Source organism: Yeosuana marina (assembly GCF_011762485.1).
Taxonomy (GTDB): domain Bacteria; phylum Bacteroidota; class Bacteroidia; order Flavobacteriales; family Flavobacteriaceae; genus Yeosuana; species Yeosuana marina.
In genome coordinates this window covers 288,358-403,700 of the sequence record NZ_JAAKGI010000003.1, presented here as the reverse complement: position 1 = coordinate 403,700, position 115,343 = coordinate 288,358, and the positions used below count along the sequence as shown (strand labels likewise).

93 protein-coding genes, 2 tRNA genes and 1 pseudogene (2 of these 96 only partly in view) are annotated in these 115,343 nt (G+C 32.4%); 34 read left to right on the top strand and 62 right to left on the bottom strand.

The features are described from left to right. From G5V56_RS06340 to lspA, 9 genes are all read left to right on the top strand, one after another. A protein-coding gene (locus tag G5V56_RS06340; protein WP_166962983.1) for an SDR family oxidoreductase crosses the window boundary here: on the top strand, positions 1-380 show its 3' end. 382 nt of this gene lie to the left of the window's left edge; the window shows 380 of its 762 coding nt (coding positions 383-762); its start codon lies beyond the left edge, outside the window; its stop codon occupies positions 378-380. A gap of 122 nt (positions 381-502) precedes the next feature. Beyond that, a complete protein-coding gene (locus tag G5V56_RS06335; protein ID WP_166962981.1) occupies positions 503-1,096 on the top strand; it encodes a Crp/Fnr family transcriptional regulator in 594 nt (197 codons plus the stop codon). Positions 1,097-1,121: 25 nt separating this feature from the next. Beyond that, complete coding sequence (locus G5V56_RS06330) at positions 1,122-1,526, top strand: cupin domain-containing protein (RefSeq protein WP_206285876.1); 405 nt, start codon at positions 1,122-1,124, stop codon at positions 1,524-1,526. Positions 1,527-1,552: 26 nt separating this feature from the next. Beyond that, positions 1,553-2,590, top strand: a complete 1,038-nt coding sequence (locus G5V56_RS06325) for a zinc-dependent alcohol dehydrogenase family protein (RefSeq protein ID WP_166962979.1) — start codon at positions 1,553-1,555, stop codon at positions 2,588-2,590. 77 nt (positions 2,591-2,667) lie between these two features. Beyond that, on the top strand, positions 2,668-2,955 hold the full coding sequence (locus G5V56_RS06320; RefSeq protein ID WP_166962977.1) for a YciI family protein: 288 nt from the start codon (positions 2,668-2,670) through the stop codon (positions 2,953-2,955). A gap of 13 nt (positions 2,956-2,968) precedes the next feature. Beyond that, positions 2,969-3,406 carry an SRPBCC family protein gene (locus G5V56_RS06315; protein WP_166962975.1) on the top strand — a complete coding sequence of 146 codons (438 nt, stop codon included), beginning with the start codon at positions 2,969-2,971 and terminating at the stop codon, positions 3,404-3,406. A 189-nt stretch (positions 3,407-3,595) separates the two neighbouring features. Beyond that, on the top strand, positions 3,596-5,152 hold the full coding sequence (locus G5V56_RS06310; RefSeq protein ID WP_166962973.1) for an NAD(P)/FAD-dependent oxidoreductase: 1,557 nt from the start codon (positions 3,596-3,598) through the stop codon (positions 5,150-5,152). Between the two features lie 106 nt (positions 5,153-5,258). Then, positions 5,259-6,146: an ACP S-malonyltransferase gene (fabD, locus tag G5V56_RS06305; protein ID WP_166962971.1), complete on the top strand. Its 888-nt coding sequence runs from the start codon at positions 5,259-5,261 to the stop codon at positions 6,144-6,146. A gap of 3 nt (positions 6,147-6,149) precedes the next feature. Next, positions 6,150-6,644, top strand: a complete 495-nt coding sequence (lspA, locus tag G5V56_RS06300; RefSeq protein ID WP_166962969.1) for a signal peptidase II — start codon at positions 6,150-6,152, stop codon at positions 6,642-6,644. An 88-nt stretch (positions 6,645-6,732) separates the two neighbouring features. Here the strand turns inward: lspA and G5V56_RS06295 are convergent, their stop codons facing one another. From G5V56_RS06295 to G5V56_RS06265, 7 genes are all read right to left on the bottom strand, one after another. Continuing rightward, on the bottom strand, positions 6,733-7,242 hold the full coding sequence (locus tag G5V56_RS06295; protein WP_166962967.1) for a lipid-binding protein: 510 nt from the start codon (positions 7,240-7,242) through the stop codon (positions 6,733-6,735). Between the two features lie 24 nt (positions 7,243-7,266). Further along, complete coding sequence (locus tag G5V56_RS06290; RefSeq protein WP_166962965.1) at positions 7,267-7,902, bottom strand: immunoglobulin-like domain-containing protein; 636 nt, start codon at positions 7,900-7,902, stop codon at positions 7,267-7,269. An 18-nt stretch (positions 7,903-7,920) separates the two neighbouring features. Further along, entirely contained in the window at positions 7,921-9,366 is a 1,446-nt protein-coding gene (locus tag G5V56_RS06285; RefSeq protein ID WP_166962963.1) for a SusD/RagB family nutrient-binding outer membrane lipoprotein, read from the bottom strand. 18 nt (positions 9,367-9,384) lie between these two features. Continuing rightward, on the bottom strand, positions 9,385-12,591 hold the full coding sequence (locus tag G5V56_RS06280) for a SusC/RagA family TonB-linked outer membrane protein (protein WP_166962961.1): 3,207 nt from the start codon (positions 12,589-12,591) through the stop codon (positions 9,385-9,387). A gap of 254 nt (positions 12,592-12,845) precedes the next feature. Next, a complete protein-coding gene (locus tag G5V56_RS06275; protein WP_166962959.1) occupies positions 12,846-14,354 on the bottom strand; it encodes a helix-turn-helix domain-containing protein in 1,509 nt (502 codons plus the stop codon). A gap of 224 nt (positions 14,355-14,578) precedes the next feature. After that, a complete protein-coding gene (galE, locus tag G5V56_RS06270) occupies positions 14,579-15,601 on the bottom strand; it encodes a UDP-glucose 4-epimerase GalE (RefSeq protein WP_166962957.1) in 1,023 nt (340 codons plus the stop codon). Beyond that, on the bottom strand, positions 15,594-16,748 hold the full coding sequence (locus tag G5V56_RS06265; protein ID WP_166962955.1) for a DegT/DnrJ/EryC1/StrS family aminotransferase: 1,155 nt from the start codon (positions 16,746-16,748) through the stop codon (positions 15,594-15,596). Before G5V56_RS06265 ends, galE begins: the two co-directional genes overlap by 8 nt. A 188-nt stretch (positions 16,749-16,936) precedes the next feature. Between G5V56_RS06265 and G5V56_RS06260 the strand changes: the two genes are divergently transcribed. Next, complete coding sequence (locus tag G5V56_RS06260) at positions 16,937-18,139, top strand: 3-deoxy-D-manno-octulosonic acid transferase (protein WP_240911234.1); 1,203 nt, start codon at positions 16,937-16,939, stop codon at positions 18,137-18,139. A 95-nt stretch (positions 18,140-18,234) separates the two neighbouring features. After that, positions 18,235-18,498 (top strand): hypothetical protein, encoded by a 264-nt coding sequence (locus G5V56_RS06255; protein WP_166962951.1) that lies wholly within the window; start codon positions 18,235-18,237, stop codon positions 18,496-18,498. A gap of 641 nt (positions 18,499-19,139) precedes the next feature. Here G5V56_RS06255 and G5V56_RS06250 read toward each other — a convergent pair. From G5V56_RS06250 to mutS, 3 genes are all read right to left on the bottom strand, one after another. Further along, positions 19,140-19,224: transfer RNA gene (locus tag G5V56_RS06250), tRNA-Leu, on the bottom strand. Positions 19,225-19,251: 27 nt separating this feature from the next. After that, a tRNA-Gly gene (locus G5V56_RS06245) sits at positions 19,252-19,323 on the bottom strand. A 99-nt stretch (positions 19,324-19,422) separates the two neighbouring features. Then, entirely contained in the window at positions 19,423-22,002 is a 2,580-nt protein-coding gene (gene mutS, locus G5V56_RS06240) for a DNA mismatch repair protein MutS (protein ID WP_166963321.1), read from the bottom strand. 143 nt (positions 22,003-22,145) lie between these two features. On the opposite strand from mutS, the gene G5V56_RS06235 reads away from it, so the two are divergent. Further along, the gene (locus G5V56_RS06235; protein ID WP_166962949.1) at positions 22,146-22,685 is read left to right on the top strand and encodes an RNA methyltransferase; all 540 of its coding nucleotides are present in this window, start codon (positions 22,146-22,148) and stop codon (positions 22,683-22,685) included. Beyond that, complete coding sequence (locus G5V56_RS06230) at positions 22,686-23,345, top strand: class I SAM-dependent methyltransferase (RefSeq protein WP_240911233.1); 660 nt, start codon at positions 22,686-22,688, stop codon at positions 23,343-23,345. It begins immediately after the preceding gene. A 48-nt stretch (positions 23,346-23,393) separates the two neighbouring features. On the opposite strand, the gene folK is transcribed toward G5V56_RS06230, so the two are convergent. Then, positions 23,394-24,524, bottom strand: a complete 1,131-nt coding sequence (gene folK / locus G5V56_RS06225) for a 2-amino-4-hydroxy-6-hydroxymethyldihydropteridine diphosphokinase (protein WP_166962947.1) — start codon at positions 24,522-24,524, stop codon at positions 23,394-23,396. Positions 24,525-24,593: 69 nt separating this feature from the next. Here folK and G5V56_RS06220 point away from each other — a divergent pair, with 69 nt between their 5' ends. The 4 genes from G5V56_RS06220 to rpsU all read left to right on the top strand — a co-directional run bounded on the left by G5V56_RS06220 (position 24,594) and on the right by rpsU (position 29,261). Beyond that, positions 24,594-25,298: a queuosine precursor transporter gene (locus G5V56_RS06220; protein ID WP_166962945.1), complete on the top strand. Its 705-nt coding sequence runs from the start codon at positions 24,594-24,596 to the stop codon at positions 25,296-25,298. A 119-nt stretch (positions 25,299-25,417) separates the two neighbouring features. Beyond that, positions 25,418-28,054 carry an AsmA family protein gene (locus G5V56_RS06215; protein WP_166962944.1) on the top strand — a complete coding sequence of 879 codons (2,637 nt, stop codon included), beginning with the start codon at positions 25,418-25,420 and terminating at the stop codon, positions 28,052-28,054. A 111-nt stretch (positions 28,055-28,165) separates the two neighbouring features. After that, positions 28,166-29,029 carry a sigma-70 family RNA polymerase sigma factor gene (locus G5V56_RS06210; protein ID WP_166962942.1) on the top strand — a complete coding sequence of 288 codons (864 nt, stop codon included), beginning with the start codon at positions 28,166-28,168 and terminating at the stop codon, positions 29,027-29,029. 37 nt (positions 29,030-29,066) lie between these two features. Then, positions 29,067-29,261, top strand: a complete 195-nt coding sequence (gene rpsU, locus G5V56_RS06205) for a 30S ribosomal protein S21 (protein WP_166962940.1) — start codon at positions 29,067-29,069, stop codon at positions 29,259-29,261. 34 nt (positions 29,262-29,295) lie between these two features. Here rpsU and G5V56_RS06200 read toward each other — a convergent pair whose 3' ends face one another. Together G5V56_RS06200 and G5V56_RS06195 are read right to left on the bottom strand one after the other, a co-directional pair. Beyond that, entirely contained in the window at positions 29,296-29,532 is a 237-nt protein-coding gene (locus tag G5V56_RS06200) for a hypothetical protein (protein ID WP_166962938.1), read from the bottom strand. A gap of 78 nt (positions 29,533-29,610) precedes the next feature. After that, on the bottom strand, positions 29,611-30,405 hold the full coding sequence (locus tag G5V56_RS06195; protein ID WP_166962936.1) for a DUF2797 domain-containing protein: 795 nt from the start codon (positions 30,403-30,405) through the stop codon (positions 29,611-29,613). A gap of 42 nt (positions 30,406-30,447) precedes the next feature. Here G5V56_RS06195 and G5V56_RS06190 point away from each other — a divergent pair, with 42 nt between their 5' ends. Continuing rightward, positions 30,448-31,962: a GH3 auxin-responsive promoter family protein gene (locus G5V56_RS06190; RefSeq protein ID WP_166962934.1), complete on the top strand. Its 1,515-nt coding sequence runs from the start codon at positions 30,448-30,450 to the stop codon at positions 31,960-31,962. Positions 31,963-32,198: 236 nt separating this feature from the next. On the opposite strand, the gene clpX is transcribed toward G5V56_RS06190, so the two are convergent. From clpX to G5V56_RS06160, 6 genes are all read right to left on the bottom strand, one after another. Then, positions 32,199-33,431, bottom strand: coding sequence for an ATP-dependent Clp protease ATP-binding subunit ClpX (clpX, locus tag G5V56_RS06185; RefSeq protein ID WP_166962932.1), 1,233 nt, complete (start codon positions 33,429-33,431; stop codon positions 32,199-32,201). Positions 33,432-33,502: 71 nt separating this feature from the next. Next, positions 33,503-34,177: an ATP-dependent Clp endopeptidase proteolytic subunit ClpP gene (clpP, locus tag G5V56_RS06180; protein ID WP_166962930.1), complete on the bottom strand. Its 675-nt coding sequence runs from the start codon at positions 34,175-34,177 to the stop codon at positions 33,503-33,505. A 178-nt stretch (positions 34,178-34,355) separates the two neighbouring features. Next, on the bottom strand, positions 34,356-35,684 hold the full coding sequence (gene tig, locus G5V56_RS06175; RefSeq protein WP_166962928.1) for a trigger factor: 1,329 nt from the start codon (positions 35,682-35,684) through the stop codon (positions 34,356-34,358). 138 nt (positions 35,685-35,822) lie between these two features. Further along, a complete protein-coding gene (locus G5V56_RS06170) occupies positions 35,823-36,170 on the bottom strand; it encodes a phage holin family protein (protein WP_166962926.1) in 348 nt (115 codons plus the stop codon). Positions 36,171-36,210: 40 nt separating this feature from the next. Further along, positions 36,211-36,981, bottom strand: a complete 771-nt coding sequence (locus G5V56_RS06165) for an alpha/beta fold hydrolase (protein ID WP_166962924.1) — start codon at positions 36,979-36,981, stop codon at positions 36,211-36,213. After that, entirely contained in the window at positions 36,981-37,694 is a 714-nt protein-coding gene (locus G5V56_RS06160) for a pyridoxine 5'-phosphate synthase (protein WP_166962922.1), read from the bottom strand. The genes G5V56_RS06165 and G5V56_RS06160 overlap by 1 nt, the downstream gene beginning before the upstream one ends. Before the next feature lie 89 nt (positions 37,695-37,783). Here G5V56_RS06160 and G5V56_RS06155 point away from each other — a divergent pair, with 89 nt between their 5' ends. The 8 genes from G5V56_RS06155 to murI all read left to right on the top strand — a co-directional run bounded on the left by G5V56_RS06155 (position 37,784) and on the right by murI (position 46,097). After that, on the top strand, positions 37,784-38,443 hold the full coding sequence (locus G5V56_RS06155) for a CBS domain-containing protein (RefSeq protein ID WP_166962920.1): 660 nt from the start codon (positions 37,784-37,786) through the stop codon (positions 38,441-38,443). A gap of 3 nt (positions 38,444-38,446) precedes the next feature. Next, positions 38,447-39,331, top strand: coding sequence for an NAD kinase (locus G5V56_RS06150; RefSeq protein ID WP_166962918.1), 885 nt, complete (start codon positions 38,447-38,449; stop codon positions 39,329-39,331). A 100-nt stretch (positions 39,332-39,431) separates the two neighbouring features. Next, positions 39,432-40,121 carry a type IX secretion system protein PorG gene (gene porG, locus G5V56_RS06145; RefSeq protein WP_166962916.1) on the top strand — a complete coding sequence of 230 codons (690 nt, stop codon included), beginning with the start codon at positions 39,432-39,434 and terminating at the stop codon, positions 40,119-40,121. Further along, positions 40,118-40,858 (top strand): isoprenyl transferase, encoded by a 741-nt coding sequence (locus tag G5V56_RS06140; protein ID WP_166962914.1) that lies wholly within the window; start codon positions 40,118-40,120, stop codon positions 40,856-40,858. Before porG ends, G5V56_RS06140 begins: the two co-directional genes overlap by 4 nt. Beyond that, a complete protein-coding gene (locus tag G5V56_RS06135) occupies positions 40,830-43,442 on the top strand; it encodes a BamA/OMP85 family outer membrane protein (RefSeq protein WP_166963317.1) in 2,613 nt (870 codons plus the stop codon). Before G5V56_RS06140 ends, G5V56_RS06135 begins: the two co-directional genes overlap by 29 nt. Positions 43,443-43,613: 171 nt before the next feature. Next, complete coding sequence (locus G5V56_RS06130) at positions 43,614-44,717, top strand: OmpH family outer membrane protein (RefSeq protein WP_240911232.1); 1,104 nt, start codon at positions 43,614-43,616, stop codon at positions 44,715-44,717. A gap of 24 nt (positions 44,718-44,741) precedes the next feature. Continuing rightward, complete coding sequence (locus G5V56_RS06125; protein WP_166962911.1) at positions 44,742-45,248, top strand: OmpH family outer membrane protein; 507 nt, start codon at positions 44,742-44,744, stop codon at positions 45,246-45,248. Between the two features lie 69 nt (positions 45,249-45,317). Continuing rightward, positions 45,318-46,097, top strand: a complete 780-nt coding sequence (gene murI, locus G5V56_RS06120) for a glutamate racemase (RefSeq protein ID WP_166962909.1) — start codon at positions 45,318-45,320, stop codon at positions 46,095-46,097. Positions 46,098-46,111: 14 nt separating this feature from the next. On the opposite strand, the gene G5V56_RS06115 is transcribed toward murI, so the two are convergent. Genes G5V56_RS06115 through G5V56_RS06100 form a run of 4 tightly spaced genes read right to left on the bottom strand, consistent with a single transcriptional unit; the run spans position 46,112 to position 50,633 of the window. Further along, positions 46,112-47,203, bottom strand: coding sequence for an esterase-like activity of phytase family protein (locus tag G5V56_RS06115; protein WP_166962907.1), 1,092 nt, complete (start codon positions 47,201-47,203; stop codon positions 46,112-46,114). Next, positions 47,196-47,708, bottom strand: a complete 513-nt coding sequence (locus G5V56_RS06110; RefSeq protein WP_166962905.1) for a gamma carbonic anhydrase family protein — start codon at positions 47,706-47,708, stop codon at positions 47,196-47,198. Before G5V56_RS06110 ends, G5V56_RS06115 begins: the two co-directional genes overlap by 8 nt. A gap of 18 nt (positions 47,709-47,726) precedes the next feature. After that, complete coding sequence (locus tag G5V56_RS06105; protein WP_166962903.1) at positions 47,727-48,461, bottom strand: LytR/AlgR family response regulator transcription factor; 735 nt, start codon at positions 48,459-48,461, stop codon at positions 47,727-47,729. Beyond that, positions 48,462-50,633 carry a histidine kinase gene (locus tag G5V56_RS06100; protein WP_166962901.1) on the bottom strand — a complete coding sequence of 724 codons (2,172 nt, stop codon included), beginning with the start codon at positions 50,631-50,633 and terminating at the stop codon, positions 48,462-48,464. A 209-nt stretch (positions 50,634-50,842) separates the two neighbouring features. On the opposite strand from G5V56_RS06100, the gene G5V56_RS06095 reads away from it, so the two are divergent. After that, a complete protein-coding gene (locus G5V56_RS06095) occupies positions 50,843-51,997 on the top strand; it encodes a vWA domain-containing protein (protein ID WP_166962899.1) in 1,155 nt (384 codons plus the stop codon). 32 nt (positions 51,998-52,029) lie between these two features. On the opposite strand, the gene G5V56_RS06090 is transcribed toward G5V56_RS06095, so the two are convergent. Then, positions 52,030-53,031 carry a PorP/SprF family type IX secretion system membrane protein gene (locus G5V56_RS06090; RefSeq protein ID WP_166962897.1) on the bottom strand — a complete coding sequence of 334 codons (1,002 nt, stop codon included), beginning with the start codon at positions 53,029-53,031 and terminating at the stop codon, positions 52,030-52,032. Positions 53,032-53,199: 168 nt separating this feature from the next. Between G5V56_RS06090 and G5V56_RS06085 the strand changes: the two genes are divergently transcribed. From G5V56_RS06085 to G5V56_RS06065, 5 genes are all read left to right on the top strand, one after another. Beyond that, positions 53,200-54,102 (top strand): NifU family protein, encoded by a 903-nt coding sequence (locus G5V56_RS06085; protein ID WP_166962895.1) that lies wholly within the window; start codon positions 53,200-53,202, stop codon positions 54,100-54,102. Positions 54,103-54,179: 77 nt separating this feature from the next. Continuing rightward, entirely contained in the window at positions 54,180-54,380 is a 201-nt protein-coding gene (locus tag G5V56_RS06080) for a dodecin family protein (protein WP_166962893.1), read from the top strand. A 146-nt stretch (positions 54,381-54,526) separates the two neighbouring features. Continuing rightward, positions 54,527-56,563 (top strand): thioredoxin domain-containing protein, encoded by a 2,037-nt coding sequence (locus tag G5V56_RS06075; protein WP_166962891.1) that lies wholly within the window; start codon positions 54,527-54,529, stop codon positions 56,561-56,563. Then, the gene (locus G5V56_RS06070; RefSeq protein ID WP_166962889.1) at positions 56,560-56,925 is read left to right on the top strand and encodes a DUF1304 domain-containing protein; all 366 of its coding nucleotides are present in this window, start codon (positions 56,560-56,562) and stop codon (positions 56,923-56,925) included. Before G5V56_RS06075 ends, G5V56_RS06070 begins: the two co-directional genes overlap by 4 nt. A gap of 82 nt (positions 56,926-57,007) precedes the next feature. Continuing rightward, the gene (locus tag G5V56_RS06065) at positions 57,008-57,820 is read left to right on the top strand and encodes a mechanosensitive ion channel family protein (protein WP_166962887.1); all 813 of its coding nucleotides are present in this window, start codon (positions 57,008-57,010) and stop codon (positions 57,818-57,820) included. Here G5V56_RS06065 and tsaB read toward each other — a convergent pair. From tsaB to cyoE, 15 genes are all read right to left on the bottom strand, one after another. After that, a complete protein-coding gene (tsaB, locus tag G5V56_RS06060; RefSeq protein ID WP_166962885.1) occupies positions 57,817-58,488 on the bottom strand; it encodes a tRNA (adenosine(37)-N6)-threonylcarbamoyltransferase complex dimerization subunit type 1 TsaB in 672 nt (223 codons plus the stop codon). The genes G5V56_RS06065 and tsaB overlap by 4 nt on opposite strands. An 11-nt stretch (positions 58,489-58,499) precedes the next feature. After that, positions 58,500-59,783: an efflux RND transporter periplasmic adaptor subunit gene (locus G5V56_RS06055; protein WP_166962883.1), complete on the bottom strand. Its 1,284-nt coding sequence runs from the start codon at positions 59,781-59,783 to the stop codon at positions 58,500-58,502. 5 nt (positions 59,784-59,788) lie between these two features. Next, positions 59,789-61,117 (bottom strand): TolC family protein, encoded by a 1,329-nt coding sequence (locus tag G5V56_RS06050; protein WP_166962881.1) that lies wholly within the window; start codon positions 61,115-61,117, stop codon positions 59,789-59,791. Between the two features lie 113 nt (positions 61,118-61,230). Continuing rightward, complete coding sequence (locus G5V56_RS06045; protein ID WP_166962879.1) at positions 61,231-62,391, bottom strand: efflux RND transporter periplasmic adaptor subunit; 1,161 nt, start codon at positions 62,389-62,391, stop codon at positions 61,231-61,233. A gap of 21 nt (positions 62,392-62,412) precedes the next feature. Continuing rightward, a complete protein-coding gene (locus G5V56_RS06040) occupies positions 62,413-63,672 on the bottom strand; it encodes an ABC transporter permease (RefSeq protein WP_166962877.1) in 1,260 nt (419 codons plus the stop codon). Position 63,673: 1 nt separating this feature from the next. Beyond that, on the bottom strand, positions 63,674-64,918 hold the full coding sequence (locus tag G5V56_RS06035; RefSeq protein ID WP_166962875.1) for an ABC transporter permease: 1,245 nt from the start codon (positions 64,916-64,918) through the stop codon (positions 63,674-63,676). Then, positions 64,911-65,612: an ABC transporter ATP-binding protein gene (locus G5V56_RS06030; RefSeq protein ID WP_166962873.1), complete on the bottom strand. Its 702-nt coding sequence runs from the start codon at positions 65,610-65,612 to the stop codon at positions 64,911-64,913. The genes G5V56_RS06035 and G5V56_RS06030 overlap by 8 nt, the downstream gene beginning before the upstream one ends. A 134-nt stretch (positions 65,613-65,746) precedes the next feature. After that, entirely contained in the window at positions 65,747-65,974 is a 228-nt protein-coding gene (locus G5V56_RS06025) for a hypothetical protein (RefSeq protein WP_166962871.1), read from the bottom strand. Then, positions 65,967-66,512, bottom strand: coding sequence for a DUF420 domain-containing protein (locus G5V56_RS06020; protein WP_166962869.1), 546 nt, complete (start codon positions 66,510-66,512; stop codon positions 65,967-65,969). The genes G5V56_RS06025 and G5V56_RS06020 overlap by 8 nt, the downstream gene beginning before the upstream one ends. After that, positions 66,512-67,252 carry an SCO family protein gene (locus tag G5V56_RS06015; RefSeq protein WP_166962867.1) on the bottom strand — a complete coding sequence of 247 codons (741 nt, stop codon included), beginning with the start codon at positions 67,250-67,252 and terminating at the stop codon, positions 66,512-66,514. Before G5V56_RS06015 ends, G5V56_RS06020 begins: the two co-directional genes overlap by 1 nt. Position 67,253: 1 nt before the next feature. Then, entirely contained in the window at positions 67,254-67,961 is a 708-nt protein-coding gene (locus tag G5V56_RS06010; RefSeq protein WP_166962865.1) for a hypothetical protein, read from the bottom strand. A 113-nt stretch (positions 67,962-68,074) separates the two neighbouring features. Beyond that, on the bottom strand, positions 68,075-68,455 hold the full coding sequence (locus G5V56_RS06005; RefSeq protein ID WP_166962863.1) for a cytochrome C oxidase subunit IV family protein: 381 nt from the start codon (positions 68,453-68,455) through the stop codon (positions 68,075-68,077). Positions 68,456-68,473: 18 nt separating this feature from the next. Further along, positions 68,474-69,454 (bottom strand): cytochrome c oxidase subunit 3, encoded by a 981-nt coding sequence (locus tag G5V56_RS06000; RefSeq protein WP_166962861.1) that lies wholly within the window; start codon positions 69,452-69,454, stop codon positions 68,474-68,476. A 135-nt stretch (positions 69,455-69,589) separates the two neighbouring features. Then, the gene (locus tag G5V56_RS05995) at positions 69,590-70,171 is read right to left on the bottom strand and encodes a cytochrome c oxidase subunit 3 (protein ID WP_166962859.1); all 582 of its coding nucleotides are present in this window, start codon (positions 70,169-70,171) and stop codon (positions 69,590-69,592) included. 7 nt (positions 70,172-70,178) lie between these two features. Then, on the bottom strand, positions 70,179-71,069 hold the full coding sequence (cyoE, locus tag G5V56_RS05990; protein WP_166962857.1) for a heme o synthase: 891 nt from the start codon (positions 71,067-71,069) through the stop codon (positions 70,179-70,181). A gap of 143 nt (positions 71,070-71,212) precedes the next feature. On the opposite strand from cyoE, the gene G5V56_RS05985 reads away from it, so the two are divergent. Beyond that, complete coding sequence (locus G5V56_RS05985) at positions 71,213-72,079, top strand: MBL fold metallo-hydrolase (protein ID WP_166962855.1); 867 nt, start codon at positions 71,213-71,215, stop codon at positions 72,077-72,079. Between the two features lie 5 nt (positions 72,080-72,084). Here G5V56_RS05985 and G5V56_RS05980 read toward each other — a convergent pair whose 3' ends face one another. The 23 genes and pseudogenes from G5V56_RS05980 to G5V56_RS05870 all read right to left on the bottom strand — a co-directional run bounded on the left by G5V56_RS05980 (position 72,085) and on the right by G5V56_RS05870 (position 114,599). Then, positions 72,085-74,184, bottom strand: a complete 2,100-nt coding sequence (locus tag G5V56_RS05980) for a gliding motility protein RemB (RefSeq protein WP_166962853.1) — start codon at positions 74,182-74,184, stop codon at positions 72,085-72,087. 118 nt (positions 74,185-74,302) lie between these two features. Continuing rightward, on the bottom strand, positions 74,303-75,079 hold the full coding sequence (locus G5V56_RS05975; protein WP_166962851.1) for an energy transducer TonB: 777 nt from the start codon (positions 75,077-75,079) through the stop codon (positions 74,303-74,305). Positions 75,080-75,206: 127 nt separating this feature from the next. Continuing rightward, on the bottom strand, positions 75,207-75,926 hold the full coding sequence (locus tag G5V56_RS05970) for an energy transducer TonB (protein WP_166962848.1): 720 nt from the start codon (positions 75,924-75,926) through the stop codon (positions 75,207-75,209). Positions 75,927-75,986: 60 nt separating this feature from the next. Next, positions 75,987-76,388 (bottom strand): VanZ family protein, encoded by a 402-nt coding sequence (locus tag G5V56_RS05965; RefSeq protein WP_166962847.1) that lies wholly within the window; start codon positions 76,386-76,388, stop codon positions 75,987-75,989. Next, a complete protein-coding gene (gene gcvH / locus G5V56_RS05960; RefSeq protein ID WP_166962846.1) occupies positions 76,360-76,740 on the bottom strand; it encodes a glycine cleavage system protein GcvH in 381 nt (126 codons plus the stop codon). Before gcvH ends, G5V56_RS05965 begins: the two co-directional genes overlap by 29 nt. A gap of 64 nt (positions 76,741-76,804) precedes the next feature. Further along, entirely contained in the window at positions 76,805-84,025 is a 7,221-nt protein-coding gene (sov, locus tag G5V56_RS05955; protein ID WP_240911231.1) for a T9SS outer membrane translocon Sov/SprA, read from the bottom strand. Positions 84,026-84,031: 6 nt separating this feature from the next. Then, positions 84,032-84,613 carry a Holliday junction branch migration protein RuvA gene (ruvA, locus tag G5V56_RS05950; protein WP_166962844.1) on the bottom strand — a complete coding sequence of 194 codons (582 nt, stop codon included), beginning with the start codon at positions 84,611-84,613 and terminating at the stop codon, positions 84,032-84,034. 51 nt (positions 84,614-84,664) lie between these two features. After that, on the bottom strand, positions 84,665-86,965 hold the full coding sequence (locus G5V56_RS05945) for an NADP-dependent malic enzyme (RefSeq protein ID WP_166962840.1): 2,301 nt from the start codon (positions 86,963-86,965) through the stop codon (positions 84,665-84,667). Between the two features lie 149 nt (positions 86,966-87,114). Continuing rightward, positions 87,115-88,848, bottom strand: a complete 1,734-nt coding sequence (locus tag G5V56_RS05940) for an alpha-amylase family glycosyl hydrolase (protein WP_166962837.1) — start codon at positions 88,846-88,848, stop codon at positions 87,115-87,117. Positions 88,849-88,928: 80 nt separating this feature from the next. After that, on the bottom strand, positions 88,929-90,098 hold the full coding sequence (locus G5V56_RS05935; RefSeq protein ID WP_166962834.1) for an MFS transporter: 1,170 nt from the start codon (positions 90,096-90,098) through the stop codon (positions 88,929-88,931). An 8-nt stretch (positions 90,099-90,106) separates the two neighbouring features. Then, on the bottom strand, positions 90,107-91,960 hold the full coding sequence (locus tag G5V56_RS05930) for an alpha,alpha-trehalase (protein ID WP_166963311.1): 1,854 nt from the start codon (positions 91,958-91,960) through the stop codon (positions 90,107-90,109). A 4-nt stretch (positions 91,961-91,964) separates the two neighbouring features. Then, entirely contained in the window at positions 91,965-93,191 is a 1,227-nt protein-coding gene (locus G5V56_RS05925; protein ID WP_166962831.1) for an MFS transporter, read from the bottom strand. 15 nt (positions 93,192-93,206) lie between these two features. Beyond that, positions 93,207-94,553, bottom strand: a pseudogene (locus tag G5V56_RS05920) (MFS transporter). Between the two features lie 13 nt (positions 94,554-94,566). After that, positions 94,567-95,205, bottom strand: coding sequence for a hypothetical protein (locus G5V56_RS05915; protein ID WP_166962827.1), 639 nt, complete (start codon positions 95,203-95,205; stop codon positions 94,567-94,569). A 12-nt stretch (positions 95,206-95,217) separates the two neighbouring features. Beyond that, a complete protein-coding gene (locus G5V56_RS05910) occupies positions 95,218-97,344 on the bottom strand; it encodes a glycoside hydrolase family 97 protein (RefSeq protein ID WP_166962825.1) in 2,127 nt (708 codons plus the stop codon). 20 nt (positions 97,345-97,364) lie between these two features. Further along, entirely contained in the window at positions 97,365-99,140 is a 1,776-nt protein-coding gene (locus G5V56_RS05905) for a glycoside hydrolase family 13 protein (RefSeq protein WP_317166403.1), read from the bottom strand. A 43-nt stretch (positions 99,141-99,183) separates the two neighbouring features. Next, complete coding sequence (locus G5V56_RS05900; protein ID WP_394366200.1) at positions 99,184-100,932, bottom strand: glycoside hydrolase family 13 protein; 1,749 nt, start codon at positions 100,930-100,932, stop codon at positions 99,184-99,186. A gap of 2 nt (positions 100,933-100,934) precedes the next feature. Further along, positions 100,935-101,846, bottom strand: coding sequence for an AraC family transcriptional regulator (locus tag G5V56_RS05895; protein ID WP_240911230.1), 912 nt, complete (start codon positions 101,844-101,846; stop codon positions 100,935-100,937). Then, positions 101,839-103,161 carry a vanadium-dependent haloperoxidase gene (locus G5V56_RS05890; protein ID WP_166962823.1) on the bottom strand — a complete coding sequence of 441 codons (1,323 nt, stop codon included), beginning with the start codon at positions 103,159-103,161 and terminating at the stop codon, positions 101,839-101,841. The genes G5V56_RS05895 and G5V56_RS05890 overlap by 8 nt, the downstream gene beginning before the upstream one ends. A gap of 96 nt (positions 103,162-103,257) precedes the next feature. Continuing rightward, complete coding sequence (locus G5V56_RS05885; protein WP_166963303.1) at positions 103,258-106,524, bottom strand: VCBS repeat-containing protein; 3,267 nt, start codon at positions 106,522-106,524, stop codon at positions 103,258-103,260. Beyond that, positions 106,493-109,849: a VCBS repeat-containing protein gene (locus tag G5V56_RS05880; protein ID WP_166962821.1), complete on the bottom strand. Its 3,357-nt coding sequence runs from the start codon at positions 109,847-109,849 to the stop codon at positions 106,493-106,495. Before G5V56_RS05880 ends, G5V56_RS05885 begins: the two co-directional genes overlap by 32 nt. A gap of 130 nt (positions 109,850-109,979) precedes the next feature. Continuing rightward, complete coding sequence (locus tag G5V56_RS05875) at positions 109,980-111,503, bottom strand: RagB/SusD family nutrient uptake outer membrane protein (protein WP_166962819.1); 1,524 nt, start codon at positions 111,501-111,503, stop codon at positions 109,980-109,982. A 12-nt stretch (positions 111,504-111,515) separates the two neighbouring features. Further along, positions 111,516-114,599, bottom strand: coding sequence for a SusC/RagA family TonB-linked outer membrane protein (locus G5V56_RS05870; protein ID WP_166962817.1), 3,084 nt, complete (start codon positions 114,597-114,599; stop codon positions 111,516-111,518). Between the two features lie 445 nt (positions 114,600-115,044). Between G5V56_RS05870 and G5V56_RS05865 the strand changes: the two genes are divergently transcribed. Continuing rightward, positions 115,045-115,343, top strand: the 5' portion of a protein-coding gene (locus tag G5V56_RS05865) for a glycoside hydrolase family 65 protein (protein ID WP_166962815.1). Its footprint extends 1,741 nt past the window's final position; the window shows 299 of its 2,040 coding nt (coding positions 1-299); the start codon lies at positions 115,045-115,047; its stop codon lies off the right edge, out of view.

Genomic DNA, 115,343 nt, shown 5'->3' with positions numbered 1-115,343 from the left:
AAAAAGCACTAGCGTATCTTAATGATGGTAGTAGAATTATTAATATTTCATCTGGTTTGGCGCGGTTTACCTTCCCAAATTCTTCAGCCTATGCGTCTGCTAAAGGCGCTATAGATGTTTTTACAAGATATTTAGCAAAGGAATTGGCACACAGAAAAATTACTGCTAATGTTGTGGCTCCAGGTGCCGTTGCTACAGATTTTGGTGGTGGCGAAAACAAAACAAACGAACAAAAAAGAAAAGTAGTTACCAGCGTTACTGCATTAGGCCGCGTTGGTGAACCTGAAGACATTGGTGGTGTTGTTGCCTTTTTATGTACCGAAGATGCACGATGGATTAATGGACAACGTATTGAAACTTCAGGAGGTATTATGTTGTAAGGATTGTTTGTTCGCACACCCTAAAGAATATAAATTTCATCAGAATTTTTATTAATTTCGTTTGAGGTCTGAAATAAATTATTAAACTGATTCGTATCAAAATCATTTTGCTCAATATGACAATGAAATCATTTAAAAATATATTGACAAAGCAAATTGGACTTGAAGAAGAACTTTATGTTTCCCTAGAAAAAGTATTAAAACGATTAAAACTCAAGAAGAAAGAATTTTTGATTAAAGAGGGGGAAACCTGTTCATTCATAGGCTTTCAAGAAACAGGGGTACTCCGTTCCTATATTTTAAAGGATGGTAATGAATTTAATATTGATTTCTATTTACCAGATTGTATTGTAAGCTCTTATACTAGTTTCCTAACTCAAACTCCATCGGTTGGATATATTCAAGCATTATCTGAATCAGAAATTTATATCATAAATCTTTCAGACTACACTAGATTGCTTAAAGAAAACTCAGAATACTATAAGTTAGGCAACTACATTTCAGATACTCTTTTTATTAGAAAATGTAAAAGAGAGGCTTCTTTATTAATGGATTCAGCTAACGATAGGTACACGTTTCTTTTAACACTTTTTCCTCAAATTGAACAATTAGTACCCCAGTACCATATTGCATCTTATTTGGGAATAAAGCCCGAATCATTGAGTAGGATAAAACACTTAACATACATCAATGAAAAAGTACACATAAAAAAATAATTTTGCTTCCATAAAAACGATAGTTATGAAAACAAAAATTGTATTAGCTATATTGTTAATCATCTCAATTATGGAAATAAATGCACAAACCTTAGTTAAAAGAAATGAATTGTCAAATCTGAATGTTGGAAAAAGAGAGATTTCCTCAGTTAAAATTGTAGAAATTGAATTTCAGGCAGGACAAAAGGCTCCCCTTCATAAACATCCATGCCCGATTGTTGGACAAATAGTTTCCGGAACGTGCTTAGTTCAGATTGAAGGAGAGAAACCGCAAGTTTTAAAATCAGGCGATACATTCTATGAGCCTGCTGAAACGCCAGTTATTCATTTTGATAACCATTCAGAAACAGCACCTATGAAATTTGTTGCCTATTATCTGACAAATGGAGAAAAGGATTTGATTGAAATGTTAGAAACAAAAGAAGAATAAAACTATCGCAAAAGTTGTGTGCAATTTTGAAAATAACAGAAATTTTCCAAATAATTAAACATTATAATATTAATAGATTAAAAAAATACACTTTGAGAGCATTGTATTTTAGGGAAAAAGGTGCCGCTGCAAAAGTTTTGGAGTTAGGAGAAAAAAACATCCAAGATTTGTCTGATAATGAAGTTAGAATAAAAGTGCTTGCAAGCTCAATTAACCCCGCAGATTTTATGTTTATTGAAAAACAATATCGAGTGAAACCTGAATTTCCTCAAATTGCTGGCTTTGAGGGAGCCGGAACTATAATAGATAATGGTGGTGATGAAAATTTTCCACTTAACTCAATTGTTGCATTTAGACATAAAAATATTTGGGCTGAATTTGCCAATATCCCCAAGGATAAAATCATTCTTTTGCCGAAAAATTTTCCTATTGAAAAAGCTGCTCAATTATCCTTAAATCCATTGACAGCCTGGGCTCTTTTAGAGGAGTCAAACGCTCATACAAATGAATGGATTGTACTTTCGGCAGCTAGTTCAACTGTAAGCAAACTAATCATTCAATTTGCCAAAAATAAAGGCATAAATACCATTGCAATTGTTCGAGATTTTGAACAAAAGGAAGAGTTATTAAGTCTCGGAGCAAACATGGTTCTAATTTCTGATAACGAAATAATAGAAAAACAAATTCGAGAACTTGGAAAAACAGAAAGAATTGTTAGTTTTCTGGATGCTGTAGGAGGAGATTTAGCTTCAACAATTATTAAAACGATTTCTCCCGGTAGTAAAATAATACACTATGGTTTATACAGCGACCAAAATGTAACATACCACAATGCTGATATAATCTTTAAAAACTTAACTATTCAAGGATTTGGAATTGATGGATGGCAGAATAACAAATCAAAAACAGAACTAAAAAAAATCTGGACCAATATCATCCACGAAATCATGAATCAAGATTTTAAAATGGAAGTTTCAGGGAAATATTCACTAAAAGCCTTTAAACAAGCCATAATTGAAAGTAGAAATAACAAAAGTGGAAAAATCCTTTTTTGGATGAATTAAAACACTTTTTAGCATGATAAAAGAAAAGCAATTGTAACCAATAATTTTAAAATATTAATTTAAAAAACAGTATAGGAATGTTTATAATTAGTCTAACATACAAGACACAACTAGAAAAAATTGACCAATATTTAAACGAACATATTGATTTCTTGAATGAGCAATATGAATTAGGAAATTTTCTAGTTTCAGGAAGAAAAATCCCGAGAACGGGTGGCATAATTTTGTCTAAGGCTAGCAGTAAATCGGAATTGGAAAAGATAATTGAAAAAGACCCCTTCAAGATAAATGAATTGGCTGATTATGAAATTACTGAATTCATACCAAGTAAGACCAATGAAAAATTGAGTTTTTTACTAGAATAAAATAATAACCAACATGAATATTTCCGTCAACGAAAATGCTCCTGTTAAATCTACGGGAAAAATTGAAATAAATGCACCAATAGATAAAGTTTGGCAAATATTGACATCCATTAACGACTGGCCTTCGTGGCAATCAGAAGTTACTCAATCAAATTTGAAAGAGAATCTTAAGGAAGGAGCAATTTTTAAATGGAAAGCAGGTGGACTATCTTTTACATCCCAAATTCACACGGTTGAACCAAAAACAAAATTTGGCTGGACTGGAAAAACCTTTGGTGCTAGTGCAATACATAATTGGTCCTTTTCCTTTGAAAACGGAAATACCGTTATCAAGGTTGAAGAAAGTTTACAAGGTGTTTTTCCTAAACTATTTAAAAACTATTTCCAAAAAAATTTAGACAAGGGGATTCAATTGAATTTGGAAGATTTAAAGTGTGCTTCGGAAAAATAAATAACAGCAATTCTTATAAATCCCAAATCAGCATTAAAATCAACTTGCACTTGTTAGACTAATGGAAGACTGGTTTGTATGTCTTTAGTCCTTATATGACAATCATACTGAGACGTTAAAATTAACACCTTAAGCATAAATCCTTTAAAATATATAATTCCATTCTTCCTATTTGTTTAATTTCGCATTATGGTAAAAGAAATCCAACTTCGCGTCACACTTAAAGAAGAAGAACGTAACGATATATTGGTCATTAAGTCGGCTCATGCTTTAGATATAAATAAAGAAGATATTACAGGTGTTAAAGTCCTTAGAAAGTCTATTGACGCCAGAAAACCAAAAATAATCTTCAATTATAAAGTTGCTGTATATATTAGAGAAGTTTTACCAAAAACATCAGACTATCAGTTTGATTATAAAGATGTTTCTAAAGCAAAACCCGTTCATATTATTGGCTTTGGTCCAGCAGGCATGTATGCCGCGTTGCGCTGTATAGAATTAGGTTTTAAACCTGTTGTTTTAGAGCGTGGTAAAAATGTACAAGATAGACGACGAGATTTGCGAGCTATCAATCAACACCATACTGTTAATGAAGATTCTAATTATTGTTTTGGCGAAGGTGGAGCAGGAACCTATAGCGATGGTAAATTATATACTCGAAGTTTAAAACGTGGTGATGTGCGACGAATTTTTGAAAACTTGGTGTATCATGGAGCCACCGATCAAATTTTGGTCGATGCTCATCCTCACATTGGTACCAATAAATTACCCAAAGTCGTTCAAAATATTAGAGAAACCATTTTAAAACATGGTGGAGAAATTCATTTTGAAACTCGTGTTGTCGATTTTACGGTAAAGAACCGAAAAATACAATCTATACAATTACAGAATGGTGAAGAACTAACAGTTAACAGAGTTATTTTGGCCACAGGACATTCGGCACGAGATATATTCTATTTACTATATAAAAAGAAGATAGCTTTAGAAGCAAAATCATTCGCTATGGGTGTTCGTGTAGAGCATCCGCAACATATTATTGATTCCATTCAATACCATTGTACTGGTGATCGCCATGAATTATTGCCAGCGGCTTCGTATGCTTTGGTGCAACAAGTTAATGATCGTGGTGTCTATTCCTTTTGTATGTGCCCGGGCGGTTTTATTGTACCTGCTGCAACGGCTGAAGGTGAGGTGGTTGTGAATGGTATGTCGCCTTCAAAACGAAATAATTTATACGCTAATTCTGGGATTGTGGTTGAAATAAATGCCGACAAAGACTTGTTTAAATACGAGAAGTTTGGTCCATTAAAAGGTTTGGAATATCAAAAAAACTTAGAAAGAATTGCATTTACTGCTGGTGGAAGAACACAAACAGCCCCAGCACAACGTTTGACAGATTTTGTCGAAGGAAAGTTATCGAATGACTTAAATTCGTGTTCGTACCAACCTGGATTAAAATCGGCTCCCCTACACTCCCTTTTACCCAAATTAATTGGCAGCAGATTGCGTAAAGGTTTTGAAGCATTCGGACAAAAAATGAAAGGCTATTATACATCGGAAGCTAATGTAGTTGGTGTAGAATCGAGAACCTCATCACCTGTTTGTATTCCAAGAACTGAACATTTAGAGCATCCTGAAGTTTCTGGTTTATTCCCTTGTGGCGAAGGTGGTGGCTATGCAGGCGGTATTGTTTCTGCTGCTATGGATGGCGAACGTTGTGCTGAAGCAGCAGTAAAAGGTTTATAAAATATATCTAGGTTTCATCTATACTCTTTTGATTATCTATTATATAAAAGTAAAGTCATCTAACTTCTAAAATATTCCTATTTTTGCAGCATTAAAATTACATAATATGAACGCATATATTTTTCCAGGTCAAGGAGCTCAATTTTCAGGAATGGGTTTAAACCTATATGAAACCTCACCTTTAGCACAAGAATTATTTGAACAAGCCAATGATATTTTAGGTTTTCAAATTACAGACATTATGTTTGAAGGTACGCCTGAAGCTTTAAAAGAAACCAAAGTAACACAACCAGCAATTTTTTTACATTCTGTAATTCTTGCTAAAACTTTAGGTGATAGTTTTAAACCAGATATGGTTGCCGGACATTCTTTAGGTGAATTTTCAGCTTTAGTGGCCAATGGTTCTTTAACTTTTGAAGATGGTTTGAAATTAGTTTCACAACGTGCTTTAGCTATGCAAAAAGCCTGTGAGATACAACCGAGTACAATGGCTGCCGTATTAGGTTTAGAAGATGCTATTGTTGAAAAAATATGTTCAGAAACTGAAGGTATTGTGGTTGCTGCCAACTATAATTGCCCTGGACAATTAGTGATTTCTGGAGACGTTGATGCTATTAATAGAGCTTGCGAAAGCCTGAAAGAAGCTGGTGCGCGTCGTGCTTTAGTATTACCAGTTGGAGGTGCTTTTCATTCACCTCTTATGGAACCTGCTCGTGAAGAATTGGCTGCAGCTATTGAAAATACAAAATTCAGTAAACCCATTTGTCCCATCTATCAAAATGTAACGGCAAGTGCTGTTCATGATGAAGCCGCTATCAAATCCAATTTAATATCTCAATTAACGGCTCCTGTACGTTGGACACAATCTGTACAACAAATGATTGCTGATGGTGCTACTTTATTTACCGAAGTTGGACCAGGAAACGTATTGCAAGGTCTTGTTAAAAAGATAAACAGAGATGCCCAAACGGCTTCTGCTACATTAGAAAACTAAAACATGAAGCTATCTAAACGTGCGGTTACCATTATTGCAATTATTGTTGGAACCATTGCTATTGATCAGATATCAAAAGTGTTAGTTAGAGCTTATGTGGAACCTGGAACTCAATCAAAGATTATAGGCAATTATTTTACACTTCACAATGTAGAAAATGTTGGTGCTTTTTTAGGTATGGGGAGCGATTTAAATCCTACACTGAAACTTATTTTACTGCTCATTTTACCCATAGTTGTCTTAGGATACGTCCTTATTCATGTTTTAAGAAACAAGGATTTAGACAAATTATCACTTATTGCATTTTCGATTATTATTGGTGGTGGAATAGCTAATGTTTACGATCGCATAGCTTACGGATCTGTAACCGATTTTTTCTATATGAAATTAAACGATACTCTACATACAGGTGTTTTTAATATGGCCGATCTTTTTGTGACAACTGGTATGATTATCTTATTAATTGTTAGTTTTAGGAAGAAAAAAGAACAATCATAAAAGAAATAAAATCTCAATCTTTTTTAAATAAAACATAAAAACCACCTCATCAATAGAGGTGGTTTTTAGTTTGGTTGTTAGGCTTTAATTAATAGTTAGGGTTCTCATCTTCTAAAAATCCTGTTCGTTTGTGACCTACAAATTTATAGACTGTTCCGGGATCCCAGCTAAATTCAGCTTCAAATGAAATTTCATCTACGGTTGTGTTACTCGTTGTAGTATAAGAATTTTTTGTAATCATTCCATTAGTTACTGTTACCGTTTCATCTGTATATAATTCAAGGGTATTAGGTTCACTTGAAAACGTCATGCCATCTGCATTTAGTGATGCTTTAGCTTTTATTTCCATCCAATTATCATTGTCATCAAGCCAAAAACCATTATCATTAGCAGCCGTATTATAGGTGCTGAATTGCACATAATCTCCACCATATGCTGGGGTAACACCATCTGGTTCTAAAGCAATTACCCACCAATCACCTGCAATAGCTTCTACATTTGTTCCTCCTGGATCTGGGTCTCCACCTTCATCACAAGAAACAAACAAACTAACTGTACATAACAGTATAAAGACTTTAATTATGTTTATATTTTTCATATTTCTTTTAATTTAATTTTTTAATTATTGTCTTGAAAAAGTTCTTTCAAAAGTTCCATAATATGCACTAGCTTGCAATTGCCATCTGAAATTATCATTGTCATCTATATGACCAGGTAAAAAACTTTTTATTGATATTCCACTTGGAGACGTGTTCTCTTGAAATGGAATATAAATTTCATCATCATTAACGTTAATAAATGTTACTGTAGCCTGATTAGCTCCTGTTACACCACCAGCATTATCATAGGTATAATATCTGTCGGATATCTGAGTACATGTTCCAGGGCTGCCATTTGATCTTGCCCAACTACCCTCTAAGTTATAGATACTTGGTGCGGTAGAAATAACAACGACTGTTCTTGTTGCAGATGCCGCAAAGCCCAAATCATTTACGGCTTCATAGGTGATATAGTATACTCCTGGCACATTAGTATCTACGACCGTACTAGTCGTAAAAGGATACGATTCTCCTGATAAAGTAACGTTAACACTTGGATCTGTCCAAGTATCTCCTTGATTTATAATTACCTCGTCACTCCCATTTAGTTCGATAACTGCATAATTAGTAACTTTACTTACATCTGCTGTTGATTCCGTATCGCATGAACTTAACACTAGTAATGCCATACAAATCATTATTTTAAATATGTTTTTCATCTTCTTTCTTTTTTAAAATTATTGATTCCACCAAATTGGAGTAGTAATTGGCACTACAGCAGGTGCATTTAAATTTCTAGATGTTTCGTTTGTTGGATATAACAATCTCTGTGGAAAGCCAGTTCCTAAAACTCCATTAAGTGATACCGCAAACTCTCCTGCAACATAAGCTGGATCTGTTTGAGGTACTGAAGATACTGCTGGAATACCTGTACGCTGCCATTCAAAGAACGATTCGGCACCATTTCCAGGGTAACTTGCAATCCATTTTTGTGTAATAATGGCATTCAACTTATCATCAAAAGTTCCTGAACTAGGATATTCATAAGCTGCAGAAGGAGCTACATAAGAGGTACCATCTAAGGACCATTTATTAAAGTTTTCTAACACTGCTGCATCATATAATGCTTTAGCACCAGAAGCCCCAATATTATAACGCTCTCTTACCTCTGCTTGCATAAATAAGCTTTCTTCGTGACTAATAAAGTACACAGGAGTCTCTGGGTGCAATATAGAAACGGCAAACGTATTAGGTCCTGCTGGATTGTTATAATCACCTTGATCAACTGGATTTCCGGTTGTATAAAATAATGCTAATCGTGAATCAAGATTATCTGTTAAATACGAATGCATGGTCGTGCTAGCTCTTAAATTTAAAGAGGTATTTAATTGACGTTTATCAGATTCATACAATGGATTACTAATATTAGGAGCATCAGTAAAGCCAGTTAAAGCAGCATCAACATCAAGAAAAGAAACACCCGAATTTAGCATAGCCGTAATACCTGCCTCTGCAATAGATGGTCTTGCTTCTGTTTGACGTAAAAAGATTTTTAACTTTAAGGTATTTGCAAACTTAACCCAGTTATCCATATTTCCGCCAAATATCAAATCATCTGTTCCCGGTTCTCTTCCTTGCGAAGCACTCAAGTTTCTACCTAAGGCATCGTCTAAATCAGCAATTAATGCATCATAAACATCCTGTCCAGAATCAAAATGAGGACTAAAAATTAAAGGATTATTTGCTTCGGAATAAGGAATATCTCCATACCAATCCGTTAACATATGGAATGTGTAAGCTTCTAAAACTGTCGCTATTAAATAATAGTTCCAATTTTCGGCTTCTAAAGCCTTTCTTTTTATGTTTCTAACATCTAAAAGGGCATCATAAGCATTTCTCCAACCCGTCGTTGAAATACCATCTGTTGTACCAAGGGTGTAATTATCAACTACACGGTACTGGCTTGAACCAGGGCTTTGAGACCACATTTGTGACCAAATTCCACCAATAATTGCCCAACTTGCCCCTTGAACACCAGCTATTCCAGTAATACTTCCAGGAAGTTCTACTTCAAACGCCAAATCATCTGGTGTTAAATCGTCTGGATCTCGGTTAATATCTAATTGCGAATCGCAAGACAATAACATTCCAAATCCAATTAATATTAATATTATTTTTTTCATTGTTATATTTTTTATTTATTAAAATGACATTTTTAGAGAAACCCCATAAGTTCTTTGTGCTGGATTAGCACCAAACTCTCCAAACTCAGTAACTAAATCATTTCCTCCAAAAGATGTAACTTCTGGATCTACGTAAGGATTCTCAGCAGGCGTCCATAACATTAAATTTTTGCCATAAACACTCAACGACATACTATTTAATCCTGTTTTTCCAATAATGCTTTGAGGGAAGTTATAGGATAAAGACAAATCTCTTAACCTTACAAATGTTTTATCAATTACATGATCTGTAGCCTCAACAGTTGGATTATTACTTGAACTGTAAAACCCTGATACATTACCATAAGATATTGGTGTTGTGTTTTCTGAATAGGTTCCGTCTCCATTATCATTGACCGAATTTGGTATAATAAAAGGATTTCTGTCATTATAGGTTGTCGCTATTGAATTTCCAGTAAAGCCAAGTAGTCGTGCTGTATAAGAATACATTAAACCACCTTGCTTCCAATCAAAATTAAAGGCCAACCTGAAATTTTTATATTTAAATGTATTTTGAAGTCCCATAACAAAATCTCTTTGCGAATTACCAAGCGGTTCTTCTTCAAGTGTCTGTAATGGAATTCCTGTATTTGGATCAACAACCGTTTGACCAGCATCATTAACTAAAGGTTTACGGCCATAAAAAACGCCTAATGGCTGTCCTTCAATAGCATAAAAATTAATATTGTAAGAGTTATTAATTAAAAGTTTATCTAAACCTTCTGGTAACGATGTTACTTTGTTTTTGTTTTTAGTAAATGTCCAATCAACATTCCAGCTGAAATCTTCCGTTCTAACTGGCACCAATCCAAGTGCTATTTCAACCCCCTTATTTTCAAGATCTAAATAGTTTCCAACAATTGATCCATAACCTGTTGATTCTGGTAATAAAAGTGAAATAATGGAACCATTCGTTTTTTTACTGTAATATGCAACATCTGCAGTAATTCTATTATTAAAAAAACGTCCTTCTGCACCTACTTCATACTCATCTGTAAATTCTGGTTCAATATTTATATTACCCAATGCTCTGGCAATCTCAAACGAATTTAATCCGTTAAAAGGAAATGTTATTTGTCCAAAATAAGCAGTTGCTACAGCTTGTAGAGCCGAACTTTCTGTGTTATACAACCCGGCATCATTTGCAAGAGAAGCATAACCTCCTCTAATTTTTAGAAAATGTTCACCATTATCAATAGCAATGGCACTTAAATTAACCGACGGATAGAAAAATGAATTTTTACCAATAGCTAAGGTAGAAGTCCACTCGTTTCTACCTGTTAAGTTTAAATAAACCCTTTCTTTATATGATAATGTTGCAGACCCAAAAGCAGAATACCCTTTTCTTTGGCTATCTTGCTGTGCCGTAATTGGTAGTACTGCTGAGTTTGAAATTTCATAAAAATAAGGAATATCCAAGTTTGTTACATTAACACTTAAACTACTTGTAATACTATTGTTGATAGATCCTCCTAAAGAAGCCTGTAAACTAAAATTATCATTTAAAACAGTATCATAGTCAAATGTTAAAAATGATTCATATCGCTTTGCTTGATTGGTAGCCTCAGTAACACCACCCACATTGTTAGTAGCCCCTAGCAATGCATTTGGCGAACCTGGTGTGTAATTAATAACGGCTCCATGACTGTGTCGTTTTCCATTAAGAATATCTGCCCCAACTTGAATAGTTCCTACTAATTCTGGAGTTATATCGTAAGAAAAGTTTACATTTCCATAAAAACGTTCTCTACTTATATTTGTAGCATTCTCATTAATAACCCAATATGGGTTTCTTGAATAAGATGTATAAAAATTATCATTATTATTAAACGGGTTGTTTTTATAATCAGCCAAATCTAAAACACTAATATCTCTTGGTATTTGCAATATTTCTTGCATAAAGGTTTCACCTTCTCCAGCGTTGTCTCCCTGACCTGTATTTACAGCGTTTTGTCTAGTTTGTGCATAATTACCATTGACACGTAATCTGAATTTTTTACCTGAGATACCAGAATTTAAACTTATTGTATTTCTATTTAAAGCATCCGCATTAGTTGGGATAACTCCATCTGTATCTATTTTAGTAAAGATTAATGAAAAATCTGAATTATCACCACCACCACTTAAGCGTAGTGAATTAGTATAGGTTGCACCTATATCATAAAAATCCTTGATATTATCTTTTAAATTTGAATAAGGTTTTATTTGTTGAGAATTATCAACAATCTGTCCCCAAACACGAAGCTGATCGTTAAACTTAGGGCCCCAAGAACCATTTTCATTACTTGCTCCTGTTCCTCCTGCTGGAAGACCAGAATAACCAACACCATTCCAGCCTTGACCAAAATTTTGTTGTAAATGAGGAATTCTTGATACTTCCGAAAAGTCTAACGAACTATTTAATTCAACTTTTACTGCCCCAGACTTACCTCTTTTAGTAGTAATAATGATAGCTCCACTTGATGCTCTTGAACCATAGAGTGCTGTCGCAGCACCACCTTTAAGTATATTAATACTTGCTATGGCATTAGCATCTAAATCATTAATATTGGTTCCTCCGTCAAACGATCTGTTAACATCGGTTGTAAGTCCAGTTCCTGTGTTTCCACTATTAGAAGCCGAAGAAATGGGTGTTCCATCAATGACATATAAAGGACCATTGACCGCTCTAACAGAACTAAACCCTCTTAAAATAATTTTTGTAGAGGCACCTGGCTGACTTGGTGAGGTAATATCTAAACCCGCCACTTTACCTGATAAACTTTCAAATGGATTTAATGTTGCTACCTCTGTTAACTTTTCCCCAGAAACGGCTGTAGCGGCATATCCTAGAGATCTTTTTTGTTTTGTTTTACCAAAAGCTGTCACTACAACTTCCTGAAGTGCCGTAGCATCTTCTTGTAATGTTACATCAATTGTATTGGACTGTCCAACAACAATCTCCTTGTTAGCATATCCTACAAAACTAAAAACAAGGGTTTGACCTTGATTCGCTTTAATAGCATATTTACCATCAAAATCTGTTGAAGCACCAATAGTGGTGCCTTTAACTAAAACAGTTGCTCCGGGCAATGGTAACCCTCTATTATCTGCAACAGTCCCAGATATTGATTTTTCTTGTGCAAAAGCCATGGTTGAACCAAATAGCAAAAGCACTAGCATAAAATAGTAGTTCTTTACTTTCATGAATAAAAATTTTTATGAGTTAGTCTATGCAGATTGTTATAAGGAAGGTGACAAAGACATTTTTTTAAAGGACTAATTCAAAAAATTACTTCACGAAATAAACTAAAGTTTAGTGGAACTTAAAGCAGTAAGTAAAGCTCTTTAGCCACCTAACCTTACACAATTGCAAGGCAAAACAACTAAGAATAGAGATGAGTAAGGTTAAAACCTATCATAGTTTACCTATTCCGACAAAAGTTTACTATTAATTTACTCTAGGATTTGTTTTTTATGTTTTCAAGAAATTGAGAAGGAGTCAAATGCATCTCTTTTTTGAAGGCCTTATTAAAAGTTACTTTATTATTATAACCTACTTCATAAGCTACATCAATAATATTTAAACTTCCATAAGTGTCATTTTTAAGAATATCTACAACCTCTTTAACCCTGAACATATTAACTAATTCAAAAAAATTCATTTTAAAATGCTCGTTTATAATTTGTGATGTATTGTGTCTAGTAGTATTTAATCTATTTGCTAATATTTCTAAACTTAAATTATTCTCTCGATAAATTTTTTCATCTTCAAATAAGCTCAAAAGATTACTCTTTAACTCTTCTGTCAGTCCTATGGTCAGGCTAGATTTTTGGTATTTAGAAAATAATTTTTCTTTTAAGGAAACCGTATGAATATTATTAAAAATATCCTGTTGCAGATATGCCATATAGGCTACATAAATAACCATTATGGACATTATACCAACCATTAAGTAACTAACATACAAGGAAACTAATCCCAGTTTGCCTATACTACAAATTCCATATATAGTGTATGAAACAAGATAAGCTATCTGAATTCTAAAGACCGTTTTCTTCCAATTAATTATTTCTTTATTTTCATCTTCTCCTCTGTCAATTTTAAGTAATTCACCGATAAAAAAAGTATAAATAATTAACGAGGTTATTTTTGAAAAAAATATAAAATAAGTATATCCCTCACTTAAAGTATTTTGTCCTAAAATTATTCTAATCTTCTCATCTGAGGATAATGTATAGACAGGTAAAAACATAATGAACATTACTAATGCAGGCAAAAAATGCAGTAGATCAATCTTCTTGAAAGAAGTTCTCTTTATTACAGTTTTGAAATAAAAATATAATAATGGACCATACAACAAGGCACCTATCGAAGACATTTTGTAAGTATGTGGAAATTTAAATTGCAAATTAGAATGTAAAAAAACAAACTCTAAAATAAATAGACAATAAAGCAGAACAAATCCGCTAATAAATATTGATGCATTTTTATTACGTCTCTTTGAAAAATTAAGAATTATAACAAAATAAATACCTATTAATGCTATATAAAAAAAGAGTCCTGTTAGTATGTTTATTTTTGGTAAATATTTACTTTCTAATTTTTTAAACTCTGAAGAATCTCTTATATCTTCATAGGAGTCATCATTTAAAATTGAAAAATTTAAAGAATTATTAATATACTTCTCAGTGTAAGTATAAGCATCATCTAATTGCTCCAAATGAGCATTAATTTTTGCTAAATTTTTAAAAACATTAATTGAATCGGAGGTCTGCTCTTTAAGTGCATTTTCATACAGTATTAATAAATCTAATTGTGTTAATTCATTATCAATAGTTTTTTTTTGTATCAAACTATCAATTTGAATTTGAAAAACACTTAAGGTTGTTTTTGGTTTAGCAATTAATTTAGTTGAAAAAACTAAAATAATAAAAAGAACATAAATTGATTTTGATTGATGAAACATTGATTGATGATTTTTTGATTGATTGATGATACATTTTAGATTGATTGAGTTTTCTAAATGAAGTTGAATTTAATAGAATATTTACGCTTTTTTCTTAAAATTTTCTTAAATAAAGGGCGTTTGGCAATAATAAAAAATCCATACAACATATTGGATATTAAATTATTAAGCATAGAAACTCGCTCTATGTCATAAAAATATATGAATTAGCACTGAACTGAAATTTAACGACCTTTAGCAATCTGCTCCCATTTCCATGCAGATCTCATAGCGTCATCTAGAGTTAATTGCGCTTTCCAACCTAATTCATTGTTTGCTTTGGTTGTATCTGCATACGCAGAAATAACGTCACCTTCTCTTCTGCCAACAATTTTATAATTCAGTTTTTTACCGGAAACTTTTTCAAAAGAATTTATAACTTCTAAAACAGAACTTCCTGTTCCCGTTCCTAAGTTAAACGTTTCATAATTAGATTTATGCTTATTCTTAAGCAAACGTCCTAAAGCTATAACATGGGCTTTTGCTAAATCAACCACATGAATATAGTCGCGAATACAAGTGCCGTCTGGCGTTGGATAATCATCTCCAAAAACAGATAATTGTTCTCTTAACCCTATAGCTGTCTGCGTAATAAACGGAACTAAATTTTGAGGAACACCAATAGGTAATTCACCAATTTTAGCTGATTCGTGAGACCCTACAGGATTAAAATAACGTAATGCAATAGCTTTTAAAGATGGTGTTACTTTGCACGTGTCGCTTATAATTTCTTCACCTATTTGCTTTGTATTCCCATAAGGCGATTCTGCCTGTTTAACAGGTGCATTTTCGGTAATTGGTAATTCATCTGCTTGACCATAAACGGTACAAGACGAACTAAAAATAAAACTTGCTTCGGGTAACTTTTTTAATTCTTTAAGAATATAAACCAATGTACTAATATTGTTTTCATAATACAATAATGGCTCATTTACACTTTCACCTACTGCTTTACTTGCAGCAAAATGGATAACTCCTTTTACATCATTATGACGTTGGAAAAAATTTTCTACTTCTAACTTGTCTTTTAAATCAATTTTTTCAAAAGTGGGCATTTTTCCTGTTATGGCAGTGATACCATCTAAAACTTCTATTGAAGAATTAGATAAATTATCGATGATAACTACTTCATAACCCTCATTTTGTAATTCAACAACCGTGTGAGATCCTATGAATCCTAATCCGCCAGTAACTAAAATTTTATCCATTTATAAATGTTTTAACTTTTGATGTAATAAACTCTATTTGTTCGTCATCCAATTCAGTATGCATTGGTAATGAAATAACATCTTTTACTAATTGATTCGTTATTTTAAAATCAGCTTCATTATATCTATCATCTACATAGGCCTTTTGATTATGCAGTGGAATTGGATAATAAACACCACAAGGTATTCCATTATCATTTAAAAATTTAACCAATGCATTTCTGTCAACATTTTTTACTCGTAAGGTATATTGATGAAACACATGACAATCACACGTATCACATATTCCTTGACAAGATGTTTTCCCCGAAGGCATTATAATATTTGGTTCATCTTTAAATGCTTCATTATATTTTCTAGCAGCATTTTGTCTAGCTTTATTATAACTATCTAGATGTGGTAATTTAGTATCTAAAATCCCTGCTTGAATACTATCTAACCTAGAATTTACACCAACAACATCATGATGATAACGTTCGTACATACCATGGTTAACAATACCTCTAATGGTATGGGCTAACTCATCATTATTCGTAAAGATAGCTCCTCCATCTCCATAACATCCTAAGTTTTTTGAAGGAAAAAAAGATGTTGAAGCAACATCTCCAATAGTTCCGGCTTTTGCTTTTCTACCATCACTAAATGTGTAGGTCGCACCAATAGCTTGCGCATTATCTTCTATAACATATAAATTGTGCTCTTTAGCAATTTCTAAAATAGCTTCCATATTCGCACACATTCCGAATAAATGTACAGGAACAATCGCTTTCGTTTTTGGCGTTATGGCTTTTTTTATGGCCTCAATGTTAATATTAAAATCGTCACTATTAACATCTACTAAAACGGGAGTTAAATTTAGAAGCGCAATAACCTCAACAGTTGCAGCGAATGTAAAATCGGCAGTTATAACTTCATCACCAGGTTTTAAACCCAGGCCCATCATGGCTATTTGTAACGCATCTGTTCCGTTAGCACATGGGATAACATGCTTAACTCCCAAATAATTTTCTAAATTTTTCTGAAATTGATGAACCTTTGGTCCGTTTATAAATGCAGTAGTTTCTAAAACTTCTTGAATGGATGTATTAACTTCATCCTTAATTTTATCAAGTTGACCTTTAAGGTCAACCATTTGAATTTTATTCATCTAAAAAAAATTACAATTCACTAATAGTCATTAAAATATGATTGCTATTTTAATCTAGCTATGAAGTGAATTAATTGATTACGAAATTACAAAATTCATAGATGTTAACCACGTTTTTCTAGCAAAGAAATGTATTTTTGTTACAAATAAACGCTTTGAATTTTATTTATAATATAGGCATAAACCTAATGCAATTTCTTTTAAAAGGCATTGCTCTTTTTAACTCAAAAATAAATAAAGGTGTTAAAGGAAGAGTAGAGTCCTTCAAGTTATTAAACGCTAACCTAAAACCACAAGACAAAACACTTTGGTTTCACTGTGCTTCATTAGGTGAATACGAACAGGGGCTTCCTGTGTTTAAAGCCTTAAGAGATCAATATTCAAATCATAAAATTGTATTGACTTTTTTCTCTCCATCAGGATATGAAATAAGAAAAGAATCACCTATTGCCGATGTTGTTATCTATCTACCAATCGATACTAAAAAAAATGCAAAAGAATTTTTAAACACTGTCAATCCAGAACTTACTGTATTTGTAAAATATGACATCTGGCCTAATTATTTAAACGAATTAAAAGCAAGACAATTAAAGGCAATTTTAATTTCAGCTGCTTTTAGAAAAAACCAAAGCTACTTTAAGTTTTATGGCTCGCAATTAAGAAATGCTTTGTTTGCTTTTGACCACATTTTTACTCAAAACGAAGCATCAAAAGCATTACTAGAATCTATTGACTATTCTTATGTTACGGTTTCTGGAGACACAAGGTTTGACAGGGTTTCCGACCAATTATCACAAAACAATACGCTAGATTTTATAGAAACATTCAAACAAGATAAATTATGTGTTGTGGCTGGTAGTACCTGGCCTGAGGACGATGCGCTTTTTATTAATTTTATAAATTCTGAAGTATCAAAAGACGTCAAGTTTATAATTGCCCCTCATAATATAAAAGACAATCAAATTAAAAATTTTAAAGGGAACATAAATTCTGAAACTATTTTATTTTCTGAAAAAGATACTCGTGATTGCTCTAAAGCTCAAGTATTTATTATTGATACTATTGGGCTTCTCTCAAAAATTTATAACTATGCCGATGTAGCTTATGTTGGTGGTGCAATGGGACATACGGGCTTGCATAATACATTAGAACCTGCCGTTTTTGGAGTCCCTATAATTATTGGGAATAATCATTCTAAATTTCCTGAAGCCAAGGCTATGATTGATAATTATGGCATGTTCTCTATTAAAAACCAAGTTGAATTTAATAGTATTTTAAAAGAATTAATTACCAATAAATACAAACGCATTACTTACGGAAAACATAATTTAGACTATATCAAAAAAAATAAAGGAGCAGTAAATCATATTCTTGATTACCTGCAATTATAAGTTCAGTTTTAATAACCAAATACGCCCATATAGTCCAAAGCAATAAACGTTTGCGTATATTAATTTATATGATATTAATTAAATCAAACTAAATCATGAAAAAATTATTTTTAAGTACTATTCTGTTATTAGCAATAACTATATCTTTTACATCATGTAGAGATACAAAAAAATCTGATTCTATAGAAGAGTCTGTTGAAAAAGCAACTGACGCAACTAAAGATGCTGTCGACAATGCAGCTGATGCAACTGAAGGTGCTCTTGAAGAAACAGGTAAAGCTATAGATAAAGCAGTAGAAAAAACAAAAGAAGCAGGAGAAGCTACGAAAGAAGCTGTTAAAAAAATTGGAGACAACTAAACTCTATTTAGAATTTTAAAGAATAAAAAAGCCTTTGTCTAATAACAAAGGCTTTTTTTTTTGATTGATGATTTGTTTACTGCATATAAATATGATTATTTATATCGTCTTTCGTTATTCCAATTGTAACTTTTTGATTTATCGAATGTTCTTGGAAAATGGTTATTGTTTAAAGTTCTCATTAGTTCTATTTTTTATGGTTAATATATTTTATTTAATTACTTATTAGTATCTATTCGCTAGAGGCCTATTGATAAATATGGGTATTTGTATATTGCTATAGGTATAGATGTATTGCTTCTTTATGTTCCTATCACAACCTCTTATTTTAGCACTTTTTCTCATAATTTATAGTTTTTAAACTTGCTTTATACTTCATAGACGATGCTATTTTAAAATTGTTACAGTACTATGCATAACATGGTAATAATTTAACAATATTTAACACTTAGTTTAAATAACAATAATTAGAGTAATAGTTTACGCCTTGAACAGACTGTTTAGAGATTGACTCCCTCTTAAAAAATAAAGGTTCAAAGGAACCCTTTAAAAATACCTTTGATAAGAAACTTAAAGTAATGTATAAATAACTACAAACTGAAATCAAAAAAGCCTTTACAAGGAATCTTGTAAAGGCTTTGTACTGAAGACGGGACTTGAACCCGTACGTCCTTAATGGACATTGGATTTTAAGTCCAACGTGTCTACCAATTCCACCACTTCAGCAACTTGGTATATTTTAGAAAGTTTCAGAGCGAAAGACGGGATTTGAACCCGCGACCCTCACCTTGGCAAGGTGATGCTCTACCCCTGAGCTACTTTCGCAGTTTTTTTAATGAACTAGCAATATTGCTATTGCGGATGCAAATTTAAAATATTTCTTATAAAACCAAAGGCTTTTTTACAAAATAATATTTTTTATTTCTAAGCTCGCTTTTCTTTAATCAACATTCGCTTTATTTCATTTAGTTTCATAAGCGCTTCAACTGGTGTAAGTGTATCAATATCAATATGTAATATCTCGTCTTTTATGTTTTCTAGTAAGGGATCGTCCAGATTAAAAAAGCTCAATTGCATATCATCTTTTAATGATTTTACCTTATCGGTAAGCTCTTCACTTGAGTGAGACTTCTCTAATTTCTGTAAAATCTTATTGGCCTTATGCAGTACTTGTTGTGGCATACCCGCCATTTTTGCCACATGAATACCAAAACTATGGGCACTTCCACCCTCAACCAACTTCCTTAAAAAAAGCACATTGTCTTTTAATTCTTTTACTGATACATTAAAATTCTTAATCCGTTCAAACGTTTCGGTCATTTCATTCAACTCATGATAATGGGTTGCAAATAAGGTTTTAGGTTTTGCGGGATGCTCATGCAAATACTCGCTGATTGCCCATGCTATGGAAATACCGTCATAAGTACTTGTACCACGACCAATTTCATCAAGCAACACCAAACTGCGTTCAGAAATATTATTCAAAATAGAAGCGGTTTCATTCATTTCAACCATAAACGTCGATTCGCCCATAGAAATATTATCGCTTGCTCCTACTCTAGTAAATATTTTATCGACTAACCCAATTCGAGCTTCTTTTGCAGGTACAAAACTTCCTATTTGAGCCAGCAAAACAATTAATGCCGTTTGACGAAGAATAGCTGATTTTCCAGACATATTAGGCCCGGTAATCATGATGATTTGCTGCGCGCTTCTGTCTAAAAAAACATTATTAGCAATGTAGTTTTCACCAATAGGTAACTGTTTTTCTATTACGGGATGTCTTCCGTCTATAATATCTAAATCGAACGAATCATCAATCGTTGGATACACATAATGGTTGTCTTTTGCCAACTGAGCAAACCCACATAAACAATCGAGTTGACCAATTAAAAAAGCATTTTGTTGTACCGCTTTTATGTACTGATTGAGCCAACTAACCAACTCAGAAAACAACTGCTGTTCAATCGCTAAAATTCTGTCTTCAGCACCTAAAATTTTCGCTTCGTATTCTTTAAGTTCTTCGGTAATATAGCGCTCTGCACTTACGAGTGTTTGTTTTCTAATCCATTCTGCTGGAACTTTATCTTTATGGGTGTTCCTAACTTCTATATAATAACCAAACACATTGTTTGACGCGATTTTTAAAGAAGTAATTCCTGTGCGTTCACTCTCGCGTTCAAGCATCTTGTCTAAATAATCTTTACCCGATTTTGATAAACCCCTTAAATCATCTAATTCCGAGGAAAATCCAGCAGCAATGGTATGTCCTTTTAAAACATTAACAGGCGCCTCTTCATTGAGTGTTTCTTTTATTTTTTCACGAAGCACCTCGCAACTTTGAAGCGTCTCTCCAATAATTTTTAAAGATTGATTTTTACAATTAGAGGCAATAGATTTTATAGGAACAATAGCTTCTAAAGAGTTTTTTAGCTGAATAACCTCTCTAGGATTCACTTTGCCTGTTGCTACTTTAGAAATTAATCTTTCTAAATCGCCAATATGCTTTATGTGATTCTGAATTTTTTGAAGCGTTGTGTTTTCTTTGGTTAAATAGTCAACCACTTCATGTCGTTGCTTTATTTTCTCAACACTTTTTAATGGCAGTGCCAACCAGCGCTTTAGTAAACGCCCGCCCATTGGCGAAATAGTTTTATCTATAACATATAAGAGCGTTACAGCATTGTGATTGGTAGAATTATAAAGTTCTAAATTACGAATAGTAAATTTATCCATCCACACATAGGCATCTTCGGCAATTCTTGAAATAGCACTGATATGCTGAATTTTGTTATGCTGCGTTTCAGATAAATAATGCAAAATGGAACCTGATGCGATAATGCCTTCATACAATTCTTCAATACCAAAACCTTTAAGCGATTTCGTATTAAAATGCTTGGTTAAAGTTTCATAGGCGTAATCGGCTTGATAAATCCAATCTTCCATATAAAACGTATAAAAGTCGTTACCAAACGTTTCTGCAAATGTGGTTCTTTTTCTTTTTGACACCAGAACTTCACTTGGATTGAAATTCTGTAAGAGCTTATCGATATACTCAGTGTTACCTTGCGAGGTTAAAAATTCTCCTGTCGAAATATCTAAAAACGCAATACCAATATGAGTTTTATCAAAATAAACCGAGCATAAAAAGTTATTCGATTTGGATACCAACACCTCATCATTAAAGGCAACACCAGGCGTTACCAATTCTGTTACACCCCGTTTTACAATATTCTTGGTAAGTTTAGGATCTTCTAACTGGTCGCAAATCGCCACGCGCTCACCGGCTTTTACCAATTTGGGTAAATAGGTGTTTATAGAATGATGCGGAAATCCGGCAAGCTCAATTTCACTTTCACTTCCTGCACCCCGTTTGGTTAAGATAATCCCAAGAATATTAGCTGTTTTTATAGCATCTTCTCCAAAGGTTTCATAAAAATCGCCCACACGAAACAACAACAAAGCATCAGGATACTTTCTTTTAATCGTATTGTACTGCTTCATTAAAGGGGTTTCTTTTTTTGCCAATGGAATGTGATTTATATCTTATTTTTGTATTTCAAATAGGATTGCTAATGTAATTATTATTTCATGCTTTTTGAAACTGAAATTTAATTACTTATTGATAATTATTCACAAATTTACAGATGCGAAAATTAAAAAATAACGAATTAGATAGATTAAGTGTAGAGGATTTTAAATCTGTAAAAAAAACACCGCTTATTATTGTGTTGGACAACATAAGAAGCCTTAATAATATTGGCTCTGTGTTTAGAACCAGTGATGCCTTTTTAGTTGAAAAAATTTATCTCTGCGGAATTACAGCAACGCCTCCACACAAAGATATCCATAAAACTGCTTTGGGAAGTACTGAAACTGTAGATTGGGAGTATGTTGAAAACACTTTAGAATTAGTTGAAAAACTAAAAGCCGAAAACGTAAAAATTTGTTCTATTGAACAAGCCGAAAACGCAACTAGGTTAAATGCTTTTATACCCGAAGAAAACACCAATTATGCTTTGGTTTTTGGCAATGAGGTTAAAGGTGTGTCTCAAAAAGTTGTTTCTGCTAGCGATGTAGTCATTGAAATTCCACAGTTTGGCACCAAGCATTCGTTAAATATTTCGGTAAGCGCTGGTGTAGTAATTTGGGATGTTTTCAGCAAACTATCAGAAAATTTAAAATAGGTGACAAAAATCCAAAAGAAACCTTGGCCTACCAAAGATGCCATGACCCAGATTTATGAAATGAATCTCTGGGGAGGCAAGGAGTTCGATTTTTATTCTGGCATTGGTTCACACTATCCAAAAATTATAAACCCTTATTTAGATGCTGTAATCACTTTTTTAAACTCTCACAACAAGTCTTTAGTAGTTTGCGATTTAGGTTGTGGCGATTTTAATATTGGAAAACACCTGACCGCATACTCAAAAAAATATATTGCTGTAGATATTGTTGAAAATCTAATTAATAGAAACAAAACATTATACAAAGAAGATAACTTAGCGTTTTATTGTTTAGATATTGCAAACGACGACTTACCATCTGCAGACTGCGTTATATTACGGCAGGTTTTACAACATTTATCCAACAAAGAGATTGAAAACGTAATCAAAAAGATAGCCGTTTACAAATACGTCATATTAACAGAGCATGTGCCTTTGGGTAGGTTTATTTCAAATAAAGACGTTATTTCTGGTCAAGGAATTAGAATAAAACAAAACAGCGGTGTTAATTTATTGCATCCTCCTTTTAATTTAAAGATTAAAGCGGAACAAAACCTTGGCGAGTATATTCTAGAACATAACAAAGGACGAATTGTAACGACATTATATCAACTTTTTTAAGTTAAATATTATTACTAAACAAAATATTTAGCTTATGATACAAACTTATCACTCCCCACAAATAGCATCTAAAACATGTAGATAATCTTCCCGATTTGCTACAAAATCCTTATCGGAGATATCAATAATTTTAACATTAAAATCTGGTTGGCTTTTTAAAAAATCTAAATAACCTGTATTAATTTTTTCTAAATAATCGTTAGCAATATTTTGCTCGTAATCGCGTCCGCGCTTTTTAATGTTTTCCTGAAGACGCTCTGTATTTTGGTACAAATAAATATATAAATCTGGTTTTCTTAAATCTTTATACATCAAATAAAATAGTTTTCTGTATAGTTTAAATTCATCTTCGTGTAAGGTTATTTTTGAGAAAATAAGTGATTTAAAGACATCGTAATCACTCACAATAAAATCCTTAAACAAATCCAATTGTGATAAATCATCAGAAATTTGCTGGTAACGATCTGCTAAAAAAGACATTTCTAGGGTAAATGCATAGCGTTGGGCATCTTCATAGAATTTAGGTAAAAACGGATTGTCTGCAAAGCGTTCTAGAATGAGTTTTGCATTAAAATCTTGTGCTATTTTATTGGCCAAACTTGTTTTGCCCGCTCCTATATTGCCTTCAATGGCTATATAGCTATACTTTGAAAAGTCATATTTTCTACTCGGGTTTTTTAACCAAATATTAATCGGTTCTAACTGGCTAGTATCGTTGCAATTTTCTAACAAAGCAGTAATATCTTTATTCATTTTTGGGTGAATCACTTTTGGAGCTATATCGTGCAATGGTTGTAACACAAACTTGCGTTTATACATTTCTGGATGGGGAACGTTAAGTGTTTTTGTTTCGATAATCTCATCATTAAAAAAGATAATATCTAAATCGATTATTCGTGCTTCATATCCTGAATTTTTAGTCCTAACTCGTCCTAAACGCTTTTCTATAGCAAGTAGTTTTTTTAAAACTTCTTTTGCCTTAAACTGAGTTTCTATTCGAACACAGGTGTTTAAAAAATCGGCACTTTCAAAACCAAAGGCTGGACTATTATAAACTTTTGAAATAATATCTATCTTACCAATTTTAACATATATGAGATTAATTGCGTCTTGAAGATTTTTCAATCTGTCGCCTTTATTACTCCCCAATGATATATATACAACGTGTGAATCAACCATAATAATTAACAAAATAACTAAAAGAAAATCACTTTATCCTATATTTGTGAAAACTGTTAATAAGTTTCTATGACATTAAAAGACAAGCTTGCCGCGCAGCGTATTTACATGCTATTAGGCTCCCTTTTCATAACATCACTAGTCGTTTCAAATTTAATTTTTCAGAAATTCTTTTATTGGTATCCATTTCAGGTTGAAATTTTTGGTACCAAACTTTTTGAAATTTCAGTAGGTATTTTACCATATCCCATTACTTTTTTAATCACAGATTTAATTAGCGAAATCTATGGCAAAAAGCGAGCTAATGACATTGTTGTTACAGGTATTTTTGCGTCTTTATTTTCTTTGTTAATTGTATTTGTTTCCAATGCTGTCCCTGCAACTAATTGGTCTCCTGTTGGTAATACTATGTTCTCAACTGTCTTTGGCAATACCGCTGTAGCTGTTTTTGCAAGTATGCTCGCCTATTTGTTTGCCCAATTTATTGATATTCAAATTTATCATTTTTGGAAACGTGTTACCAAAGGGAAACACTTATGGATACGCAATAACTTTTCAACCTTTTCTTCTCAATTTATAGACACCACAACTATTTTAATTTTACTGTGTTCTTTTGAAATTATAGACTGGAGCAATTTTAAAGGCTTATTAGTTTCAGGGTTTTTATTTAAAGCGCTTATTGCTGCTTTAGATACTCCGTTCATGTATTTGGGTGTATATTTGTTTAGAAAACGTTTTAAACTAAAAGTGAATGAAGAAATTGACTTACGGTAATGTTTTTAATCGATTTTTAACATAAAAATAGCATTCATTCCATCTTTTAATACCAATTTTACGTATATATTAGGTTGTTGAGACACTTAAAATTTCTTAGAATAAAAATTATTCATCACATGAAAAAAGCTTTAAAAATTACTGGCATCACATTACTGACTATTCTTATCTTATTAATAGGCATTCCTTTTGTTTTTCAATCTCAAATTAAAGATGCCGTTAAAAGTTTTATTAATGATAACCTTAATGCCAAAGTTGAGTTTAGTGATGTTAGTTTAAGTTTTTTAAGAAGTTTTCCAAAAGCTCATGTATCTGTAAGCAATTTAAACATTACTAATTTTGAACCTTTTAAAGACGAAACTTTTGTAACAGCAAAAAATATTTCGTTTACCATGTCTATAAAAGAGCTGTTTAAAAATACTGATGAAGACCCTATTGTAATTAATTCTATTTCAGTTGACGAAGCCTTGCTTACTTTAAAGACAGACAGCTTTGGCAATACTAATTATGACATTGCTAAAAAAGACAATACTACACCAGCAACCGAAACAAAAAGTGGTGGTTTTTCATTTGATATTAAAGATTATAGTATAAACAACAGCGCTTTAACTTACCTAGATGAACAATCTAAAATGGCTGTTTATATAACAGAATTAAACCATAAAGGCAATGGTATATTCTCTGCAGAAAAATCTGAATTAGACACCAAAAGTGAAGCTAATGTGAGTTTTACCATGGACAGCACCAACTATTTAAATAACAATCACATCAAATTAGATGCGTTAATTGGTCTTGATTTAGATAATAGCACCTATACGTTTAAAGAGAATACGGGGTATATCAATCAACTGCCGTTGGAGTTTCATGGTTATGTGAAATTGTTAGAGGACGGACAAGATGTTGATATTTCATTTGAAAATCCAGGATCATCCTTCAAAGACTTTTTTGCAGTCATTCCTGAAACTTATTCAAAAAATATTGAAACTGTTGAAACCACAGGTAATTTTAAAATTAAAGGTGTAATAAAAGGTCTTGTTTCAGAAAAAACCATTCCAACCTTAGATATTAATATTGCCTCTAATAACGCTTCTTTTAAGTATCCTGATTTACCTAAACGTGTTGCAAACATTACCATAAACACATCAATAAAAAACACCACAGGAAACGCTGACGACACCTATGTTGATATTAATACGCTCGATTTTAAAATTGACCAAGATGTTTTTAAATCGTCTGCAACTATTAAAAATCTCACAGGAAATATGTTGGTTAATGCTAACATTGACGGCGTATTAAACCTTGCCAACATTTCTAAAGTATATCCTATTGAACTAAACAATAATTTAAGCGGTATTTTAAAAGCTAACGTCAATACTGCTTTTGATATGGATGCTATTGAAACCAACGCATACAGTCGCATAAAAAACAAGGGCGTTATTGATTTAAGCAATTTTAATTTTGCTTCGGAAGACTTTGCTAATCCTATTCAAATTTCAAATGCTAAAATAACGTTCAATCCTGAAAATATAACCTTAAATCAGTTTAATGCTAAAACTGGCAAAAGCGACTTAAATGCTACAGGAACTATTAAAGGTTTGTTAGGGTTTTTATTAAGCGATAAACCACTTCAAGGTAATTTTAACTTGAATTCCAATGTATTTGCAGTCAACGATTTTATGACTAACGAACCATCAGACACCGAAGAAAATAAAAATTCTAGTAAGGCATCTCTTAAAATTCCAGCATTTTTAGATTGCACAATCAATGCACAAGCAAACACGGTTGAATATGATAATTTAAAACTAAAAAATGTAAAAGGCACTTTAATTATTAAAGATGAACAAGCCATTTTACAAAATTTAACTTCCAATCTTTTTGATGGAGACTTAACAGTTACAGGTTTGGTGTCTACCAAAGCAGAAACACCAACATTTAACATGGATTTAGGCATGACTAGTTTTGATATAGCTCAATCATTTCAAGGTCTTGAATTACTTCAAAATATAGCGCCTATTGCCAAAGCCATTCAAGGAAAATTTAACACTACATTAAATTTAAAAGGAGCTTTAAGTAGTGATTTTACACCAAACCTAAACTCACTTTCGGGTGGTGCTTTTGCAGAAGTGCTATCATCGACTATTAACCCATTAAATGCTGAAGTTTTAAATAAATTAGGGTCGTCTTTAAACTTTATAGACTTTAAAAAAATTAATCTTAACGACTTAAAAACACAATTTGAATTTAGCGATGGCAAAGTCAATGTAAAACCTTTTAAATTTAAATATCAAGATATTGATATAAACGTTTCAGGAAGTCATAATTTTGACAAAACAATGTCGTACAATGCCGTATTTAATGTACCTGCTAAATATCTAGGAAGTGAAGTTAATCGCTTAATTGGCAAAATTGATGATGCGTCAACAAATAATATTTCTATTCCAATAACTGCTAATATCACTGGAAGTTACATCAACCCTTCCGTAAAAACCGACTTATCAAGTAGTGTCTCCAATTTAACAACACGGTTGGTAGAAATTGAAAAACAAAAACTACTTAACAAAGGAAAAGGTAAAGTATCAGACTTACTTGGCGGACTATTAACTGGCGACAAAAAAACAACTGAAACAGATTCTACAAAGACTAAAACAACTCAAGTTGATTCAACAAAAACAACTACTGGTAGCACCGTACAAAAAGAAATTAAAAATGTACTTGGTGGTTTACTAACTAAAAAGAAAAAAGATACTGTAAATTAGATCTTTTTTTAACTAATTAGGTTTTATTAGAATAAAGCCCTGTATTAATTAGGTTTTGTCAATAAAAAAGTTATATTCTAGACTAGACAAGTTTAAACCTAAAAATAATATATGAGGCAATTAAAAATTACGAAACAAGTTACCAACAGAGAGTCAAAATCCCTTGACAAATATCTTCAAGACATTAGTAAAATTCAATTAATAACAGCGGAAGAGGAGGTAGAATTAGCACAAAAAATACGAGAGGGAGACCAAAAGGCTTTAGATAAACTTACAACAGCTAACTTACGTTTTGTAGTTTCAGTATCTAAACAATATCAAAATCAAGGTTTAACTTTACCCGATTTAATAAATGAAGGAAATGCAGGTTTAGTAAAAGCCGCAAAACGCTTTGATGAAACAAGAGGTTTCAAATTTATTTCTTATGCTGTTTGGTGGATACGACAAGCCATTCTTCAAGCTTTAGCTGAACAATCCAGAATTGTAAGGTTACCTTTAAATAAAATTGGATCTATAAATAAAATAAACAAAGCGTATTCTTTTCTAGAGCAAACTCATGAAAGAGCGCCGAGTGCTCAGGAAATAGCAACTAATTTAGATTTCACTTTAAGTAATGTAAAGCAATCTATGAAAATTTCTGGCAGACATGTTTCCATGGATGCGCCATTGAAAGAAGGAGAAACATCAAACCTTTACGATGTTGTAAATTTTAATGAGTCACCTCAGCCAGACAATAATTTAATGAACGATTCATTAAACATTGAAGTAAATCGCGCTTTAAATATGTTGTCAGAAAAAGAAGCAGAAGTTATACGTCATTATTATGGCATTAATAATGAAAACCCTATGAGCCTTCAAGAGATAGGAGACTCTTTTGGATTAACAAGAGAACGTGTTAGACAAATTAAAGAAAAAGGGATTCGTAGGTTACGTCATACCTCTAAAAGCAAAGTTTTAAAAACGTATTTAGGATAGTCCTAAAACTAAATATTTAAAATAAAAATAACTATACATGTTAAAAATTATTATAAAAGAAGGTGAAAATATAGAGCGTGCCTTAAAACGCTATAAACGTAAACATAGAAATATTAAAGTGATGCAAAACTTAAGAGAAGGACAGTTTTTTACAAAACCTTCTGTTAAAAGACGTCGTGAAATTCAGAAGGCAGAATACATACAAAATATTAGAGATCAAGAAGATATTTAACCTTCTTAAACTCATCAACTAAAAAATCACGTTATTATAATAACGTGATTTTTTTATTTCCAATAGGATAATCTTCATAAAAATCATCAAACGTTTTGGAAGTTGTATACGTATCACGAAGTAACTTGTACACCATTACTATTAAAAGTGTCTGTCCTAAAAACATAATAAGAAACAGCCAAATAAAAGATAAACCCATAGCCACCATAACAGTTAAAGCAACGAGCAGAAATGTGGTGATTGCAACATAAAACATAACTGGAATTTTCATAATTTTTTTTATCTTAATTTACGAAAAAATAAAAATTTGAAAAAATCTAAAGTTCCAAAATATTGTTAAATGTGAACTTTAAGGCATTGAGATATTAACGACCAAACCTTCGTTAGATCGAACATTAAAAACAGTCTCATCTTCAAAAATAAGGTACTGCCCTTTTATTCCAACTAATTTACCTGTGTATTGTTGATCCTTCAACAAGTTTAAACTCTTTGGTTTTTCAGGATATTTAAGTACCGGAAAATCTATATTAGTTTCTGTATTATTTTCAATAAAATAGTCTTTAGCTTCTTCTGGAATATACGCCTTTAGACGCTCACGCCATTCTACTAAATCCTCATCTTGAATGTCGTTTTTTAACATGGTACGCCAATTAGTCTTATCAGCTACATGATCCTTTAAAGCGACTTCAGTAATACCAGCTAGATACCGGTTTGGGACCTCAACTATTTCAATAGCTTCATGAGCACCTTGGTCAATCCAACGAGTTGGCACTTGGCTTTTTCTGGTTACACCAACTTTTACATTACTTGAGTTTGCCAAATACACAATATGCGGTTGTAATTGTACCTTTTTTTCATAGGCCAAATCTCGATCTTCTTTTCCCAAATGAGCCGTACTTAATTCGGGTCTTATAATCCAATCGGCTGCCTGAGGTATTTCAAAAAAACAACTTTTGCAAAAACCTTGTCGATAAATAGGTTTATCTAGTCCGCAATTTAAACACTGATATTTAACAAACTGAATACTAATGGTTTTATCTATCAACTGATTCATATTTATAAAATCATTTTCAAACACCAAGTAATATTGAATAGGATGTGAAAATTCAGATTCCATTTTTGTTAAAACGCCTTCGAAAGTCATGAAAAAAAGTGTTATTTTTAAGAACTTAAAGATAAAACAAATATGCCAACTACTTTAGTAAATTCTATTGCATCTTGGTTTTTAAAAAAACGATTTCATCAAATTGAGTTGTTTTTAAAATATCCAAATGAGGTCCAAAACGAATTACTTTTCAACCTTATAGAAGACGCTAAAGACACGAAAATAGGTAAGGAATATGATTTTGCCTCGATTAAAAATTACAGAACATTCGCAGAACGAATTCCAGTTTCTACCTATGAGGATTACCACGATGTTATTGATAGGTCTAGAAATGGAGAAACTAATATTTTTTGGCCATCCCCTATAAAATGGTTTGCTAAATCTAGCGGAACAACCAACGCTAAAAGTAAATTTATCCCAGTAAGTATGGAATCTTTGGAAGACTGCCACTACGCTGCCGGAAAAGATTTATTATGTATGTACCTTAATAACAATGAGGACTCTCAAATGTTTACAGGGAAGAGTTTGCGTCTTGGTGGGAGTAAAGAATTATATAGAGAAAACGGTACTGTGTTTGGCGATTTATCTGCTATTTTAATTGATAACATGCCTTTATGGGCAGAGTTTAGCAGTACACCAAGTAATAAAGTGTCTTTAATGAGTGATTGGGAACATAAAATGCAAGCCATTGTTGATGAAACCATTAATGAAAATGTGACTAGCCTAACTGGAGTTCCTTCTTGGATGCTTGTGTTGCTCAATAATGCATTAGAAACTACAGGGAAAAAGAATTTATTTGATATTTGGCCTAATCTGGAAGTCTACTTTCATGGTGGTGTAAGTTTTACTCCTTATGAAGATCAGTATAAAAAACTATTGCCGAAATCTGACTTTAAGTATTATGAAATTTACAATGCTTCAGAAGGTTTTTTTGCTATACAAGACCAAAACAATTCAAGTGAATTGTTGCTTATGCTTGATTATGGTATTTTTTATGAATTTATTCCTATGGACACCTATGGGACTTCAGAACAAAAAGTTATTCCATTAAGTGAAGTTGAATTACATAAAAATTATGCTCTTATAATTACTACAAATGCTGGTTTATGGCGCTATAAGATTGGAGACACCATACGATTTACCTCTGTTAATCCCTACAGAATTAAAGTTTCAGGACGAACAAAACATCACATTAATGTTTTTGGTGAGGAGCTTATTATTGAAAATGCTGAGGACGCTTTAAAAAAAGTATGTAAAAAAACAAACTCTGAAATTGTAGATTATACTGCTGCTCCTATATTCATGAAAGACAAAGAAAAAGGAGCTCATGAATGGATTATTGAATTTAAAACACCTCCAGAAGATATTGATTATTTTAATGAATTGTTTGATAATGCTCTTAAAGCGTTAAATTCTGACTATGAAGCCAAACGCTTTAATAATATTACGCTTAATAAGCCAACCATTCACATTGCCAGAAAGCATCTTTTTTATGATTGGTTAAAGCAAAGTAACAAACTTGGAGGCCAACATAAAGTTCCAAGACTATCAAATACCAGGTGTTATATCGACGAACTGCTTGCTCTAAATTTGTAGGCAATTCAATTCATCGAGAAAATTGGTTTTCCTAAGTTTTTAAACGACAATTACTTTGCATTAATCTAATAATGTATAAAAATTTTTGCTTACCGATTTAATACATTTACATTTGAAAAGTAATAATGAAAATTTAAGCTATTATCAACGATAATCCATTATTAATTAACATCCATAGAACAAAAAACCACTCTAAAATAGAGTGGTTTTTTTATATGTAAAACTTGTTGATTGTTTTAAGAAACAGCTTTCAACTTTTTAATTGTTGTTTTTGTTATTTTATCTTCAGCATACATTTTGTTTACATGTAATTTTTTTTCTGTGCTACTTGGTAGTTCAAACATAGCATCTGTTAAAATTTCTTCACATAGTGAGCGCAAGCCTCTGGCTCCAAGTTTATATTCAATCGCTTTGTTAACAATAAAATCTAGGGCTCCATCTGTAATACTAAAGTCTATTTCATCCATTGAAAACAACTTTTTGTATTGCTTAATAATGGCATTTTTAGGCTCCGTTAAAATAGCTCTAAGTGTTTTAGCGTCCAACGGATTCATATACGTTAGCACAGGCAATCTTCCTATAATCTCCGGAATCAATCCAAAATCTTTTAAATCTTTAGGAATAATATATTGCAACAAATTGTCCTTATCTACCACATCATCAGATATAGAAGCACTGTATCCTACGGCTTGCATATTTAATCGTCTAGAAATATGACGTTCAATACCATCAAACGCACCTCCAGCAATAAATAAAATGTTTTCAGTATTTACTTCAATAAATTTTTGGTCTGGGTGTTTACGTCCTCCTTTTGGCGGTACGTTTACAACAGTTCCTTCAAGAAGTTTTAATAACGCTTGCTGAACACCTTCACCAGATACATCTCTTGTAATAGACGGGTTATCACTTTTACGAGCAATTTTATCTATCTCGTCAATAAAAACAATCCCTTTTTCTGCTTTCTCTAAATTATAATCTGCTGCTTGTAACAAACGAGTTAAAATACTTTCAACATCTTCTCCTACATAACCTGCTTCGGTTAACACAGTAGCATCAACAATAGCTAAAGGTACATTTAGCATTTTCGCTATAGTTTTTGCAATAAGTGTTTTACCTGTACCTGTTTGACCAACCATAATGATATTACTTTTTTGAATATCAATATCGTCTGTTGTAACGGGTTGCAATAATCTTTTATAGTGATTATAAACAGCTACAGACATGACTCTTTTGGTCATATCTTGACCAATAATGTAACCGTCTAAAAATTCTTTAATTTGTTGTGGTTTACGTAATTTTAATTCTGCAAATAAATCGGTACTATCACTCTGTTTTGATTCTTCAATTACAATACCGTGTGCTTGCTCAATACATCTATCACATATATGAGCATCTAATCCTGCTATTAATAAATTTGTTTCAGGTTTTTTACGACCACAAAACGAACATTCTAATTCTTCTTTTGCCATTAATTATTCTCTTTGGGGATTGAAAAAATACATAAATCCCTCATTTACAATTTATAAAGTTACGATTTTTTTTAACTACGTGCTAAAATCTCGTCAATCATACCGTATTCTTTAGCTTTATCAGCCTTCATCCAATAGTCTCTATCACTATCTTCATATACTTTGTCGTAATCCTGTCCTGAATGCTTACTGATGATTTTATAGAGCTCTTCTTTTAATATCAATATCTCTCTAGCCGTGATTTCTATATCACTGGCTTGTCCTTGAGCACCACCAAGAGGCTGATGAATCATCACTCTTGAATGTGTTAAACCACTGCGTTTACCATGAGCTCCAGCACATAATAATACGGCTCCCATTGAAGCTGCCATTCCTGTACAAATTGTTGCTACATCTGGTTTAATAAACTGCATCGTGTCATAAATTCCTAAGCCTGCATATACGCTTCCCCCAGGAGAATTTATATACATTTGAATATCTTTTGAGGCGTCAACACTTTCTAAAAACAGTAATTGAGCCTGAACAATATTAGCGATATTATCATTAATTCCTGTTCCTAAAAAAAGAATACGATCCATCATTAACCTTGAAAAAACATCTAGTTGAGAAATGTTCAACTGACGTTCTTCAATAATATATGGGGTCATATTTGAAGGATACATGCTACTAACAATCTTGTTGTAATAGGTGCTACTGATACCTTGATCTTTTATGGCGAATTTTTCAAATTCCTTGGCGTAATCCATAGTTCTTTTATTTTACATGTGTTTGATGGCCTTATTTATTTCAGTATGTGCAAAATCTTAATTATGAAACCTTTATAAAAGTATTTTCACAATTAAGATTTTACTGAAAAAATTAGGCGCTTAATTTTAAAAAATTGTGCGCCTAAATATAATGAAATATTATTTATTAATATACTCCTTATTTCTTAGAGTACGCTTCTTTAACAAAATTTTCATACGTTACTTCTTTAACTTTTAAATTTGCTTTCTCTTTGTAAAGGTTAAGTAGCTTTTGGCTAATAAGTTGCTCTGAAATTCGTCTTGCTTCATCTTGATTTGATAACACTCGTGCTGCAATATCATCAAGTTCTTTTTCTGAAGGATTTAATTGCCCAAATTGAGCCATTTGCCCTTTAATCATTTCTTTGGCATGCCCTTTAATGTCTTCAATAGTTACTTGAATATTATTATCTGTAATTAATTTGCCTTCTATTAACTGATAACGCAAGCTTTTTTCTGACTTTTCATATTCTTCTTTTGCCTGATCAGTATCCAAAGGTTGCTCGCCCGCTGTTTGTAACCATTTTTGTAAAAACTCAGCCGGTAAGTCAAATTTTGTATTATCTACTAGATATTCAGTAACATCATTTAATAATTTTTGATCTGCTTGTTGAACGAATTGTTTTTCAGCATCTTCTTTAATTTTGGCTTTCAATTCTGTTACAGATTTTACTACATCCTTACCAAACAATTTATCAAACAACTCTTGATCTAAATCTGCTAATTCTCTTTTGTTGATTTCAGTAATTGTAAACGTTACCGGTATATCTAACCCATGAACTTTATCATGACTTACTTTTAAAGCGTGCATTAAATCATGCTCATCGTCATAAAGTCCTTTGGTTTCTAGAGAAATAACATCACCAGGTTTTGCACCTATAAACTTTTTAGCCGTTGATTTTTCTTTAAACTTATCTGTAGTTAACGAAATAGTATTTTCTATTTCGTGTTCTTCATTTTTATAGGTTCCAGTAATTTCACTGTCTTTTTCAACAACATCTTGAGATACTAATTTACCATACTGCTTTTGTATGTTCTCAATTTGCTCATCAATCATTTTATCGTCAGCTACAATATTGTATTGTGTAATAGCCTTTTTGTTTTTTAAATCTACTTCAAACTCTGGTGCCAACCCTAATTCAAATTCAAAAGAAAAACCTTCTGCATCCCAATCAATCGCATCTTGAGTTTTTGGAAGCGGTTGTCCTAAAACATCCAATTTTTCTTCAGTTAAATATTTATTTAAGGCATCTTGTAATAGTTTATTAACCTCATCAACTAGAACAGCTTTACCATATTGCTTTTTAACCATTCCCATTGGCACATGTCCTTTTCTGAAACCAGGTATATTAGCTGTTTTACGGTAATCTGTTAAGATTTTTTCTACTTTATCGCTATAATCTTCTTTAGCAATATCAACTTTCACTACAGCGTTTAACGCGTCAAGGTTTTCTCTTGTAATATTCATTTTTATTGGTATAAAGCCCAAAACAGGGCAATTAACATATAAGGTCTTTAGTAATCAGTAATTTATATAACTAAAATTGGGTTGCAAAAATATAATTTTTTTACAACCCAACAAAGTTTTTAACGCCTTGTGTTAAGGCTATTTTTTTTCTTCTTTTAAAAACGAATGCAATATAGATTGGAGTATAGATAACAGGATACTAAAAAGTATCGCTGTCCAAATACTGTTTACCACAAAACCATCAACCAACTTATCAGCAAGAAGAATAATTAATGCATTAATAATTAACAAAAATAAACCTAAAGTTACGATAGTTATTGGCAACGTTAGAATAACTAAAATTGGTTTTACCAATAAATTTAATATTGAGAGTACCGCCGCTACAACTATAGCTGTTAAGTAACTATCAACATAAACGCCAGATAATACTTTAGCAAGAATTACCACCGCTAGCGCATTTAATAAGAGTTTGATTATAAGTTTCATGTATTGAATTTAATTGTTTCAACTAAATATACAAAATATATTAAGCCGTAAAGTGTATTAAAGCATCAAAAAAATCTTGAGGGTTTTCAGCATGCAGCCAATGTCCTGCATTTTTTATGGTGACTATTTTAGCGTTTGGAAAATGATTTTTAATAATTCTCTCGTCTTCTATACCTATATACTCAGACCTGTCTCCTTTTACAAACAAGGTCTCTTTTTTAAATTGTGCATGTACAGGGAGCGCTTCTCCAACTTCAGCTATTTCCTTTTTTAAAACTTCTAAGTTAATGCGTAATCCTAGTTTTCCTTTTTTAACCCAATATAGATTCTTGAGTAAAAATTGACGTATTCCGAAGTCTTTAATATAGTCACTCAAAGCATCATCTGCATCTCCTCGGCTTTTTAAAACATTAAAATCTAAAGAGCTTAAACCTTCTAAAATAGTATCATGATGAACAGGGTAAAAACGTGGAGATATATCGGCCACAATTAACTTTGAAACTAATTCTGGATATTTAGTTGCAAACAACATAGCCGTTTTTCCACCCATGGAGTGCCCCATCAAAAAAATATTTGAAAGGTGATAATGATTACAATACTGTTTTAAATCTTCAGCCATAACATCATAGTTAAAGGTCTCATCCCAAAAACTGCTTCCGTGATTACGCTGATCTACTAAATGTACTTCAAATCCAGATTCACTTAGGTTTTTACCCTGTGTTTTCCAATTATCACTCATGCCTAAAAAACCGTGAAGAATCAGAAATACTTGCTTATTTCCTTTACCTAATATGTTTGAATTTAATATCATTATTTTAATTTATGCAAATACATTTGAATTACATTTTCTACACCTAAATATAAACTTTCAGCAATTAGAGCATGCCCAATGGAAACTTCCAGTAATCCGGGAATATTCTCTTTGAAAAATTTAATATTATCTAAAGACAAATCATGACCTGCATTAACACCTAAACCCAGTTTTACTGCAAGTTCGGCACATTCGGCATAGGGTTTAATAGCCTTCTTGTTGCCTAAACCGTACTGATGCGCAAAGGCTTCAGTGTACAACTCAATTCTATCGGTTCCAGTTCCTTTAGCGCCTTCTATTTGTTTTAAATCTGGATCCACAAAAATAGATGTTCTAATACCGTTCTGTTTGAATTCTTTAATAATATCAATTAAAAATTCTTTATGCTTTATAGTATCCCAACCTGCATTACTCGTAATCGCATCCTCTGCATCTGGTACCAAAGTAACCTGAGTTGGCTTCACTTTTAATACCAATTGCATAAAAGATTCTATAGGGTTTCCTTCAATATTATATTCTGTATAAACCTCTGGTTTTAAATCGTAAGCATCTTGATAACGAATATGACGCTCATCTGGCCTTGGATGTATAGTCACACCTTCAGCACCAAAACGCTGAACATCTTTGGCAAACTCAACTACATTAGGCACATCGCCACCTCTTGAATTTCTTAAGGTTGCAATCTTGTTTATATTTACACTTAGTTTTGTCATTAATACCTTTTTAATTCGCAAAAATACAAAGTAGAACAGGCATATGTCCTTTTTTTTTGATTAATTTTGTTAACATATAAATCACAACAATGGATCTTGCATTATACATTTTAAATGATATAAAACCTATAAAAAGCAACAGTAAAGTTACTGACTTAATGCTGCTTTTTAATCAATTAACGTTTTCTCACATTCCTGTAAAAGACGAAAATGGTATCTTTATAGGTTCTTTTTCTGAAACCGATGTACACTGTTTTGATAGTGATAAACCATTAAGTGAATACAAATATTCTATCGAACCCTTTTTTGTAAGAGAGAGCACCATGTGGCTGGATGTTTTAGAGGCTTTTGCTAAAAACTCAACGAATGTAATGCCCATTTTAAATGATAAAAATGACTATTTAGGATATTATGAACTTAAAGACATCATTGGGTTGTTTAATGACACTCCTTTCTTTTCTGAAGCTGGTGGTGTCTTAGTTGTTGAAAAAGGAATTAACGATTATTCATTCAGTGAAATTAGCCAGATTGTGGAATCTAATGATGGAAAGTTACTTGGGGCTTTTGTATCAAATATGAGTACAGACCTTGTAGAAGTAACTTTAAAAATTGGAAATACTGGCCTAAACGATATTATACAAACATTTAGGCGTTATAGTTATAATATCATATCTGGACATGAAGAAGATAGTTATCTTGAAAGCCTTAAAGATCGATCTGATTATTTGAATAAATATCTAAACATGTAGATTATGAAAGTTGCTGTTTTTGGAAGGTTTTATAATGCTACCACTACGTTTTCTGTAGATACACTTTTTAGATACCTCAAAAAAAAAGATATCAATGCTTATATTGAAAGTCATTTTTTTGAAATTATTGAAGATAGTGACCCCAATAAAATACATTATCTGGAAAGTAAACAATTTGACACTCTAGATGAATCTTTTGATTTACTAATAAGTATTGGTGGAGATGGAACCATTTTAAGAGCTATTACTTTTGTTAAAGATTTAGATATCCCAATTATTGGTATTAACACAGGAAGATTAGGGTTTTTAGCAACTATTCAAGTTAGCGACATTGAAAATGCGCTTCAAAATATTATAGACGGAAAGTATAGAATTTCAGAACGAAGCTTATTATCAATAGAAACTTCTTCAAAAAATGAAGAAATTGAGGCGATGAATTTTGCTATGAACGAAATTGCCGTTAGCAGAAAAAACACAACCTCAATGATTACCGTTGAAACTCATTTAAACGGGGAATATCTAACATCTTACTGGAGTGATGGTCTTATTATTTCAACACCAACCGGATCGACAGGATACTCCTTAAGTTGTGGCGGTCCCGTAATAACACCAGATACCAATAGTTTTGTAATTACTCCTATAGCACCTCATAATTTAAGTGCACGACCTTTAATAATTACTGATTCAACAGTTATTCAATTAAAAGTATCAGGGCGAGAAGAAAGTCATTTGGTTTCTTTAGACTCCAGAATTGCCACTTTAGAAAACGGAACTCTTATCACTATAAAAAAGGCCCCTTTTAAAATTAAAATGGTTGATTTATTAAATGAAAGTTTCTTAACAACGCTTCGAAAAAAACTACTTTGGGGCGAAGACAAACGCAATTAGGCAATAATTCATAAGTTTTTTTGTTTTTACACTAATTCAATTAGTTACTAGTTGTATTCGCCAAATCTTATTTGTTATATTTGCAAACTTTTAAATCTTTATGAGATATTTAACCATAATTATATTAAGCATTTTAAGTGTTCATTCTAGCTACTCTCAAATTAATGAAATTGGAGTTTTTATTGGAGGGAGTAATTTTATAGGCGACGTTGGAGCCACAAATTATATCGCTCCTAACGAACTAGCTATAGGTGGTATTTATAAATGGAACAGAAGCCCACGACACTCCTATAGAATATCAGCAATCTTTACAGATTTAAAAGGACTTGATTCTAAGTCAGACGACCCAAGGCGTATTCAAAGAGATTATGATTTTTCAACTAAAATCATAGAACTTTCTGCCGGGATGGAATTTACTTTTACAGATTTTAATTTACATACGGGTAAAAAAGTAGCTACCCCTTATTTATTTACAGGAATCACCGTCACACATCACGATGATTATTATTTCTTAAACACTGTACAAACTCCAGAAAACACCTCTAGTTGGGCATTTGGTATTCCAATGGCTTTAGGCTTTAAAGCCAATTTTTTAGATAGCTTTGTTTTCGGCATAGAAGTAGGAGCCCGTTATACTTTTACAGATAACCTTGATGGAAGTTTCCCTAAAGAAGCGGCACATCAAACTTATAGATTCGGTAATCAAAATAATAATGATTGGTATATGTTTTCAGGCATTACCCTTACATATACATTCGGACAAAATCCGTGTTATTGTTTAAATCAATGAGCTTAAAAAACAACATACAAGAAAACCTATTACCCAATCACATTGCTATTATAATGGATGGCAATGGGCGTTGGGCTAAAATTAGAAGTATGGCTCGAGCTTTTGGACATGAAAATGGTGCAAAAGCAGTGAGACAAGTTGTTGAAGGATGTGCAGAACTTGGGGTTGAAAATCTTACGCTTTATGCCTTTTCAACAGAAAACTGGAACAGACCAAAACTAGAAGTCGAAACACTTATGAGACTTTTAATTTCTTCGTTAAGGAAAGAAATGAATACCCTTCTTGATAATAATATTAAGCTTTGCACCATAGGCAATCTAAATACACTTCCGAAAAAAGTTTATAAAGAACTTACCGAGGTTATGGAAAAAACAAAGCTAAATAATAGAATGACTTTAACGGTAGCATTGAGTTATGGTTCAAGGGAAGAATTGGTAAACACCGTTAAAGAAATATCTGTTAAAGTTAAAAATAATATAATTTCGGCCGAAAAAATTGATGAATCAATTATTAATGAGCATCTTTACACGCAAAATTTACCAGACGTAGATTTACTTATAAGAACCAGTGGTGAACAACGTTTAAGTAATTTTTTACTTTGGCAAATAGCTTATGCCGAATTGTATTTTACAAATACCCTTTGGCCTGATTTTTCAAAAGAAGATTTATACCAAGCTATTATTGAATATCAAAAAAGAGAACGAAGATTTGGGAAAACAAGTGAACAAATTAGATAAATCATTACGATTGAAAACATATTTTAAACACTGCTTAACAGTTTTAATCATTATAAGCAGTATTACAATTCAAGCTCAAGAAGTTACTTATAATAAAGGTGAAAAATATATTCTAGGAGATGTTTCTGTTTCTGGTAATTCTAGTTTTAGTGATCAAACAATAGTAACATACTCTGGTTTAAGCAAAGGAAAAGAAATAACTATTCCTGGTGAAGATATTAGTAATGCTATTAAGAAACTCTGGAATTCAAAATTATTTAGCGATATCGAAATTTATGTTACAAAAATAGACCGTAATGTTGCCTATCTACAAATAAAATTGTCTGATTTACCAGAGCTTAACGAAGTAAAAATTAACGGTGTTAAAAAAGGCAAAAAAGAAAGCATTATAAAAGACAATAAACTTACAAAGGGCACCAAAGTAACAGAAAATCTCATCACTACAACCAAAAACTTTCTTACTACCAAATATAAAAAAGAAGGGTATTTAAACACAAAAGTACATATTAATACTATTGAAGTGCAAGACACCTTAAAAAAATCTAAAGTCAATATGGTTTTGAATATAGATAAAGGTGAAAAAGTAAAAATAAAAGATATTGAGTTTTTAGGAAATACTATTCTTAGCGATAAAAAGCTTAGAAAGAGTATGAAAAATACTAAAAAAATTAATCGTTTACGCATACTAAAGCGTTCTAAGTTTATCGATTCAGCCTATCAAAAAGACTTAGCTAGTGTTACAGACAAGTATAAAGAAAATGGCTACAGAGATGCAAGAATTATTTACGACAGTATCATAGAAAATAACGATAAAACTATTTCGTTAAAAATAAAAGTAAATGAAGGTGAAAAATATACTTTTGGTAATATTACTTTTATAGGTAATACTGTTTATTCAAATCAATTATTAAGTAGAATTTTACGTATTAAAAAAGGTGATACTTATAATGGCGTGTTACTTCAAAAGCGTATTGCAGACAATTCTAAACCAGATGCAGACGATATTACCAACTGGTATCAAAATAACGGATATTTATTTTCAAGAATAGACCCTGTTGAAGTTAGTGCAGATGATAATGTTATTGATATGGAAATTAGAATTATTGAAGGCAAACCAGCCTATTTCAATAAAGTTTCTGTAGTTGGAAATGATAAAACCAATGACCACGTTATTTACAGAGAAATACGTACACGTCCCGGTCAATTATACAGTAAAGCAAATGTTGTTAGAACAGTAAGAGAGCTTGGTCAGCTAGGTTTCTTTGATGCTCAAGAAATATCACCAAACTTTAATAACCCAAATCCAAACGAAGGAACGATTGACATGGAATATTCTGTTAAAGAAACAGGATCGAGTCAAATAGAATTACAAGGTGGTTACGGTGGTGGTGGTTTTATAGGGACTCTTGGGCTATCGTTTAATAATTTCTCAATAAAAGATATCTTTAAAAAAGAAGCCTATAAACCAATCCCTATGGGAGATGGCCAAAAATTAGCGTTACGTTTACAAGCTAGCCGATTTTATCAAACCTACAGCTTCTCGTTCTCAGAGCCTTGGTTAGGTGGTAAACGCCCTGTACAGTTTTCAACCTCTTTATCACATACAAAACAATTTTTGTATAATTATCAAACCCGAAATGCTGATAAAAGTAAACGCTTCAATATAACCGGTATTACGGTTGGTTTAGCAAAACGTTTATCCGTACCAGATGACTATTTCACTTTATCACAAGCGGTTAGTTTTCAGCATTACGACTTACAAAATTATAATACAGGATTATTTACTTTTGGTAATGGTAGCTCTAAAAACCTATCATACACTATTGGGCTTAGCAGAAATAACACACGTGTTGATCCTATATTCCCTACTGGTGGTTCCAATTTTAGTGTGACTGCAAAAATGTCAATTCCTTACTCACTTTTCAATAATGTAGATTACAAAGCTTTGAAAGACGAGCGTGATGCCAAAGAAGCTATATATAGTGACCCTACAACGTCTGATTTTGACAGACAAGAGGCCTATAAAGTGATGGGGGAAATTGATCAAGAACGCTATAAATGGTTAGAGTTTTACAAAGTAAACTTTAAAGGAGATTGGTATACACAAGTTGTTAAAAATTTAGTTTTAAAGCCAAGTATTGAATTTGGATTCTTAGGCGCTTACAATAATAATAGAGGTATTATTCCTTTTGAACGCTTTTTTGTTGGAGGTGATGGTTTAGGAACTTACAGTTTAGATGGAAGAGAAGCTATTGCTTTACGAGGCTATCCTAACCAATCATTATCAGATCAAGATGGGGGAACTATTTATAACAAGTTTTCATTAGAATTGCGTTATCCAATAACATTAAAAGCCTCGGCTAAAATTTATGGACTAACCTTTATGGAAGGTGGTAATTCATATAACAGTTTTAGAGATTATAATCCATTCGATATTAAACGGTCTGCTGGTTTAGGTATTCGTATTTTCATGCCTGCATTTGGTTTATTAGGAATTGATTTTGGTTACGGATTTGATCCGTTATCAACGGAAACACAAGCTCATGGATGGGAAACTCACTTCATTATTGGTCAACAATTTTAATCTTGGCACGATATTTTCTAATAATACTTTAATGATTTGAAACAAGAATTGAAATTTTTAAGATTAAAATTCGTTAATTTTGAAAATGCAATTCAAAAAGTGACAGAATTTAAAAATAATCATCTGTCGTTTTTAGAATTTATAGCATATAAATTATAAAAATAATAACAGATGAAACGAGCAGATTTTAAGATTATCAAATTTGATGAAACTCATATTTGCAAGTTACATGTGGCACTGATTAGAAATATGAATAGACACATAAAAACAAACGTTCTTTTTTTATTGACAGTTATAGTTTTGTTGAGTACTTCAACAGCACAAGCACAACGAGGTGTAAGAATAGCCTATATTGATACAGAATATATTTTGGAAAATGTTCCTGAATATCAAGAAGCAACGGCACAGTTGAATGATAAAGTTCAAAAATGGAAAAATGAAATTGAAGAAAGGTTAGCTGGGATTGAACAGAAAAGAAAAGATTTAAGCAATGAAAAACCGCTCTTAACAAAAGAACTTATTGAAGAACGCGAAGAAGATATTGCTTTTGAAGAAAAAGAAATTTTAGATTATCAACAAAAACGGTTTGGACCTAACGGTGATTTAATGATTCAAAAAAAACAGTTAATGCAGCCTATTCAAGATCAAATTTTTGCTGCTGTTCAAGATTTAGCAGCTAGCAGAAAATATGATTTTGTATTTGATAAATCCTCAGATGCAACTATGTTATACTCTGCTAAACAGTATGATTTAAGCGAGCAAATATTAAGAAGCATCACAAGAGCATCCAAACGAAATCAAGTACAATCAAAAGCTGAAAGAAAAGCTGTAGAAGAAGAAGAACTGATACCAGAAATCAACGAAGAACTTGAGGCTCGTGAAAAAGCACTTGAAGAGAAAAAAACAGAACGACAAAACGCTATTGAAAAAAGAAGACAAGAAATTTTAGATGCGCGTGAAGCAGCTAAAAAAGAAGCGGATGCCAGACATGAGAAAATATTAGAAGATAGAGCAAAAGCAAGACAAGCAAAAATAGATGCTAGAAATAATGTCAATAAAACTGAGGAAACCGAAACAGATTCTATGGAAAACGCAGAGACCACAGAAACTGCAGCAAAAGATCCTCAAACAAAAACAAGAGAACAATTAATAGAAGAGAACAGACTTAGAAAATTAGCAGAAAGAGAAGCAAGAAAAAAAGAATTAGAAGATAGAAAAAATAAAATATTAGAAGAACGTCAAAAAGCTAAAGACAGTATAAACAATAACAATTAATAAACACTTAATACTATTTTAAAAATGAAACAATTAAAAACCCTTTTATTAGCGACCGTAGTATGCCTTGGAACCATAAGTTTTTCGCAAGCTCAAAGTAAAGTTGCTCATATAAACACAGAAGACTTAATTTCTGCAATGCCAGAATATAAAGCAGCTCAAGCGCAATTAGAAACCTTAGGTAAAACATACCAGGCAGATTTGCAAAACATGAGTACAGAGTTTCAAAAATTGGTAAAACAATACGAAGCTGAAGCTCCTACAAAAACTGATGAAGAGAATGCTAAAAGATCTCAAGAAGTTCAAGAAAAAGAGCAAAACATTCGTCAATACAATGCCACAGCGCAACAAGACATGCAAAAGAAACAAGTAGATCTTTTAAAACCAATTACTGAAAAAGCAAAAGCAGCTATTTTAAAAGTTGGTAGAGCACAAGGTTTTGACTATGTTTTAGATTCATCTCAAGGAGTTGTAATCTTAACAGATGGTAAAAATCTTCTTGATGATGTTAAGAAAGAATTAGGTATTTAAAATAATTTTACGTTATTTAATTTATACAAAGCTGTCTTTTAAAAGGCAGCTTTTTTATTTTTGTATACTATGAATACAAAACCTATTGGTATTTTTGATTCGGGCATTGGAGGCACTTCCATCTGGAAAGAGATCCATAGCCTATTGCCTCTTGAAAACACTATATATTTAGCTGATAGTATTAATGCTCCCTATGGCTCTAAAGGAAAAGATGCTATTATAAATTTAAGTATTAAAAACACCGAGTATCTATTAGAAAAAGACTGTAAACTCATTGTTGTGGCCTGTAATACAGCTACTACTAATGCCATTAGTTTCCTTAGAAAAACATATAACGTGCCATTTATAGGTATTGAACCAGCTATAAAACCGGCTGCTTTAAATTCTAAAACCAAAGCTATTGGTGTTTTAGCCACCAAAGGCACCCTTACAAGCGAGTTATTTTATACAACGAGTAGTTTGTATGTGCATGGACATAAAGTGATTGAGCAGGTTGGAGATGGCCTTGTTGAGTTGATTGAAATGGGTAGAATCGATACCAAAGAAATGCGTGCTCTTCTTAAAACATACTTAAAACCCATGCTTGATGCTAATATAGATTACTTGGTTTTAGGTTGTACGCATTATCCATACTTAATGCCTTTGCTACTAGAATTATTACCTAAGCATATTAAAATAATTGATTCTGGTGAGGCTGTGGCAAGACAAACCAAAGCTGTTTTAGAAAAGCATGATCTTCTGAATTTACAGCATACAACTTCAAAAAATCAATTTTACACTAACGGAAATCCTAAAATTTTAAAAGGTATTTTAAACGATAATGTTGATGTTAACTATTTAGATTTCTAAAATCGACCGTCATCTTAGTCATCAATAAGTTCAAGCAAAATAAACTGATTTAATTGCTTTCCCATTGAATTAAAATTATTGTCTGAAACCAATAGTAATGATTGATGTCCGTTTGGCAACCGCGGTCCAAATGTAATGCCTTCAATATTATCAACACTTTGATTTGTTAATTGGCTTCTTACATCTTCAAAATTAAACAACAATTCTTTCTTAGCTGATACATAATCGGCATTACTTAGAGCGTTTATATTCAATGTATTAGTTGCTTTTGAAGCATCAACTTTAAAAAGTTTTATGGTGTTTCCTTGATTTCCTAGTCCGCTAGAATAGCTACGTTCAATAGTTAAAAATATATTAGAATCATATTCTAGCATATCTGTAAGTCCGTTAACTGAAAAATTTCCTAAAGGTTTTTTAGCAATCGGATCTAAAAAATATGCAAATTGTTTTTCAGGCTTTTCTGTTTCGGAATCTATGTAGGTAATCCGCACTGGAGACTTTGTTGGGGTTAACTGTGGTTCTAAACCATCTGCCATAAGTGGCAATTCCATCCCTATCCAGTAACCTTTATCATCAAAACTATGACAGAGGGCTTCTAATGTTGCATTATGTCTTGGTCTTTCGGGACTGTTAGCTTTAAATTCATCAGGAATTTTAAATCGTGTCTCTAACTCTCCGTCTAAATTAACCGAAAAAAACATCGGATCTTTTTGATTTTTGATATGCCCCTCACTTGTTAAAAGTACTTGGTTTGATGCTTTATTAAATCTTATGGACTCTAAATCTAAAAAATCTGATTGATCTTTTATTTCCACAACCTTATTAACATTGATAGAGGCTATCTTAAAACCATCAATACTTATAGTTGCTTCATAAAATCTTGGATTGTTTGAATCATCACAAACCAAGTAATACCTGCCATTATAAAAATCGATTCCAGATAAACCACCAATGCGTGTATTAGCAACAGTAATGGTGTCTGGTAAAATATACTCGCTTAAAAACTTAACTTTTAAATTTTTATAATGAGTTACTTGAGTGCTTTTACATCCAAAAAATAGGACAACTAAAAGGCATCCTATTACATTTTTAAGAAACCTATTCATACCAACTAGCATACTTTACATAGTTATCTGCAATTCTATTTATTTCTCCAGATATTAATTCTTCACTTATATCTTTTACTTTTCTAGCAGGTATTCCTGCATAAACACTACCAGATTTTACATGTGTATTTTTAGTAACGATGGCACCAGCCGCAATGATGCTATTGCTTTCTATAACACAATCATCCATCACGATGCTCCCCATACCAATTAGCACATTATCGTGAATTGTACAACCGTGTACCATAGCGTTATGACCAATAGATACGTTATTACCAATTGTTGTTGGAGATACTTTGTAAGTTGCATGAATGATAGCTCCATCTTGAACATTCACTTTATTTCCCATTTTTATGTGGTGAACATCACCACGGATAACAGCATTAAACCATACACTACACTGGTTTCCCATCGAAACATCTCCAACTATGGTTGCATTTTCGGCTATATAACAATCATCCGGTATTTTGGGTGTTATTCCGTTAAGGGTTTTTATTAGAGGCATTTTGTATGTTTTTATTTTTTATTTAAAATATGATAATAACTCTGATTTTTTTGAAGCTGAAACCATAATCTCTTTTCCGTTACTAAGCACGACGCTTCCTCCCTTACCTTTTTGGTATTTAACCACTTCATTCACGTTTACTAAATACGATTTATGTACTCGTGCAAAGCTAGTGCTTGTTAAAGCATCTTCAAAATATTTAAGGGTTTTACTAACCAGTTTCTTTTTGTTGTTATTCAAATAAATTTCGGTGTAATTATCATCGGCTTTACAATACAAAATATCAGAGGTGTTTATAACTTCAAATCCGTCTTGTTGCGGAATCGTTATTTTCCCATTAACGCTATTCGTTTTTGGTATCAACACATCATTTTGTAGCGCGTCTTCTTTAGTTTTAATTTCGGTTACATAATCTACTGCTTTTATAAGTTCATCAATAGAAATAGGTTTCATTAAATAATATGAGGCGTGCGCGTTTAACGCATCAATGGCATACTGGTTATAAGCAGTTACAAAGATTGTTTCAAAATTAATATCGCCTACCTTGTCAAGAAGATCAAACGCATTGCCATAAGGCATTTCAACATCGAGAAATATCACATCTAAATCGTTGTTTCGTATTAAAACTAGGGCTTCGTCAACATTTGCCGCTTCTCCTAAAACTGTTACATTAGGACAGTATTTTTTGAGGTAGTTCTTAAGAATATTTCTACTTGTTTCTTCGTCTTCTACAATTATGGAGGTTAGTTTCATTTAGTCCTTTTTTAATGTTACAACAACTTTAGTACCTGTATCTTCTTCATCTTGAAAATCATCAATAAACACGTCTACTTTATCTTTATACATACCATTTAAAATAGACACACGCTTTTTAATATTACCCATACCTTTTGAACGCTGCTTTTCTTGATTCTGCGTTTTTAAAGCTTTAGATTTTTTTCTACCTATACCATCATCTGTAATAGTTATTTGTATTTCGTCTGGACTAGTTTGCATAATATCAATGTCTAGTCGTCCTTTTGTTTTCTTATAACGTAAACCGTGCCAAACAGCATTTTCAATGTAAGGCTGCAGCAACATTGGGGGAATTACAAAATCGCTTTTACTAATATGTTCATCTATATGAATGTTATAATCAAACTTATCTTGAAACCTAAAATGTTCTAATTTGGTATATAGCTTTAAGAGTTCGATTTCCTTTTCCAACGGAATAAAATCTTCTTCGCTATTTTCTAAAACAGCTCGCATAAGTAATGAAAAATCTGTTAAATATTTATTTGCAGCACGTTCATCATTGGATGCTATAAAACTATTTACAGAATTTAAAGCATTAAATATAAAATGCGGATTCATCTGGCTACGCAAGCTTTTTAATGCCAATAAATTATTAGCTAACCGCTGTTGTTTGATGTACTTAACCATTAAAAAAGCAGCCACTAAAAGCAATAAAACACCACCAATAAGCGAATAAATAATGAGTTGTTGTCGTTTGGTTTGCTCAGTAGTTAGTTGGTATTTACTCTCAGATAATTCTCTATCACTTTCTAAACTATTAATTCTGTTTTGTTTGGCTACTAGTTGTTTACTAAAACGCGCCGCTTGAGAAATTTCTTGCTCTTTTTTAATATATACTTTATCAACCAAATCTACATATTCCTGGTACACGCTTAAGGCTTTTTTGTAATCGCCTGCATCACGATACACGTCAGACAACTTTCTTGTAGCGTCTTTTTGAACAATCAAATCTTCCTTTTTGTCAGCTTCTGCAATACTTTTTTCTAAATAAGGAATAGCATTTACATAGTCCTTTTGTTGCGCATACGCATTCCCGATTTTATAATTTTGCTTTTGTAGTGTTAGCGCACTTTCATTATCAAAAACTGAATCATTTTCAATAGTTTTAATGTCATTTAAAGCTTCTTTTCTTAATTGAATTTCATTAGAATAATCGTTAATATTATTCTGAAAATCGGCTACTTTTATTTTCTCTTCTACAGCACGTTTTTTATTTTGACTGTTTGCTAATTTTAAAGATTTATTGTAAAATCCTTGAGCATTTTCTAAATCGCCTTTAGCAGCATAACTCTCCGCTATTTTAGAATTTAAATCGGTTACTTTAGGCGTAATTAAATGTTCTTTTGCTACTTTTAATCCGGCTTGATAACTCGCAACAGAGCGATTATAATCTTTAGTTAAAAGGTACACATCACCAAGTCCTTCATACAACTCGGTTAATTGCCAATTCGTCAATTCACTTTTATTAATTTTATTATAGATTTGAAGGCTCTCTTGATAGTTTCCATTTAATTTATAGGCTTTCGCTAATTTTAATGTAACCGTATTTGTTTGTGAATTTTGAAGACTAATTCGGTAATTAGAAACTGCTAAATCAAACTGTTTCCAATACAAATAAACATCCCCTAAAACCTCGTAAACCTCACTATTTTCTTTTGAAGAATTACTTGCTCCTAAGGCCTTTTCAATAAACTGAATACTCTTTTTAGCATCTTTTTTCAAGTACACATCGGCAGAATCAATCAACGATTTAAAGAGTTCATTATTGTTTCTTGAAAAGGATTTTAGCTTAGAATATTCGGCAACTTCTTTATTGGGTTGCACCTCAACCTTAATGCGTTCATTACTTTGTATGATGTAATAAACGGTTTCAAAATCCTTATGCTTTATAGTAAGTTCGTCTCCTTTTTTTACTTCAATTCTAAAATTCCCGGAAGTATCGGTTGTGGTATACGCACCTCCGTTTACTTCAATATTCACATTAGGTATAGGGATATTGGTATCGCTTTCAACTACGGAACCTCTAACAGTGAAACTAGGTTGCTTATCAAAGTTAATATCTTGCGCCAACGAATTGCTAACACTACATACTGCAATAAAAATCCATATATGTTTTAAAAATAATTTCATGCATTATTTATATGAGATAAACTTACGCACTTTACTTGGCATATTAAAACGGCTATTTTATAAAATTAGTGGTTTTTTAGTATAAAAATACCTGTTTACGAACTTAAAAGTTTTGTTTACTCAATGAGATACCCTTTTTGCTCATTGTGCTTTTTTTAATAAAAAGGATGCTTCTAGTTTTACCGTATTAATCAAAAAACAAAATTATTATGAAAACACATTTTAAAACGTTTCTTTTATTCACTGCGCTTGCAGGATTCCTATCGTGTCATGCTAAAACAAAAAAGGAAAACATAGCTTTAAATCAAACTGAAATAGAAAAACTAAAACCCAATAAACAGTTTATTAAAGTAGCTTTATTATTAGATACTAGCAACAGTATGGATGGCCTTATAGACCAAGCCAAAGCACAACTTTGGGATATTGTAAACGAATTATCATATGCAAAATGTGGAACCAATAAGCCCAATTTACAAATTGCTTTATATGAATATGGTAATGACAGATTAAACAGTAGAGAAGGTTATATAAGACAAGTTTTAGGGTTTAGTGATGATTTAGATGAAATTTCAAAAGAACTATTTTCATTAACCACTAATGGCGGTGAAGAGTATTGTGGACAAGTTATTCAAACCTCTTTAAACCAATTGAATTGGGGTGAAAATCCTGATGATTTAAAGTTAATTTTTATTGCGGGCAACGAACCTTTTACACAAGGAAAAACGAACTACAAAGATGCTTCTGCGAATGCTAATGAAAAAGATGTTACTGTAAACACTATTTTTTGTGGCGATTTTAATCAAGGTATATCGACCTATTGGAAAGATGGAGCTGATTTAACCAAGGGTGATTATATGGCTATAAATCAAAATCAATCTACTGTTTATATTGCAACTCCTTATGATGACGACATCTTGATATTAAATCAAAAATTGAATAAAACCTATGTTATTTATGGCGATAAAGGAAAAGAAAAAATCGCCTTGCAAGCAGAACAAGACAGTAATGCAGGCTCGTATGGTAAAGCAAATGCTGTTAGCAGATCCGTTAGTAAAAGTTCTTATTTATACAAAAATGAGAGTTGGGATTTAGTGGATGCTGTTGAATTGAATGAGGTTACGATTGAAAACTTAAAAGATGATGCTTTACCTAATATCTTAAAAGGAAAAACCAAAGAAGAAATTAAAACTTATGTCAATGAGAAACGAAAAGAACGTGATGCGATTCAAAAACAAATTCAAGCACTTAATTTAAAACGAAAAGGCTATATCACAAAAAACAAAAAAGACACAAATGGTTTAGAAAATGCCATGACCAAAGCTATTAAAGAACAAGCTAAAAAGAAACACTATACTTGGAATTAAGAAAGAAAGGCTCGTTGCAAAACGAGTCTTTTTTAATTTACTGCAGGACAATTACAATCGTATTTTTCTTTTCTACAATTAAAATTATAACCAAGAGTTAATTGATGAAAACCTCCATTAGTAAAAACAAGTGAATTCATCTGATAGGTATACGTATATGCAAACATAAACTGATTATAATTAACACCTAAAAGCGGCGTAATTTGTCTTAGTTTTTGACTGCTCACACCAGAGCCATCCAGATATTGAGCTCCATCAAAACTGTTTCGATAAGAAATACCACCCCAAATTTTACCAAAATCTACATTTTTATAAACTTTAGCATTAAAATCTATAGATGCTTCTTGGGTTCCATCTTTATATTGAAACATAACCGATGGTTCGTAACTCCACTCGCTACCATACTTAGCAAAAACACCTCCAATAGAGAATAAATAACGGCGTAGATTACTTGTAATCTCGATATCATTATTAACACCAGAATTTTTTAATAAATTCTTAACCGTAGCATGGGCATAATAGTCTAAATAATGGTAAGAAAAACCAAGATCTATATTAAAGTTCGTTTCACTTTGCACAATCCCATCAATAATGTTATCAGGACCATCAAACAAGAACGTTGTTTCATCTAATTTATATTGAATAACTCCAGCACTTATTCCAAAGGATAGCATATTTAAATCAATTGGATTTCTAGAAAACATTAAATGATGCGCATAGGTTACATAAGCACCCGTTTGCGAATGATATCCATTTCTATCGGTATACACAATAGCCCCATATGCTGATGGAGACTCTCCAAATCTTCCATTAACACTCATTGTTGATAATTTTGGTGCATCCTCATGACCAAACCACTGCTGCCTGGTTGTAAGCCTCAACTTTGAACAGTTGGCAACCCCTGCCATAGATGGATGGATCAGATAATAATTATCGGTAAGATAATCTGTATAAATAGGAAGTCCTTCTTGTGAAAATGTTAATTGCGAGCACAAAATTCCTATAACAACAAAAAAAGTATTCTTAAAATTCATATTCTACACTAGGAAAATTTGTCTATAAATAAACGCTTCGATTCTTGAAAAATTACACATAAAAAAAATAAAGCTTTACTTTATTTTTTAAATATTAAAACATAACTATAGTCAAATATATGGATAACTAAACTTATCTTTTGCTATTTTTGTCAAAAATTAGCTGAAATGAATACTTTCAAGGTTTCTCTGCAAGAAACATCAAACGACACTATTATTAAATTTGAAATAAATCAAATTATTACTAAACATCAGAGCTATGAATTTAACAACATAGATGAAGCAAAACCTTCACCTCTAGCTCAACAATTGTTCTATTTACCCTTTGTAAAAAAGGTGTATATCTCATGGAATTTTATTGCGCTTGAGCGCTACAGCATTGTTGAATGGAAAGATGTGCAAGACGAAGTTCTTGAACAAATTGAAGCCTATTTAAACGACGGTGGTGTGGTCATAGAAGAATCACAAGTAACTAAAAAAAAACCTGTAACAGTGTATGCTGAAAGTACCCCAAACCCTGCTGTTATTAAATTTGTTGCCAACAAAAAACTCGTAGTCTCTTTATTTGAATTTACCTCTATTGATGAAGCTAAAGAATCTCCATTAGCAACTGAGTTATTTCATTTTCCATTTGTAAAAAGTGTGTTTATTGATGAAAACTATGTGTCCATAACAAAGTATGACATTGCTGAATGGCAAGACATAACCATGGAGCTTCGCGAATTTATTAGAAACTATATTGAAACCGGCAAAGACATTGTAAATGCCAACGCTTCGCAAACAACTGAAAAAACAGAAGCTCAATCGGCGAACAATTTTGAGTCTTTAGATGATACATCAAAAGAAATTATTAATATTCTTGATGAATATGTAAAACCTGCTGTTGCCAGTGATGGTGGTAACATTCAGTTTATATCCTATGAGGCAGATACTAAAAAAGTACATGTTATGTTACAAGGTGCCTGCAGCGGTTGTCCATCATCAACCTATACTTTAAAAAGCGGCATAGAAAATATGCTTAAAGAAATGCTTCCTGGAAAAGTAGAGATGGTTGAAGCTATTAATGGGTAATTGTTACTTTTTTTAAGTGTCTAAAAAATTACGTATCTTTAGGTAACAAGTATTTTACTAATTTAAATAGTTATATAATGGCAATATTAAAAGTAATTGAAGTATTAGCAAACTCAGAAAAAAGTTGGGAAGATGCAACAAAAAAAGCAGTAAAACATGCATCAAAAAGCATTAAGAATATTCGTTCTGTGTATGTGCAAAACCAAAGTGCAAGTGTAAAAGAGGATGAGGTTACAGAGTTTAGAGTAAACTTAAAAATCACTTTTGAAGTAGAATAGTTTTTATTCTCAAATCATAGATTAAAGTGTTCATTTTTTGAACACTTTTTTTATATCCAAATTTCATTAACTTTGAGATTATGAAGTACTGTTCATTACTAATTTTTATTATTCTAACAAACTGTAACAGTCAGAATACAAAACCTATGACACATACATACACCAATAATCTTATTAACGAAACAAGCCCATATTTACTGCAGCATGCTCACAATCCTGTTGATTGGCATGCATGGAACCCTGAGACTTTAAAGCTAGCAAAATCACAAAACAAATTATTACTCATTAGTGTTGGGTATGCAGCTTGTCATTGGTGTCATGTTATGGAACATGAAAGTTTTGAAGATACTTTGGTAGCCCAAGTAATGAATAAAAGCTTTATTAATGTAAAAGTTGATAGAGAAGAGCGTCCAGACGTAGATCAAGTCTATATGAATGCTATTCAACTCATGACAGGCCATGGGGGTTGGCCTATGAATGTAATCGCTTTACCAGATGGCAGACCTATTTGGGGAGGTACTTATTTTAAAAAGGAACAGTGGATAAGTGCGTTAACCCAAATTTCAAAATTATATATAGAAAAGCCCGAAAAGCTTTATGACTATGCAGATAAGTTAGAAGAAGGTATTAAATCTATGGACATGGTTAATATTAACAGCGATGCCCCAATTTTTAAAACGGAATTCGTCGAAGAATCTGTAACAAATTGGTCGCGACAGTTTGATTATAAGGATGGAGGCATTAACCGAGCTCCTAAATTTATGATGCCTAACAACTATCATTTTTTACTCCGATTTGCCCATCAAAATAATGATAAGAGATTGCTTGATTATGTAAATCTTACGCTAAAAAAAATGGCTTATGGCGGTGTGTTTGACCAAATTGGAGGAGGTTTTTCAAGATATTCAGTAGACACCAAATGGCATGTGCCCCATTTTGAAAAAATGCTTTATGATAATGGCCAACTAGTTAGTTTATATTCAGATGCGTATCTCATCACCAAAAATGAATTATATAAAAATATTGTCACCAAAACATTAGAATATATAAAACGTGACATGACTACTGAGAATGGTGCTTTTTATTCCTCGCTTGATGCTGATAGTCATAATTCAGATGGAAACCTTGAAGAAGGAGCATTTTATGTTTGGCAAAAAGAAGAACTTAAATCTCTTTTAAAGGATGATTTTAATCTTTTTTCAGACTATTACAATATTAATGATTACGGCCTTTGGGAACATAACAACTACGTTCTTATTAGAAAAGATGATGACGATACTATTATTAAAAAATATAATATCACTAAAGACCAATTAATAGAAAAAACAAATAACTGGAGTAATATACTTTTAAAAGAGCGCGATAAAAGAGAAAAACCAAGACTTGACGATAAAACATTAACCTCTTGGAATGCCATTATGTTGAAAGGATATGTTGATGCTTACCGAGTGTTTGGTACTAAAGATTATTTGGATGCAGCACAAAAAAATGCAACATTTATATTGAATAAGCAATTACGCGAAGACGGTGGTCTTTACCACAATTACAAAAATGGAAATAGTAATATTAATGGCTATCTTGAAGATTATGCCACAACCATTGAGGCATTTTTAGCACTTTATGAAAATACGCTCAATAAAACCTGGCTTATATCAGCGCGAAATTTAACCAATTATACCTTTGACCATTTTTTTGATGAAAAAAGCAATATGTTTTTCTTTACATCTAATGAAGATGATTCCTTGGTATCTAGAAATATTGAATACCGAGATAATGTAATTCCCGCCAGTAACTCTATGATAGCAAAAAATCTATTTAAATTATCTCATTATTTTGATAATGAACACTTTAAAAAGACTGCTTTAACCATGTTAAACAATGTAAAACCTGAAATGAAAGAATATCCTTCTGGATATTCCAATTGGTTTGATTTAATGCTAAATTACACCTCTCCCTTTTATGAAGTTGCGGTTATTGGTAAAGATGCTTCATCAAAAATTTCAGAATTAAACAAGTTTTATATCCCTAACAAACTTATAGCCGGCAGTACTTCAGAAAATAATTTGCCTTTATTAGAAAACAGGTTTATTCCTAATGAAACCTTCATTTACGTTTGTGTAAATAACACTTGCAAACTTCCAGTTTCAAACGTTGAAGACGCTATCAAACTATTAACACCATGATATTTTTAAAAACATTTTTAATAGCTTTAGTAGCGTTTGAACATATCTACTTTTTAATCTTAGAAATGTTCTTTTGGACCAAACCCAAAGGCATTAAAACTTTCGGATTAAAATCTAAAGAATTTGCAGAAGACACTAAGGTTTTGGCTGCCAACCAAGGGTTGTATAACGGTTTTTTAGCTGCAGGATTACTCTATTCAATAGTCACTAAAGACTTTAATATTGCTATCTTCTTTTTATTTTGTGTGATTGTGGCAGGTATTTATGGAGCCTATTCGACCAAAAAAATACGCTTATTTTACGTGCAAGCGATTCCAGCTATTTTAGCTCTTATTCTTGTTTATTTAGAGGGTTTTATATAGGTTTTTATTGAGATTTGTTCTAATTACGCTTAAATATGTCTTTAATAGTTTTTAAATTTGTGCTTCATTTAAAATAAAAATTATGGAATTAGAAAAATGGATTGAGAAAGGATATGATTTAATTATTTATTTCGGGCCAAAATTGATTGCAGCCATTCTTATTTGGATTATTGGATCATGGTTCATTAAAATGATTCTTAAAGGTTTTAAAAAAGCAATGAAAAAAAGAGACTACGATATTAGTCTTGAAAAATTTTTAACGAACTTACTAAGTTGGGCTCTAAAAATAGTTTTAATTGTTGTCGTTTTAGGAACCGTTGGTATAGAAACCACCTCATTTGCAGCTATATTAGCTTCTGCTGGTTTAGCTATTGGTTTAGCACTTCAAGGATCTTTAGGTAATTTTGCTGGTGGTGTTTTGATTATGATATTCAAACCTATTAAAATTGGTGACTACATTGAAGCCCAAGGCCAAAGCGGAACGGTAAAAGAAATTGGAATTTTTACAACTAAACTGAATACACCAGATAATAAAGAAATCATTATTCCGAATGGAGCTCTTTCAAATGGTAACATTACCAATTACAGTGTAGAAGACACGCGACGTGTAGATCTCACATTTGGAGTTGGTTATGATTCTGACATTAAGAAAACAAAAGAAGTTATCTTAAGTGTTATTGATTCACATCCATTAATTTTAAAGGATCCTGCAGCTGCTGTGAATGTATCAGAATTAGCTGATAGTTCTATCAACTTTTTTACACGTGTTTGGGTTAAAAAGGAAGACTATTGGGCAGTGAAATTTGATGTTATAGAACAAACAAAAGAAGCGCTTGATGCAGCTGGTATTGAAATACCTTATCCACATCAAGTTGAAATTCAAAAGAAAGGTTAAGATTTAGGCTTTAACGCTACGAAATCTTTTAAATAATACGGTTCAAAATAAGCGACATCTTCAAAGTCGCTTATTTTGTATTTGTTATAGGCTAATGCACTCATCTCGTTGGCCGAAGGTAATTTATCGTCAATAAATACTGCGTTTGGGTGGGTTATTAATGTTTTTGTTTTTTCAACACCATTGCCTATAAAATATACTTTACCTTGTTCTAAATACGCAGCAAATGAAGACTCGTCTAAAATTTCGGCTTCAGTTTCTCTTATTTTTTTATAATTTGAATTGAATATTGCTGAATAGACTTCCATACGTCTCGCGTCTAACATTGGTACAATGACTCCTTCCTCACAAATAACTTGATAAGCTAAAGCTTCTAAAGTAGATACTGAAATCATAGGCTTATCTAAAGCAAAACAGAACCCCTTTACGGCTGATACGCCTATTCGTAAGCCAGTATAAGACCCTGGCCCTTTACTAATCGCTATAGCGTCTAATTGACTTGATTTTATATTAGCTTCCTTTAAAACAGCATCAATATAAACATGTAACCGTTCTGCATGAGAGTAATTTTTATCGTAATCTTCCTTTAAAATAATGGTTTTTCCATCCTTGGAAAGTGAGACAGAACAATTAGTTGTTGCTGTTTCAATATTAAGTATTAAAGCCAAACTAATCGATTTTATTTACTGTCTTCGGTCTTCTTTTCTTCAACTTTATCACCATTCTTTAACGTTTTGGTGACAACATTATAAGGACCAACGATTACATCCTCTCCTTCTTTCAATCCAGAAACAATCTCTATATTACTATCATCCTGAATACCAGTTTTAACAACTCGTAATTTTGCAACATCACCTTCTTTTATAAAAACACATTCAAATTTTTCCTCTTCTAAATTTGAGATTGAATTGTCGTCTTTAACTTTAGGTTTGTCTTTTGTAGATGTTGTATCTGTTTTTACTGTAATGGCACTAATTGGAACATTGACAGCATTTTTTCTAACTTCTGTGATAATATCAACAGTTGCTGTCATACCAGGTCTAAATGGCGAATATCCCTTTGGCTTTCCTTGTAATAAATCTTTAAAAGATTCTTCCAAAATTCTAACTTTTACTTTAAAATTTGTTACCTGATCTGCAGAAGTTACTTGGTCAGCCGAATTTGAAATTTCTGTAACAACTCCTTTAAACTCCTTTTTTAAGTAAGCATCAACCTCAACACGAGTAGAATCTCCAATATGTACTTTTACAATGTCGTTTTCATTAACATCAACTTCCACTTCCATATTAGATAAATTGGCAACACGCATAATTTCTGTTCCTGCCATTTGTTGAGTTCCAACAACACGTTCTCCAAGTTCTACATCTAACTTAGATATCGTGCCATCCATAGGAGAATAGATGGTTGTTCTATTTAAATTATCCATCGCCTCATTAACGGTTGCGCTAGCACTTTTTACAGCATAATATGCAGACTGTTTGTTTGCTAATGCAATTTCATAGCTAGAAACTGCCTTATCCCAATCTGCTTTTGAAATAATACCTTTATCAAATAGTTGTTTATTTCTGTCGTAACTTAACTTAGCTTCTTTTAAGGACGCTTGTGTCTGGTCTAAATTCGCTTTTACATTTTGTAAGGATGCTTGTGAACGATTTAAACTCGATTGGTAAATATCTGGATTAATGCGGATTAATAAGTCTCCTTTTTTAACCTGTTGCCCCTCGATAATAGGAAGTTCAATAATTTCTCCTGAAACTTCACTAGATATTTTTACTTCTACCTCTGGTTGGATTTTTCCAGTAGCAGAAACTGTTTCAATAATATCTGAACGTTCAATTTTTTTGGCTTCAATTTCTTTAAAATTACCACTCTTTCCAAACCAACCTGCTTTTTTACCACCTATTAAAAGGATTAACAAAACAACAGTGATTGAAACTATAATAACAAGTGATTTCTTGCTCATTGTAATTAATTTATATCTGTAATAGGAATTCCAAAATAGAACTCTAGTACTTTTAGTTTAAAAATATAATCATATTTAGCGCGAATAACATCACTTTGAGCGGCCTCATATTTATTTTGTGATTGTCCATAATCAAAAGCGTTTAACAATCCTACATTGTATCGTTCTTTTGAATAGTTAAAGGCCTCCTCTCTTGCATTTAAAGTTTTTTGGGCTGCCTCATAAGCCTTTAAAGCGCCTTTAGCATCATTTTGAGCTTGATAAACTTTGGTTTCTAAATCTAAATTAGCCTGCTCTAACTTTATTTTAGCACGTTCTAAATTTACTTTATTTCTATTAACTTCATTTCGACTAGCAAAACCATTAAAAATAGGAATATTCAATCTCAATGCAAAATTATGACTTTTATTATCTGATATTTGAGTTTCAAAATCTGGTGTCTCAAACAAACCAGATTTAAAATAATTTGAACTAAAACTATAGGAACCTGTTAAAGTAGGCTGTAAAGCACCTTTTGCTATTTTTAAATCGGTCTCAGCTATTTTTCTATTGGTTTCTGCTATTTTAATATCATATCGTGTGTCTTTTGCTTTAGCAATAATGGCACTTGGCGACTCCTGAAGTATATCGGTAAGTGGCACATTATAGTTGGCGTCAACAATATCAAAATTCTCATAGTCCTCTATTAACAACGATTGTGCTAATTCAATCTTAGATATTAAAAGTGTATTTTCTGCTGCCACAATTTGTTGTTCCTGAGTTGCCACTGTAGCTTGAATTTCAAGCACGTCGCCTTTTGGCAATGAACCTGCATCAACCAATTCTTGGGTGCGAGCTAAATCTTGTTTAGAAATCTCTAATTGTGCCTTTAAAACCTTAAGTTGCTCTTTATTGAATAATATCTGTAAAAATGAATTAGCAACGAATAATGAAATGTCATCTTTCATGCTATCCAGTTGATATTTTGACGCTAAAATCTGAAGATTAGATCTGTGCAATTGACGCAAATTACGTTGACCTCTGTAAATGTCCAGACCTGAACTTATTCCTCCAGACATATTTCTGGTTGTAGAGTTAACAGCATCAAAAGTAGTTGGATCTTGACCTAAACCAATGCTCCATGAATGAGAAGCTGATGCATTTAAAGAAGGTAAAAAGTTACCAATAGCATCCTTCTTACTTATCTCAGATGTTTTTAAATCTAACTCACTTTGTTTAATTGAAATATTATTTTCTAAAGCATAATCAACACATGCTCTTAACGTCCACTTTTTATTTTGAGACTGTATTGTTGTGGTTAGTAAAACCAACATTATAACTATTATTTTTTTCATCTGCTTATATTTATTTTTTCAGATTGAATGCCACATGAATTATTTTATAAGTATTCACTTAATTGACATCACTCATTGGTCTATACAACTGTTAAAGTGTTACAATTAATTACTTATTTTTGAGCATAACTTGGAATACCTGAAATTTGATTCCATACTTTTATTTTATCTGATTTAGTAACACCACTTTTTACTTCTACAAAGATACCATCACTAATTCCTAATTCAACATCTCTTCGCTCGAATTTTTGATCACCAACTTCAACTTCAACAAATGGTTTTTTTGTTTCAGAATCATATTGCACTAACGCTTCTTTAATAGCCAAGACATTTTCTGCTTTTTCAAGAATAATTGATGCATTGGCACTTAACCCTGCCCTTATAAATGTAGAATCTAAAGATTTAATACTTCCTTTAATTTCAAATTGAATAGCGCCATTTTCAGCCACACCTTTTGGTGCTATATAATCTAAAACAGCATCAAACTTTTTGTTTTCAATGGCTCCTATGGTAATTTCAAGAGGTAGTCCTTCTTTAATTTTACCTACTTCACTTTCATCAACTTTTCCTTCAAAAATCATTTTTTTGATATCAGCCAATGATGCAATGGAAGTTCCTTCATTAAAATTATTGGCTTCAATAACCTGATTTCCTTCCTTAACCGGAACATCTAAAACCATTCCTGAAATAGTTGCTCTTACCTGTGTCTGTGCTATGTTGCCTAAACCACTTGTCGTTCCTGTTTTTATAATATCATAATTTTGCAAAGCAGACGTTACATTTATTTGTGCCTGATCAACACTTTGTTTTGCTTGTAAGTAAGTGTTTTTAATCCCTTCAAATTCATTTTCAGAAATCACCCCTTTTTCAAAGAGTGCTTTTTGACGATTAAAATTTGATTCCTCGGTTTTAAAATTAATTTTTGCTGTTTCTAAGGCTGTTCTACTTGTGGCTATATTGTTTTTTGCACTAGTTAGCGAAGATACATTTGGAATAACCCGTATTTTGGCAATTAAATCGCCGGATTTAATATATTCACCAGCTTCAATAAAAATTTCTTCAATGACTCCAGAAATATTTGGTTTTATAAGGACTTCTTCTTTGGGAACTATACTTCCAGTCGCAACAGTTTTTACTACAATTGTTTGTTCTGTTGGTGTTTCTGAAGTATAAGTTATAGGATCCTCTTGATTTTTTTTCCATAGATAAAAAAGTGCCGAAGCAAATAAAATCACTATGATAGCTAGTACGATAACGGTTCTGGTTCTTTTCATTGTTAATTATAATTATTCTTTTTATTCAATTCTTAATGCATCTACAGGTTTCATTTTGGTAGCACTATTAGCTGGTATTAAACCTGCCAATAAACCTGAAACTACTAATATAATAAGCGCTGTAAATACGACTCCCATACTTACGCTTGGATTTGCAAAATTATCTACTGGTCCGTTCATATCTAACAAATAATTTAAAATCCAAATTACTAAGGCCGAAAATGAAATACCAACCATTCCTGACAGGATGGTTAAAATTAAACTCTCTTGTAAAATTTGTGATTTAACTACCCAAGGTGTTGCTCCCAAAGCTCGTCTTATTCCTATTTCTTTGGTACGTTCTTTAACCACAATAAGCATGATATTACTGATTCCAATTATTCCAGACATGAGTACTAATGATCCAACAAAATAACCAACAATAGATAAGATGGTAAACAACCCATTTACTCTTGCAAACTGTTCAGACAAATCAAAATGACCAATAGCTCTGTCATCTGTAGGATCTATTTTATGCCTGAATTTCATTAAATCAAAAATCTTTTGTTTGATAGATGTAATTGGCACATCATCAACCGCTGTTACCGCCATCCAACCTACATTGTCTCCTCTATTAAATGCTTGCCCGAAGGTTGTGAATGGTATATAAATAGTATTAGCATCTTGTTCTTTATCTCCTTGGCTGTTGCTCATTTTGAAAGTTCCAACAACCATAAAATTTACACCGTTTATTTTTATGTAGGTCCCTAAGGCATCTTCATTTTTATCATATAATCCTTTAATGACACCTGTTCCAACAACACATATTTTTCGTTTATCATTTATATCTGAATAACTTATAAAACGTCCTTGAAGGATATCTAAAGGTTGTTGTTTAATAAACTCTGGGTAATCTCCATAAATTTCAAAAGCACCTGTTTTAGTTCCTCTTATTACATTATTGTTACCTCTAAATCCTCCTAATTGATTTCTAGGTGAGACATATTTAATATTGGGGATTTCAGATTTTATAGCCTCAACATCGTCTAACTTATAATTGAAATTTCTTCCTTTTGGTAATCCTTTATACGGTTTTGAGGTTCCTTGAGTCCACATAAACATCGAGTTGGTTGCAAAATTTCCAAAATCTGCCATAACCCCATGTTTAAGTCCGTTAGTAAGCGCTAATAATAATACCAAAATGGTTATTCCCCAAAACACACCAAATGCTGTTAATAAGGTTCTAAACTTATTGGCGTTTAAAGCTTCTAAAATTTCATCCCAACGATCTCTACTAAACATATTATTCGTCTCTTAATGCTATTATTGGTTTTATTTTTGCGGCTCTATATGCTGGAAAAAAACCAGCTAACGCCCCTGCAAACACAAGTATGAATACTGTTGTTAAGGCGACATTAAAATTCACTTGTGGATATTTTATAAAATCACTTTGTATTTGTGGCCCAATAAGTTCTAGTAAACCTAAGCCAAAAATTAGACCAAACAACCCTGCAAACATTGTTACAAAAATAGCCTCTTGAAGTATCATTCCAACTATTGACATTGGTAACGCTCCCAAAGCCTTCCTGATACCAATTTCCTTCGTTCTTTCTTTTACAATAATAAGCATGATATTACCTACGCCTACTACTCCAGCAATAATAGTTCCAATTCCTACAAACCAAAATACAGCTTGAATAGTGGCAATTAAGGAATATATTTTTTGAGCTTCTTCTAATGTATTGTAAACTCTTACAGCACTGGTATCATCTGGGGCAACCGTATGCATTTGTTTTAAATCGTTCTCAATACCTTGTGATACGCTTTTTGATAGTGCTACGGCTTGGTCAAAATTGTCAGACATTTTAACGGTAAATAACATATTTCTAATATTATCTCCTGCATTAAAAACTTTTTGGGCTGTACTTAAAGGAATATATGCTTGACTTTCTTCACGTTCTCCACCTGGATCATAAAATATCCCTATCACTTTAAAATTCATTCCGAAAACGGAAATATTTTTACCAATAGGATCTTCATCCTTAAATAAATCACGTTTCAGCTTATTACCTATTACCGCTACTTTTTTAAACTCATTTAAATCTGATTCATTAATAAATCGACCCGAACTAATATCTGCATTTTCGATAAACTGATGATCTGGCATCACGCCTCGAATTTGATAATTTCCAGATTCGTTTTTATAAGATATCGTACCTCCCCAAATCGCATATAAAGACGTTCTGTAATCTAAATACTCATCGTACTTTCTAGATATTGTATTGTAATCTTGATTTTTAAGTTGGACATATCTACCAGGGTTTAATCCTTTATATCCTTTGGTTGTATTACCTGTCCATATAGTTATTGTGTTTGTTGCATCTCTTTGAAATTGAGATGTTACACCATTTTGAATGCCTTTACTAAACCCTAATAAAATAACTAGAATAAAAATACCAGACGCCACAGAGAGACCTGTTAAGAACGTTCGAAGTTTATTTTTTCTTAACGTTTCAAATATTTCTTGCCAACGTTCAATATCAAACATATAATGAGGCTCTTACTTGTTCTACAGGATTGTCATCAATAATAAGACCATCTTTAATATGTACAATTCTTTTAGTCATTTGAGCTATATCATGCTCATGTGTTACCATTAAAATTGTTTTTCCTTCGTCATTAATACCTTGAATTAACTCCATAACTTCTTGAGACGTTTTAGAGTCTAAGGCACCTGTAGGCTCATCTGCCAATAGTACTTTAGGGTCACTTGCCAAAGCTCTAGCAATAGCTACTCGTTGCTTTTGCCCACCAGACAATTCGTTCGGTAAATGATGAGACCACTCTGCCAGACCTACTTTTTCAAGATAATGTTCTGCTTTTTCAATACGCTCTTGACGTTTTACACCTTGGTAATATAATGGCATAGCCACATTGTCTAAGGCTGTTTTATAATTGATAAGATTGAACGATTGGAAAATAAACCCTAAAAATTTGTTTCTGTAGTTTGCCGCTACCTTTTCATTTAAATTTTTGATAGGAACTCCATCTAAAATATAAGACCCAGAATCTGCTTCATCTAAGATTCCTAAAATATTAAGTAAAGTTGATTTACCTGAACCTGAGGACCCCATAATGGAAACCATTTCTCCTTCTTTAACATTGAAATTAATTCCTTTAAGAACATGAAGAGAATTAGTTCCCATGTGATAGGATTTATGCAAATCTTTAATTTGTATCATTGATTGATGGTTATTTATTCAAAAATAGCCAAAACAATTTCTCAACTATGCTAAATAATTGTTAAGACTTTTAAATAAGACTCTGTAAATAAGACTGTTCTTTCTTAGAAATGTTACAAAAAAAAATAACTTTTTTAACTTTTTTTTGTTCTAAAAAATTTCATGTATACAATTACGCCAATACCAGCTACAAGTATATATGGAATTGACATCAAGTAAACAATGCCATTATTAATACCTTCTGCCGCACTGTGACCTTCTTCATTCTCAAGTACTGCCCTACACATAGCACACTGTGCATCAACAGGAATGGAAATAATAAGAAATAAAATTAATAATATGAAACCTTTATTTTTAAGCATAGTAAGGTGATATCATGATATAAACAACAACGCCAGTTACTGCAACATAGAGCCACAATGGGAATGTTATTTTAGCAATTTTTTTGTGCTTTTCAATATTGTTAGTAATACCTCTTACGTAAGTAATTAACACAAAAGGAATCACTACAATTGATAATAAAATATGAGTAATTAAGATAATAAAATAGATATATCTTATAATGCCCTCTCCACCAAATTTAGTAGAATCACTCGTCATATGATAAGCAACATACATAGCTAAAAATGCTAATGATAATAGAATTGCAAATTGCATTAATCGTTTATGAAGATTGATTTTTTTATTTTGAATTGCTATAAAAGCGGACACTAAAACAAGAGCTGTAACAGCATTAATGCAAGCATATATTGGTGGTAAAAAGGTTAAAGGTTCAACATCAAAACCGAGTTCACGTAAGTTAACTCCAAATAATATAGCTACCACAACAGGTATAGCTATGGATAAAATAAGTATCCAGGTATTATACTTTTTTTCAGATTTTAAATTGGTTTGTGTCATTATTCTTTTAACAATTTAGCAATATCTTCTTTTAGCATAGTTATTTCTTGTTCCATGCCTGTCTCATCAACTTTTTCAGATTCTGAAATAATACCATTATAAAAAATGATAGGATTTCCTCCTACAACTCTTGAGCGAATAAATCCATTTTTATCAATAAGAGCAAAATTTCCCGAATGCTCAAAACCCGCAGGCACCGAATCATCTTGAGCCGTATACAAATTAAATCCTTCGTTTGCTAGCTTATAAATATCTTCTTGATTACCTGTCATTAAATTCCAATTCGGGTTGGTAACACCGTATTTTTTAGCATAAGCCTTTAAAACCTCTGGTGTGTCATGCTCTGGATTGATTGTAAATGATGCGACTCCAAAATTATCAAAGTCTGTAAACTCATTTTGAATTTTAACAAGATTTGCATTCATTCTAGGGCAAATAGTTGGGCACGTTGTAAAAAAGAATTCTACAATATATACCTTCCCTTTATAATCGTTTTCTGTAATGGTTTTTCCATCTTGGTTTATAAAACTAAAATGAGGTACTTTTTTGGACTTACCATTTATCTTAATAAACGCTAAATCTGATGGTGTTGATTTATGTTCGCCAACAAAATCGGTTCGACTGTCTTCTCTTGCTATATCATCATTCTTAATTCTATCTATAATTTTCGGAATAAAATAAATTCCAAAAACCAATATAATAAATGAAATGCCTATGTATGAATAATTAGATTTCTTCATCTTATTTTGTTATCTCGTTAGCTCTTCTTATTTCTGAATTAAATTCCCCTTTTCTTTTTTGTCTATACTCAGTGAATAAAATACGCATATCTTCTCCCATTTTATTCTTCAAATCGTCCACTAAAATGCAATCATACGAACTTAAACCATACACTGGTTTATTTTTAGCTTTCTCATTATCTTTTCTATCATCAATCCTGCCTCGCTGATTTAAATCTTTATCAACTATAAAAACAGCATTCGTTGCTAAGTCATAATTAAGTGGGCTCTTACTTTTTAAACTATTAAAAAGTGTCTGTATATCTTGAGCATTTCCATAAACAAATTGCCAAAACCTCGTATCCTGATAAGAGCTTATCTCTTCTCTAAGCTTCTTGGTTTCTTCTTGAGTTCCGTTAGGGACAACAATAACAATTTGGAATTTTTTAAATCCTTTAAATTTATCGTAAATCAATTCCTTTAAATTTGAAGCTGCTATTGAGTGTTCCATTGGTTTTTCACCAAGAAAACCAAGTACTGTAATATGATCTTTAAGAACTATCTGCTCATTATTATCTGAAGAAAATTGATCCAAATCTAACACAGAGTCACTAACTATATCTAACGGCGTATAATTATGGGTCGCTGGATATAAAAACAATAAAAATGCAACGGGTAAAAAGAATAATATTCCTAAAACTACGTATCGCTTTACTTTTGTGTAATTCACTTATTAAACCTGCTTAATTTATAATCTCTAATAAAGTGCAAAAATAGAAAAAGGTGGTTTAATAAACCACCTTCCTATATCTTTTAACATAGTATTAAAAAGATTTGTATGTTTTAAAAGTCTCTTTTAAGATAACCCTTATCATATACATCAAAAATATATCCGCCTTCTTGTAATAAGATGAATACTAAATATAGTATTAAAAATATCGCTGTCCATACAACCATACGTTTTAAACTAGATGTTTCATCTCTCATATGCATAAAATCCCATGTAATATAATATGCTTTAACAAGGGTTAAAATAATGAATACCCAGTTTAGAAGTTTCATGCCTAAAAAATGCCCCATCATTGATTCAGGCTTATAAATACCTAAAATAACTTCAACAGTAGTAACTAGTGATAAAAACACTAAAACGCCCCAAATTTTTTGAGTATTGGATTTAAACTTAATTAAACCTCTAAATATTTCTAATTTATGTTCGTGTGCCATTTTCGATTATATTATCAATTAAACTAGGTAGAAGAAAGTAAAAACAAATACCCAAACTAAATCTACAAAGTGCCAGTATAAACCAACTTTTTCTACCATTTCATAACTTTTCCGTTTTTCATAGGTGCCTAAAATAACATTAAAGAAAATAATAATGTTAATTACCACTCCTGAAAACACGTGAAAACCATGAAATCCTGTTATAAAAAAGAAGAAATCTGCAAACAATGGAGGTCCATATTCATTAACGTGTAAATTAGCTCCTTCTACCACATGCTTTGCTTCAGATTTTACTTTACTTAAAGATTCCTCTCTTGATAAAACTGTTGGATGACCATGCTCGTTTAAAAATTGTGTTCTCACTAAAATATTGTCATGAGCTTCCAATCCGTGGATGACATTTTCAATGGTATAGGTAGGGGTTGTACCTTGACTAACAGAAGCTAATCCATTTACATCTTCACGCCTTACATTTTCTACAGGTGTAGCAACCACAAAATCACTTAATGCAACTCTATGTCCATCGGTATCAACAAACTGTAAAATATTACCCCCTTTTGTTTGTACCGCTCCATAACTTCCTTTAATAAATGTTGACCATTCCCAAGCCTGAGACCCAACAAATATTAAACCACCTATAATGGTCAAGAACATATACAGAGTAACTTTTGATTTTTTTAAATGATGACCTGCATCAACGGCAAGCACCATTGTTACAGACGACATAATCAAAATAAATGTCATAAATGCCACGTAAATCATAGGTAAATCCTGCCCATGTAAAAACGGAACGTGCGTAAAGACCTCATCTGCAATTGGCCAAGCATCGATAAACTTAAATCTTGAAAATCCGTAGGCTGCTAAAAACGCAGAGAATGTTAAGGCATCAGAAACAATGAAAAACCACATCATCAGTTTACCATAACTGGCATGTAAAGGTTTAGAACCTCCACCCCAAGTTTTACCTTCTGTTCCACTAGTTACAACTGTAGTACTCATATTTATTGGTTGTTTAATAAAAGATGCACAAAAATAATCAATTTATTTTTCTAGCGAAATATCCGTGTATAAAATTCAAAAAACACTATAAAAAATAATTTTAAACTTAAATATAATAAAAACTACCCAAATTTTTTACCGAACAAAATATAAAAACAAAAACAGGTAAATCCAAAGTATATCAATAAAATGCCAAAATGTAGAGGCTAGTTCGAAACCAAGCATATTCGACGGGGTATACTTTTGTTTAAAATGATTATAAATTACAACCAATAAGCTAATTAACCCGGCTACAACATGTAAAATATGAACCATGGCTATTAAATAAATATAAGACATCGTCACATTACTGGTTGGCCCGGTAAAATTATATCCTAAATCAATAATTTGTTGAAACCCGTTAAATTGATTGTATATAAAGGCAATACCTAAACCTAAGGTGACAAATAACCATAAGGTAGTCATCGCTCTATTATCATTTTTTAAAGCTCTTTTTGCTAACAAAAATGATATACTACTAATTATAATTATAACCGCACTTATTGCAAATGAGTTTGGTAATTGAAAATCTTTTAACCAATCTGTTCTTGAACTACTCACAATAAAAGCGCTAGTCCATGCTGCAAAAGACATAATAAGAGAAATAATACCAAACCACAGCATCATTTTTTTTGCTCTTTTGGTTTTTTCTTCTTGGGTTCCTTGAGTTAAATCCATTATAATATTATCTTAAAAATTTATCTATAACGTAAACAATTTGAACAAGTGTTATGTAAGACACACTGGCCAACATGAGTTGTTTAGCTGCTTTTGTAGTCATTTTTTTAAACAACTCAATCGCGTAAAAAAGCATTCCTAAACCTAATACAAACACAATAATAGCTGAGAGTATTGACAAATGCAATTTACCTGTGAAGCCGAATACAGGTAGTATAGAAACTAAAATAGTCCAAATGGTATACATAATTATTTGAACAGCCGTTCCTTTGTCTTGCTTTCCTGTTGGCAACATAAAAAATCCGCCTTTTTTATAATCTTCAAACAAAAACCAGCCTATAGACCAAAAATGAGGAAACTGCCAAAAAAACTGGAGGGCGAATAATGTACCTGGTTCAATTCCAAAATCGTCTGTCGCTGCTACCCAGCCCAGCATAAAAGGAATAGCTCCCGGTATAGCTCCTACAAACACCGATAAGGGTGTTTTTGTTTTTAAGGGCGTATAAACACTAGTGTATATAAAAATAGAAATCGCCCCAAACATGGCGGTTTGCTTATTGATATTATAAAGGATAATAATACCTAATAAGGTGAAAATTGAGGCAATAATAAACGCGGTATTAACAGACATTCTACCTGCTGGAATGGGTCTGTTTTTAGTACGATCCATTAAAGCATCTAAATCCTTTTCAATAATTTGATTGTAAGCATTTGATGCGCCTACCATAAAATAACCTCCGAAGGCTAATAAGATTAAGGTTTTTAAATCTACTGTATCTACACCTAGCAAATAGCCTGCAAGTGATGAAAACACCACACTTATTGCCAGTCGCATTTTTGTGATCTCCTTAAAGTCTGATATGATAGAATTTACCGATAAAGAATTTGAATTGCTCAAGCTTTTTTTTATTAGTGCTTTTTAATGCGAGTGCAAAGATACTTTATTAATGAATTTAAGCAATTCTTTTTAATACTAAAATTTTGTACTAAGAGCTTGTACAAAAAGATTTTGTACTTTTAAAACCTTCTAATCCTTCAAATATGAAAATACTCAAAACCCTTTTTTTATTTTTTTCAACGGTCCTTTTATCACATGCTCAGGAAAACCAAGACGTTGTTATTAAAACACAACAATTATCAGACAATGTTTATATGCTTACAGGACAAGGCGGAAACATAGGACTTTCTATAGGTGATGACGGCGTTTTTATGATTGATGATCAATTTGCTAGATTAACCCCTAAAATTTTAGATGCTATTAGAGCACTAAGTGATAAACCTATACAGTATTTAGTAAATACACATTGGCACGGCGACCACACAGGCGGCAATGATAACATAGCTAAACAAGGAGCAAAAATTATTGCCCACGATAATGTCTATCAACGATTAAGCACTTCTACTCCAAAAACCCCAAAAGAAGCATTACCCGTTATTACCTTTAATGATAAATTACATATTCACATTAATGGTGAGGATGTTCTTGTTTTTCATGTTGATAATGCACATACCGATGGTGATGCGCTACTGTATTTTCCTGAAAGCAATGTACTTCATACAGGTGATACGTTTTTTAATAAACTCTATCCATATATTGATTTAGATTCTGGCGGAAGTGTTAATGGCTATATTGATGCTGTTAAAAAAGCTTTGATTGTGGTAGATGATGACACCAAAATTATTCCTGGTCATGGCGTACTAGGAACTAAAAAAGAGTATCAGTTTTTCTTAAGTATGCTTGAAGATTTAAAATCTAAAGTATTAGCTGAAATTGCTTTAGGAAAAACTGAAGACGAGGTTGCAGTAAACTCTGATATTACCAAAACCTATGATGATTTAGGGTATAGCTGGGCTTTTATAAACAGCGAAAAGATCCGTAGAACGTTTTATAAGAGTTTGAAAGAATAAGGTTACTAAAAATCAAAATACCAGTTAAACAAATCCGTTCTTAAGCCAATATTAAACCAAACTGTATTGCTCTTAAAGGCTGAAGCCGTTTCTAATTCTGGATTAAAATTTCTAAAGGTGATATCAGTAAATATCTTTAAATTAGAAGCAGGATTTATAAGATAACCCGCTTGTAAATTTGCGTAAAATGTATCTGTTTTATTACCCTGACCTACTGTAATACCGGTATCAAAAGGTCTGTCGTTATAATCTCTATAAATATCACCTCCGTAACTAAAATTATCGGTGCCATCATTGTAATCTAAACCTCTAACACCTAAAACAAGTTTTGCATTACCAAACCATCGTTTATAATGATATCTTCCTATAAGAATGGCTTCACTAAAGTTTGCTCCCCAAAGATGTGCCATAGATTGATTATTATGCCCATAGTTTAACACAATGGTATTATGCGAATAGGTGTAAGGTCTAACTCGATTATATTCAAACTGCAACATTAAATTATTGACTTTAAATGCATTGAAATATTTAACACCTAATTGATATCCAAACTTATTTTTCCAACTTTTTTGTCCTGCTGTAACATCAGTCAACGAAAATTCATCTAATATAAATTGACTGTAGAGATTTACATTATCATTCCACTTGTACTTTGCAGAAGCACCAAGCAGAGCATTTCCTGCTCCTTGACCTGTTTCAAACTCAATAGCTCTATAGAATATAACAGGATTTAAATAATTAACATCAAAGCCTCTGTTATTTGAGTTAGTCCATAATACCGATTCAAATAACCCTATATTCAAACGTTTTGATACATTCCAACTTAAATAATGGCTTGCCATATATTTGGTTAAAAAAGCTTTATCAACCGTTGCGTCTGGTCTTACATCTTTTAACCACATCCAAGTGTTTGTATATTTAATTTTCCAAAAAGAAGTGTTTAACTTTAAAAATGGATGCGGACTCGCCACATCACTTAAAAACAATGATCTATATCCATCACCAATAAAGTTTTTCCCATGACCAAACTGAATATTAATAAATTTAGCTGGTGCATACGATAAGTAAGCTTCAGCAACCGGATAATCATACGAATCAGTTCTAAAACGCTTGCCAATACCTCTTCCCGGCACAATAGCAGGGTCTGGACCAAAGGCTTTTAAACTTTCAGCATAATCATTTACATATTGCGCGAACCGTCCTTGACTTTCATAAACCGTTGTATAAAAATTAAAGTGCTTTCCTAAACCTCCTTGTACTAAAAGGCCTCGTGTATTATTATATGTTGTGCTAAAATCTGCATTCGTATCTTTTCCACCTTCTAAGTCCAAAATAGGATCGACTGTAAACCAAAAATCATTTGCTTCAACTTGAACTAAATGCTCATTCCAAAGTTTTCTTCCTACCCAAGAACTTGTTTCTTTTTTTAAAGCTTCTGTTTCTGCTTTAAAATCATAATATTTTGAAACATCATTATATACAAATGGTTTTGAAGCGGTATGACTATTGGTCCCAACAAGATTCATACTTCTATCAAACCTTGAATAGTCTGTATGGGTAAACGGAATATTTAATTGACTTGAATATGACTTATTTGAAAATGATTTTATTGAGGCATTCACTTCGTCATATTCTAATTTTGCTTGTCTCTCTATTTTAGAAATCTCATTCTCTTGTCTTAAATCTTGGGTTTCAACAACTTTATCTTCTAATGGAATTTTAAGAGTTATAGAATATTGTTTAAATGTAGGATTTCCATTGTAGATCCCTGGTTTTATTTTTGGGAATTCTGAAAATACACGTTCTGCTTCGTCTTTCAATTCGTTATACATGGCATCCACATAAATAATTTTAAATTGCCCTGTAGTATCAACTTCAAAAAGAATAACCACCTCTCCTTTATAATTGTCATCTAATACATTCTGAGGCACCTTAAACTTGTTAAAGAGCAGTTGAAACACGTTCTCGTTAAAACACTTCTGTTGAGATTCTATAGAGGCATTTTCACAATCAGGAAACATTGGAGGCCTTTCATTAAATAAATCGTCTTGTGAAAACAGGTTATATTGAACTAATAGTAGGAGTAGAACAACGAGTCTCTTCATGGGATTGTACTAAGAATTGTTTGAAAGCAGAAAGATACTATATTTTTAAGAATGCAAACATTAAAAAAACCGTTATCCTAATGAATAACGGTTTTAAAGCAAAAAGAGTATATAAAAACTAATTTTGAACTTTAAAAACTATTGGTAACGAATAAATAACACCCACGGGTCTATCTCTTTGTTTACCAGGCTCCATATCAGGAATTATATTGACTACACGCTCCGCCTCTTCTTCTAGCTTTGGATGTGTTGCCCTTGTTTTAATATCGGTTACATGCCCAGTTTTATCAATTTTAAACTCGACATTAATTCTTTGAATTCCAGACAAACCGTACTCTGAGGCTATATTACTATTAAACTTTTTTTGAACGAGCTTATTAATTTTATCTGACATACATTTTCTTCGTTCATTATTATCCTTTGCCCTTTCGCATCCCGGATAAATAGGCACTTGCTCAACAAGAATATACGGCACATTTTCAACCTCTGGAATTTTAATTACCTCAGGAACTCTTTTAGGATCGATAGGAGTTTCTGTTACAACTGGATCTTTAGTGAAAATTTCAGGTGTATTTTCATCAATAACAAACTTTGGATCAACAACTCTGGTTATTTGTTTTTTAACCATCTCTTCTTTTTCCGGTTGAGCTGGCTTTATTAATGGAACATCAATAAAAAGGGCTGGCTCTTCAATAGGCTTAAATTCACAAATTTCTTGCAATCTTGTTTCAAATGTCATTTCAAACAAACCATAAGCGGCTAATAAGCAAATAATCAAACCTACTTGAAAATAAAGAATTGTGTTTTTTTGTAAATTTGCATCATGCTTTTGTGATTTTTTCACGGATTTCTCATTTTGGCGAATGAGTTCGTGAGGATTTTTTGGAATTCTCATAATAATTTTAGATTAACTGTTAATATTATGATAAAATCACAATAAGTGTACCAAAAAAAGAAATCCCGTTACATGTTATGTAACGGGATTTTATATTTGTTTATTCCTTAACTAAAAGGAAAGAAAATTAATCTTGTACTTGGAATATAATAGGTAAAGAATATGGAACTGTTACAGCCTTACCACGTTGTTTCCCTGGTTTCATTTGAGGAAGCAAACCAATAACACGAGCCGCCTCTTTTTCTAGAGCTGGGTGTGGAGCTCTTGCACGAATACCTGTAATTTTTCCAGATTTATCAATTTTAAAAATTACATTAATACGTTGTCTTCCACTTAATCCTAATTCACTAGCTAAATCTGTATTAAATTTTTTATTTACAAAATCAGCGATTTTTTCAGACATACATTTTTTCTTTGCATTGTTATCGCCTTTATCACAACCTGGAAATACCGGTACGTTTTCAATAACAGCAAAAGGCACTTCTACATCTTCCTCTACTTCTTCTACAGCAACATCTTCTACTTCGGCAATTTCTGTCTCTTGATCAGCTTCTGTGGACTCTATAACAGTTTCTTCAACCTCCGCCTCATCTTCAACAACTTCAATTTGCTCTGGAGCAGCAGGTGGTGGTGGTGGTGGTGGTGGCGTTTGTAATTGTTCCGTAATTGGAACTTCTTCATCGTCTAACGCATCCATACTTACTTGCCCTATATCAATATTAGACTTATCATAAGATTTGTAATTGATCGCATAATTTGTAAGAAACAACATTAAAGCTAAACCAATTGCGAAATACAGTGAACTGTTACGTCCAACATTTGCTTTAGGATTTTTCTTAGGTTCCATAATTTTAATCGTTTTTGTAGATTGCTAAAATAACTATTTATTTATCAAAAAAACAAGTCTTTATATTTTTTTAATAAGGATTCTGTTTTTAATGTATATTACTAATGTTGCCAACAACGCTCCTAGAGTATTAGCAAACACATCATTTATATCTGATTGTCTGCTAGTTGTTATAGCTCCCTGAAGTATCTCAATAATTATACCAAACACGACAGAAAAACAAATAGCATAGATAATACTTTTATTTTTATTTATTTTAAATTGAAAAAATAACGTAACGTACCATAAAATTGCTAATACAAAATAGGCTGAAAAGTGAAAAATTTTATCAGCATTTTGAATGTGAACTTCCTCAACTATTTTATCTACTTTTATAAGACAAACCGTAGCTAACGCTAATGAATACAGTATTGTTATTATTAAAGAATAGGTTTTAAGCACCAACCAATGTTTTATAAGCATCAGCAGATAACAAGTTATCGACCTGAGACAAATCTGAACACTTCATTTTAATCATCCATCCTTCACCATAAGGATCTGAATTTACTTTTTCAGGCTCGTCTTCTAAAGCCTCATTGAACTCTATTATTTCACCAGATAATGGCAAAAATAAATCTGATACCGTTTTAACGGCTTCTACGGTTCCAAATATTTCTTCGGCCTCTAGTGTTTCATCAAGGGTTTCAACCTCTACGTAAACAATATCTCCTAATTCGCCTTGCGCAAAATCTGTAATTCCAATAGTGGCAATGTCTCCTTCAATTTTAACCCATTCATGGTCTTTTGTGTAGTGTAATTCTGCTGGTATGTTCATTTTTGTGTTTTATATTGATATTGCAAATGTATTTATTCAAATCTTTAATTCAAATACTTATTTGTTAATTCCCAAAATTATATCGAATGGTAAAACCAGATCGGATAGTTGTTTGTGGAAATGCTGTTGAAATAGCGTATTCTGAAAACGAATAATCAAAGTAAAAAATTCCAGTTAGATTTTTACTGAAGGCATAATCTGCTGAATATTTTAATCCCCAAATTGTTTGTCCCGAGGTTACTTGATTGTTTTCTAAATCTAAATATCTTATAATGGTTTTGTTATCTCTTATAGAAATATCTGCCTTCATATTTAAGTCGCTAACAATTCGTTTTTGAGGCCCTGCCAACTGCGATCTAATTCGTAAATCTTTAATTCTATACCCTAAACCAATGACATATTCTTTTCCTTGAATTTCAGTCATTAAATTATTATCAAAACTTAATGATAACAACCTATCTTTTTTAACTTCAGCAAGAATTTTAATAGAGTTTTTCATTTCAAAATCAATTCTTACAAGCGGACTAAACATTTCTGCTAAGTTAATATTGCTATATAAGTTTTCATTTTTATAGTTACCAGATTGGTCTAACACATTGCTTGGTTGTGAATCATAATCTGAATTATAATCAATAGTTGAATAATCTAAATTAGATCTAAATTGATTGATGGTATATGTTGAACGATAGCCATGTGTAATAGAGAAACGTTTGAATCGTTTTTTAAACCATTCAAATTTCATTAAACCAGTATATTTAATATCCCAATTAGGAATTGGCACATCTCTAAAAGCTCCCAGTTTTACACTATTAGCGTCTGTACCTGTATAGGCGGCTAAAAATGCTGGTATAAGAACTGATTGATTATTTTTACCAAAGCCTTTTGGATAGCCATCTATTCCAATATTATCCGGGTTATTTAAATCTACGCCTCTATCGGCCGCCAATCTTTGAGCTATTGTTAATCTATTTGCTCTAAAATCACTAAATGCTTGAGAGCTATTTTCATCACTTGTACTAAAGGCCGTTTTTAATAGCACCGTAGAGATATTAAAATTACCAAACGTATTTGGTGTTAAAGACTCATATTCATAGTCTCCCCCTGTATCATTAACTCTGTAGTTTTCTGTAAAGTTTTCATAGTATGCTCTGTTTCCTATAAGATCGATTTTTAAATCTTTTACAGGCTCTAAACTGGCAGAAACGTCTAATTGTTTTGTATGTGTTTCGGTATATTGTTGGTTAAACTCGGGAAAAACAGTTAACCATCCATTTCTAGCCGCTAAATAGCGTATATCAGTTTGACTTCCAAAAGTATACCCCAATGTAGGTTTAAGTGTTCCTATAAAACCAGGTGTTGGCAAATATCCGGGTAAAAACGTTCCGTTATTTTCAGAATAATTAAATTGAATTCGCTTAATACTAGTTAAAATATCTATTCCAGCATTTAATATTTTGGTTCCACCTCCGCCTTTAGTTTTCACCTTGTTTGTGTTGTCTTGATTTGCCCCTGGAGGCGCTCCACTGGTTCTTGACCTGACAACTCGTGTTGGCTTTTTTGTTAACCCAATATACTTGTACAACTTATTCATATCTAAAGTTGTATTGATATTATGAGTATTAGCATTTTGAATGGTGTTTCCTAAATCATAGGTTTGTCCATCTAATTCTAAATTACCATATAAATCAGATCCTTTTTGCCATTGGAAATCGCTACTGTATTGATACGTCGCATTTATAAAACTAAAGGTTGGTATTTTATTAATAGGTAACTCGTAGGTAATTCCTAATTGTTGATTTTGCCTGTTAGGATCTCCAAAATCAAAAAATCCGTCCCAAATGTCTAAGGTTGGATCTTGTTCGCCATTAAGAATATTATCTTTAAAATAATTACGTACTATGTTATTATTAGCCGCTGTAAAATTAAATTGTAGGGCCTTAGTTAAATTGTAATTAATAGTGTATTGAAAATCGAACATGTAATTTCTTCGATATAATTCTTCAAGTCCAATATTATTCCCTCCTAACTCAACCTCTCTGAATTTTTGACTATTAAATTGTCTATTAATATTTGAATTAATAGTGAAGCTAGTAGGCATTAAATTAACATTAAAGTCTTTTAAAAGTTTCCAATATTTTCCTGTAAACAACGAATCATTTTTCTTAAACGGTTCTATAGATAACGGGTTAAAGTTATAGGCATAATTAGCTCCTACACGTAAGGTTTTATTAACCGCTTTTTCAATTTCAAAATCCCTGTGTTCTTCTTTGTTATACGAATAATTAAACGTTAAATTTTCAACATCATAAAAACGTGGTTTCTTCTCTGTTGTTCTATTTTTTCTGACACCTATAAAATTGATGCTTTGCCTTTTAGTGTAATCTTCAGACTGTTGTTTAATTTGCTCCCTTTCGGCATTAGAATTGGCTGCTGCCAATCTTGAATCCAGCGTAAGGTCTTTATAATATTGATCGTATTTTGGGGTGATAAGCTCTTCACTCTGACCGTAATTGAATGGAATTTGAACACCCCATTTTTTTGGTAATAATTGTCCAACATTAACATTAGTTACCACATCGTATTGTTTAACATCTTCTAAACTACGTTGACTTGGACCTTGCTCTATGGATCCGAATCCAGATGTACTTTGTCTCCCCGTAGCACTTATATTCATAAAATCAGCTAAATTGGTATCCATACTTACTACAGCAGCCCAACCGCCTTCGTTATCCATATCTGATAACCGTAATTCATTATACCAAATCTTAGCGCAAAGATCGTTTCTATTAGTAGCATTTTTCACTCCAACCATCAACGTTCTTATATCTCCAAAATTAGGATTTCCTTTAATTGCGACTCGATGCTGTCCTGCCACATAATTAGAATATTGATCTCCTGTAATAGGAACAGCTTTTCCATCAATAACATCATAAAATGTAGGATCTTCATTTGTTAAGGTTCCATCTGAAATTCCTTGTGCTTTAATTTGAGCCAATACATCAAGTGATAAATTAATTTCATTCTCTTTGGGCCAAAGTTCTTCTCTTGTAATTCCTGTTGATACTTGTAATGGTATTTCTATTTGGTAATAATTTTGGGTTAAGTCGTTACCCATTCTAATAAAACCAACCAAATCATTACTTGTTAAGCTTCCAGATTCATCATCTTGCGCATGCATAAACATTCTTAAACGTTTATACTGGCGCATATCTACACTTATATTTTTATAGACTGCTTTAGAATCTTTTGTTTCCAAATTACAAACGTTAACCACTAAAGACTGTTCATTTTGTTGTACAACCGTATTATTGTTAAATAGTTGCTCCGGTTCAATACCTGGTGGTCTTTGGTAACTACCCTCATTTTCGATAGTTCCTATAACGCCAACTGAAAAATCTGTCTGAGGATCATCAGGTGTTGGGTCATTTTTATCTAAAGCTTGTGTGTAGCGCCTCCAATCACTTCGTACTAAGTCGATTGTTCCAAATCGGAATACTGTAGGCTGTGTAAACCCTTTAAGAAATAACCGCGTAAAACGTGCAGAACGTAAATCGGTTATTCCTCCAATCGATTTTCTCTGATTTCCTTCAACAGGAATTCTAAACTGATACCATCGCACATCTACTTTATCACCATTTGGCAGGGCTCTAGGTCTAACTTTAAAATCTGTTATAAACTCCTTTAATGGATTAGATGCAGGAATATTATCATATTCGCTTTGAGTTTCCGGTAAATTTTGTCTGGTAATATCAAGTTCATATTCAAAATAACTATCAATCGTGTTCATGGTATTATCACGATTAATGTCTTCTACGTCTGGTTGCGTATTAGCACCTCTATCCGTATTTGAAAAGGTGTCAGGCGTATTTCCTTCAACACCATTATACTTTTTATAGCGCTCAAAGATATCCCCATCTGTATTTAAAAAATAGGTGTAATCATCATTTGCTGGATCGTCACCAAAACTCGCTCCAAAGTTTGCAATTTCTTCGCTATTATTATATCCATCATATCCAACATCCTGATTTATTCGTTCTTGTCCTGTGGTGTCAAAAGCATACACTAAGGACTGATTTTGAGGCACAACCGTTCCCCAAGCTGTTACTGGAAGCAAACTTTTGTCGCCATTTTTAGGCAACCCATTTTCATACAATTTTCTGCCATCCTTCACAATATCCTCAGAAATATTCCCTAAATCAAAAACTAATTTTCCTCCTGGATTAGAAGGATTGTCTTGAAATGGATCCTGCAACCAAAATTCAATGTATTCTACATTGGCTTGCTCTAAATCGGTCGATGTTAATTGACGCGTTATTCCTGCCCAACTTTCTTGTGGATTATCTATAATACCATCTGTTGCATCTGGTTCAAAATTATACGGCCCTCTTTCTGAAGGATAATAGGCTAAATCCAACGTATTAAGTACGGAATTCTGTCCTTGAACTAAATCGCGCTCAGGGAATAGCTCATTAATAAAAACCCGACTGGTATATAAGTTTGACATATCATCATCTGATATATCTCCTGGTCGCTGACTGCTATAAAAAATAGGATCTATCGTATACCAATTTAACCGAGCCCTTTGATATCCATTTTGAATACCATTATCATCCTCATTAGGATTTCCTGGAACGCCTAACCCTATTGGTCTACTGGATAAGAACCATGATTGTTGCGATTTTAAATCGATAGCATTTTGAGAGCCTTCAAAATCATCAATATATGAGGTTGATTCTCCATTAAGATTCGTTCCTTTTGGGGCACCTGGTGCCAAATAGGCAAACTCACCACGTAGTGATAAGTTAGATTCTACATCGGTATCAATATTAGGAAGCTTATTTACTAAACGTGTTAAAAAAGGTACTTTGGTAGAATAATTACCATTTAATCCGAAAATGGTATTATTTATAGGTTCAGTTCCGTAATTAGCTTTTTGCGTTATTGGTCGTTCGTTTAAATTTAAAAGTGTGGCTCCTAACAAGAAATTATCATTAAACTTATGTTCTATATTTATGCCTGTAAAACGTTTTGATTGCTGACCAAAAACAGCATTATTTTCTGTAGAAACTTGGATTGGGGTGTTTGAGGCTTTTAACGCTTCATCTAAAATTTGGACGCGACCCAATTGATAATTTACCGTATAATCAATACCTTCAACCAACACACGACCACCGGCAGTTACCTTAACCGATCCTCTAGGAACATTAAATGAACCAATAGGAATACCGTCACCACTTTCTGATTTGTAGCGCCCTTTTAATAGAAACTTATTTTTTTCAACAGCTTCTAAAGCAGCTGTTTTGGTGCTTTTATAAAGCACATCATATACGTACTTCTTTTGGTTGTCATTGTAAGAGGCTTCATTACTATAATCTTCACTTGCATTCAGTGATAGTTTATTAAATAAATAGCTACCAAACGGCTCTACACTTGTGAAAATTATTTTTCCGTTCTGAGGAATCACTGTAATGCCTGGATAGAAATCAAAAAAGCCATCGCCATTGGTCTGTGGATCATTATTGAAATTTAATTTATCCAAATTAAAAACTCTCAATAGCGGTATTTCATTTAATGGGTCTTCATTGGGACCAGGCGTGGGGAATGGTGTGCCGCTAACCGGAGTAATATAATTTAAAGGTGACGACTCGTTATAAAAAATATTCAGCTTAAAATCATCCGGACTTAATTGATATGCCCCGGTGTCATAAATATTTTTCATCATTAAGTCCCAAACTGGCTGATTCACATTGGTAATGCTACTTTTTAATAATTTCAATACCAAGTTACTATTAACCACATTGGTTACTTGACCAGATGTATTGGTAGTTACATTGGTAGCATCAACCCCATCATTAGCAAATTCACCTACTTGATACACTTGTCCTCCAACTGTAAATTGATACGCGACCGCCAATACCTCATCATTATTTAACCGTTGGTTTAACGAAATATATCCTAAATCTTTATTAAGAACATATTCTTGTCCTTCAATTAACTTTCTAGCATTTTCTAATTTAGCATAATCAAACCCTTCTTTTACATTTGACACCGTAATACCAGATTGTACCGTAGCAACATCTCTAATAGCATTGGTTAATTGAGAGCCAGCGCCTCCAATATTTGTTGGGTCAAAATCATTATTACCATTATCTGGAAAAGATCCTGGTCCAGTATTTACAAAACCTCCAGGAGGTGTTTGCAATCCAATCACATCAGACTCTCCCAAATCTTGAAGCGCAACCACATTCCTGATATTATCTGTTCTATTGCTTCTATTGGTTACCCAAACTTCTATTCTTGTAATTTGTAATCCTCCATTGTTTAAAAATGGATAGGTTGCCAAGGCTTTATCATAATGATCTCTAAAATACTGTGATAAAAAGAAGTGCCTATTTTCATCATAATCTCTTATAAACAATTCAAATTCTTCTACAGTACCACCGCCTTGCGCGATAACGGTATTTGCTTGCGATTTTTGTTCAGAAAAAACTCCTGTAACGGTTGTTTTTCCGAATTGCAATTGTGTTTTAACACCAAACAAACTTTGTGCACCTGTGATTAAGGAACTATTCAAAGGCATACTTACATTACCTACCTCTATCTTTTGAATAATATCATCTTCGGTGGGTGTATATTCTAATTTGATTAAATTTTGAAAATCGAAGGTAGATTGAGTGTCATAGTTAGCTGTAACCTGAAGTCGGGTTCCCACCTTTCCCAATAAACTTAAACTAATACGCTGGTCAAAATCAAATGTAAAATTACTTCTATTTCTTGGTGAAAAAGACGGGTTATCTTGTTTTGAAAAAAGCACTCCTAGATCCATTTCAACCGATCCTTGAGGTACAATATCAATGTTGTTTCCTCCAAAAATAGATTCGAACAAATCTGATTTTACATAAAACCCAGGTAATAAATTTTTCTGTTCATCTTCAGAACCTTCCTTTTTACCATCAAAGGCATCAATTTTTTGTTTGTAATAGGATCTTAAATTTTCTCTTTCAACTAAATCTTGATATTCCTTTGGAGTAAGGATAATAGGATAATTTATATTGAAACTTCCAACTTTTTCTGTGTAAATATATCTATCGGTAATGGGGTCGTAGGTGTATTTAGATTCGATACCGTTAGGGTTAGGCATTTTTATTTTACCTAAGGAAAACCCTGTAGCTGTAGAATCTTGCTCTGGCTGTTGAGACCATACTGTAAGTGAAAAAAGAAACGCAAAACATAAGAATAAATATCTATTAATTAATTTATAAAATATTGCGTTAATTGTATTCAAAATCAATTATAAATTTTTTAAAGCTTGCTTAATAATGGTTTCTACAGTAGCGTCTGGTTGTGTCATCATAATTTTATCTACAACACGTTCTGCTTGTTTCCTAACAAAACCAAGAACTTCTAATGCAGATAACGCCTCATCTTTATTGGTATTGCCTTTTGAAATAGAAACTTCATCAATATCATAAATCTTTAAAATTTTATCCTTTAAATCAATGATAACGCGCTGTGCCGTTTTAGCACCAATACCTTTTATAGATTGAATTAAAGCTACATCACTAGTCGCTATACCTTCTCGTACTTGTTTTGGTGTTAAAGAGGATAGCATAGTGCGAGCTATACTAGCACCAATGCCACTAACCGAAATTAATAATCTAAAAATTTCTCGTTCTGCCAACGATGAAAATCCATAAAGTGTATGCGAATCTTCTTTAACCTGAAGATGTGTATATAATTTTAAAGACTCATTATCTGGAATTTGCGAATAGGTATGTAGTGAAATATTCAGTATATAACCAACCCCATTACATTCAATAACTACATCGGTTGGATTTTTTTCTATAAGTTTTCCTTGAATATGCGTTATCATCAAATACTATTAGTTAACCCCTCAAAAGTAATAAAATTATCGACAAACGGATTATTTCTGACCTCCCTTTTCTTGTTCCCTTTTTTCTTTGTTTTGAGCATCAACAACCGCAACAGCCGTCATATTAACAATCTCATCAACACTTGCTCCTAACTGTAAAATGTGAACTGGTTTGCGCATACCCATCATAATAGGTCCAATAGATTCAGCTTCATTTAATTCCTTTAAAAGTTTATAGGTAATATTAGCAGAATCTAAGTTTGGAAAAATCAAAGCATTCACTTTTTTACCTACCAATTTTGAAAACGGAAAACGTTCTTTAAGCATCTCATCATTTAACGCAAAATCGGTTTGTAATTCTCCATCGACAATCATATCTGGATAATGACGATGTAAAAAAGAAACAGCTTCTCTCATTTTTGCAGCTTCTGGATGGTTTGAAGACCCAAAATTTGAATATGAAGTCAATGCCATAACGGGTTCCATACCAAACATTTTAACAACCCTAGACGTCATTTGTGCAATTTTTGCTAATTCTTTTGCAGAAGGGTTAATATTTATAGAGGTGTCACTTAAAAATAAGGGACCTCTTTTGGTCATCATAATATTTGTCGTAGCAACTCTATTAGCACCAGGAGCCAAACCAATAAGTTCTAACATGGGCTTAACTACCGATGGATAATTTCTTGAATAACCTGAAATCAACGCGTCTGCGTCTCCTTCATTAACCATCATAGCAGCAAAATAATTACGTTCACGCATCAAACGTTGCGCCGCATAATAGGTAACGCCGCGTCGTTTCCTCTGTTCCCAATAAACCTTAGCATAACGGTTCTTCCTTTTATTTTCATGCTCTGATTTTGGGTCAACAATAAGAACATCTGAAGAATCAAACTCAATCTCCTTCATAAGACGCCTAATTGTTGCTTCTCTACCCAGTAAAATTGGTTTTGCAATACCTTCATCATGAGCAATTTGAGCCGCTTTAAGCACAGATAACTGATCGCCTTCAGCAAACACAACACGTTTTGGGTCTAGCTTAGAACGGTTCATTAACAGCCTAACTATTTTATTATCAGAACCCATTCTTTCAAGAAGTGACTCTCTATACTTCTCCCAATCTGTTATTGGTTCTGTAGCAACACCACTTTCCATAGCTGCTTTGGCTACAGCAGGAGGAACTTCTGCAATTAAACGAGGATCAAAAGGTTTTGGAATAATGTATTCTTTTCCAAAGGTTAATTTTGTTTCACCATAAGCAATATTAACTTGTTCTGGAACTGGTTCTTTAGCTAAGTTAGCCAAAGCTTTAACGGCTGCCATTTTCATAGCTTCGTTTATTTTTGTAGCTCTTACATCTAAAGCGCCTCGAAAAATATATGGAAACCCTAATACATTATTTACTTGATTAGGATGATCACTTCTGCCCGTTGCCATGATAATATCCTTACGCGTAGCAATGGCTTTGCTGTAAGCTATTTCAGGATCCGGATTTGCCATCGCAAATACTATTGGATTTTTTGCCATAGACTTAAGCATTTCTGGAAGTACCGTATCTGCCTTTGACAACCCGATAAACACATCGGCATCTTTCATGGCTTCCGCTAAAGTGTGGATATCTCTTTCTGTAGAATATTCAGCTTTTTCATCGGTTAAATTGTCTCGATCATTTCTAATAACACCTTTACTATCAACCATCACCACATTTTCGCGTCTAGCACCAAACGCCTGATATAAACGTGTACATGAAATAGCGGCGGCTCCAGCGCCATTGACAACTATTTTAACCTCTTCTATTTTCTTTTTTGAAAGCTCTATGGCGTTTAACAACGCTGCAGCAGAAATAATAGCTGTTCCGTGCTGGTCGTCATGCATTACAGGAATATTGAGTTCTTCTTTTAAACGTTTTTCTATTTCAAATGCTTCGGGAGCTTTAATATCTTCTAAATTAATACCTCCAAAAGTTGGCGCAATCATTTTCACAGTTTGAATAAACTCTTCAACATTCTCGGTACCAACCTCAATATCAAACACATCAATATCAGCAAAAATTTTGAATAGCAAGCCTTTTCCTTCCATAACAGGTTTAGAAGCTTCTGGACCAATATTTCCTAATCCTAAAACAGCTGTTCCATTTGAAATAACAGCTACTAAGTTTCCTTTTGCTGTATATTTATATACATTTTTTATATCTTTTTCAATTTCTAAACAAGGTTCAGCAACACCCGGCGAATACGCTAAAGACAAGTCTCTTTGTGTGGCGTATTTTTTGGTAGGTACAACTTTAATTTTTCCAGGAGTTGGTTTAGCATGATATATAAGGGCTTCTCTTCGTTTACTTTGCTTACTCATTTTAGTTTAGTTTGGAAATGTGAATAACAAAGATAACAAACCTACGCAAGGAAAACCTTAATCTTTCAAATTTTTGACAACACTAATTGAGTCTAAATTTTACTTTGAACAATAGTTAGTAAGACTAAAGAATAATTAGCAATATGATATTAAAAAGTCATTATTTTAGATAAATCATTCTCTGAGTAACTAATGGTAAACGCTTTGTTTTGAAGATTTACTTTTAAATGGGCTTGTTCATTTTGATTCATCCATTTAATATCTATTTCGTTAGAAGAAGTTTCATTAATTTTTACAGTTCCTGAAAAAGCTTTTGAAGTATTTCTTAATCGTATAATTTCTAACTGTTTTTTAACAACATCTGTTTTTAAACCATCTTCAATATCTTGCATGCTTAATGTTGTTCTATTAATTTCTTTATGCCCGGCACTTCCACCTTTATCGGCAGCTTCATAATTATTTTTTCCTGCAAAAAGATCTAAATACCATATTTGAGGAATTCCAGGCATAAACAATTGAATAGCTCTAGCTAATAACAGTTTTTGCTCATCTTCACCTAAAGCGCTAAAGAATGTTGCATTGACTTGATAATATGAAATCTTATTTCCTGATGCGTCATACAAGTTTTTTACTCGACCACCGCGTTCGATAATTTTATTCATAACACCTTCAATCTCCACATCCTCCAACAAACCTTTATTATAAATTCCGTTTATCTCTTTACCTTTTAAATCTAGCACAGGTATCCCATCATGACACCCCAACATATTAACCGTTTTATAACCTTTACTTATAATTTCTTGAGCCCAAGTTATAAGTGCTTTACTATTAGATTTTTCAATGGTATTAATAATTAATCCTGGAAGGAAAAAATCGTAGATATGATAACCCTTTTTAGCAACCTCATCATGCAAATGCAATCCATATTCAGCATGAATTTCTGGTAAAAGTGTTAACTTATTCTTTTCTGCAATTTGTTTAATACGCTCAAGATGTTCCCACGTACCTGGTTTATTAAAAAAGTTTGACTGTCCAATTTCCTTATGTAAATAGGCAAAAGCATCTAGCCTTAATATATTCCCTCCAAAACCACTAACTTTTCGCAATGTTTCCTCGTAAAAATCCCATACCAATTCTGAATTGGCATTCACATCCATTTGTCCTAAATAGGAACGGTTTTTATTTACAATTTGCAGTATGTCCTTTTTTAAATGATTACAATCTTCAAAATTTATGGTATAAATATCTTGATTGCTATCTATAGCTTGATTTACTGTTTCGCAAATAAAATGAACTTGTTTAGATGATAGTTCTTTTAAGTTTTTTAAATCATCAGGAGTTATTTTATTGTATGTAATTTGTTGATAGAACGTGTTCCAATATGGTTTTTCTGTTCCATCTGGAAACATCACTTTTAATATGGGGAGTCCAGATTTTCTCATAAATAATTTATTGAGAAATTCTTCTTTTGGTATTATAACACCATCATCTCCCATAGCACCATGTCCTTCCCAAAAGTTATTCCAATCAATAAAAAAGTCCTTATATTTTGATTGATTCCCATGTTTTAATAAATCTTTAAATTGAGGTGATGCTACTGACAAATGATTTAAAACAATATCAAATTTTAATTGAATATTGAGGTCTTCTAAAGTTTTTAAATCGTCTTTTGAAACTAATTCCTCGTTAAGATTATAATCAATAATAGAAAACCCTCTATCTAAATCACTATTAAAAAAAGTTGGCAACACATAAAACAACGAAAAAGCATTCTTAAATTCTGGCATTTGTAACATGGTAACCATATCATGTAAATTAATCCCAATACTATCCGGGTACGCATTTAGCATGACTCCGTTACTTATTTTATTTTCTTTTGACATTTTTTGAGTTTATTTTTAAAGCTTTATTTATAAGTGAAATTTAGATTTGCTATAGTAATCTTTTTAAACATTTGAATACATCATACCCTAATCACCGTTTTTTTAAGTTTAAATAAAGAAGTAATCAGTGCAGATACAGTTAAAACAAATAGTACTAAAAAACTCATTTTAAGACTGTAAACATCAGAAACGAATCCCAAAGCAACAGGTCCTATTAAAAAACCCATAAATCCGACTCCTGATACAAAAGAAATGCTTGTCGAAGCCGAAACCCCATGTGTCTTTCCAGCGATTCTAAACAATTCGGGCACAATTACCGAAAGACCAAGTCCTATTAAACCAAATCCAAATACAGTTACAATAAACTCATTGAATAAAACACCCAAATATCCAATACTTGCTAAAAGACATCCGAGTAAAATAATTCCAATCGAACCTGTTTTCTTACTTATACCATCACCAAAAAATCGTCCCAAAGTCATTGTTGTTGAAAACAAAATAAACCCTAATCCTGCCAGATTCTTTTGTGAAATTTCAACAACCTCAAGTAAATACAAAGTGCTCCAATGTTCTATTGCTCCTTCACTAATCATAATTACAAACGCCAAAAAAGCGATGACCAATAAGGGCTTAAAAGCAGATAATTGAAAGGTCTTCTTTTCTTCTGAAGTGTTACTTTCTTTAATCTTGATATAATGTTTTGATAACCATAAATTTATTGCTATTACACAAGAAGCAATAATCATCATATGATATACGGGTAAAATGAAAAATGTCATTAAAATAGAGCCCAACATGGCTCCAATAACTCCTCCGAGACTAAAAAACCCATGTGCGGCAGACATGAAGTTATTATCATCTTGTTTTTCAATTTCTGAAACCAATGTATTCATGGCTACATCTGTTGATCCGGAAAATATTCCAACGATAAACAATGAAAGACATAGTGATATATAATTAACGGCAACTAACGGACCAATAAAAGCAATGGCAAAAAGGGTAACACCGATAATAGTGTATTTTCCTAAACCTATTTTTTTAATAATATATGGTACCAAGGGAAGAAATACCAAAATACCCAATGCCAAACAAAATAAGGCGAATCCGATTTCAGAATCATTTAATTCTAATTTTTCTTTTACATATGGAATATACAAAACCCACGTACCAATCAAAATATTTAATGATGCGAATACCCAAGTTACTGAGAAATATTTTGGTTTGAATAAAATTAATTTGAGCGAATTCATATAAAATATTAAAAAATAAACTCTGGTTTAACAAGATTATTTAGTTTTTCTATATAGCTGTTTTCTAATAGTGACAACCCATATTGATAAGAGGCATTCATCCATCCAAATCCTTCTTGTGAGATGTATTCGAAATCGGTTCCAACATTACCATATTCTGCAAACACTTTATGAGTGGCTTCCACAACATCATATTTCTCAGGAATGGTACCATTGTAATCAACAGCGTTTTTGGTAATCATGAATAGCCATCTATAAATTAATTCTTGAGCGTCATCTACAAAACCATAGTTAAGTAATCCTTTCCAAATCATCATTTGATGGGGTGCCCAACCGTTGGGATAATCCCATTGCCGTTGGGGTTGATTTTTTGAAATGTCATCAATACTTGACTTAGTACTACCTGCAATTCCGCCTTTTTCTTTTAATAAGGGTATAGCAGTTTTAACAAGTTGTTCTGCCTGATGTTGTGAACATAAATTTGACCACAAAGGAGTTAAGGTTGTTGCGGCAACAAAATTTGATTGCTTTTTAGTAACCACATTGTAATCAAAATACATTCCTTTACTTTCGTTCCATAAATTTTTATTAACGGCTACTTTTCTAGCATTTGCTTTTTCTTTCCAATAAGTAGCAGTATACTCCTTAAAATTATCTTTAAACTCGGTTTCAATTATTTCTGAAAAATCTGTTTCATATTTATACAACATAGCATTGAGTTCAACCAGATTTAAATCGGCACAAATTCCTTCAATACGATATGAAGTATCGTGCCCTGATTCCCTAACCGTTCTATCATGAATGAAATAAGTATCTAATGCATCATTTGAAATAATACCGTTTGCATAGTCTTTTTCATAATCTCTAATAGACCTATTTAATTCATCTGCAAAAGGCTTTATTATTGAATCAAAATGACCCTCTTCGCATTCGGGTGGAAAACCAATACCTTCAGCTAAGTATCTATTAAGACCATTATCCGTAAGCCGTTTACCTTCAACCATCCAAACAGTTTCATATTCTTTAATGGCGGTAGTAAGGTGGCTTTTTAACCATTCTTTATCTTGGGTGATTTCAAAAACCTCTCTAATTAAGCTGGTATAAAAAGGGGGCTGCGTTCTGGTCAAATAATAGGATCGATTCGCGTTTAAAATTTTACCATAATTCTCAATTTCATACTGAAAATTATCAGCCATTGCTTTAACCAATTCAACTTTTCCATCTATTAACAAACCAATAGATTCAAAATAACTATCCCAACCATACATTTCATTAAATCTACCTCCAGGAACCACAAAAGGAACACCTTCAATATGATTATGTTGTTTCTCTATTTTTAATGATAATATTCCTGACTTATTGTTTATTGATTTAACAAACTGAGGTGTTATAGTTTCTGGAAGTTGAATAACCTCAATAGGTAATGATATTTCAAGATTTTTATAATAATTGAATGCTAAAGAGTCGTTATATGGGGTGTATATTCTTAGTTTATTTGAGGTAAGTGTTTTGTTTTTAGTGTCATGAAGGAGCCCTAAAATACCTTTTTCATCTATAGTTCTGGTGAGTCCTTTCCAAAAATAATCCTTAATCATTCTTGAAATACGATTAACAGGTGGTTCTTCTATTTTGGATAAAGGAATTTCTGCTATCTCCATCCCTTCATTTTTAGCAATTACTAACTCTTGTAATAAATTAGAAAGATGATACGTGCCTTTAACTACATAATCTTCGCCAGAAACAGCTGAAATTTTAAAGACCTTTGGTCCTTTATCTTCAATGGTTATTTTTTTATCACCATCGGTGTCTTCTTGATGTAATAATTTATTTAAAGTATCTTCTATATTTAAGCGGAATATCATCATCCTAAAGAGCAACTTGTTTTTTAGACATTCTATCTATCAATATCACAAATAGTATTAATAATATCATTGGAATTAATAAAAAATAAAAAGCTTTCGCGCCTCCAATACTTTCAAATAATTCACCCACAATTCTTGATCCGATAGTACCTCCTAATGCAGAAAATATGATAATTAAACCTGACATTGGAGAATGCAAGCTTTTAGGCAATGAACTTAAAACAGTTGAGTTTAATAATGGATAAATGGGAGCAATAAACAATCCAATTAATGGAAGAATAAATCCTAATAATGGCACATCTGCAATGCTTTCAATTTTAGCTAATGTGTTAACATCTACATTTAATTGTGGTAATACAATTAATAAAATTGCTCCAGAAATTACAATACATATAATTACAAGATACACCCAAGACATTCTTTTTGTAAGGTAACCAGCAACGAATCTCCCTAGAGCTAGTGATAAAGCAAATATAATTGCCATTCTAACGCTAAGTTTTTCAGAAAATAAAAATATCTTTTCATTAAACCTTGGCAGCCAAGTCATAATACCCTGCTCTATCATTACAAACAAAAAAGCCGAAATAATAAAAACTAGAACTAAAGGAATAACCATCAATTTAACCGACTCCATTAGGTCTTCTTTTAAACTAGAACCAATAGCTTCAACTTTATATTCAATTTTAGAAAAGAGAAGAAATATAAATGAGATTAAAATAAGTCCACATAAAAGATAATATACATTTAGCCATGAATTTTCATCATCTGAATAAAACGCTGGAAATAACATATAAGCTACCGCAATACCTACCATGAAAAAGCCTTCAATCGAACTCATTAAGGAAGAATGCTCCTTTTTTGTTTCTGTAACGATCCCAATCAATGAGTAAACAGAAAGTTTTATTAATGCAAAACTGATTCCGATAGATAAGAATAATATTTTGGTGTAAACAAATGAATTTCCAAAAATCATTACTAAACATCCAAAGAACACAAGTACCAAACCACCTAACATAGCCTTTTTATATCCAAATCTCGGTAGAAAAGAGGCTATTAAAAAAGAAACAATTGCTATTGGCAAATCTTTAAACGCTTCTAAAAGTGATGCTTGAGATTCACTGACATGGTATACGTTAATTGACTTTGCAATAACAATGCCGACACTATTAAGTAAAATAGCAAACACAAAGTAATTAAGAAAAATTGATATTTTTATACCTAGGTTTTTCATATTCTATATTTAACATTAATGCCCACCGGCAGATGGTATAAAGGAATCACTCTCATTATCTGTTTCAGGCTCTTTTAAACGCAAAGCCAAAACACCCGAAATGATAAAAAATACGCCACCAAATAAAATAGCACTAATGGCACTGTCGTTTAATAAGTTTTTTACTATCGGCCCAAATGTTACCGTTTGAATACCCATAGGAATAACGATCATCATATTTAATATTCCCATATAAACACCTCGCCGTTCTTGAGGAACTATTTTAGACACCATTGAATATGGAATTCCCATCATAGCTGCCCAACCAATCCCAAATAAAACCATAGGCAAAATAACCAACAAAGGATCATGAATATATGGAATACTAAGCATCGCTATTCCTGTTAAAAACAGACTGAAAACATACACTTTTTTGCCTCCAAATTTTAAGGCTAATGGCACTAATGCCAATGCAAAAACAATGGTTGAAACATTATAGGTAGTATTCATTTTGGCCGCTTGACTCAAGGCCTGAGATTTATCGAAATTCATACTTTCTTCAAACATTGGAGAAATAAACTGCCAATACACAAATAAAGCATACCACTGGAAAAGATAAACACCAGACAATTTCCACATAAATTTTGGCATATCTTTAATGGCATCAATAATTTCTAAAAATGGAGTTTTTATACGCTCAAAAAACGGTAAGGCATTGTGTTCTTTAATATGTTTAAATTCCTCTTCAGAAGGTGGAATTTCAGGAGTTTTTAAAACAGACCATAAGATGGTAGACACTGATAATATAGCTCCAATAAAGAAAGAATAATATAACCATTTAGGAATAGCTTCTGCAGTGTTACTAACCGTTTCAGCGCCGCCAAACCAGTCTTGAAAAAGAAAAATGGAGGCATTAGCCAATACAATACCCGCACCAACAAATAAACTTTGCATTTGATAACCAAAACTTAACTGTTTGTTTGGCAATTTATCACCAACAAAAGCACGATACGGCTCCATAGCCATATTATTTCCTACATCAAGAATCCATAACAACCCAACTGCAAACCAAAGCGTTGAACTAAAAGGAAATGCAAATAAGCACATACTACCTATTAAAGCTCCAATCATAAAAAAGGGCTTTCTTCATCCCCAACGAGGCGACCATGTTTTATCTGAAATAGCGCCTATAATAGGTTGAATAATTAGCCCTGTTACAGGACCTGCAAGATTTAGCAAAGGTAACTCTTCATGATGCGCTCCTAAGAAAGAAAATATAGGATTGACAGCGGTTTGTTGCAGCCCAAAGCTAAATTGAATTCCTAGAAATCCAACATTCATATTAAAAATCTGCCAAAATGATAAGGTTGGTTTCTTAAGCATAACGTTTATTTTGTTAGTTAATTATTTTAATATTTTTATCGATTACAATATCTGCCAAAACTTTATGAGTTTTGACGATTTCATGTTCAATTTCGAGAACTTTCTCGGCAATGCCTCCTATAATATCTCGTGCTCTCTGAATCCTAACAGGTCGGGTATCTTCATACGTGATATCCATAAAAACTTTATAATCTGAATTCTCAAGAAGCATGGCATAAGTGCCTTCAACGAGACAAAAATCAAAATCCATTGAATTAATCCGTTCCTCCAAAATCACATTTTCATCATAAACAATTAATGGTTTTAAAATATCTGTATTACCATTTTTAAATTCATTTATATTAGCTTCTAAAAGGTTTAATTTTACTTCATTTGTACCTACCCTAGAAAAATCCTCAATTCGTAAGTTATGTGTATCTCTGGGGGGCAGTACATAGTAATCGTCGGCATGAAATATAAACCCTCTTAAATTTGTTGTCGCCTCAATATCTTTTAAAAGCGCATAGGTTAATGATGTTTTTCCGCAACCTGATTCACCCCCAACTGAGATACAAATTCTTTGACGCTTGTTAAGTTTGTCTATTAATTTATTAATCACAAAATCTGTTACGGGCTTATACGCCGCGTGATATGCTATTTTATCCCCAATCATATTTTTGTTAATTTATTGCTTTATGCTTATTGCAAATCCTCCTCCAGGAGCTAGTTTAATTTTTAAATTTGAATTTCTTGTAAGTTCAAGATGTTCAATTACATAATCTTGAGGATTATCATTCCAATGTGCATTAGGTCCGTCTTTATAGATTATAGCGCTATACGTTTTGCCTTCATCAAGAAAATCAAAAGTTAAAGATTCTGTTCTTGCATTTTCATCAGTAATCCCTCCAACAAACCAATTTCCTGTACCTCTTTCTTGTCTTGCAATGGTTACATAGTCTCCTACTTCGCCATCTAAAACTTTGGTTTGTTGCCAATCAACTCCAACATCTGTTATAAATTGAAATGCAGGATGTATTTTACCATTTACCATATAATGTTCAGGTAAATCGCAGGCCATTTGGATTGGACTATAAATAACCACATACAATGCCAATTGCTGTGCTAAAGTGGTATTGACTTGATTCCCTTTTTTATAATCATCAAATTTAATATTGAACACGCCTGGAGTAAAATCAATTGGTCCTGATAGCATTCTTGTAAAAGCAACTGTTGGTAAATGACTTGGTGGATTCCCACCATCTTTGGCCCAAGCATTAAATTCTTGTCCTCTTAATCCTTCTCTTGAAATAGCGTTTGGATATGTACGTCTTTTCCCTGTGTCTTTAATTGGTTCGTGAGCATTTACAGCTATTTTCTTCTTGGCTGCTTCTTCCAATACTTTTTGATAGTGATTAACCATCCATTGTCCGTGATGATATTCCCCTTTAGGAATTATTTTTCCAACATATCCTGTTTTTACTGAATTGATACCGTTAGCCTTCATGAAATCATAAGCAACATCCATTTGTTTTTCATAAGTTAATGGTGCTGCCGAAGTTTCATGGTGCATAATTACCTCAACACCTTTTTCTTTAGCATAAGCCATGACCTCATCAAAATTATAATCTGGATATGGCGTCATAAAATCGAAAACACCTTCTCTATCGTTACTTATCCATTTATCCCAGCCTGTATTCCATCCTTCAACTAAAAGACCTTTAATACCATTTTGTGATGCAAAATCAATATATTTTTTAGCGTTTTCTGTATTGGCTCCGTGTCTAGAAGAACCCTTTTTACCTGCTATAAAAGTACTCATATCTTGAGTTCCTTCTAAATCCCATGTCGATTTACCAATATGCATTTCCCACCAGATACCAACATATTTCATAGGGGTAAAATAACTTACATCCCCTATTTTATTTGGTTCGTTAAGATTCAATATCATTCTAGATTCAATTAAATCACCTGCTTTTTCTCCTATTTGAATGGTACGCCATGGTGTGTTAAAAGGTATACTTACTTTTGCTTTACCTCCTAAAATATCAGAACCTACCAATTCACTTACCATATTTAAGTTTTTGGTATCAACTTTTAAAGTCATTCCCGCATAATTAGTGAGATTAGCTTCATGAAAACTTAGATACAACCCGTCATCTGTTTTCATGGTTACCGGTGTGTTAACGGCATTTTCAGGAATATAATTAGCCGCTAGTTGATCATCATTTTTGGCCATCGCATCAATTTCAGAGAATTTAGTTTCATTATACAAATGCTCATAACTATCCCAATCGCCAGGTATCCACCACACTTTATGATCACCTGTTAAATTAAATTGAGTGTTTTCATCAGTAATTAAAATACCCTTTAAGTTATCTTGTTCAGGAAATTCATATCTAAAACCTACGCCATCATTAAAAACTTTAAAATGAATATTTAGTTTTCTTTTTGCTTCGGACTGTTCTTCTAAATTTATTACCAACTCGTTATAGTTGTTCCTGACATTTAATTGTTCTCCCCAAGGCATTTGCCAAGTTTCATCAACAGTTCCCGTTGACGTATTTATAATTTTAAACTTGTCTTTTAGAGACGGTAAATCTTTAAAATCAAAACTCATGTAAGACGTATCAATCACAGCATTGTTATTATGCTTTACCATATAATATGGTTGTCCAGATGTAGAAAGATTAAATTCGACTCTATTAGTCCCATCTGGGGAATCTACTTGCAGGCTATCCATTCCCTTATTGCAGGATGTATAGCATATTGCTAATATTACGAGGCTTAATGATTTAATTAATGTTGTTTTCATCTTGTCTGGTTTAATTTATATTATTTAATTGAAAAAATGACGGCTTGATAAGGTAGCAGGTTTATTTTATTATTTTCAATATCTACTGATTCATAATTGTTGATTAGCGTTCCTTCTTTGGTTTCAATTTCTTTTAGATTAATATTTGAGTTGTGATCCGAAAAATTGAGTAGAATCAACATCCTTTTATCATTTAAGATTCTAGTATAGGCATAAATATTGGGGTGTTCAGCCTGTAAAAGGTGGTATGCTCCATATATTAATACAGGATTTTCTTTACGTAATTTTACCATCTTTCTAAAGTAATTCAGAATTGAATTTGGGGTTTTGTTTTCAGACGCTACGTTAACTTGATTGTAATTTTTATTGACCGACAACCAGGGTGTTCCGGTTGTAAAACCAGCATTGGCTTTGGTATCCCATTGCATGGGGGTTCTACCATTATCTCTAGCGCCACCCGTTTTTTGGTCTTCAATAAATTGTTGTAAATCACCTCCAGCTATCTTTACCTTTTCATATTCGGCAATGGTTTCAATATCTCTGTAGTCTTCAATACTATCAAAATATGCATTGGTCATGCCTATTTCATCTCCGTAATAATAATAAGGAGTGCCTCTCATGGATAGTAAAAATGTTGTGAGCATTTTTGAGGAATAGGCTCTAAACTTGGGAGTATCATTTCCCCAACGGGAAACCATTCTAGGTTGGTCATGATTTCCTAAATAGATGGTTCCCCATCCTTTATCTTTATAAACAGCATCCCAATCTGAATAGATTTTTTTGAATTCGACTAAGCTCCAATTAGGATCCATTTTTTTGAAATGCCCCGGTATGTATCCTAAATTTACACCGTCAAAATGATATCCCATATTGAGTTCATGACGGTCTTCATCAACAAAATTCAACGCTGTTGATTTTAGCATTCCTGCACCTTCTGCCAAAGACATGCAATCGTACTTACTTAAAACCTCACTGTTCATTTCTTTAAGATAATCATGTAAATGAGGCCCACTTGCCATATAAACATCCCAACGACCATGATAATTTTTATCTAAATCGGCTTGAGTTATCACCGGAAATGTGGTGTCTTTTGCAATAAATGGAATCACATCCATTCTAAATCCATCAATCCCTTTTTTAAGCCACCAATTCATCATGTCATAAATTTCATGACGGACTTTGGGATTCTCCCAATTTAGGTCGGGCTGTTTGTAACTAAAATAATGCAAATAGTACGCATTTGTTAAACTATCAAATCTCCATCCACTACCATCGGCCTCAAAAGCCCCCGGACGAAAGGCTGGTTTACCTTTTTCTGCTGGCCACCAATGATAGTAATCCCTGTAGGGATTGTCTCGTGATTTTCTACTTTCTTTAAACCAAGGATGCTCATCACTCGTATGGTTTACAACCAAATCCATAACCAGCTTAAGGCCTTTTTCATGCATACCTTTTAATAAAGCATCAAAATCTTCCATAGTGCCAAACTCTTTCATAATGCCTTTATAATCTGAAATATCGTATCCATTATCTGCATTGGGTGATCCGTAAATTGGATTTAACCAAACCACATCAATACCTAAACTTTTTATATAATCCAGTTTTGAAATGATACCTTTAATATCTCCAATACCATCACCATCAGTATCTTTAAAGCTTCGTGGGTAAATTTGATAAACGACCGCTTCCTTCCACCATGTTTTTGAAGGCACAGAAATTTCTGCTTTGTTTTCTGGTTCTTTGTTACAATGACTAAACATAAAAAAGGCTAGTAAAAGTGGTATAATTTTTTTCACAATTATTTTATTTTTTTGTTTATATTAAGTTGGATTTAAACGACTAATTTTTTAATGAGCAAATAACGGCTTGGTATGGTTTTAATGTTAGGTTACCATTTTCATCATTATTTAAGTCTTTATAATTATTAATTAGTATGGCCTCTAAATTTTTGGATTCTGGCAAATCAATGCTTGAATCATGGTCAGTAAAATTTAAAACTACCAACATTTTTTTGTCATCCAATGTTCTGGTATAGGCATAAATATTCTCATTTTCAGCTCCTAATAATTCATAATCTCCATAAATCAATACCTTATTGTTTTTCCTTAATTCGACCATTTTCTTGAAATAGTTCAATATGGAATTTGGATCTTTTTCTTGTGAGGCTACATTAATGGTTTTGTAGTTTTTATTAACAGGAAGCCATGGTTTTCCAGTGGAAAAACCAGCATTAACAGAATCATTCCATTGCATTGGTGTTCTACCATTATCTCGAGACAGGAAGTTTAGTTTCTTCATAAATAAGGCCATGTCCTGACCTTCAGAGAGTGCTTTTTTATAGCCATTTATGGCTGCAATGTCTTTGTATTGTGAAATACTATCAAAATCAATATTAGTCATCCCTATTTCATCACCATAATATATATAAGGTGTTCCTCTCATACTTAATAAAAAAGTATTAAGCATTTTTGATGAGACCGCCCTGAATTCTGGACTGTCATTTCCAAATCTGCTTACTAGTCTTGCTACATCATGATTTGAAAGAAAAATAGAAATCCATCCTTTTTTTGAAAAGGACTTGTCCCACTTGGTAAAAACTTCTTTTAGTTTAGATAATTTATACCCTTCTAAAGAATTAACCAGATCTACTCCCTCAAAATGATACGCCATTTGCAGTTCATTTCGATCTGCATCCACTAAGTTATGAGCCTCTTCTAGTGTGCTTCCAGCTCCTTCTGATACGGCGAAAACATCATATTTACTTAGAACCTCATCATTCATTTCTCTTAAATATGAATGTAAATTTGGCCCCATTCCATAATATTTTATAATGTTTTTTTCATAACCCTCTGGCAATTTAGGAAAGGTCGTGTCTTTACTTACAAACTGAAAAGCGTCTAAACGAAATCCATCGACTCCCTTTTCTGCCCAAAATTTCATAATATTATAAACCTCCTGTCTTACTTTTGGATTTTCCCAATTTAAATCGGGTTGCTTTTGGGAAAAATAATGCAGGTAATACGAGTTTGTTAATGAATCGTATTTCCATGCCTCACCTTTTTCGTCAAAGAAACTCCAGCGGTATGAAGGCTTTCCTTTTTCTGCAGGCCACCAATGATAATAATCCCTGTATGGGTTGTCTCGTGAGCTTCGGGATTGTTTAAACCATTCGTGTTCATCACTACTGTGGTTTACAACTACATCCATTACAAATTTCATGTTTCTGTCATGCATCCCTTTCAACAAGGCATCAAAATCTTCCATGGTTCCAAATTCTTTCATAATGGCTCTGTAATTACTAATATCATAGCCATTATCATCATTTGGTGAGGCATAAATAGGATTTAACCAAATCATATTTACCCCAAGACTTTTTATATAATCTAGTTTTTCTATAATGCCTTTTAAATCACCAATTCCATCGCCATCTGAGTCTTTAAAACTTCTTGGATATATTTGATACACCACTCCTTCCTTCCACCATTCTCTTGTTATTTCTGACGTATTTTTATCCTGCATTTGACTTTTTTTGTTAGTACAAGCACACATTGTTACTAGCAATAAAATGGGTAAGAGTAGAGTCTTCATCTTTAGTTATTATTTAGTGGCATGTATATTTCGGCTTTCCATCTTAATTCGTCTCCACCAAAATTAGGATTGTTATAAAAAACTTCTAATGGTGTTTTAGATACTTTAATTTTATTTTTTTTTGCGTACTCTAATAACGCATACCAAGCTCTATCTGATGTAATATAATTACCATTATAAACGGCTTTAATGGCTTTTTTGCTTTTAATCCATTTATATTTTATGATATCAAAATCAGGTAGCTTTTCTTGTTTTATTATTGGATAACAAAAATCAAAATGAATACTGTCGTTTTGCATATTCCAATTGGTAACATCTACAATAGGCCTGCCATTTAGAACAATGTGATTTTGAATAAGTACAGAATTTAACAATCCATAATTCTGCATCATGCCTTTAGCCTTATTATACTGTTTTGACTTAACTGAAACATATGCACAATAAACTTCCGGAATATTTACCTCTCCTATAATGGTAACCTTAAATTTATCTAAATGCTCTTTTAAAATAGTTACAAAATCTGTAATTGTAGTTTTTACTTCTTTTTCAAAATCTGTATAGCTAAACAAATTATCTATTCTATTTTTTAAGCTATGGTTTTCATCATTTATTCCAATATTTACTCGAGTTAGCGAATCGTTTATATTAACAAATTGCCAATGATAGATATAACTGTTACCCCGACTTACAATTTGTTGCTTAACATCGTTAAGTGATTTTTGTTTTACAATATAGGCACTGTCTAATATAGAATTACTCCATAATTTAAGTGTTTGATTAATAGTTCCAAAATTTGCTTTGGTTTTAAATGTTACTGTATAATCATATGGCTTTAATACATACCAAGCACACGTGCTTAAAAAAGTTACAGCAATAATCAATATTAAAAACCTTTTAAATTTTAAACTATTCATTGGTCATGTGAAGTCTTTTAACTATAAATCTACCTAAATCTTTACCTTGTTTCAATCCGTTTTCTATAGCGGCTCTGTAATGAATACCTCCATAAAGTCGGCTAATAGCGGCTTCGCTTGAAGCGGCATAAAATGATTTGAAATTTCTAACAGGCAACCCGTAAGGTGTTTCAGTATCATCATCAAAACTAAAATTATCACCAAAAATATCTGTTAAAATTACCGATGCAGCTCCAGAAACGACAGAGTGCCCACTAGTATATTCGGGAAAAGGAGGTGTTTGTAAAATTGGTTTCCAATTGTCGTTAAAATATAGATTAATCAAAGTTTCTGGACGAACTAGATTACTTCTGTATTTCTCATCCCAACAACTAATAAATGCATCAAACATAGCAATAGAAGCTTTTGTATATGCAAAAACAGTTTCATTATAATTAAAATTACTTTTTTTACAAGCAATTTTTGTAATTCCAATCCAATGAGCCCCAGGAGTAATTTTCTTTGTTGCAAACATTAAGTGACCTCTAGTAACCGACACATATGGATTACAATCCCAAAATTGTGCTATTTCTATTTCTTTTGAAGTATCTCCAGCTTCAGTAATTCGATTACTTGTATCATAAACTTCCTTTAACTCCTTATAAAATCTTGAGTTTTCATTTAAAGAAAACTCTGGTGGTGGAACAGGCTTAAATTGACTTACAGAATCTAAAACCAAGGGCCTTATTTTATTCCAATGTGGTTCGATACCATCCATGTAAGATGGTGGTGTAGGCTGCCATCTTGAAATATCATCCATATCAATACTGTATTTAGACATCGTCCTGGTTTGAATGTAATTGTCTTTCTCCATCCAAGCAGTAATATATTCGGAAACTTTTAAAGCATATTTTTTTGAATTTCTAAAAACTTCTGGATTTTCAGATTCCCAAATGTTATATAAACTATCTCTATATTCTACAATTTGATCTTCTGAAAAAATAAGTTTTCGGCTCAAATCTAAATGAGCAATTAGTGCGGATAATTCATAATTTATAGATTTAGAGTCGTCAGGGTCGGGAATAGCGGTTAACCCTGAGACTTGACCACTTAAAGACTTATATTTCCCACCTTGTTTGGCCAAAATCTCATATGCTGCAATATTTGGATATACAAAAATACGACTTGCCACAGGCGGTGAAAAAATATCATGAATCATTATTTGGACTACTCTGTCTACGGCATTATGATAATCATTTGGGGTAACAACAATAGGATCATATTTTCTACAAGAAGACATTAGAAGAAAAATCAAAACTATTTTAATAAATTTCATGTGTTTTTTATTTACTATTATTTAAAGTTTATATACTGTTCGCTATTAATTTTGCCTTGGGAGATACGCTTTTTAACATACTCATTTTATGTTCTATTAATTTGAAATTTTATACACTTCGGCATCGTCATTATTCATGGTTACCAATACATATGGTTTATTTTTTATATATATTATATTCAAATTTTTAACTTCCTTTTTACTAAAATCTATCCCCAGTTCTGCTGCTAACAATAATGTGTTAGCGTCTTTAATCAAAGCTCCTGAAAACGCATCAAACCTTCCATGAAAAGGAGCCACACCAAAATAATTTCCTCCCACCAATACTTCCTCTTTATTATCTTTATTGAAATCAAATTTTAAAAAACTAGTTATTGGTGCTAATTGTAATTCAGTTTCAAAAGGAATAAATTTAAAATCACCATTATCGTTTCTTAAGTACCCCGAACTTAAATTATAAACTTTTAAAATTTTAGCCTTCTCAAGCATATTGTTTTCTAAGATAGCGGTTATAGGTTGCCCAGCAAATGCTTTATAAGTAGTGTACTTTTTCTTTAAAAAAAGTAATTGATTTGCCAATTCATTCAGTCCTAATAAAGGGTAATACTCTTTATTTTTTTCTACACAAACAATCGTTTCGGTTTTTCCGTTATCATCAAAATCTGCATAATACATTTGCAAAGGAAATTTCTCTGAGGCTTTAAATTTTGTGTTAAGTCCCCAATTTCCTAATAAATAATCTGTGTCACCATCTCCATCTATATCAAAGGGTTGTATAGCTTGCCACAGGCCATTTAAATTGTCTGTTTTAACGACTTCTGTAAAACTTCCATTATTATTTTTATAAAATTTAGGAGACATCCATTCCCCCACGACAATTAAATCTTTTATTCCGTCGTTGTCAAAATCATCCCATACGGCATCAGTAACCATGCCTATATTTTCAAAAACTTTAGAATCTTTAATTTCAAAATTTCCATCGGTATTTACTAATAGAAAGGATGGCGGAGTTTTACCAAAATCATTTGTTACGGTATAATTCCCTATAAAAATATCTAAATCGCCATCATCATCAAAATCGTATGGTCTTACTACTGAAGCATTTTCGTAATAATCTGGTAATTTATGATTTACAAATGTTGAATCTTGTTGTATATAATAACTGTCCTGTAATGGTTTTGCTTTATTATAAAAATCAGCACCTCCAGTTCCAATAAATAAATCATTTTTCTTGTCATTATTGAAATCTGAAATAACTGCAGAGATATCTTCTTTTATGGAATCTTTTACAATACCGAAAAATTTATGAGCTATGTACGTTGAATCTTGTTGAAGATAAATTTTTGAAGATTTAAATTTTGATCCCCCAAAAAATATGTCCGCTTTTCCATCATTATTTAAATCGCCTACAGCAACAGCTGGTCCTTTGTTTGAAACTTGATAAGGAATCAGTTTTTGTCGAATAAAATCTGTATAATTATCTTCTTCGTGATGAAAATTAATCCCCAAATTATTATCAACTTTTTGAAATAATTTTTTAGTATTATCTGTATGGTTGACAAATATTTTTGTGTTTTTAGGCTTTAAAACGAGTGTTTGGTTAGTTGCTATATTTTTTTCAATTTGGTAGGTATAGTTGGGCCATACAATTTTAATGGAGTCGATAGTTTTAGCGTTCTTAAAACCAAAATGAATCATAGGTTCTGAAGAAGCCTGGAAACCTCGACATGTATATAACTCTTTAAATTGAATCGTTCCCTTATTATAGGCATAAACTTTTGTTCCAACACCAAACGTATTGGGTTTATCGTAATTAAATTTTAGTTTTAAATAGGTTGCTTTATTATTTGTTTGGTTTTGAAGAATAGTAGGAAGTTCATTTAAATTGGTAACAACCAAATCTAAGTCACCATCATTATCAAGATCTCCCATGGCTGTTGCATTAGAAACCGTAGGAACATTTTTATTTAACCAAGATGTTGATTTGTTTTCGAATAATAAGTTTCCTTTTCCCTCAAAAATATAGTTATTAACTTTACCTGATGGCATCATTGACAATGCTTGTTTATCAACTAAACTTGTTTTTTCTATTTTTTTTACTATTTGTTCATTAGAAACATAGTTTATATAATCTAAATCATTTGGGCGTTTTAAAATACCATTTGATATATAGATATCTTGTTCTCCATCCTGATTAAAATCTCCAAAAAGAGCACTCCAACTCCAATCTGTTGATGCAATACCACTTAATAAGGCTGTTTCTTTAAAGTTTCCGTTGGACTGATTTACCTGCATCATGTTTCTCACAAACTGATAATAGTAGCCGTATTGTTTTAAACGTAGTTTTTGAATTTGATAATCCTCGTCACCTTCTGAACTTTTAAGTACCTTTTCGTCTTCGGCATGCATATCTAGTGTTAATAAATCTGGTAAGCCATCATGATTAATATCTGCAACATCATTTCCCATGGAAAAGCGTGTTGTATGACCGAAATGCATTTTTAATTTATCAGTAAAAGTGCCATCGCCATTATTGATATAATAATAATCATCTTCATGAAAATCATTTCCTACATAGATATCTGGATAACCATCTTGATTAAAATCTGAAATGGCAAGACCTAATCCGTATCCATTTGGACCGCCAAAAATTCCAGATTGTTCGCTAACATCTGTAAATATTCCGTTATCGTTTCGCAACAATTTATCACCTGTTTGATAGTTTCTGCGATATCTTAAATTAGCATGTCCAAAAGATTCTTGTGTGTGAACCGCATGATTTAATAAGTAAATATCTAAATCGCCATCTAAATCATAATCTAAAAATGCCGCTGAGGAACTAAAAGAGGCATAATCAAGTGCATATTTGGTTGCAGATTCGGTAAAGGTTTCATCACCATTATTAATATACAATTCGTTATATCCACCAAATCCATTTATACCAACTACAGCACATACGTAGATATCTAAAAATCCATCACCATTAACATCTCCCATAATTGCACCCGTATTCCAAGTACTGTTACCTCTAATACCAGCTTTATCAGAAATATCTTCAAATTTAAAGTTACCTTTATTAAGGTATAATTTGTTTTTCACTTGATTTCCTGAAAAGAAGATATCTGGTAGTCCATCATTATTAATATCTCCTATAGCAACACCTCCACCATTGTAAAAATATAGATAGTCTAAAATACTTAAATCATCTGTTTCAGTTATTTGATTTACAAAGGTAATTCCTGTTTCGGTATCAGGAATTTCCTTAAATACTATGTCTTCCTTTCTATTACATCCAAGAAGTACTAATGCTACTGCGATAATAATGTAATTACTATTTAATTTCAAAAATCTTCGGTTTATCATCATTAATTACAACTATTAAATAAGTCTTTCCGTCTTTGTCTTTAAACGGCATAATATGTTTAACTTCATTTTTTACAAAAAAGCCACTTTTTGCATAATCTTGCCATTCAAAATTATTCTTTTGATCATTAATTAGTACCGATCCATAATTTGCATCTAAACGCGAAAATTGAGGTTTAAATTCAAAATTATTTCCTGCCATAACCAGATCTTTAAAGCCGTCGTTATTTATATCTGTACAACTAATATCGCAGACACAAGAAAGTTGAACATTAACAGGTAATGTTTTAATAGTAAACTTTCCATTTCCATTATTGATTGCTATAACAGATTCTGAAATATTAACTTTTTTAACTATGGTATTATTTATGGTTTCCTCTGAAAAAAGTTGATTAATTGTTCTTGCTGCATAATCTGAGGCTTTTAAATTTTCCTTTTTTAAAGACACTATTTGACTTGTTAATTCCTTTTTCATATGAATTGGATAATCACCATTATTTAAGTGTCTAGTAACAATTTGTTCTATGGTTCCGTTATTGTCGTAATCATTTATCCACATTTTCATAGGCTCCTTAAAAGAAGCACGATACAAGGTATTATCACCTTGGTTTCCCAAAATTAAATCTAAATCTCCATCATTATCTATATCTGATGCTTTAACAACATTCCACCAACCGTATAAGGTGTCGAGTGTAGAAGCTGTTTTATTTAACTGTCTGCCAGAATTTCGAAATATTTTTGGACTTCCCCAATCGGATACTGTAATTAAGTCCTTTTTACTATCTCCATCTACATCTTCCCATATGGCGCTTGTAATCATGCCAGCATCTTTAAGCGCATAACCAACCCTCTCTGTAGCATCAACAAAAGTACCATTACCTTGGTTCTCTAAAAATAACTGCTGTGGATTAACCCCATAGGTCCCTACAACACTTCGAGATCCAACAAATACATCAATGTCTCCATCTCCATCAAAATCATATGGGGCTATGACCGATATATTATTCTTAGTAAAAGGGATGTACTTGGAGTCTTTTGTAAAATTACCTTTACCATCATTTATATAAAGCCTAATTTTATATTTAGATTCCTCTCCAACTTCATTACCACTTGCTGCAACCATTAAGTCCTTATCACCATCTCCATCAGCATCAAAAAATGCTGCAGCTGTGTCTTCATAATTAGCATCTTCTTCAAATACTCTGGAGAATTTTGGTACTAATTTAGCTTCGCCTTTGTTAAGATATAATGCGCCTTCTTGATTTTTTCCTCCTCCAATAAACACGTCGTCATTTCCGTCATCATTAACATCTGCAACTGCTAAAGCTGGTCCTTCTTGTGAGAGTTTTTTTGAAATTAATCCTTCAAAATCAAAATCAGAATAGGTGTTTTCTTTATGAGCCATTAACTCGTTAGGAAGCTCTTTAAAAAATGTTTTATAGTTTTGCTTTTTAGGAATTTTATAATCGGAAACCGCATCAGTTTGTTTTAAATTTAATAATTGATTGACCTTAATATTAGTGAGTTTTTGAGTTTTACTATTAGGCCAAATGATACGTATGGAATCGATTTTTGATATGTTCCCTAGTCCTATGGTCATCACATAATCAACGGAGGACTGAAACCCTCTTGAAGGCATAAGTTCTTGGGTGAAAATCTTATTTTGAGCGTATATTTTTGCAGTGCTACCTATTGCAAACGTATTAAGTTTATCTCCTTCAAGTTTTATTTTTATATAATTATTTTGTGTGAGTGATTCGCTATTATTTTTATAAATAAACGATGGCATATTAACATTGTTAACTACTAAATCTAAATCGCCATCATTATCTAAATCAGCATAAGCAGCGCCATTAGAAAAGCTAGGGGTATTAAACCCCCAAACATCAGTCTCATTGATGAAAGTGAGATCTTTATTATTTTTATAGGCATAATTGGGTTGTGGTTTCTGAGGCATTTTATTAATAATAGAATCAATAGCTTCCTTTTGTCCTGTTAAAACCATGTTTTGTATTATATCATTTGCAAAAAAATCTACAAAATCTATATCTGTAAGATCGTGATTAACGCCATTGGTAATGTAAATATCGCGATAACCATCGTTATCCATATCGAACAATAATCCTGCCCAACTCCAATCGGTTTTTGCAACACCACTAAAATTCGCCGTTTCTGAAAAGGTATTATTACCGTTGTTTATTTGAAGTGTATTTTGAATATATTGTTGATAAAAATCTTTGCTTTGCTTTAGCTTAAACACGTTATAGCTCTCAAATTCCATAACCGATTTAATACGCTGGTCTTCCTCGGGAAGCATATCTGTAATAAATATATCTGATAAACCATCATTATTAACATCCGCAATATCAACACCCATAGCAGATAAACACAAATGTGAGGTCCAATTTTTTATATCTTCTGTAAAAGTTCCGTCTTGATTATTTATATATAAATAGTCACGTTCATAAAAATCATTTGAAACATAAATATCTGGATACAAATCGTTATTGATGTCTGTAACCATTACACCTAGTCCGAACCCTATAAGGCTTCCATAAATTCCTGCCTCTTCACTAACATCAACAAATTTTCCATTGTCATTTCTTAAAAGCATATCACCAACACCACGAAAAATATGTGGCACATTTTCCCAGTCCTGAGCTCTTTTATTTCTTTGATCGGCATATCCTAGACTGCTTACCGGAATATTACTATTGTTTAAAATATAGGCATCCAAATCACCATCTTTATCGTAATCGAAAAAAGAAGCTTGTGTTGAGAAACCAGATTTTGCAAGATTATAGTCATCAGCTTTTTGAGTGAATGTTAAGTCTCCATTGTTAATGTATAAGTCATTATCGTGGTTATTACCCTCCATGTTACCGGCATTACTAACATAAATATCTAACAAGCCATCGTGATTAATATCGACCATTACCACACCAGTAGACCACGGTTTATTTCCTTCAATCCCCGCTTTTTGCGATATATCTTCGAACTCAAAGTTACCTTTATTAAGGTATAATTTATTTTTTACTTGATTTCCAGAAAAAAATATATCGGGTAAATTATCGTTGTTAATATCTCCAATAGCAACTCCACCACCGTTATAAAAATTTCGATATTTAAAAATGTTGAAATTCTTTTGATTGATAACTGTATTTACAAAATCAATTCCTGTTTCGCTTGATTTCATTAATGTAAATAGCTTGTTGGTTTCTTTTTCTGCTAAATTGTTAGAATTATTGTTTTTTGAATTACAGGAGTAAAATAAAATTATGAACACCAAAAAACTTAACGACTTCAATATAAAACACTTATTCATTTTAAATAAAAACTATTTAATAATTATTTCTTGAATTAATATACACCATTCTTGACTATATTTAAACAAAAGAGGGTACATTTAACATACACCCTCTTTTTCAACTAAAAAAACAATTCCGCATTTAAAATTAATACCCCTCGTTTTGTATTAAATTAGGGTTAGATATTATAGCAACTGATGGAATTGGATATAAATTCCTGTATGTATCAGTATTTGATTTAAACTCCCAAGGCTCGCTAAATTTACCAAAACGTATTTGATCATTACGTCTCCACATTTCGTCGTAAAGCTCACGCCCTCTTTCGTCAAGAATATTTTGTTCTGTTAAAGACGTAAATGGTGTTGCACTTCTTTTAGTACGTAGCTCATTAACTAAATCCAATGCGGTTTCGCTAGAAGTCCCACCACGAAGTATAGCTTCAGCTTTCATTAAGTGTGCATCGGCATATCTAAACAACACCGATTTAGGTGCAAAGGCTCCGTTTTCTGGGTGATATTTTATAACTCTGATACCTGTAACTTCATTGTTACCTAATAAACCGGGTAATTCTTTTGTAAATGATAGAGGATTACCAGTTCTATCTGTCATAGCTGCTCCAGTTTCATCATATTGTTGACCAATTAAAAATCCATAGCCAATACCTAAATGCGATCCATCAGTTGGAACAAATCCTCTTCTCTCCTCTTGACCAGATCCAGGCACATTTATATTAGGATCTCCTTCAAATAAATCATAGAATTCTGCTAAGGTTGTAAAACCATTCCATCCACCACCTTCGTTGTCTGGTGAATTTTGTTTATAATGTAAAGTATTCCATATTCTAGCACCTACATCAGCAGTTGAGAACCATATAACCTCATTGTTAACTTCATTCTTAAAAAGATCAAAATACCCAGTTTGTAAATCAAACCCATCTGCTTTAATGGCATCAACATAGTCAACCACTTTCGTCATATCCGCAGGATCAACAGATGTACCAGTGTATATATGTTTGTTTAAGTATAATTTGGCCAATAAAAAATTGGCTGCCGCTCTTGATGCTCTGTTTAAAGTACTACTTGGTCCAGAGACAGGCAAATTAGGTAAGGCCTCTGTTAAATCTTGAACAGCAAAGTCGAAAGCTTCTACTCTATTTTTTACCGAGGGATTTACATCTTGACCTTCATCGGGTGTTCTAAAAGGTGCTTGACCATATAAATCTACTAACCAATATGTCATATAAGCTCTTAAAAATTTAGCTTCTGCCACTTCTTGAGCAGACCCATTACTTCGTGGGTCAATAATTAAGGAAGCTTTATAAACGTTTTGATTCAGATTATTCCATGAATTAGTAATATCTCTGTGATTAGCATCCCAGTTATGATCATGTAAGTTACGCCATACACCATTATCTCCCCAGTCGGTACCACGCGTTGGCACTAACAATTCATCCGAACTTACTTCACTTAACGCAAATAAATTTTCTTGTGTTCCTATTTGACCTCTAAAGTCATTGTAAAGGCCATCCAAAGCAGCCCCAGGATCAACTCCTTGAAAATCTGAAGATAAACCCTCGTCAAACTTCGAATCTGTCGCTTCTATTGCTAAATCTGTACAACTCATTACGGCAAATAGTACCGAAAGAGTCAATAATTTAATTATTTTTTTCATTTTTAATTTTTTTTAAAAAGTTGCATTTATTCCGAATGTAACCGTTGTTGGTCTTGGAAAAGCTGTATAGTCTATTCCAGCAGATGGTATGTTGTTTAACGATTTTGGTGTATCAACTTCAGGATCTAATCCAGAATAAGGCGTGATAACAAATAAGTTTTGCCCTGTTAATGATAAACGCATACTTTTAAAGAATTCTTTATCTTTAAGGTTTAAGTTATATCCTATTGCGAGATTTTGTAATCTTAAAAAATCACCTTTCTCTAAAAATCTTGTTGAAACATCTGGTGCATTTGCTGCAGCCTCTCCATTAGTTAATACATCTCTTGTTACGTTTTGTCCACTATTAATAATACCCGCAGTAAAAAAGGCATTCGCAGTGTTATTATAGATATATTGACCATATTGTCCTGCTAAGAAAATATTAGCATCCCAGTTTTTATATGAAAAACTACTTGATATCCCTAAAGTTATATCGGGTAAAGCACTTTTACCAACAAATTCTTGTCTATCACCATTAGGATAAATAGAAATTCCATTGGAATCAAATCCTCCAAACTCTCTTAGATAATATGAAAATAATGGATGACCTTGTGCTAATAATTGTGCATAAGCACCAGTTAAACCATTACCACTTATTTGACCTGTTTGAATTAATCCATCAAAGTCTTGAACTTCATTCTCATTATAAGAAATATTAAATCCAACATTCCAATTGAGTTCTTCTTGCTGAATTACATCGTAATTTAAAGCAAATTCAATCCCCTTATTAATAACCTTTGCATTAACATTAGCGAAAACAAAAGGTTGAACCGCAGGTTGAGCAGATGTTTGTTGTAACAGTAAATCTTTTGTTGTTTTGTGATAAACATCTATAGAACCATTTAAACGATCGTTAAAAAATCCAAAATCAATTCCAATACCAGCTTGCGCCGTTTCTTCCCATTTAAGATTTGCATTTGCAAAGGCGATAAATCCACCACTACCTAAATTCACATCTCCTCCGTTTCCTATACTAGGAGCCGAAAAACGCTCTCTAGGAATAAATTGTGCATAACTTAAACCATCTTGATTTCCTGTAATACCATACCCTAAACGTAATTTAAGTGTTGAAAACGATTCTGGAATAAAATCTTCATCAGCCATTTGCCAGGCAAAAGCACCTGAAGGGAAATAACCATATCGATAATTTGGACCAAATTTTGAGGAGCCATCTGCACGTAATGTAAACGTAAATAAATATTTATCTTTTATTTTATAGTTAAGACGACCAAAAAATGATTGTAGGTAATCTGTATTGTTATATAAATCTCCAGTTAATGAACTAACAGCTATTCCACCTGGAGCCGAAACTGACACATTTGAGTTAATCTCTGGTAAAATTTGATTAACAAATAAGCCAGCAGAGCTATAACCGTATTGTTGGTAAGGAATTGATATACTATTTTGAATCCTATTGGAAGCACTTCCTAAACTTGAAGCCATCTCATTTAAACCAGCTGTACTAAATCCAAATCCATTAACGGTTCTACCATAATTTTGGAAACTCTGATAAGAATATCCTGCTAATACTTCTAAATTTGAGTTTTCAAATTCTTTAGTATAGTTTAAAGTAACATCCATCAATGTATTCTTCACGTTAACATCTTGAATTGTACCTCTTCCATTTCCAGTGGCTCCATTATTAAAACCATCAATATCTCGAGAAATCATTTGAGCTCTAGTTGCACTAGACTCGTCGTAACCTAAATTTACTTTTGCCTTTAAATTACTAACTATGCTGTATTCTGCAGAACCATTAAGCAGCGTTCTGTTTGTATGATTTAAATCTTGATAATAATCCAATAATTGTATTGGGTTCAACTTACCATCTCCACTGGTAAAACCAAGACTATTAGGCCATGTAGGGTTTGCAAAATAGACGGCCCCAAGTAAATCTCCTTGAGAACCCGCATTATTGGTTACATAAGGTGACTCATCATTCACTCGAGAAATAGATGCGTTAACATCTAATTTCAACTTCCCCTCCAAAAATTTATGAGAAGCATTTATTCTTCCAGTTATTCTCTCTTGAGATGAGTTTTCAATAACTCCTAATTGATTGCCATATCCAAACGAACCTCTTACATAACCATCTCCGTAATTATTGGAGTATGAAAGTGAGTTGTTAATAGACAATACAGATCTATAAATTTGATTTTGCCAATTGGTATTAGAGCCAAAATCTAAAGCAGAAGCATTTCCTCCGTATTGGGTTATAGCTCCTAAAAACTGTGGCCCATCAAGTAAATCGAATTTTTTACGAACGGAAGATGAACTAATATTTGAGGAAAACTCAAATACACCTCCACCGCCTTTTTTACCACTTTTAGTTGTTATAATAACAACACCATTTGCGCCACGAGATCCATAAATAGCGGTAGCTGAAGCATCTTTTAAAATACTCATACTCTCAATATCATTGGGATTTAAAAAACTTAAAGGGTTCTTAGCAGATCCCCCTCCGCCACCTAAATCAGCACCTCCAGCAGTTCCGCCATCAGATAACGGAATACCATCAACAACAAATAATGGGTTATTATTAGATCTTACAGAAGATGTTCCACGAATACGTACAGAAATACCCGCACCAGGCTCTCCGCTTGATTGTGTAATTTGAACACCTGCAGTCTTACCTTGAATTAATTGTTCTGGTGAAGAAATTACACCTCCATTAAAATCCTTTGCTGAAACCGATGTTACAGCACCAGTAGCATCTTTGACTGTGGTTGTACCATAACCAATTACTACAACTTCATCAAGTTGAGCTGCATCTTCTGCTAAAGTGACAGTTATAACAGATCCAGACACTACAACTTCTTGAGCTAAATAACCAACGTATGAAAACACCAAAGTATCTCCATTATTAGCATTGATTGCAAAATTTCCGTCAAAGTCCGTTACCGTTCCTGTAGTAGTACCTTTAACAAGTACGTTTACTCCTGGTAGTGGCCCTGAAACATCAGATACAGTACCTGTAACTGATTGCGCATAAGTAAAACTTCCTAATAGCAAAGCTAAAGGTAGTAATACCTTTTTAAGTAATTTGTTTTTCATTTTGAGTTAGTTGATAAATTAGTTTAATTAATTAACATCTTTTTGAGTTATTGTTAAAACAATGTTAAGTTAGTTACGAATTTTGCTTATTTTTTCCTACTAACAAAAATAAACCTAAAAAAAACGTCTATTTTTTACCGAAAACGTTTTCGTTAATTCCTAAATCATCAATTTAAGCCTTATTTTATTACTGATATACGAGTTTCGCCTATTTTAAATATCAAAAAAATAATACATGTTATTTTAAATTAAATATTTCGTAAAGATTATCTGTTTTTAGGATTAATTACAGAATAATATCTAAATCTAATTTAGAAATTCAACTAAAACATCATACTCTCTAAATCTTTTTTGGTATTCTTTTAAAAGAATTTTAATCTCTAATGCTTTTAATGTTTTTAAATAAAGTATTTTTAAAACTGAATACTATAAATATTACCGTAAAATGAAAAAAATTCATCTGATTCTAGTTCTATTTTTATCTATAACAACCATAGTTATGTCACAAAATGATGGCTGGAATATTTCAACCACAAACACAAAAAACTATACTGGTATTGTTATGGCCAATGGACGAATTGGAATACTGCCCTCAGAAAAACCTTTTCAAACCAAACAAATTATTTTAAACAATGTGTATGATAAAGAATCTATCCTGGGTGTTAGTAAAATTTTACAGGGAATGAATTTTGGCAATTTAGAATTAGAAATTGATGGTGAAAAAATTACTGAAAACAATATTAC

Bases quoted from the DNA above. Each gene is read 5' to 3' on its own strand.
- G5V56_RS06335 (WP_166962981.1), top strand. From the start codon at position 503: ATGAAATCATTTAAAAATATATTGACAAAGCAAATTGGACTTGAAGAA.
- G5V56_RS06330 (WP_206285876.1), top strand. From the start codon at position 1,122: ATGAAAACAAAAATTGTATTAGCTATATTGTTAATCATCTCAATTATG.
- G5V56_RS06320 (WP_166962977.1), top strand. From the start codon at position 2,668: ATGTTTATAATTAGTCTAACATACAAGACACAACTAGAAAAAATTGAC.
- G5V56_RS06315 (WP_166962975.1), top strand. From the start codon at position 2,969: ATGAATATTTCCGTCAACGAAAATGCTCCTGTTAAATCTACGGGAAAA.
- G5V56_RS06310 (WP_166962973.1), top strand. From the start codon at position 3,596: ATGGTAAAAGAAATCCAACTTCGCGTCACACTTAAAGAAGAAGAACGT.
- fabD (WP_166962971.1), top strand. From the start codon at position 5,259: ATGAACGCATATATTTTTCCAGGTCAAGGAGCTCAATTTTCAGGAATG.
- lspA (WP_166962969.1), top strand. From the start codon at position 6,150: ATGAAGCTATCTAAACGTGCGGTTACCATTATTGCAATTATTGTTGGA.
- G5V56_RS06295 (WP_166962967.1), bottom strand. From the start codon at position 7,242: ATGAAAAATATAAACATAATTAAAGTCTTTATACTGTTATGTACAGTT.
- G5V56_RS06290 (WP_166962965.1), bottom strand. From the start codon at position 7,902: ATGAAAAACATATTTAAAATAATGATTTGTATGGCATTACTAGTGTTA.
- G5V56_RS06285 (WP_166962963.1), bottom strand. From the start codon at position 9,366: ATGAAAAAAATAATATTAATATTAATTGGATTTGGAATGTTATTGTCT.
- G5V56_RS06280 (WP_166962961.1), bottom strand. From the start codon at position 12,591: ATGAAAGTAAAGAACTACTATTTTATGCTAGTGCTTTTGCTATTTGGT.
- G5V56_RS06275 (WP_166962959.1), bottom strand. From the start codon at position 14,354: ATGTTTCATCAATCAAAATCAATTTATGTTCTTTTTATTATTTTAGTT.
- galE (WP_166962957.1), bottom strand. From the start codon at position 15,601: ATGGATAAAATTTTAGTTACTGGCGGATTAGGATTCATAGGATCTCAC.
- G5V56_RS06265 (WP_166962955.1), bottom strand. From the start codon at position 16,748: ATGAATAAAATTCAAATGGTTGACCTTAAAGGTCAACTTGATAAAATT.
- G5V56_RS06260 (WP_240911234.1), top strand. From the start codon at position 16,937: ATGCAATTTCTTTTAAAAGGCATTGCTCTTTTTAACTCAAAAATAAAT.
- G5V56_RS06255 (WP_166962951.1), top strand. From the start codon at position 18,235: ATGAAAAAATTATTTTTAAGTACTATTCTGTTATTAGCAATAACTATA.
- mutS (WP_166963321.1), bottom strand. From the start codon at position 22,002: ATGAAGCAGTACAATACGATTAAAAGAAAGTATCCTGATGCTTTGTTG.
- G5V56_RS06235 (WP_166962949.1), top strand. From the start codon at position 22,146: ATGCGAAAATTAAAAAATAACGAATTAGATAGATTAAGTGTAGAGGAT.
- folK (WP_166962947.1), bottom strand. From the start codon at position 24,524: ATGGTTGATTCACACGTTGTATATATATCATTGGGGAGTAATAAAGGC.
- G5V56_RS06220 (WP_166962945.1), top strand. From the start codon at position 24,594: ATGACATTAAAAGACAAGCTTGCCGCGCAGCGTATTTACATGCTATTA.
- G5V56_RS06215 (WP_166962944.1), top strand. From the start codon at position 25,418: ATGAAAAAAGCTTTAAAAATTACTGGCATCACATTACTGACTATTCTT.
- G5V56_RS06210 (WP_166962942.1), top strand. From the start codon at position 28,166: ATGAGGCAATTAAAAATTACGAAACAAGTTACCAACAGAGAGTCAAAA.
- rpsU (WP_166962940.1), top strand. From the start codon at position 29,067: ATGTTAAAAATTATTATAAAAGAAGGTGAAAATATAGAGCGTGCCTTA.
- G5V56_RS06200 (WP_166962938.1), bottom strand. From the start codon at position 29,532: ATGAAAATTCCAGTTATGTTTTATGTTGCAATCACCACATTTCTGCTC.
- G5V56_RS06195 (WP_166962936.1), bottom strand. From the start codon at position 30,405: ATGACTTTCGAAGGCGTTTTAACAAAAATGGAATCTGAATTTTCACAT.
- G5V56_RS06190 (WP_166962934.1), top strand. From the start codon at position 30,448: ATGCCAACTACTTTAGTAAATTCTATTGCATCTTGGTTTTTAAAAAAA.
- clpX (WP_166962932.1), bottom strand. From the start codon at position 33,431: ATGGCAAAAGAAGAATTAGAATGTTCGTTTTGTGGTCGTAAAAAACCT.
- clpP (WP_166962930.1), bottom strand. From the start codon at position 34,177: ATGGATTACGCCAAGGAATTTGAAAAATTCGCCATAAAAGATCAAGGT.
- tig (WP_166962928.1), bottom strand. From the start codon at position 35,684: ATGAATATTACAAGAGAAAACCTTGACGCGTTAAACGCTGTAGTGAAA.
- G5V56_RS06170 (WP_166962926.1), bottom strand. From the start codon at position 36,170: ATGAAACTTATAATCAAACTCTTATTAAATGCGCTAGCGGTGGTAATT.
- G5V56_RS06165 (WP_166962924.1), bottom strand. From the start codon at position 36,981: ATGATATTAAATTCAAACATATTAGGTAAAGGAAATAAGCAAGTATTT.
- G5V56_RS06160 (WP_166962922.1), bottom strand. From the start codon at position 37,694: ATGACAAAACTAAGTGTAAATATAAACAAGATTGCAACCTTAAGAAAT.
- G5V56_RS06155 (WP_166962920.1), top strand. From the start codon at position 37,784: ATGGATCTTGCATTATACATTTTAAATGATATAAAACCTATAAAAAGC.
- G5V56_RS06150 (WP_166962918.1), top strand. From the start codon at position 38,447: ATGAAAGTTGCTGTTTTTGGAAGGTTTTATAATGCTACCACTACGTTT.
- porG (WP_166962916.1), top strand. From the start codon at position 39,432: ATGAGATATTTAACCATAATTATATTAAGCATTTTAAGTGTTCATTCT.
- G5V56_RS06140 (WP_166962914.1), top strand. From the start codon at position 40,118: ATGAGCTTAAAAAACAACATACAAGAAAACCTATTACCCAATCACATT.
- G5V56_RS06130 (WP_240911232.1), top strand. From the start codon at position 43,614: ATGAAACGAGCAGATTTTAAGATTATCAAATTTGATGAAACTCATATT.
- G5V56_RS06125 (WP_166962911.1), top strand. From the start codon at position 44,742: ATGAAACAATTAAAAACCCTTTTATTAGCGACCGTAGTATGCCTTGGA.
- murI (WP_166962909.1), top strand. From the start codon at position 45,318: ATGAATACAAAACCTATTGGTATTTTTGATTCGGGCATTGGAGGCACT.
- G5V56_RS06115 (WP_166962907.1), bottom strand. From the start codon at position 47,203: ATGAATAGGTTTCTTAAAAATGTAATAGGATGCCTTTTAGTTGTCCTA.
- G5V56_RS06110 (WP_166962905.1), bottom strand. From the start codon at position 47,708: ATGCCTCTAATAAAAACCCTTAACGGAATAACACCCAAAATACCGGAT.
- G5V56_RS06105 (WP_166962903.1), bottom strand. From the start codon at position 48,461: ATGAAACTAACCTCCATAATTGTAGAAGACGAAGAAACAAGTAGAAAT.
- G5V56_RS06100 (WP_166962901.1), bottom strand. From the start codon at position 50,633: ATGAAATTATTTTTAAAACATATATGGATTTTTATTGCAGTATGTAGT.
- G5V56_RS06095 (WP_166962899.1), top strand. From the start codon at position 50,843: ATGAAAACACATTTTAAAACGTTTCTTTTATTCACTGCGCTTGCAGGA.
- G5V56_RS06090 (WP_166962897.1), bottom strand. From the start codon at position 53,031: ATGAATTTTAAGAATACTTTTTTTGTTGTTATAGGAATTTTGTGCTCG.
- G5V56_RS06085 (WP_166962895.1), top strand. From the start codon at position 53,200: ATGAATACTTTCAAGGTTTCTCTGCAAGAAACATCAAACGACACTATT.
- G5V56_RS06080 (WP_166962893.1), top strand. From the start codon at position 54,180: ATGGCAATATTAAAAGTAATTGAAGTATTAGCAAACTCAGAAAAAAGT.
- G5V56_RS06075 (WP_166962891.1), top strand. From the start codon at position 54,527: ATGACACATACATACACCAATAATCTTATTAACGAAACAAGCCCATAT.
- G5V56_RS06070 (WP_166962889.1), top strand. From the start codon at position 56,560: ATGATATTTTTAAAAACATTTTTAATAGCTTTAGTAGCGTTTGAACAT.
- G5V56_RS06065 (WP_166962887.1), top strand. From the start codon at position 57,008: ATGGAATTAGAAAAATGGATTGAGAAAGGATATGATTTAATTATTTAT.
- G5V56_RS06055 (WP_166962883.1), bottom strand. From the start codon at position 59,783: ATGAGCAAGAAATCACTTGTTATTATAGTTTCAATCACTGTTGTTTTG.
- G5V56_RS06050 (WP_166962881.1), bottom strand. From the start codon at position 61,117: ATGAAAAAAATAATAGTTATAATGTTGGTTTTACTAACCACAACAATA.
- G5V56_RS06045 (WP_166962879.1), bottom strand. From the start codon at position 62,391: ATGAAAAGAACCAGAACCGTTATCGTACTAGCTATCATAGTGATTTTA.
- G5V56_RS06040 (WP_166962877.1), bottom strand. From the start codon at position 63,672: ATGTTTAGTAGAGATCGTTGGGATGAAATTTTAGAAGCTTTAAACGCC.
- G5V56_RS06035 (WP_166962875.1), bottom strand. From the start codon at position 64,918: ATGTTTGATATTGAACGTTGGCAAGAAATATTTGAAACGTTAAGAAAA.
- G5V56_RS06030 (WP_166962873.1), bottom strand. From the start codon at position 65,612: ATGATACAAATTAAAGATTTGCATAAATCCTATCACATGGGAACTAAT.
- G5V56_RS06025 (WP_166962871.1), bottom strand. From the start codon at position 65,974: ATGCTTAAAAATAAAGGTTTCATATTATTAATTTTATTTCTTATTATT.
- G5V56_RS06020 (WP_166962869.1), bottom strand. From the start codon at position 66,512: ATGACACAAACCAATTTAAAATCTGAAAAAAAGTATAATACCTGGATA.
- G5V56_RS06015 (WP_166962867.1), bottom strand. From the start codon at position 67,252: ATGAAGAAATCTAATTATTCATACATAGGCATTTCATTTATTATATTG.
- G5V56_RS06005 (WP_166962863.1), bottom strand. From the start codon at position 68,455: ATGGCACACGAACATAAATTAGAAATATTTAGAGGTTTAATTAAGTTT.
- G5V56_RS06000 (WP_166962861.1), bottom strand. From the start codon at position 69,454: ATGAGTACTACAGTTGTAACTAGTGGAACAGAAGGTAAAACTTGGGGT.
- G5V56_RS05995 (WP_166962859.1), bottom strand. From the start codon at position 70,171: ATGGATTTAACTCAAGGAACCCAAGAAGAAAAAACCAAAAGAGCAAAA.
- G5V56_RS05985 (WP_166962855.1), top strand. From the start codon at position 71,213: ATGAAAATACTCAAAACCCTTTTTTTATTTTTTTCAACGGTCCTTTTA.
- G5V56_RS05980 (WP_166962853.1), bottom strand. From the start codon at position 74,184: ATGAAGAGACTCGTTGTTCTACTCCTACTATTAGTTCAATATAACCTG.
- G5V56_RS05975 (WP_166962851.1), bottom strand. From the start codon at position 75,079: ATGAGAATTCCAAAAAATCCTCACGAACTCATTCGCCAAAATGAGAAA.
- G5V56_RS05970 (WP_166962848.1), bottom strand. From the start codon at position 75,926: ATGGAACCTAAGAAAAATCCTAAAGCAAATGTTGGACGTAACAGTTCA.
- G5V56_RS05965 (WP_166962847.1), bottom strand. From the start codon at position 76,388: ATGCTTATAAAACATTGGTTGGTGCTTAAAACCTATTCTTTAATAATA.
- gcvH (WP_166962846.1), bottom strand. From the start codon at position 76,740: ATGAACATACCAGCAGAATTACACTACACAAAAGACCATGAATGGGTT.
- ruvA (WP_166962844.1), bottom strand. From the start codon at position 84,613: ATGATAACGCATATTCAAGGAAAACTTATAGAAAAAAATCCAACCGAT.
- G5V56_RS05945 (WP_166962840.1), bottom strand. From the start codon at position 86,965: ATGAGTAAGCAAAGTAAACGAAGAGAAGCCCTTATATATCATGCTAAA.
- G5V56_RS05940 (WP_166962837.1), bottom strand. From the start codon at position 88,848: ATGTCAAAAGAAAATAAAATAAGTAACGGAGTCATGCTAAATGCGTAC.
- G5V56_RS05935 (WP_166962834.1), bottom strand. From the start codon at position 90,098: ATGAATTCGCTCAAATTAATTTTATTCAAACCAAAATATTTCTCAGTA.
- G5V56_RS05930 (WP_166963311.1), bottom strand. From the start codon at position 91,960: ATGATATTCCGCTTAAATATAGAAGATACTTTAAATAAATTATTACAT.
- G5V56_RS05925 (WP_166962831.1), bottom strand. From the start codon at position 93,191: ATGAAAAACCTAGGTATAAAAATATCAATTTTTCTTAATTACTTTGTG.
- G5V56_RS05915 (WP_166962827.1), bottom strand. From the start codon at position 95,205: ATGATTGGGGATAAAATAGCATATCACGCGGCGTATAAGCCCGTAACA.
- G5V56_RS05910 (WP_166962825.1), bottom strand. From the start codon at position 97,344: ATGAAAACAACATTAATTAAATCATTAAGCCTCGTAATATTAGCAATA.
- G5V56_RS05900 (WP_394366200.1), bottom strand. From the start codon at position 100,932: ATGAAGACTCTACTCTTACCCATTTTATTGCTAGTAACAATGTGTGCT.
- G5V56_RS05895 (WP_240911230.1), bottom strand. From the start codon at position 101,846: ATGAATAGTTTAAAATTTAAAAGGTTTTTAATATTGATTATTGCTGTA.
- G5V56_RS05890 (WP_166962823.1), bottom strand. From the start codon at position 103,161: ATGAAATTTATTAAAATAGTTTTGATTTTTCTTCTAATGTCTTCTTGT.
- G5V56_RS05885 (WP_166963303.1), bottom strand. From the start codon at position 106,524: ATGATAAACCGAAGATTTTTGAAATTAAATAGTAATTACATTATTATC.
- G5V56_RS05880 (WP_166962821.1), bottom strand. From the start codon at position 109,849: ATGAATAAGTGTTTTATATTGAAGTCGTTAAGTTTTTTGGTGTTCATA.
- G5V56_RS05875 (WP_166962819.1), bottom strand. From the start codon at position 111,503: ATGAAAAAAATAATTAAATTATTGACTCTTTCGGTACTATTTGCCGTA.
- G5V56_RS05870 (WP_166962817.1), bottom strand. From the start codon at position 114,599: ATGAAAAACAAATTACTTAAAAAGGTATTACTACCTTTAGCTTTGCTA.